This window comes from Pseudomonas sp. 24 E 13 (assembly GCF_900004715.1).
GTDB classification, from domain to species: domain Bacteria; phylum Pseudomonadota; class Gammaproteobacteria; order Pseudomonadales; family Pseudomonadaceae; genus Aquipseudomonas; species Aquipseudomonas orientalis_A.
Genome location: NZ_CVTO01000112.1, coordinates 65,161 through 151,124, shown reverse-complemented (window position 1 = coordinate 151,124; position 85,964 = coordinate 65,161). Strand labels below are relative to the sequence as shown.

Genomic DNA, 85,964 nt, shown 5'->3' with positions numbered 1-85,964 from the left:
TATCAAGGATTACGCCTCGACCTGGCTCGACGACCTGTGCCGCAGTGGCAAGCTGGTGTGGACGCGCCTGGAAGCCTTGCTCGCGCCCGGCGTCGAAACCGATGCCGCCGTGCACACCGCCGCCGAAACCAGCCTGGCCCAGGTCAAACGCAAGTTGATGTTCGGTGAGATCCTCGGCCAGGCCTTCAGCGGTATGTCGCTGGGCTCGATTCTATTGCTCGCGGCCCTGGGCCTGGCGATCACCTTCGGCCTGCTTGGCGTGATCAATATGGCCCACGGCGAGATGCTGATGCTCGGCGCCTATTCCACCTACGTGGTGCAGTTGCTGATGCAGCGCTACGTGCCCCAGGCCATTGAGTTCTACCCGCTGATCGCACTGCCGGTGGCGTTCTTCGTCACTGCCGCCATCGGCATGGCGCTGGAGCGCACGGTGATTCGTCACCTGTATGGCCGGCCATTGGAAACCCTGCTCGCGACCTGGGGTATCAGCCTGATGCTGATTCAGTTGGTGCGCCTGGTGTTCGGTGCGCAGAACGTTGAAGTGTCCAACCCACAATGGTTGTCCGGCGGCATTCAAGTGCTGCCCAACCTGGTGCTGCCGTACAACCGTCTCGTGATCATTGCATTCGCCCTGTTCGTGGTGGTGTTGACCTGGCTGCTGCTGAACAAGACGCGCCTGGGCCTCAACGTGCGTGCCGTCACCCAGAACCGCAACATGGCGGCCTGCTGCGGCGTGCCAACCGGACGGGTGGACATGCTTGCCTTCGGCCTCGGCTCCGGCATCGCGGGGCTGGGCGGCGTGGCGCTGAGCCAGGTCGGCAACGTCGGCCCGGACCTGGGCCAGAGCTACATCATCGACTCATTCCTGGTGGTGGTGTTGGGCGGTGTCGGCCAGTTGGCCGGCAGTGTGACGGCGGCCTTTGGCCTGGGGATCGCCAACAAGATCCTGGAACCGCAGATCGGCGCGGTGCTCGGCAAGATTTTGATCCTTGCGCTGATCATTCTGTTTATCCAGAAACGCCCGCAGGGACTCTTCGCACTGAAAGGACGGGTGATCGACTGATGAATCAGCCATTGATGCTAACGGCCACGCAAAAGGCCGGCCCCAAGGTGACGATTGCAGTGGGCGCGGTGATCCTGTTGCTGCTGCTGGCTCTGCCCTTGGGTTCGCTGCTGTCGCCGGAAAACCCGCTGCATGTGTCGGCCTATACCTTGACGCTGGTCGGCAAGATTCTCTGCTATGCCATCGTCGCACTGGCACTGGACCTGGTGTGGGGTTACGCCGGCATGTTGTCCCTCGGCCACGGCCTGTTCTTCGCCCTCGGTGGTTATGCCATGGGCATGTACCTGATGCGCCAGGCATCGGGCGATGAGTTGCCGGCGTTCATGACGTTTCTGTCGTGGACCGAATTGCCCTGGTACTGGGTGGGCACCCAACACTTCTGGTGGGCGCTGTGCCTGGTGGTCCTGGCGCCGGGCTTGCTGGCCCTGGTGTTCGGCTTTTTCGCTTTCCGCTCGCGGATCAAGGGCGTGTATTTCTCGATCATGACCCAGGCCCTGACCTTTGCCGGGATGCTGTTGTTCTTTCGCAATGAAACCGGGTTTGGCGGCAACAACGGCTTTACCAATTTCCGCAGCATCCTCGGCTTTGGCATCACTGAACCTGGCACGCGGGCGGTGCTGTTCGTGGCCACGGTACTGCTGCTGGTGGCCAGCCTGTACATCGGCTTGCGCCTGGCGCGCAGCAAATTCGGCCGCGTGCTCACCGCACTGCGGGACGCGGAAAACCGCCTGATGTTCTGCGGCTATGACCCGCGTGGCTTCAAGCTGTTCGTGTGGGTGCTGAGCGCGGTGCTGTGCGGTTTGGCGGGCGCGCTGTATGTGCCGCAGGTGGGCATCATCAACCCCGGCGAAATGTCGCCGACCAATTCCATCGAAGCCGCCGTGTGGGTAGCGCTGGGCGGGCGTGGCACGCTGATCGGCCCACTGCTCGGCGCCGGGGTGGTGAACGGCATGAAGAGCTGGTTCACCGTGGCGTTCCCTGAGTACTGGCTGTTCTTCCTCGGGGCGCTGTTCATCATCGTCACGCTGTACCTGCCCAAGGGCGTTATCGGCCTGTTGAAGAAATGAGGAACGTCATGCTTGAACCTATTTTCGACGCAGGCAGCGGCCGCGATGCGATCGGTATCGGCCAGGCGGCCGGCAAGGGCCTGAATACGCGCCACGGCACCATCCTGACCCTGGAAGATATCAGCGTCAGCTTCGACGGCTTCAAGGCGCTCAACGACCTCAACCTCTACATCGGCGTCGGTGAACTGCGCTGCATCATCGGCCCCAACGGCGCGGGCAAGACCACGCTGATGGACGTGATCACCGGCAAGACCCGGCCCAGCCACGGCAACGCCTGGTTCGGCGAAACCCTGGACTTGACCGGCATGAGCGAGGTGCAGATCGCCCAGGCCGGCATCGGTCGCAAGTTCCAGAAGCCGACCGTGTTCGAGGCGTTGAGCGTGTTCGAAAACCTGGAGCTGGCGCAGAAGACCGACAAGTCGGTGTGGGCCAGCCTGCGCGCACGCCTGAGTGGCGAGCAGAAAGACCGCATCGATGAAGTGCTCGACACTATCCGCCTCACCGCCTCGGTGCATCGGCCCGCCGGTTTGCTGTCCCACGGCCAGAAGCAGTTCCTCGAAATCGGCATGCTGCTGATGCAGGATCCGCAACTGTTGCTGCTGGATGAACCGGTGGCGGGCATGACCGACGCCGAAACCGAATTCACCGCCGAACTGTTCAAGCGCCTGGCCGGCAAGCATTCGTTGATGGTGGTGGAGCACGACATGGGCTTTGTCGGCTCGATTGCCGACCACGTCACCGTGCTGCACCAGGGCAGCGTATTGGCCGAAGGGTCGCTGGAACAGGTGCAGGAAAATGAGCGGGTGATCGAGGTTTACCTCGGTCGCTAAGGTGGTTTTCCTGTAGGAGCGAGCTTGCTCGCGAAGATCGTCAACGATAGCGCGGGCATTCTGAATGCACGCGGTGCCCTCAGGTTTTTCGCGAGCAAGCTCGCTCCTACAGGGGATTGAGGAGGTTTTTGGAATGCTGCAAGTCAACAAGCTGCACCAATACTACGGCGGTAGCCACATCCTGCGCGGGCTGTCCTTCGATGTGAAGATCGGCGAAGTCACCTGCCTGCTCGGGCGCAACGGCGTGGGCAAGACCACCCTGCTCAAGTGCCTGATGGGCCTGCTGCCTGCCAAGGAAGGCGCAGTGAACTGGGAAGGCAAACCTATCACCGGTTTCAAGCCGCATCAGCGTGTGCATGCCGGGATCGCTTATGTGCCGCAAGGACGCGAGATTTTCGCGCGCCTGACCGTGGAAGAAAACCTGCTGATGGGCCTTTCGCGCTTCCCAGGCGCGCAAGCCAGGGAAGTGCCTGCGTTCATCTACGAACTGTTTCCGGTACTGCTGCAAATGAAGCATCGACGCGGCGGCGACTTGTCCGGTGGTCAGCAGCAGCAGTTGGCGATCGGCCGCGCCCTGGCCAGCCGTCCGCGCCTGTTGATCCTCGACGAACCCACCGAAGGTATCCAGCCATCAGTGATCAAGGAAATCGGCGCCGTCATCAAGCAACTCGCCGCCCGTGGTGATATGGCGATCCTGCTGGTGGAGCAGTTCTATGATTTTGCCGCCGAACTGGCCGACCAGTACCTGGTGATGTCACGCGGCGAAATCGTGCAGCAGGGCCGTGGTGAAAATATGGAAAGCGAGGGTGTACGCGGTCTCGTAACCATCTAATCTCTAGCCTCCTGACGATAAGCACTCAGCCATGAACCTGCCCGTTTCCCCTGCCCTGTTCACCCCCAGCTGGCACGCCGAGCTGGAACTGGGCTATGCGCGTTTCGGCGACACCACGCGCCCGGTCATGCGCCGTCACCTTGGCCCGCTGCGGGTGCAAAAGCACCTGTATGCCGAAGGTCCCGAGGTATGCCAGCACATCATCGTGCACCCGCCCGGCGGGATTGCCGGTGGCGATCGCCTGGACATCAGCGCCCACGTCGGCACCGATGCCTGGGCGCAGTTGACCAGCCCCGGCGCAGCCAAGTGGTACCGCGCCGGCGGCCCGGCATTTCAGCACGTCGAGTTGACCGTCGAGGCCGGCGCGACGCTGGAATGGCTGCCCCAGGAAACCATCGTGTTCAGCGCGGCCCAGGCCGAGCTCACCACGCGCATCGACCTGCAAGGCGATGCGCGGCTGTTCTACTGGGATGTGGTCGCCCTCGGACGCCCCGCCAGCGGCGAGCGCTTCGACCTCGGGCACTTTCAATCGCACCTGGATATCCGCCGCGACGGCCAGTTGCTCTGGCATGAGCGCCAGCGCATTGTGGGCGCCGATGGCTTGCTGGATTCGCCCATCGGGTTGGACGGGCAACCGGTGTTCGCCACGTTGCTGGTGACCGGTGAGATCGATCCCCAATTGCTCGAATACTGCCGCTCACTGCCACACGCGGTGCGCGGCGACTTGACCCAATTGCCCGGGTTGCTGGTGGCGCGTTGTTTGGCCAGTGAAGCGCTGCTGGCGCGGGGGTGGTTGATTGATTTATGGCGGTTGTTACGCCCGGCGCTGCTGGGCCGCGAAGCAGTCGCACCACGAATCTGGAGCACATGAAGATGCGCCCTTTTGTAGGAGCGAGCTTGCTCGCGAAGATCGTTAACGATAACGCGGGCATCCTGAAGGCACGCGGCGTCCTCAGGTTTTTCGCGAGCAAGCTCGCTCCTACAGGAGTTAGCGCTCGCCTTTTTAATTGCCTGACTACGGACTGAACCATGGACCTGACCCCACGGGAAAAAGACAAGCTGCTGATCTTCACCGCAGGCCTGGTCGCCGAACGGCGACTGGCGCGCGGTGTGAAGCTCAACTACCCGGAAACCATCGCCTATATCTCCGCCGCCCTGATGGAAGGCGCCCGCGATGGCCGCACCGTGGCCGACCTGATGCACTACGGCACCACCCTGCTCAGCCGCGAACAGGTGATGGAAGGCATCCCGGAAATGATCCCGGATATCCAGGTGGAGGCCACCTTCCCGGACGGCACCAAGCTGGTCACCGTTCATCAACCCATTGCGTAAGGTGCAGCGATGATTCGTGATGCAACCGAACACGACCTGCCGGCGATCCGCGCCATCTACAACGACGCGGTGCTCAACACCACGGCAATCTGGAACGAGCAACCGGTGGACCTGGCCAACCGCCAGGCCTGGTTCAGCGCACGCCAGGCGCAGCAGTACCCGATCCTGGTGGTGGTGGAAAACGATGAAGTCACCGGCTACGCCTCGTTCGGCGACTGGCGTCCCTTCGAGGGCTTTCGCTACAGCGTCGAACACTCGGTGTACGTGCGCAATGACCAGCGCGGCAAAGGCCTCGGCCCGCAGCTGATGCTGGCCCTGATCGAGCGCGCCCGCAGCTGCGGCAAGCACGTCATGGTCGCGGCCATTGAAAGCGGCAACCAGGCCTCGATCCGCCTGCATGAACGCCTGGGTTTCATCACCACCGGGCAGATGCCCCAAGTGGGTATCAAGTTCGGCCGCTGGCTGGACCTGACCTTTATGCAACTGACGCTGAATCCGGGCGCCAAACCGCCCAAGGAGTGAGATCGATGAGCGCTGCACACCTGCGTCGCGTCAATGCGGAAAGTTTTGCCCATTACCGCCTGGGCTTGATCGAGCTGTTGCTGGACGCGGTACAGCATGGCGCATCCGTGGGCTTTATGGCCGACTTCGATGAGACCCAGGCCCGCGAGTACCTGAACGGCGTGCAAGCCGGTATCGAAGACGCCAGCCTGCTGCTGTGGGTAGTGGTGCGCGAAGAACAAGTGGTCGCCAGCGTGCAATTGGCGCTGTGCCAGAAAGCCAACGGCCTGAACCGCGCCGAGGTGCAAAAGTTGCTGGTGCACAGCAGTGCCCGCCGCCATGGCCTGGGCCAGCAATTGATGAACACCCTGGAGCTCGCCGCCCGCCAGCACAAGCGCGGCCTGCTGTACCTGGACACCGAGGCCGGCTCCGGTGCCGAGGCCTTCTACCGGTCCCTGCACTACACCAAAGTCGGTGAGCTGCCCGACTACTGCCAAAGCCCGGACGGGCGCTACAGCCCGACCGCCATCTACTTCAAGACCCTGGGGCAACCTGCATGATTCCTGGTGAATATCAGATCCAGCCTGGCGAGATCGAACTGAATGTCGGGCGCCGCACCGTCACCTTGAGCGTGGCCAACAGCGGCGACCGGCCGATCCAGGTGGGTTCGCATTACCATTTTTTCGAGACCAATGACGCGTTGGCGTTTGACCGCACTGCAAGCCGCGGCATGCGCCTGAATATTCCGGCGGGTACGGCGGTGCGGTTCGAGCCGGGGCAGAGTCGCGAGGTCGAGCTGGTGGATTTGAGCGGCGGGCGACGGGTATTCGGGTTTGCCGGGCGGATCATGGGCGACCTTTAGGGCCTCATCGGGGGCAAGCCCCCTCCCACCTTTGAAGGTATTCACAGCTCCAAATGTGGGAGGGGGCTTGCCCCCGATAGCGGTTTCACATTCAACACATATTCTTCAGGGCACACACATGAAAATCACCCGCCAAGCCTACGCCGACATGTACGGCCCCACCGTCGGTGACAAGGTGCGTCTGGCCGACACCGAGCTGTTCGTCGAAGTGGAACGGGACTTCACCGTCTACGGCGAAGAGGTCAAATTCGGCGGCGGCAAGGTCATCCGCGACGGCCAGGGCCAGAGCCAGTTGCTCGCCCATGAGGTGGTGGACACCCTGATTACCAACGCGCTGATTATCGACCACTGGGGCATCGTCAAGGCTGATGTCGGCCTCAAGAACGGGCGTATCCATGCGATCGGCAAAGCCGGCAACCCGGATATCCAGCCCGGCGTGACCATGGCCATCGGCGCCAGCACCGAAGTGATCGCGGGCGAAGGCATGATCCTCACCGCCGGCGGCATCGACTCCCACGTGCATTTCATCTGCCCGCAGCAGATCGAGGAAGCGCTCACCAGCGGCGTCACCACCATGATCGGCGGCGGTACCGGGCCGGCCACCGGCACCAATGCCACCACCTGTACCTCGGGCCCGTGGCACCTGGCGCGCATGCTGCAAGCCAGCGATTCGTTCCCGATGAACATCGGTTTTACCGGCAAGGGCAACGCCAGTCTGCCTGAGCCGCTGATCGAACAGGTCAAGGCCGGGGCCATTGGTTTGAAGCTGCATGAAGACTGGGGCACCACGCCCGCGAGTATCGACAACTGCCTGAGCGTGGCCGATGAATACGACGTGCAGGTGGCGATCCACAGCGACACACTGAACGAGTCCGGCTTCGTTGAAACCACATTGGCCGCACTCAAGGGCCGCACCATTCACACCTACCACACCGAAGGCGCCGGTGGCGGCCATGCGCCGGACATCATCAAGGCCTGCGGCTTTGCGAACGTACTGCCCAGCTCCACCAATCCGACCCGGCCGTTCACGCGCAATACCATCGACGAACACCTGGACATGCTGATGGTCTGCCATCACCTCGATCCGAGCATCGCCGAGGACGTGGCCTTCGCCGAAAGCCGTATCCGCCGCGAGACCATCGCCGCCGAAGACATCCTGCATGATCTGGGCGCGTTCTCGATGATCAGTTCCGACAGCCAGGCCATGGGCCGTGTCGGTGAGGTCATCACGCGCACCTGGCAGACCGCCGACAAGATGAAAAAACAGCGCGGCGCCCTGCCCGGCGACGGCCCCGGCAACGACAACTTCCGCGCCAAGCGCTACATCGCCAAATACACCATCAACCCGGCGATCACCCACGGTATCAGCCATATCGTCGGGTCCATCGAAGTGGGCAAATGGGCGGACCTGGTGCTCTGGCGCCCGGCGTTCTTCGGCATCAAGCCGACCCTGATCCTCAAGGGTGGCGCGATTGCCTCAAGCCTGATGGGCGACGCCAACGCCTCGATACCTACGCCGCAACCGGTACACTACCGGCCCATGTTCGCCAGCTTCGGCAGCTCGCTGCACGCCACCAGCCTGACCTTTATCAGCCAGGCGGCACAGGACGCCGGAGTGCCCGAGGCCCTGGGACTGAAGAAGCAGATCGCCGTGGTCAAGGGCTGTCGCAACGTGCAGAAAACCGACCTGATCCACAACGACTACTTGCCCCACATCGACGTTGACCCACAGACCTACCAGGTCAAGGCCGACGGCGTGTTGCTGTGGTGCGAGCCCGCTGAGGTATTGCCCATGGCGCAGCGTTACTTCCTGTTTTAAAGGCTTTTGATCCACAGCAGGCCGGTGCCCGCCAGGTGGCGGGCGCAGGCAGGACCTCCTGGCCGCTACAGGTCAGTCGCTTCCTCCTCGGACGATTCACCGTCCAAGGGATGCTCCGCCAATTCCTGGCGACTCAAGGTCTCGATCAACGCCGCTTCCTTGACCGCCAGCCTGGCCTGCTCATCGTCGGCCTTTTGCTTGTACATGCCTTCGGTGAGGTCGCCCGCGTTGAAGCGGTCGGTCAGCGTGACCAACGCCTCCTGATGCGGCTGGCTCTGTGCTTCGAACTGCGGCCGATATTTATGGGCCAGATAGTCCTGCCAGAAATCCTCGGACACCAGCGACTGAAATTCCTGCGCCGAGTTATTCAGCGCCACGACTTTTTCATAGGCCGCATCGAGCATTGGCGCAGTGACCCCCACCATGCCGGTGAACCTGACATGGTCGGGTTGCCCGGGCAATTGCAGACGGTCCTTGAGGCCATGACGATAAGCCAGGCGGATTTCCACTTCCTCATTCAGTCGGCTTCTGTGGGGTTGTTTTTCGGCCAGGGACACCGCCGGGTCGTTAACGATGGCTTCACTGCGCTGGATATCCGCCGAAGCGATTTTATCGATCTCATGCAGACGGAACAGGCCTCTGGACAACTGCGACAAGGCGCGCCCCGGCGCCTCACCGAGCGCCTGTGCGCGAGCCCGGTAGACCAGCACTCGCACTTCCAGGTTGCTGAAAGTAAACGCCGCACGGTCACAACACCTCGGCTCCCCCGCGCGGTCAAACAGTTCCTGGCGCAACTGCGCCGATTGCGGGGTGTTTTCGCTGATCGCGTCCAGCATTTCCCAGACCCGACGCTGCTGCTCCCCCCGGTCAGCTCCAGCCAGATCGAGGCGCTCGAGCACACTGTTGAACAAACCATCGGCACCCGGCTGGTCGCGCAATGCAAACCACTGGGTTCGTCTGGCGGCGATTTGCTCGGTGGACAGGTTGGAGGTCCAGCGCAGGAACGGCGTTTCTTGCGCGGCCGTGATCACCCGGCCACCGCGAACCTGCCTGGCGGAATCCACCAACAGATTGATTTCCCCCGCCCCGGATGGCCCTGCCTGCCGCAGCCGGGCAGCATAATCCAGCACCCGCTGCTGGGTCTCTGCGGATAACGGGTTGTTGTTCACGCGGGTCACGCGGTTGATCCGGGTCATCTGCTCCAACTGCTCCGCCGGGGGGGCAATCACGGCGGCGGGAATGCTTGTGATCTGGTTGTCTTGCAGGTCGATGGTGTCCAGGGCCGGTTGTTCCGCCAAGCCGACCGGCCAGGTATCGATCTGGGTTCTGGCCAGGCTGAGGGTACGCAGATCGGTGATACGGCTGAAGTCCGGGCTGATACTCAGTGGGTTGTCATGCATCAGCAGCGCGCGCAGGGTCGTGCGTTCAGACAGGATACGCGCCGTTTGCGCAGTCAGACGGATCTGGTTTTTTTGCAGCATCAAGCGCGTCAGGCCGTGCATGCCCCCCAGTGCCGGGGGCAACTCGCGCAGTTGGTTGTTCGACATGTCCAGCCAGCGCAGGTGGCGATAGCGCGCGAGGAACCCCTCGGGTGAAGCGCTCAAGTGCATGTTGTTCAATTTGAGTGAGCCGACATGGCTGAAGTCCACGTCCAGATCCGGCAGGCTGGGCAGGTTCAAGCCGCTCAAATCCAGCTCCAGGCCGATAGGCGTGCCGTCATTGGCCAACTTCGGCGCGCTCTCGCGTCGCCAGCATTCGAGGATACGTTGCTGCGCGGTGTACCTGTCGGTCATCGCGGCCGTGTTGGCCTGCCGTTCGCCCATCCGCACGTAGCGCTGACGCTCACCGCCCCCGGAAAAGACCCAGGCACTCAACTGGTTTTGCAGCACGTTGAACTCCTGCTCCAGCCTGGTCAGCTCCGCACCCGCGTCCGCGCCTGACCGCCAGAGGAACTCCCTGGCTTGCTGGCTGCTTTTACCTGGGTACACCCGCCGATATTTTTCGACATCGGGATTACCACTGTCGAATGCATCGGATAGGGCGCCCTTGATGAGGTCTGGGCGGGTCTCGCTCAAGCGCTGCCAATAGCTGTCGAGCTCGCGCCAATACTCGGCGGGGAATGCGTTATCGCGCAGCAAGGTCACCCCATTGATCCTGGCGATCTTGTCGAGTCGGTCGGGTGCCGGCCTGAGATGTTGCTCCGGTACCTCACGCAGTTGGTTTTGGCTCAGATCGACCCGTTCCAGGCCTTCCTGACTGCTGAGGCCGGCTGGCCACTGATCAATGCCGGTGTTGCGCAGGTTGAGTTTTTTCAACCCCCGCATGCCGCTGAAGTCCGGCACGCTGCCCAAGGGGTTATTGGCCAGCGAGAGGTCCTCAAGCTGGACCATCGCACTCAGTTTTGCGGCACTTTGACGGGTCAGCTGGAGCCGGTTGCCGCTGATCCGCCCACGGTTTACGCGGTTGAATCGAGAAGATTTTCCGCTCAGGTCCAACGAGGTGAGGTGACGCATGTCACCCACCGCCTCCGGCAACTCGGTCAGCCCGCAATCGTCGATCCTCAAGCCGCGCAATTGGCCGAAGCCAGCCAGGAACCTCTGGGCCGTGTCAGACCAGGCGAATCGGTGCAGCTCCAGCGTCTGGACATGGCTGAAATCCGCGTCCACCGCTGGCAGCTCCAGCGTGCCGGTGCCGAACAGGTGCAGCGATGCCTCGCTCTCCCGGCGCCAGCACCGCCTGATAGTGTTCGCGATGCTGACGGCAGGGTCCTGCGCACGCGCCACTTCGCTGCTCGTGGGCTGCTCGTTGACCTTGACCCACTCTTTGAGCGTCTCATCCAGGCGCTTGTATTGCGCTTTGAGCTGGTCCAGTTTGCCCCCGGCGTCATCGCCCAAACCCTGGATAAATCGCGCCACTTCTGCGTCATCGAACGAGGGGTAAAGCGCCTTCACGCGGTCCTGCATACGGCTGCTGGAAGAGCGCAGCGCCCCACTCACCCGCTGGAGGATGCCGCGACCACCCCCGAGCAGGCGCATGGCCGGATCGTAAGCCGGCTTGCGCACCGGGTGCTCCAGCAGCACCGTACGCAATGGCTCCCGCGGCAGTGGAGTGTGTTGAATCGCCGCCTTCAATTGCTGCGCATCGGTGAACCCCAGGCCCTGGCGCTCGGGACCAGACAAAGCATCCCAGGCGCCAGCGTAGAAATCCCGTGGAGCCGGTGCCTGGAACAGGCCGTTGTCCATCTGCACCAGCACCCTGGTGTGGGGCCAGTCCGGCGAGCCGATGGCGTCGAGCAGCGGACCGGCAGCCGAATACCGACGCAGCTCCACCCGCGTCCCCCGTGGCCATCCCGGCAAGGTTTCAAGGGTGCGCAGGGCCAGGCGCTGGCTGTCGATGTCCGCCAGTGTGTCCAGGTGCAGCCCTTCATAGGCTTTGGCCACACGGGTTTCCTGCTCGCACCACTGCGCCAGTTCGGCGCTTTCCGGCGGCAGCCGCCCCGTGTCGCGCAGTGCCTCCAGTGCCGGCGTATCGAGGTGCTTGAGCAACTGCGCCGCCACCGGTTCGGGCAAGTGCGGGTAGCTGTCACGGATGAGCCGCACATCGGGATCATCACTGGTGCTCAGGGCGTTGTAACGCTCCTCGAGCAGCGCGCCCTTGAAGGTCTCGACCACACCGGCAATGTCCTGGCGCAACAGACCGGCCCGGGTCTGCAGTGAGTCCTCGCCAGTGCCGGGAATGCCTTTGAGCGCCGGGTCAACGCCTTGCAGGGTGTTCAGCACCTCTTTAAGCAACTCGCCACGGGCGATGTGCTGCTCACTGAGCACCACCACGCGCTTGGCCGGCGATGGCCGGGCATCGTCTTCCCACAACAGCGTGCCGTGACTGTCAAGCACCCGCAGAGGCGGTTCCTGGGGCAGCAGGCCGCGCCGTCGCAGAATGTGCATTTGCAAGGCAATGTCGGCCTTGGCGTAGACCTCCGGATCGCTGCTGCGCATCTGCTCGATGAACGTCGTGAGTTGCTGGTGCAGCTTGAAACGCTCGATACTCTGGTTGAGCAACACGGGCACCGGCTGATGCTCGACGAAGGTCTCGCGCAACGCGTCTACGCTGATACCGCTGGCGTCCCGAGCGTGCTCCAGGCGCTCGGCACTGAGGGGCTCACGGGTGAGGCCCAGGCGCCGCATCAGGGTGGGGGTGTCCCAGGTCAACGGCTCTTCGACTTCATGGCTCCAGGCACCGGCATGGTTATGCTCCAGCAGGGGCGTATAGGCCTCGGGGCGGCTCGGGTGCTGGATGCGGTAGTCGCCGGTGCGGGCCTCCTGTTTAACCCGGTAATAGTCGCCTTCATGGGGCAGGATCGTCTCACCCTTGTGCAGGTAAAGCCCGAGGCGATCCGGCTTGGCATCGGCGCCCAGGTCCACAGGGATTTTGTACGCCCCCAGGTCCGGGTTCCACAGTTGCGACTGACCATCGGGCTGGGTGATGGGCCTGAGGTTATCGACCATGCTCGACACTTTCACTTGCGGCAGGACCTTGGAACCGGTGCCGATAAACGCCGCATTGAGCGCCACACTGGAAAAATGCGCCCACATCGATTTAACGTCACCCTGCTCGTAGGCTTCAATGCCCTCGAAGGCTTCGCTGGCCATTTGCGCGGCCCCCACCGCCAGCATGATCGGCCCCAAGCCCGGCACCACGAACGCCGCCAGGTTGTACACGCTGATGACCGCATCCAGATAGCTCGACAAGCGCTCAAGCCGCGCCTTGCGGTCTTCGTCGCCGGTGGGCACCGCCACCGCCCGCCCATCGGCCAGGATCTTGCGCACCTGGGCCTGGCGCAGTTGTTCCCAGAGATTGCCGCTGATCTCCATCTGCGCCAGCGGCAACCGCGCCGCCCTCGGCTTGATCGGGTAATCGGCGGCCGCGCCGTTGGAGGGTTTGTAGAGGGCGTCGAACTGCTTGAAAAACACCCCTTGCTCACGCTGTGGCACAAAACTGCTGAAAAACCGCCGATAGGACGCACTGTGCAAGCGCGTGCGCAGATCGACCATAAAGTCGGCGCTGGAGCCGTACTCCTTGACGGGCTGCTGGGGGTCGTTGGGGATATACACCACCAGACGCTCGACCCGCTCGCTGTCCAGGCGGTTCGGGCCAATCAGCACGGGGCCCACCAGCGTACAGCCGAACACCTGCAACGCCGCAAACGCCACCGGCTTGCCGTCGAGCGTGGCGCTGGCGGGATCGGCCACCACCTGCTGGAGCATGCGATAAGCCGTGTCGCTGATGCCCCAACCCGTGCGGCCATTGGTGAGGCTGCCGGTGTATTGGCGCCGAGCGATTTCGCTGCCCAGGGCCAATGACTGACGGTGATATTCCTCTAATTGCTTCTCCAGCGCGTCACGCTCGGCACCGTCCTCGGGCTGCACAATCGCCTTGAGGTGCTGCTGATACTGCTCACCCAGATCAAGGGTGCGGCAGAGCCTGGCAAACGCATGGGGCGCAAGGCTGACCGCCTGGGCGTTTACGGCGTGGAAGGTGGACAACACCTCGCCGTCATAGCCACTCCACGTGGTAATGAGCTGGCAGTCGTTGCACGGCAGCGGTTGTTCCTCGTCGGCCTCGAAATTGGCCAGGGCCGCCTCGAGCAGGGAAACACCCCGGTACTCGTAGCTCAGGGACCCATCGTTCTGCTGGTCGAAGACCAGAAAGCCATAAAAGTCATCGCGGCCTTTGAGCGCGTACTTGCGCACGAAGTACACCTGGCGCACATCCAGATCCAGGTTGAATTGCTGCTTGATCGCATCTTTGAGCGGCTGCTCGGCGAAATCCAGTACGTCCTTGATCGTGCCCAGGGTGTTCTCGACCCGGTTCAAGGCGTCGCGGTAACAAATATGGCTGGCCGCCAGCTCGCTTCTGGACTGCGCCGTGGCACTCAAGTACCAGCTGGGCAGCTCCATTTCGTGGTCAGCGAGTTCTTGCTGGCGCTGCGCAGCCGATTGGTTGAACCAGGCGGGCACGCGGCCTTTGAGGAAGTCGTAGTGAACGCCGCGCAGGTCGACGTTGAAGGTCCCTTCGGCACTGGAAGGGGGAGGCAGAGAATCCGGCATGGCGGGTCGTCCTTGGTTGAGAGCAAAGCCCCCAGCCTATCGAACGACCCGTGTTGAAAAGCCTACATAGTTAACCGGTTCAGAAGTGCTCGCGTGGGTTGAATGCGGCTTTTTCCGCCAACGCCTGCCACAGCGCCTTGACCTCTTCATCGCTGGTTTTAGGCATCACCGCCTTGAGCTGCACGAACAGATAACCGCGCTGCCCGGCCTTGTTCAACAGACCGTGGCCCTTGGCGCGCATGCGCTGGCCATTCTGGCTACCGGCGGGCACCTTGAGGTTGATCTTGCCGGTCAGGGTCGGCACCGCCACTTCAGCGCCCAGGGCCAATTCCCACGGCGCCAGCGGCAAGTTGATGATCAGGTTTTCGCCATCCACCTCGAACCGGGCATGGGCCGCGAACTTGATAATCAGGTACAGATCACCATTGGCCCCACCGCCAATGCCCGGCGCACCCTGCCCCTTGAGGCGGATACGCTCGCCGTCGGCCACGCCGGCGGGGATCTTCACATTCAGGCTCTTGACCGTGTTGCTGACGTGCCGGCCGGAGGCGTCGTATTGCGGCACCTGGAAGCTGATCTGCTTGGACTCGGTGGACAGGGTTTCCTCAAGGGAGATCGACAGCTGCATCTCCACATCCTGGCCCTTGCGCCCGGCAGGCCGACGCTGGCCGCCGCCAAACGCGTCGCCTCGCGAGCCGAAGATCGAGCTGAAGAAATCCGAGAAATCTTCAGTGCCGGCGCCACCGCCAAAGCCGCCACGGCTCTGCCAACCGGGCGGGCCCTGGAACGGCTGGCCATGCTGGCCATATTTGCGCAGCTCGTCGTACTCGGCGCGCTTGTCGGCGCTCTTGAGCGCTTCATAGGCTTCGGACGCGTCCTTGAACTTGGCTTCGGCGTCCTTCTCCTTGCTCACGTCCGGGTGGTACTTGCGGGCGAGCTTGCGATAGGCGGCCTTGATTTCCTTGTCGTCGGCGCTTGGCTCGACCCCCAGAATCTTGTAGTAATCTTTGAAATCCATCGGCGGTTCACCATCCTTAAATCGAGATCGCACAGCCTGGCCACAAGGTGCGCTGGTTTGCACGTGTTGAGTCTTGCGGCCCGGGGTGCGTCGCAGTGTCATTCGGCACATGCCGTATGCACCAGATGTGGGGGCAAATGTCGCGCTTTCAAGCAGTATTTAACAGATGGTCGGCCTACGCATCCGGCGTCGACTGGCATACACTGCGCGGCCGTTTTGCAACCGGAACCCGATTAGACATGAAAAACGAATCTCCAGCCCGTGCCTGCGGCATCGACTTTGGCACGTCCAACTCCACCGTCGGCTGGATACGCCCCGGCGAGGAGACGCTCATCGCGCTGGAGGACGACAAAATCACCCTGCCGTCGGTGGTCTTCTTCAACTTTGAAGAACGTCGTCCGGTGTACGGTCGGTTGGCGTTGCACGAATACCTGGAGAACTACGAAGGCCGCCTGATGCGCTCGCTCAAGAGCCTGCTGGGTTCCAAGCTGATCAAGCACGACACCAGCGTGCTCGGCACCGCAATGCCGTTCACCGACCTGCTGGCACTGTTTATCGGCCAGCTCAAGAGCCGCGCCGAAGCCAATGCCGGTCGTGAGTTCGAAGAAGTGGTGCTGGGCCGCCCGGTGTTCTTCGTCGATGACGACCCGATGGCCGACCAGGAGGCGGAAAACACCCTGGTCGACGTGGCGCGCGCGATCGGTTTCAAGGACATCTCGTTCCAGTACGAACCGATTGCGGCGGCGTTCGACTACGAGTCGACCATCGAGAAAGAAGAGCTGGTGCTGATTGTCGACATCGGCGGCGGTACCTCCGACTTTTCGCTGGTGCGTCTGTCGCCGGATCGCCGCCACAACGACAACCGCCAGAGCGACATCCTCGCCACCGGCGGCGTGCACATCGGCGGCACCGACTTCGACAAACAGCTCTCGCTGGCCGGCATGATGCCGCTGTTCGGCTATGGCAGCCGCATGAAAAGCGGCGCCTACATGCCCACCAGCCACCACATGAACCTGGCCACCTGGCACACCATCAACTCGGTGTACTCGCAAAAATCCCAGCTGGCCCTGGGCAGCATGCGCTATGACATCGAAGACACCGGCGGCATCGACCGCCTGTTCAAATTGATCGAACAGCGCGCCGGGCACTGGCTGGCCATGGAAGTGGAAGAGACCAAGATCCAGCTGACCCAGGACGACAGCCGCCATGTGCCACTGGACCGTATCGAAGCGGGCCTGAGCGTGGACCTGAGCCGCGCGCTGTTCGAGTCATCCATCGACAACCTGCTCGAACGCGTGCGCGGCAGTGTCACGCAGTTGCTCAATGACGCCTCGGTGAGCGTGGCCCAGGTGGACACGGTGTTCTTTACCGGTGGCTCCAGCGGCATCCCGGCGCTGCGCCACAGCATTGCGGCGATGCTGCCGAATGCGCGGCACGTGGAAGGTAATATCTTTGGCAGTATTGGGAGTGGTTTGGCGATTGAGGCGAGTAAGCGCTACGGCAGCTGATTTCCAGCTCAAAACCGCGGCGCGCCTATCGGGGGCAAGCCCCCTCCCACAGTTTGATGTGTGAACACCTTCAAATGTGGGAGGGGGCTTGCCCCCGATAGCGTCAGCCCAGGCAACACAAGCCTTAAACCATCCCGCCGAGCTTCAACTCACTCTTGAGATACGCATAGTAAATCGGCCCCGCCACCACCCCCGGCAGGCCGAACGCTGCCTCAAACACCAGCATCGCCAATAGCAATTCCCACGACTTGGCACTGATCTGCCCGCCGACAATCCGCGCGTTGAGAAAGTACTCGACCTTGTGGATCACGATCAAATACCCCAGCGCCGCCACCGCCACCCAGATCGACAACGACAACGCGACTATGGTGATCAGTGTGTTGGACATCAGGTTGCCGATCACCGGCAGCAGGCCGAGCAGGAAGGTCAATACGATCAGGGTTTTGGTCAGCGGCAGGTGGATGCCGCACAGCGGCAGGACCACGGCGAGGAACACGGCGGTGAAGGCGGTATTGAGCGCGGCGATCTTGATCTGGGCGAAGACGATATTGCGAAACGCCTGGACCAGCAGGTGCAGGCGGTCGAACAACGCCGCAGCCAGGGGTTTGCGCTTGGTCAGGTCAGGCACGCGTTGCAGGGCGATGATCGCGCCCAGCACCATGCCGATCAGCAAGGTGACGAACATGTGCGCGGCGTCCTTGCCCACCAGTTGCAGTTCGCTCAGGTGCTTGCTCAGCCATTGGCCGATGGCCACGCGAAACTCGGCGGCGCTGGCGGGCAGGTAGGCGTCCAAAAACGGCGGCAACTGGCCGCGCGCGCGGTCTACCACACCCATGAATTTGTCGAGCGAAGCGCCGGGGTTTTCCGCTTCATGGAGCAGAAAGCTGATGGCGCCGGCGAAGATCAGCGCGAGTACGCTGACGATCAAGGTGCCGAGCAGGGCCACCGCCAGCCAGCGCGCACGCCGCCCTTCGATCAGTCGTTGCAGTTGGGGGGTGAGCATGTTGACCAGTTCATAGACCAACAGGCCGGCCAGCAGGCTGGGCAGCAATTTGAGCGGCAGCACCAGCAGCAGTCCGCCGAAAATGATGATGTAGCTGGCCAGCAACAACACATGACGCTGAGAAAACGTTGGCATACAGCCTCAAAACGAACGGCGTTAAAGGATGTTGTAGGAGCGAGCTTGCTCGCGAAAAACGAAAGGGCACCGCGTTTAGTCAGGGTGCCCGTGTGATCGTTCACGTTCTTCGCGAGCAAGCTCGCGCCTACAAAGGGACTGCGTGCGAGTGTCGCAGCCTTCTATGGCCTGGGGCTATTACTTCTTCAGGCAGGTGCTCATGAATGTTTTACGCGCATCGCCGGTCAACGCTTGGGTTTTCGCCGACGCATTGCAGTCTTTCATCTTTTGCTGCTGCGGGGTCAGGGTCTTGGCATCATTGGCCGCCGGGGCCGACAGGCAGGTCTTCATGAAAGCCTTGCGCTCATCGCCCTTGAGGGTCTTGGTGGTGGCCTCGGCGTTACAGGTGGTCATTTTGTTTTGCTGGGCAGTGGCGGCAAAACCCTGGGAACACAGCAGCAGGCCCATCATCAACAGCGGAATACGCAGCATCTTCATGGAGTTTTCTCCCTGTTACCGTACCGAAGGGCACGGCCTACAACGCAGTGTAGTCAAAACCTGTTACAACTTCACCGGCGGCGAATAGTCGTCCGACGGTATCGCTTCCACCTCTTCAACACATTGGGTTTGCTTTCGATGCAATACGCGTATCCCCTGCTGGCCATCCTTATCTGGGCCGGCAACACCGTGGTCAACAAACTGGCGGTGGGTTCGATTTTCCCGGCTGAAATCGGCTTTTATCGCTGGCTGTTCGCGGCGCTGCTGTTCACTCCGTTCATGTTCAAGCCGGTGATCGCCAACTGGCCGCTGATCCGCCCGAACCTGGGCAAGATTTTCATGCTCGGCGTGCTGGGCATGGCCGTGTATCAAAGCCTGGCCTATTACGCAGCCACGCTGACCAGTGCCACCAACATGGGCATCATCCTCTCGCTGATGCCGCTGATGGCCCTGACCGCCGCCATTATCAGCCTCGGCCAGCGCCTGACCTTCGGCGCGCTGACCGGCGCGGTGCTGTCGTTCGCGGGGGTTGTGGTGGTGGTGTCATCCGGCAGCCTGGGCGCGTTGCTGCAACACGGGATCAACCTCGGTGACGCCATGATGCTGGTCGCCACCCTGGCCTACGCGGTCTACAGCACCTTGCTGAAAAAATGGCAACTGCGCCTGCCGCCGTTGGTGCTGCTGTATCTGCAAGTGCTGGTAGCGGTGGCGGTGCTGTTTCCGCTGTTCCTGTTCTCCGCCAAGGCAGGCCTGGGCTGGGCGAATATCCCGTTGGTGCTGTATGCGTGCCTGCTCGCTTCGATGCTGGCGCCGCTGGCGTGGATGCACTCGGTCAAAACCCTGGGGCCAAGCCGTACCACGTTGTTTTTCAACCTGCTTCCACTGATTACCGCCTTGATTGCGGCGGTGGTGCTGAAGGAGGCGCTGGCGCTTTATCACCTGGTGGGAGGGTTACTGACCTTGGGTGGGGTGGTCCTGTCGGAGCGCTGGACCACGCCGGTCAGACCTCGTCGTGACACATCCTGTTAAATCCGATAAAACTTTTCGCCTCTCTCGCGACTCACAACTGGGAGCGATCACGCCGGCAGAGCGTGGCGTAAAACCGGATTAGCCCCAGGAGATTGAGATGACTGAAGCACACTTGACTGACGTTGCGACCCTGCGCAGCCGCGCCCGCCAGAACGTCGAAAACGGTGCCGTGACCGAAGGCTATGACGCCGACCGCGAAGAAATTATCCGCCTGCTCAACGCATCGCTGGCCACCGAACTGGTCTGCGTATTGCGCTACAAGCGTCACTACTTCATGGCCAGCGGCCTGAAAGCCAGCGTCGCCGCCGATGAGTTCCTGGAGCACGCCACCCAGGAAGCCGAACACGCCGACAAACTTGCCGAGCGCATCGTGCAGTTGGGCGGCGAGCCGGAATTCAACCCCGACCTGCTGTCGAAGAACTCCCACGCGCAATACGTGGCGGGCAACTCGCTGAAAGAAATGGTCTACGAAGACCTGGTGGCCGAGCGGATCGCGGTAGACAGCTACCGTGAAATCATTCAGTACATCGGTGATAAAGACCCGACCACCCGTCGCATCTTCGAAGACATCCTGGCCCAGGAAGAAGAACACGCCGACGACATGGCGGATATTCTAGAAGGCCTGTAATCAGCCGCACAGCACTACCCATGTGGGAGGGGGCTTGCTCCCGATAGCAGTGGTTCAGCCAACGATGTTCCGGCTGATAAACCGCTATCGGGGGCAAGCCCCCTCCCACATTTGGTTTCGGGTGCAGTCAGTTATTTCACAGTCTTGGGCGCCTTGCCTTCTCTCATCTGTTGCAGCAACGGTGCGCACGCATTCGGCTCGCCGCCGCTTGGGGCGACCAGGGCGAGCAATCCGGCCGCGGGGCCGGCGATCACACCCAGGGCGACCATGCCCGCGCCACGCAGTGCCAGGGGGATAGCTTTGACGCCGGCATTGGGCTTGATGAACGGCCCGTTCACATACAACGGTGAGCGCAGGGAAAACAGGCGGAAGCCCTTGGACTCCGGCGTGATGGTCAGGTCCAACTGCTCGGTCGCCATATTCGCCGTGCCATCGACGTAGATGATCGCGTTCTCGGTATCGAACACAAACAAGCGGGTCGTCGCCAGGCCGGTCTTGATGCCGAAGTCCGCCGCAGCGCAGTTGATCTTCACTTCCTTGTCGCCAAACAGGCGTCCCACCACGTAGTTGCCGACGTTGAGGCCGGCGATTTCCATCAGACTACGGCTGATCGCACCGTCGTTGATCAGCATCTTCAGGTCACCGTTGGAGGTGCCCAGCAGCGCTGCCACGGAGTTGCCTCGCCCGGCAATATCGGCGTCGCCGTTGAGTTCGCCGAAGCTGGTTTTCATCGGCTCAAAGCTTGGGAACAACTGCTTGAGCTTGAAGTTACGCGCCGTGAGTTTCGCCCGGCCTTCCATCGGCATGGCACGGCCGTTCAAGCGGATCTGCGCATCGAGCTTGCCGCCGGCCACGCCGAAGCGCAGGGGTTCAAGGCTCAGCTCACCGTCGTTGAGCACCAGGTGCGTATAGAGGTCGGTGAACGGCAGCTCGGCGCTGTGCACGATGCGTTTGCCGGTGAATTCCACGTCGGCATCCATATCGCGCCAGCGCTCGGTACGAAACTCTTCAACCGGCAGCACCTTGGTTGCCGGTTGTTTGCTTTCACCGCCACGGGCTTTCTGCTTGGCGTTGGAGTCGGCGCCGATCAAGGGCGCCAGGTCGTCCATCAGCAGTTGATTGGACACCAGCGCGCCGCTGAGCTTGGGCCGTGGCTGGCTGGCCACGTAGGCCAGGTCGCCGTGGATATCGCTGTTGCCGATCTTGCCGTTGAAGTTTTCATAGCGGAACGACGCACCGCTGGCTTCATGCAGCTTGGCGATCAGATGACCGTCGGTTGAATAGGCCGGCGAATCGGGCAACGTCACGCCGGTCAGCGGGTAGAGGTTGCCCAGGCTGGCACCGGCGAGCTTCAGGCGCAGGTCCAGGGCGCCGAGGTTCAGCGGGTCGGTCAGGGTGCCGGCCAGGGCGATGCTGGTGTCGCCGATCTTGACCTGGGCCTGCAGCGGGAACGGCTTGGCCGCGTCCTGCAGGGCGAGCAGGCCGCCGATCTTGCCGGTGCCGGCGAGCGCCTGGCCATGGTACTGGCCCTTGACCTTGAGGCCGAACGCGTAGTCCTGGGGCGCCGAGCCTTTTTCCAGGGCTTTTTTGGCATCCGCGTCGCCGACGATTGCACCGAAGGGGATCGGCTTGCCCAGCGGGTCGATGATCACATCGAGCCGGGTCTTGAGGGTCTGGTCGTCGAGGGTGACGTGGCCTTTGTCGAAGCCGATGGCGCCGATATCCACCACCCAGTTGGAAGGTTCGGCGTCGGGGTCCTTGGGGTCGAACTTGAAGGTCCAGTTGGCGCGGCCGTCCGCCAGGCGCTGCAGGTCGGCGCTCGGCTCGGTGAGGTCGATACGCGGGATCACCACGCGTTGTGCCAGCAATGCCAAGGGCGAAATACGCAACTCGACCTTCTTGAGCGTGACCATCTGCGGTTGCTTGGACCAATCGGGATTGCCCAGGCTCAGGTCTTCGGCAATCACGTGGGGCCAGGGCACCCAGGCCCGCCAGCCGCCCTCGTCGGGCTCACGCTGCCACACCACCGCCAGGTTGCCGTTGATGGCGAATGGGCGGTGCAACTCTTCGGAGACCTTGGCATTAAGGGGCGGCTTGATGCGGTTCCAGTCAAAAAACACCAGGACCAATACCGCGATGGCGATTAACAGAACGAAGCTGGCGCAGCACCAGGCGACGATTTTTCGAGTGCGCGTCATTGCACAAAACTCCTGATTACGACTGGCTGGGCAACAGCCTTTGAAACAGCTTATAGGACTACGACTGGCAAAGTGCCTGGGGGTTTAACGCAACGGCCGATTTAGCCGAAAAAAGCGATTTTCCTGATCGATCAGACCGTTTCCGCTCATCAACCACGCACCATTGTTACCCAGGTGCGTGTCGAAAATACCCACTACGGTGCAAAACCGCGTGCTTGAGAGGCGCGAGCTAGAGCCTCCCGTGAGAACAATCAATTCTGTTGATTATTACCATTGTGTTTATGAACTTTTATATCGACTTATCAAGAGTAGCATTAGCCCTGTACCCACTTTATCGCCCTCCCGAGGAGCAACCATCATGAAACGCCAAGTACTTGCTACCGTCCTGTTATCCGTCCTGGCTTCCAGTGCCTTTGCCCTGCCAGCCGCCGAACAGGCCACCCCACAGAACCAGTCCCAGGCCGTGCAGTCGAGCCAGACCCTGGCCCGCAGCGGTTCGCAGGAAGATGAAAACCGTGACTACGCCAAAGGCGCTGTCGCTGAAAACGGTTCGGAGCAGGCCAACAAACGTGCCTACACCGAAGGCCTGACTGAAGGTGGCAACGACCGCCTGCAGGAAAAAGGTCTGGTAGAAGGCGGCGCTGAACAAGCCAATGACCGTGCCTATACCCAAGGTATCGCTGAAGGTGGTGCCGACCGTCTGCAAGAACTGCATCAAGCACAGAGCTGAGCCCGTGGTGGCCCAGAAAAAAGCCCGATCTGCCGATCGGGCTTTTGCTTTTCTATAGACCGCGTCACGTCTGCCCCCCGTCAAGTTCGACGCCGGCAAAGCGCTTTTGCTAGAGTGCGTCGTTGTACTCGCCGACAAAGCCCATCCGCTCATGCTGCCCCGCGCCGAACAGAAGCAACAGACTCGCCTCGCCTTGATGGACGCTGCCCGCCATCTGATGGAGTGTGGCCGTGGGTTTGGCAGCCTGAGCCTGCGCGAAGTGGCCAAGACAGCGGGCATCGTGCCCACCGGCTTCTATCGTCATTTTGCCGACATGGACCAGCTTGGGCTCGCGTTGGTCAGTGAAGTCGGCCAGACATTCCGCGCCACGATTCGCCTGGTGCGCCACAACGAATTCGTCATGGGCGGGATCATCGATGCGTCCGTGCGGATCTTTCTCGACGTGGTCTCGGCCAACCGTTCCCAATTCCTGTTCCTGGCCCGCGAACAATACGGCGGTTGCCTGGCCGTGCGCCAAGCCATAGGCGCGCTGCGCGAAGACATCACCCGCGACCTGGCGGCCGACCTTACGCTGATGCCCAAGCTGCAGCACCTAGACGCCGACGGCTTGCACGTGATGGCCGACCTGATCGTCAAAAGTGTGTTCGCCACCCTGCCCGACATCATCGACCCTCCCGCCCAGGCCCTGCCTGCCCACCTCACGCCCCAGGCGAAGATCACCCAGCAATTGCGCTTTATCTTTATCGGCCTCAAGCATTGGCAAGGCCTGGGCAGCACTGAGTAATACGATCAGCCGGCCTTGTGAAAACGCTTGGCGGTGGTGTAGTGCCTGTTCCAGTAACTATTGCTCAACGAATCGATACGCACGTTCTTGCCGGTACGCGGTGAATGGATAAATTTGCCATCGCCGATATACAGCCCGACGTGACTGACCCGCCCCTGCCCATTGCCTTTGAAAAAGACCGCGTCGCCCGGCTTCAACGCCGTGCGCTTGATGGTCGCGGCCGTTGAGCGGTGCATCGCAGCCGTGGTGCGCGGCAGCTGGATATTGGCTTGGGTCTTGAACAGATAGACCAGGAAACTGCTGCAATCGAACCCTTGCTCGGTGGAGGTACCGCCCCACTTGTAGGGTGTACCGAGCAGTTGATGGGCGCGGTCGATCACATTTTCGACCGAAGACGGTGCATGGACGGAAACAAACGTCGGCGGCTGTTGAAGAGTGGCCGAGGCTGAGGAAATAAGACAAGACAGGCTGACAATGACGGAACAGATAAGTGACTTGAACATGATGAACATCGCGACGGATTAAACACGGCGCGAATCTTAAAGAACCACCACGTAAGCTCACGAAGGCCAATTCTCTGGCTCTTGTAGGATTATTCCTTAAAGGCAGATGAAGAATTGTATGAAAGACGTTTCATGCAATTCATCGGCTTACTCCACGCAAAATGCCCCCTCCTGGTGCCGAGCGCCGCTCAAACGCACCAAATTGCAACACGCTCGCCCTTTACGGATGCCCTGCCGTGTAGCGCTCGCGCCCTGCTGACAGGGATTTCCTACGCGCCTGCCGGGTTGGCAAGGCCCTTGCTCTACCACCTTTATAGCCCCTTTATCGTTAATAGCTGGAAACCCTCCGATGCTGGTGATCCACCGCCGAATCGCCCCCCAGGCCCTCTGGGCCGCCGAGCTGCTGCTGAACTTCGAAGCCCGCAGCAAAAGCCGCCTGCGCTGTTTCAGTGCCGACGGTGAAGACGTCGGCTTGTTTTTGGAGCGTGGGCAACCGCCGCTGCACGATGGCGAATTCCTGCAAGCCGAGGACGGACGCGTCGTACGTGTCTGCGCGCGCCCTGAACAACTGCTGCATGTCACCTGCCGCAACGCCTTTGAACTGACCCGCGCGGCCTATCACCTGGGCAATCGCCATGTCGCCCTGCAGGTCGGCGATGGCTGGCTGCGCCTGCTCGATGACTATGTGCTCAAGGCCATGCTGGAACAGCTGGGCGCCGATGCGCACCCCATCGAGGCGCCTTTCCAACCCGAGCACGGCGCCTATGGCGGTGGTCATCATCACTCGCGCCATGGTGACGAAGACTTCAATTACGCGCCCAAACTGCATCAGTTCGGCGTGCGTCCATGAACCCGGCCTGGGCGCTGTTGCGCCTGGCCAGTCCGCAATTGCCGATTGGCGGCTACAGCTACTCCCAGGGCCTGGAAATGGCGGTGGAGAACGGCCGCGTCAACGATGCCGCCAGCGCGCGACGCTGGATCAGCGACCAATTGCTGCTCAATCTCGCGCGTTTTGAAGCGCCGTTGCTGCTCGCCCACTGTCGCGCCGCCGCGGAACAGGCCTGGCCGCGCCTGGCGCAGTTGTGTGAAGAACACCGTGCCAGCCGCGAAACCCGCGAGCTGTATCAGGAGAGCCGGCAGATGGGCTACTCGCTGCAACAACTGCTCAGTGGCTTGCCCGAGTTGGACGCCGACGCCCGTGATTTCCTTGACCAACAGCCTGAACCCCATCTGGCCCTTGGCTGGGCCCTGGCCGCACGGGCCTGGACCATCCGCCCCGACGACGCCCTCGCCGCCTGGCTGTGGAGCTGGCTGGAAAACCAGTTGGCCGTGCTGATGAAGACCCTGCCCCTGGGCCAGCAAGCCGCGCAGCGCCTGACCAGCGAACTGCTGCCGCTGTTGCAGCAGGCCCAGCACGAGGCAGGCCGCGTCGAACCCGATCACCTTGGCAGCGCCGCGTTTGGCCTGTCTTTGGCGTGCATGGCCCACGAGCGCCAGTACAGCCGCCTGTTCCGTTCCTGAGGCTTTTTTGGAGAACCCACCATGAACACACAACCCCTGCGCATCGGCATCGGCGGCCCGGTCGGCTCCGGCAAGACAGCCCTGACCCTGGCCCTGTGCCTGGCGCTGCGCGACCGCTACAACCTGGCGGTGGTTACCAACGACATCTACACCCGCGAAGACGCTGATTTTTTGGTGCGCAACCAGGCCCTGGCGCCGGAACGCATCATCGGCGTGGAAACCGGCGGCTGCCCGCACACGGCGATCCGCGAAGATGCCTCGATCAACCTGGAGGCGGTGGACCAGCTCAACCGCCGGTTTCCAGGCCTGGACTTGATTCTGGTGGAGTCCGGCGGCGACAACCTGTCGGCGACGTTCAGCCCCGAACTGTCGGACCTCACCATCTACGTGATCGATGTGTCCGCCGGCGACAAGCTGCCGCGCAAGGGCGGGCCCGGTATTTGCAAATCCGACCTGCTGGTGATCAACAAGATCGACCTCGCGCCGCTGGTGGGTGCCTCGCTGGAATTGATGAACAGCGACACCCAACGCATGCGCAATGGCAAACCTTTTGTGTTCAGCAATCAGAAAACCGGCGTCGGCCTGGATGAAATCGTCGCCTTTATCGAACGTCAAGGCCTGCTGACCGCTGCCTGATTCCCCTACGGAGCCTGTTTATGAACCTCAAGAAACTGTTCGCCACCGCCGCGCTGCTGCTGGCCCCCGCCCTCGCCTTCGCTCACCCGGGCCACGGCGACAATGGCCTGGTCGCCGGTATCAGCCACCCATTGGGCGGGCTCGACCACCTGCTGGCCATGGTTGCGGTCGGCCTGTGGGCGGCGCAGCAAAAAGGCAACGCACGCTGGGCGCTGCCGTGTGCCTTCGTCGGCACCATGTTGATCGGTGGCATGCTCGGTTTTGAAGGCCTGCAACTGCCGGCACTGGAAAGCGGGATCGCCGCATCGGTGCTGGCGCTGGGCCTGGCGGTAGCGCTGGCAGTGCGGCCACCGCTGTGGGTGGCGGTGGGGGCAACGGCGTTGTTTGCGTTGTTCCATGGCGTGGCCCATGGCCTGGAGCTGCCGGACATGTCCAGCCCCTGGGCGTACGCGGCAGGGTTTGTCGGCGCGACGGCTGCGTTGCATGCGGCGGGTTACGCGGTGGTGCGTTTCCTGCCTGCGGCGGCGGCACCGTTGGTGCGGGTGGCGGGGGCGGCTTCGGCGGCGACCGGGGTTTGGTTGTTGGCGGGCTGATCTTCAGCGCTGCTGAAGGCCTCATCGGGGCATCTACACAACTCTGTAGCGCTCAACCGTAACCACGATGCGAAGCGAGTCGCCCTTGATCTGCTTTTGATCTTGATCTCAGGCGCCCCGTTAAACCACGCTGGCCGAACGCAGGCTTGAATCCGTGGGCAACCCGGCAGGACGCCGGGTTAGCCGCACTGGGCCATGGATGGCCCATTGCGGCGGCCCACGGATTCAAGCCGGAGAGAGGGCACACCGAGCCCAGGCGAGGTGCCGAGTGGTGGGGCAAGAGCGTTTTGCTTACTTTTGCGCTTTTCAAAAGTGAGCCGCCGTAAGGGCGGAACCCTAAGTGGCCGTTACCGCAGAAACGGATATGTACTCGTTCCAATCCAGCATCCCGGCCAGCCCAGAGGCCGCCATCGGGGGCAAGCCCCCTCCCACATTTGTCGGTATTCACAAATCAAAGGTGGGAGGAGGCTTGCCCCCGATAGCGGCGCCACAGACACCACAGTTCCCAAGCCTGATAACATGCGCGCCACACCCCTGCCGTGACGACGCCAGCCAATGCCCATCGCTTCTCCACCCACTTTGAATTCCGTGCTCACGCACTTCCATGACCTGATCGTGCCGCTGTGGCAGGGCCCGGGCTGGAATGCCGACCTGGCACTACCGTTTGAGGCACTGGACGCCAATCATCAGCCACTGCCCCCGCAACGCTACCGCGCCATGGCGTGCGCCCGCCAGTTGTACCTGTTTGCCAGCCTGATCGGCGAGCCCGGCACGGACTTCGCGCAAGCGCGTGCGGCGCAGTTGTTCCGTTCCCTGCAACAGCATTTCCACGACGCCGAACACGGCGGCTGGTTCTACAGCATCGACCCGGCCGGGCAGCCACTGGATAAACGCAAAGACCTCTATACCCACGCCTTTATCATCTTTGCCTGCGCCCAATACTGGGCCAAGGTACGTGAACCCTTGGTGGAGTCGGTGCTCAATGCCGCGCTGGAAGTGGTCGCCCAACGCTTCGCCACCGGTGACGGCCTGTACGAAGCGGTGCTGGACCGCAACTGGGCCTCGCTCAAGTCCGGCCCATTGCAAAACCCGTTGATGCACCTGGCCGAAGGCTTCCTCGCCACCCTCGCGGTGCGTGAGGACGCCGAGGTACAAGCGGCCCTGCTGGCATTGGCGACGGCCATGCAGCAACGCTTCATCGACCGCGAACATGGCGTGATGCTGGAAAAACCGCTGGGTGCTGTGGATAACTGGTTTGAACCGGGGCACCAGTTCGAATGGTTCTTTTTGCTCGAGTCCTCGGCCGTACTGCGCGGCACACCGCTGCATGCGTCGCTGACACGGGCGTTCGCCTATGCCGAACACACCGGTGTGGATAAGTTGAGCGGTGCGGTCAGTGGCATGCTTTCAGTGGATGGCACGGTGCGCGACGGCACCCAGCGTATCTGGGCCCAGGCCGAGTACCTGCGGGCATTGACCTTGCGCCCCGGCAGCGAGGCGGTGCTGCAGCGTCAATTGCTGGCGCTGCAAGAGCATTTCCTGCATGAGAAGGGCTGGCATGAATGCCTGGATGCCGAGGGCAGGGTGAGCCGGCGGGATATGCCGTCTACCACGCCTTATCATTTGGCGACTTGCTATCAGGGTCTGATCCAGTATTTGAGCTGATCTTCAGGCCCTCATCGGGGGCAAGTCGAATCGTCGCACCGCCCCTCCCACCTTTGATTTGTGAATACAGTCAAATGTGGGAGGGGGCTTGCCCCCGATAGCCTCACTTCGGTCTAACTGACCTCACGCAATCCACTTGCGATCCCCAGTAAAACTGATCGTCAACCAGCGCGCCGCATCCGGCGTTCCCAGCGCTGTGGATATCTCTTCGCGCAACCCGTCGAGGGTCGCGACCTTATCCACCGGGTAATCGGCCGGCAACACCACATGAATTTCAATGAATCGTGCCCGCCCGTGCTTTTGCACGTAGGACACGTAGTCGTCGAAGCCATGCCTGGCCTGCGCCGCGTCCATCACTTCGCGCACGGTGTCGTCCAAGTGATCCGGAGCAATCCCCAGCACCTCACGCAAGGCCGGGCGCAGGATCTTGAACGCCGGCGCCAGCATGCTCAGGGCCAGCAGAATCAGGATCAGCGGGTCGACGTATACCGCCCACTCGCCATACCCCTGGGATTTGAGCAACAGTGCCGCCAGAAAGCTGATCAGCAAGCCCACCGACAGCATCGCGTCCACCAGCCAACTGATGTTGTCGAACTGGATCAGCGATGACTTGAGCGTGCGATTGCGGTAACGCACATAGAAGAAGTAGGCGAATTCCACCACGGTAAATACCGCCGCATACACGATCACCAGCCCCAACTCGATGTCGCGACCGCCATTGATGATGCCGAACACACCGTTGAGAAACGCATAGATGGCGATCAGCAGCAGGAAGCTGCCTTCGATCAACAGCACCATCGGCTCCAGGTGCCAGTAGCCGAACTGGAAACGCTCGTTGCTTTTCTTGGCGATCAGCTTGGCCGTGATCAACATCAACACCTTGATGGCGGTGGCGATCAGCGAGAAAAAGCCGTCGAACAGAATGGATTGGGCGCCGGATATCACACCCGTGACAATCCCGGCGATCGCGACGGCGAACATCAGGATGGTCGATTGTTTGAGCAGTGCCTGCTCACCTCGGTTACTCACATTTCCTCCCGTCAAAACCTTTAGACCGCAGGGTGCGGTGGGGTTTTCAGGGGTGGAGTGTACCTTATGGCCTGTTTTTGGCCGATTTGACGCCATTTACTGTAGGAGCGAGCTTGCTCGCGAAAACCCCGAGCGCGCCGCGTGAATTCAGGATGCCCGCGTCATCGTTAACGTTTTTCGCGAGCAAGCTCGCTCCTACAGTGTATCGCGCAGGTGCTTAGCCCTTGGCCCCACGCTCAATCGCAAACCCAGCCCAGGTCTGGCTCACCGGCATCAACTCCAACCGGTTGATATTCACGTGCGCCGGGGTGTTGAGCACCCAGAAGATTGTGTCGGCAATATCCTGCGGCTGGATCGGCTCGGCGCCGGCATAGGTCGCGTCATAGCGCGCCTGATCCCCACCGAAACGCACCAGGGAAAACTCGCTCTCGCACAAGCCCGGCTCGATGTTGGTCACACGCACGCCAGTGCCTTGCAGGTCACAGCGCAGGTTCAGCGAGAATTGCTTTACGAACGCCTTGGAGCCGCCATACACGTGGCTGCCCGGGTAGGGGTAGCTGCCGGCGATGGAACCCAGGTTGATGATCCCGGCGCCACGGCCATGGGCGATCAGGCGCGGCAGCAGCAGGTGGGTGGTGGTCAACAGGCCCTTGATATTGGTGTCGACCATGGTTTCCCAATCGTCGAGGTTGCACTTGGGCGCAGGGTCGGTGCCCACGGCCAGGCCGGCGTTGTTGATCAGCCCGCGCAGCGTGGCGAACGATGGCGGCAGGTTGGCGATGGCCTCTTCCATGCCTTGGCGATCACGCACGTCCACCACCAGGCCATGCACTTCGGTCTGACGGGAGAGCTCTTCGACCAGCGCGTTCAAGCGCTCGGCACGCCGGCCGGTGAGCACCAGTTTCCAGCCGGCCTCGGCAAAACGGCGGGCGCAGGCTTCACCGAAACCTGAAGTGGCGCCAGTAATAAACAGCGTGTCGGACATGGTGTTCTCCTTGCGGGCAACGAAAAAAGTTGCCAGCAGAATGCCCTTACGCCGCCGTTGCGGCAACCGCTATACGCACGCCTACATGCTGGCTTGATCATTTTTTAACCAGACCTGGCAGCGCTATATGAATCGCGGCCTGCAGCCATGTACGCGCAGGTTATCCACAACTGCGCCCACAGTCTTTGGGGGCAAGTGCACATCGCCTCGGGCCACGGTATACAAGGCTTGCAGGTGTTTGCGGAAAGTTTTTTGCTTGACCAGGACGCAGGGCATATGCAGGCAATTTCACTCGATGGGATACGAACGATGGCTACAGGCCAGTCATTCCGGCCTCTGCGGCGGTCTTTCCAGAGTTTAATCACAGACTTATCCACAGGCTGAACTGACCTGTTTCGGTCATATACCTGTGTCTTTAAACAGGTTGACAAAACCCTCGGACGGTCGTGAAAAAGCCCCTGATCAAAAAACAACCACAAGCCTGCAGACCACGTATTCAAAGGCTTGCAGCCAGGTACTCCCACGTTACCCACAGCCGGTTCCACAGTGGATGGGGACAAGTCAAAACTGTGACAAAACAGGGATTTGCGGCGGCTATATGTCGCGCTTTGGAGGAGGGCTGGAATTGTTTTCCACAATTTGGTGGAAGCTCTGCGCGCTGATCGTTCCCACGCTCCGCGTGGGAATGCAGCCGGGGGCGCTCTGCGTCCCAAAGCGTGACGCGGAGCGTCACAAGAGGCGTTCCCACGCGGAGCGTGGGAACGATCAGGTGGGGGGTCAGTGACCGCCGAGGTAGGCGTTGCGCACTTCCTCGTTCACCAGCAATTCCTTGCCGGTCCCCGTCAGGCGAATCTCACCGTTGACCATCACATACGCCCGGTCCGAGAGGCGCAGGGCGTGGTTGGCATTCTGCTCCACCAGGAAGATAGTCATCCCGGTGGAGGCCAGCTCGCGCAGGGTGGAAAAGATCTGCTTCACCACAATCGGCGCCAGGCCCAGACTCGGCTCATCGAGCAGTAACAGCTTGGGCCGGCTCATCAGCGCGCGGGCGATGGCGAGCATTTGCTGCTCGCCGCCGGACATGGTCATCGCCCGCTGGTTGCGCCGCTCCTTGAGCCGTGGGAACAGCTCGAACATGCGCTGCATGTCCTCACCGGCGAACTTGTCGCCAATGGGAATGGTGCCCATCAGCAGGTTTTCCTCGACGGTCATGTCAGGGAATACCCGCCGCCCTTCCGGCGACTGCGCGATGCCGTTGGAGGCAATGTAGTGGGACGACTTGTGGGTGATGTCCACGCCGTTATAGAGAATCTGCCCCGACTCGGCCCGAGGCTGGCCGAAGATCGACATCAGCAGCGTGGATTTGCCCGCGCCGTTGGAGCCGATCAGGCTGACGGTTTCGCCTTCGTTGATGTGCAGCGAGACTTTTTTCAGGGCCTGGATCGGGCCGTAGAACACGTCCAGGTCCTTCATTTCGAGGATAGGCCCGCTCATACCAGCTCCTCTTCGTCCGCGCCCAGGTAGGCGGCAATCACTTTCGGGTCGTTGCGGATCGCGTCCGGCCCGCCTTCGGCGATCACGTTGCCGTGGTCCAGCACCACGATGTGGTCGGAAATACTCATCACCATGCCCATGTCGTGTTCGATCAGCACCACCGTGAGGTCGTGTTCGTCGCGCAGCAGGCGAATCATCGCACTGAGGGCTTCGGTTTCCTGGGGGTTGAGGCCCGCTGCCGGTTCGTCCAGGCAGATGATCTGCGGTCGCGTGCACATGGCACGGGCGATTTCCAGGCGGCGCTGCTGGCCGTAGGAAAGCTCGCCAGCAAGACGGTTGGCGCAGTCCACCAGGTCGACCACTTCCAGCCAGTAAAAGGCGTGGTCGAGCGCATCGCTTTCAGCCTTGCGGTAGCCCTTGGTGTTGAGGATGCCCGCGAGCATGTTGCGGTTGACCCACATGTGCTGGGCCACCAGCAGGTTTTCCAGCACCGACATTTCCTTGAACAGGCGAATGTTCTGGAAGGTCCGCGCCAGGCCGGCGCGGTTCACCAGGTGGGTGCCGCCGAACATTTTGTAGTACACGCGGCTGAGGAAGCTTTTCGGCGACACGAAATCGCTGGCCTTGAAGCGCTCGCCCAGCAACTGGATGACGTTGGTCTGCTTGCCGCGCACGTTGAGTTCGATCTTGCCGCCACTGGCCTTGTAGAAACCGGTGAGGCAGTTGAACACCGTGGTCTTGCCGGCGCCGTTGGGGCCGATCAGGGCGAAGATCGAGTTGCGTTCGACCTTGAGGCTGACATCACTCAGGGCCTTGATGCCACCGAAGTGCATCATCAGGTGTTCCACTACGAGCACGACTTCCTTACTCATGGCGCGGCTCCCTATTCGCTATGGCACCTTTACGTGGCGTCACACCGGTGCGGCTGATGCGGATCAGGCCGCGCGGTCTCCAGATCATCATCACCACCATCAACACGCCAAACAACAGCACGCGGTATTCGGAGAAACTGCGCAGCAGTTCCGGCGCCACGGTCAGCACGAACGCCGCGATGACTACGCCGACCGTCGAGCCCATGCCGCCCAGCACCACAATGGCCAGAATCAACGCCGACTCGAAGAAGGTAAACGACGACGGATTGACGAAGCCCTGGTAGCTGGCAAAGAACACCCCGGCCAACCCGGCGGTGGAGGCGCCGATGGTGAATGCCGAGAGTTTGACCAGCACGTGATTCAGGCCCATGGACCGGCAGGCGATTTCATCTTCGCGCAAGGCTTCCCAGGCGCGACCTACCGGCATACGGGTCAGGCGATGCTTGATGTACAACACCGCCAGCACCACCAGGAACAGCACGATGTAGATGAACATGAACTTGATGTTGGGGTTGTAATCGAGACCGAAGAACTCGTGGAACGGAATCCCGCCATCTTTGGCACGCTTGCCGAACTCGAGGCCCAGGAACGTCGGCGAAGGCACCGGCATCCCGTTTGGCCCGCCGGTAAACGACAGCCAGTTGTTCAGCACCAGGCGGATGATTTCACCAAAACCCAGGGTCACGATGGCGAGGTAGTCCCCGTGCATTCGCAGCACCGGGAATCCGAGTATGCACCCCGCCAAAGCCGCCGCGATCGCCGCCAGTGGCAGCACGCTCCAGAAGCCCAGGCCGAGGTATTGATAACCCAGCGCCAGGCCGTAGGCACCGATGGCGTAGAACGCCACGTAACCCAGGTCGAGCAGACCGGCCAGGCCCACCACGATGTTCAGCCCCAGGCCGAGCAACACGTAGATCAACCCGAGGATCACCACGGTGAGCAGGTACTTGTTGGCGAAAATCGGGAACACGATGGCGATCACGATCAGGGCTGGAATGATCCAGCGCAGCCGCGATTTGTAGTCCGGCGGCAACACGTGCACGCCGGAGCCGCTGCTTTCGAAACCCTGCAGGATCTTCACGCCCTTGGGGGTCTGCAGGAACAGGCTCAAGGCAAAACGCCCGGCCATCACAATGGCGACCAACGTGGCAACGCGCGCAGGTTCCAGGTTGAAGCTGTAGCCGTCGAGCACCACGCCTACGATCGGGCCGAACACGATCAGCGAAATCAGCCCGGCGAGGACCGTATCGACCACGCTTTTCTTGATATCAATGGATTTGGCAGCAGACATGTTTACACCTTCGCCACAAGTGGGCGACCAAGCAGGCCCTGGGGACGGAAAATCAGAATCACCACCAGCAGGGAGAAACTGAACACGTCTTTGTAGTCAGAGTTGATCAACCCCGCGAACAACGACTCGGAAATACCGAGGATGATCCCGCCCAGCATCGCCCCAGGCAGGGAGCCGATGCCGCCGAGCACCGCTGCGGTAAACGCCTTGATGCCGATGATGAAGCCGGCATAGAAGTCGAAGGTGCCGTAATTGAGGGTGATCAGCACGCCGGCCAGGGCAGCCATGGCGGCGCCGATGACAAACACGTAGGAGATCACGCGGTCGGTATTGATGCCCAGGATCGAGGCCATCTTGCGGTCTTGCTGGGTGGCCCGGCACATGCGGCCGAGCTTGGTGTATTTGATGATGTAGGTGAGCAACGCCATGCCGGCGAAAGCCGCCACGAGGATGAACACTTTGGTGTAGGTCAGTTGCACGAAGCCGGTGCCGATATCGACGCGCCAGGCGCCGGCGAGCAGGGTGGGAATGCCTTGTTGCTTGGCACCCTGGGCGATCTGCGCGTAGTTCTGCAGGATCAGGGAGATGCCGATGGCGCTGATCAGCGGTGCCAGTCGGGTGGAGTTGCGCAGCGGTTTGTAGGCGACACGTTCGATGACCCAACCGTATACGCCGGTAACGACCACGGTGAAGATCAGGGTGCCGAGAATGAGCAGCGGGAAGGATTCGATGCCGAAGTAAGCCAGCAGTGCCAGACTGATCGCCGCGAGGTAAGCGGAAATCATATAAACCTCGCCGTGGGCGAAGTTGATCATGCCAATGATGCCATAGACCATTGTGTAGCCGATGGCGATCAGGCCATAGACCGACCCGAGGGTCAGGCCGTTGACCAGTTGCTGCAGGAAAATACCATCCATAACGCAATCTCACGCGGTGAGCACCTGCACACCGAGGGGTGTGCGGCGCTTCTGGAGGAAAACAGAGGCTAGGCACGCGCCCTCCCTTGTAGGAGCGAGCTTGCTCGCGAAAAACCAGAGAACGCCGTGTGCATCCAGGAAACCAGCGTTATCGTTGACGTTCTTCGCGAGCAAGCTCGCTCCTACAGGGAGGTCATGCAGTCGGTTGGGTTACTTCTGTTTTTCCAGCTGGTGGTATTTGCCGTCTTTATCCCACTGGTAAACCACGTAGTCGGAGATTTTCAGGTCGCCCTTGGCATCCCAGGTTTTTTCGCCCATGACGGTTTTAACCGGGTTGGCCTTGAGCCACTTGGCAGCGTCCTCGCCCTTGTTGGACTTGGCGCCGTTGAAGCCGGCGGACAGGGCCTGGATCGAGGCGTAGGCATACAGGGTGTAGCCTTCCGGCTCGTACCCGCTTTTACGGAAGGCATCCACCACTGCCTTGCTCTCTGGCAACAGACGCGGGTCAGCACCGAAGGTCATGTAGACGCCATCCACGTACTGGTTGCCACCGGCGGTTTTTGCCAGTTCATCGGTCACTACGCCGTCATCGGACATAAACGCGGCCTTGAGGCCTGCCTCGCGAATCTGGCGAACCAAAGGACCGGCTTCGGGATGCAGGCCACCGAAGTACACGACATCGGCGTCAATGGAGCGGATCTTGGTGACCAGGGCGCTGAAGTCTTTCTCGCCACGGGTCAGGCCTTCTTCCAGCACCGGCTTGACGCCGCGCTTGGTCAGTTGGGCAGCGGTGGCGTCAGCCAGGCCCTTGCCGTAGGTGTCCTTGTCATTGATCACCGCGACTTTCTTGCCTTTGAGCACGTCGACGATGTAGTCGCCGGCGACGATGCCCTGCTGGTCGTCACGCCCGCACATGCGGAACATGGCGCCCAGGCCGCGCTCGGTGACCTGTGGGTTGGTGGAGCCGGGCGTGATCGCGATAATGCCTGCTTCGTCGTAGACCTCAGACGCCGGGATGGTGTTGGACGAGCAGAAGTGCCCGACCACGCCGATCACTTTGTCCTGGTCCGCCAGGCGGTTAGCCACTGCGACTGCCTGTTTTGGCTCGCAGGCGTCATCGCCGGCCACCAGCTTGATCTGCTCGCCGTTAATGCCACCGGCCTTGTTGATAACATCGGCTGCCGCCTGGGCACCCTTCATGTACTGCTCACCGAAAGCGGCGTTGGCGCCCGTCATCGGGCCTGCCACACCAATTTTCACATCAGCTTGAACAAACGTAGAAACACCCAGCGCCGCTGCAACGGCGAGGGCCAGAAAACCTTTCTTGTAAAACGTCTGGGACATGAGTGGTGCTCCGATATTTTTGATTTTTGGCACGACAACTTGCATTCAAACCTTTCACTGAAAGCTCAGAGCAAGCCGCGTGCCATTACTTTTTTATTCTTCAAAAAGACACGGTGTCATTGTTATTGCACGCGTTTCGCGTCCCCCCGCCAGGACGTGCAACCGTCTAGCCTCGACAGGTGCAACCTACAGGCCAAAAAAGTGCAACCTTGAACGGTGGCACCTGCAACCGAAGGGATAAACGACAGCTCCAGGCGCTGTAACCCCGTGCGTAACGGAACTGCACATTTACAGTGCGTGATTGCTACGACTTGCACCAATACAGATGGGTAGCCGGCTAAGAAAATACCGGCTAACGAGCGCTGTTACGCGGGTCAGACCACGATCCGCAGGCATTGCCCCGCGTGGTACAGCGAGAACCCCGCCTCATAGAGGCAACTGCGCAGGCCCGCGCCCGCCAGGGGTTGCATCGGTGCAAAGGGAATCGGCAGCGACTGGGGATTGTGGTGACACAAATAGTCGGCAAACGCCTTGCCGACCACGCTGCCTGTGGTCACGCCGCGCCCGTTGTAGCCGGTGACCGCCACCAGCCCGGGCGCCGGCTCGAACAAACGCATCAAGTGATCGGGGGTAAACGCGATGCAGCCGGTCCAGGTGTATTCCCACTGCACCGATTTGAGATAGGGGAAGTAATGCTGCTGCACCCGATCGGCCCACGCCTTGAGGAACCAGGCCGGTTTCTGGTTACCGTTGCCCAGGCTGCCGAGCAACAGACGACCATCGGCGTCGCGGCGAATGCTGCTCAGCACCTGGCGTGTGTCCCATGAGCCCTGGCCGCCAGGCAGGATTCGCCCGGCGGCGTCATCGGTGAGCGGCGCCGACGCCACCTGATAGTAGTAACCGGGGAAGAAATTACGCCGCAGTTCGGTCCATTCACCTTCGGTATAGGCATTGGAGGCGATCACCACCTGGGCGGCCTGCACCGCGCCCTGGACGGTCTGCACAGACCAGACTGCACCCTGGCGCTCAAGCCGGGTGACGGGGGAATGATCGAACAACTGCCCGCCCAACCCGACGGCCGCATTCGCCAGACCGCTGGTGTAGGCCATTGGGTTCAAGGTGCCGGCGCGTCGGTCCAGCAAGGCGGCGGCGATTTTCGTGGTGCCGGTGGCCTGCTCGCAGGCCTGCCCGGTGAGCAACTCGACCGGCGCGCCACGGCGCTTCCACTGTTCTTCTCGACTGCGCAGATCCGCCTCGCCACGGGCGTTATGCGCCATGTGCAGGGTGCCCTCGCGGCGCAACTGGCAATCGATGTTGTACTTGTCGATCAGGCCGAACACCAGCGCCGGTGCCGCGCCCAGCATGCGGTTGAGCTGGCTGCCTACGGCTGTACCGAAACCAGCTTCGATCTCGTCCGGCGGGATCCACATACCGGCGTTGACCAGCCCGACATTGCGCCCCGAACCGCCGTGACCGGTGCGATGGGCCTCCAGCACCGCAACACTTTTACCCTGTTCGAGCAAATGAATGGCGGCCGACAAACCGGTGATGCCGGCGCCGATCACGCACACATCCACCTTGACCTCACCTTTGAGCGCGGCACGATCCGGCCGATTGGGGGTGAGGTGTTCCCACAAGCATGTATCGCGTAAAGGCATTGCCAGACTCCGTAGAGGACCTAACAAACAGCTATTTTCAGTTGTGAACCCAATCAACTGTGGGAGGGGGCTTGCCCCCGATGCGGTGTATCAGTCAACAAGTGTGCAGCTGACCCACCGCAATCGAGGGCAAGCCCCCTCCCACATGGACTCAGTCGAACGTAATGCCCTGCGCCAACGGCAACTCCAGCGAATAGTTCACGGTATTGGTCTGGCGGCGCATATACCCGCGCCACGCATCCGAGCCCGACTCACGCCCGCCGCCGGTCTCTTTCTCACCGCCAAACGCGCCGCCGATCTCCGCGCCGCTCGGGCCGATATTGACGTTGGCAATCCCGCAGTCGCTGCCCACCGCCGACATGAACTGCTCGGCTTCACGCACATCGGTGGTGAAGATGCACGACGACAAGCCTTGTGGCACCGCGTTGTTCAGGCGCAGCGCTTCGGCAAAGTCGCTGTAGCCGATCACATACAGAATCGGCGCGAAGGTTTCGGTGCACACCACGTCGCTCTGCTCGGGCATTTCCACAATCGCCGGCGCCACGTAGTAAGCGTTGGGGAACTGGTCTTGCAGTTGACGCTTGCCGCCGAACACCTTGCCGCCCTCGCTCAAGGCCTGCTCCAGGGCGTCCTGCATGTTGTCGAAGCCGTGCTTGTCGATCAGCGGGCCGATCAGGTTGCCTTTCAGCGGGTGGCCGATGCGCACCTTGGCGTAGGCGGCCTTGAGACGGGTGACGATTTCCGCCTTGACCGATTCATGGGCGATCAGCCGACGCAGGGTGGTGCAACGCTGGCCGGCGGTGCCGACGGCGCTGAACAGGATCGCACGCACGGCCATGTCCAGGTCGGCGCTCGGGCCGAGAATCATCGCATTGTTGCCGCCCAGCTCAAGGATGCTGCGGGCAAAGCGCGCGGCGACTTTGGGCGCCACTTCACGGCCCATGCGGGTGCTGCCGGTGGCGCTGATCAGCGCCACACGCGGGTCATCCACCAACGCGGCGCCGGCATCGCGGCCGCCGATGATCACTTGGCTGAGGTACTGCGGTGCATCCTTGAAATTTTTCAACACACGCTCGAACAAGGCCTGGCAGGCCAGCGCGGTGAGCGGGGTCTTTTCCGACGGTTTCCAGATCACCGCATTGCCGCACACCAGCGCCAGGGTGGTGTTCCACGCCCACACCGCAACCGGGAAGTTGAACGCGCTGATCACGCCGACCACGCCCAGCGGGTGCCAGGTTTCACGCATATGGTGACCGGGACGCTCGGAGGCGATGGTCAAGCCGTACAACTGGCGCGACAAACCGACGGCGAAGTCGCAGATGTCGATCATTTCCTGGACTTCCCCCAGGCCTTCCTGGGTGATCTTGCCGGCTTCCCAGGAGACCAGCTCGCCCAGGTCGGCCTTGTACTCGCGCAACACGTCGCCGAACTGGCGCACCAGCTCGCCGCGACGCGGGGCCGGTACTTTGCGCCAGGCGTCGAATGCATGCTCGGCGCGACTGACCTGCTGCTCCACCTCGGCGGCCCCTTCCCAGTTCACGGCGCCGATGCGGCTGCCATCGATCGGCGAATGCACAGGCTGTGTACCCGCCTGGTACAACGCCGGGTTTACGCCTAGACGGTCAAGCAATGCAGCAACCATGGGGTACTCCTTCAAATCTGCAAACACAAAATTGCGCCGCCGCAGACACGGCGATCCAGGCCTCATTTGTAGCTGGCCCAAGACTTGCCAACAAACGACGATTAGGCGAGATATCATTCCGTTTATTCATGCGAAGAATAAAAAGAGGCATGCCGTGCTGAACAAAAGACATTTGCCCTCGATCACCGCCCTGCAGTGTTTCGAAGCCGCCACGCGCCACCTGAGCTTTACCCGCGCCGCCGAGGAACTCAACCTCACGCAAAGCGCGGTGAGCAAACAGGTGGCGCAGTTGGAAGAGTTGCTGCAGCACCTGCTGTTTCGCCGCGTGCGGCGCCGCTTGCAGATGACGCCGGCGGGCGACCTGTACCTGGTGGAAGTGCGCAAGATCCTCTCCCTGGTGGAGATGTCCACCCATTATCTGCGCTCCTACGGCGGCGAAACCGAAGTGCTGCGCGTGTCCACGCCCTACACCTTCGGCGCGCGCTGGCTGGTGCCGCGCCTCAAGGGCTGGCGCCTGCGTCACCCAAACATCCATCTGGACCTGTGCAACGAACAGGAACCGGATGAACTGCTGCAGGGCAAGGCCGACATGGCGTTCTATTTCGGCCAGGGTTCACGCCCCGGCACCGAGAGCGTGAAGTTGTTCAGCGAAGAGCTTGTACCTGTGTGTTCGCCCGAGAGCCTGCCGGCAGAGCCGTTCACCGACCCGACCCAACTGAGCGAACTGGTGCTGCTGCAAAACGCCTCGCGACCCCAGGGCTGGCATGACTGGTTCGCCAGCCAGGGTTTGCACACCGAACACAGTTATCACGGGCCGCGCTTCGACACCTTTTATATGTGCATTCGCGCCGCGCAGGTCGGCTGCGGCGTGGCGCTGCTGCCGCGGTTTCTGGTGGAAGAGGAATTGGCCGAGGGTAAGTTGGTGATTCCCTGGCAGCATGGGATGCCGAGCCAGGATGCGTATTACCTGGCTTATCCGGAGCATGCGGCGGAGGTGCCTAAAGTGAGGGAGTTTGTGAAGTGGATGCTGGAGCAGGTTATTTAGTGCCTGGAATATAGCCATCGGGGGCAAGCCCCCTCCCACATTTGAAATGCATTCCAAGTGTGGGAGGGGGCTTGCCCCCGATGGCGCCAGTGGCCCCGGCAAAAAAATCACTGGCAAACCAACCCAGGTCTATGCGCCACTAGCCCCCTTCCTCAATTGTGCGTAAAGGCCGACGCCCAGCGTCGACCCGTCTGGAGATTCCCGTTATGAGCGAGAGTGTGTTTGCCGATCGCATCGTGCAGAACCTGCTCGACACCGACTTCTACAAGCTGACCATGATGCAGGCGGTGCTGCACAACTACCCGAATGTGGAAGTTGAATGGGAGTTTCGTTGCCGCAACAGCGAAGACCTGCGCCCGTACCTGGCGGAGATTCGCTACCAGATCGAGCGTCTCGCCGAGTTAAGCCTGAGCCCGGACCAATTGGGCTTCCTGGAACGTATCAGCTTCATGAAGCCGGACTTTTTGCGCTTCCTCGGGCTGTTCCGCTTCAACCTGCGCTACGTGCAGACCGGCATCGAGAACGGCGAGCTGTTTATCCGCCTGCGCGGGCCGTGGCTGCATGTGATCCTGTTTGAGGTGCCAATGCTGGCCATTGTCAGCGAAGTGCGTAACCGCTACCGCTACCAGACCGTGATCCTGGAACAGGCCCGCGAGCAGCTGTACCGCAAGTTCGACTGGCTGACGGCGAATGCCGCCAGCGATGAACTGTCGGAGCTGCAAGTGGCCGACTTCGGCACGCGTCGACGCTTTTCGTACCGGGTGCAGGAAGAAGTGGTCAGCGTACTCAAGCACGACTTCCCCGGCCGCTTTGTCGGCACCAGCAACGTGCACCTGGCCCGCGAATTCGACATGAAACCGTTGGGCACCATGGCCCATGAATGGATCATGGCCCACCAGCAACTCGGCCCGCGCCTGATCGACAGCCAGATCGCCGCCCTTGACTGCTGGGTCCGCGAATACCGTGGCCTGCTGGGCATCGCCCTGACCGACTGCATCACCACCGATGCGTTCCTGGGCGACTTCGACTTGTACTTCGCCAAGCTGTTCGACGGCCTGCGCCACGACTCCGGCGACCCGGTGCAGTGGGCGGAAAAAGCCATCGCCCACTACCATAAGCTGGGTATCGAGCCGATGAGCAAGACCCTGGTGTTCTCCGACAGCCTGACGTTGCCCAAGGCCCTGGAGATTTTCCGCGCCCTGCGTGGTCGCATCAATGTGAGCTTTGGCATCGGCACCAACCTGACCTGCGACATTCCAGGGGTGGAACCGATGAGCATCGTGCTTAAAATGACCGCGTGCAATGGCCAGCCCGTCGCCAAGATTTCCGATGAAGCGGGCAAGACCCACTGCACCGACCCCAATTTTGTCGCCTATTTGCGTCACGTTTTCAAAGTACCTGCCCTATCCAGCAAGGAGTGAAGCATGCAAGCCGTACAGCGTGAGATTGCGCAGCAGCTCAAGGTGCAAGCGCCGTTCAAAGACCAGGCCGCCCTTGAGGCAGAAGTCGCCAGGCGCGTGGCCTTTATCCAGGACTGCCTGCGCAATTCCGGGCTCAAGTCGCTGGTACTGGGCATCAGTGGGGGTGTCGATTCCCTCACCGCAGGCCTGCTGGCCCAACGTGCCGTGCAGGAACTGCGCGCCAGCAGCGGCGACGCGGCCTATCGTTTCATCGCCGTGCGCCTGCCCTACGAAACCCAGTTCGACGAACTCGATGCCCAGGCTTCGGTGGACTTCATCGAACCGGACGAGCGCCACACCGTCAACATCGGCCCGGCGGTCAAAGCCCTGGCCAAGGAAGTCGCGGCGTTCGATGACAAACCGGCGGCCTCCCGCGATTTCGTGCTGGGCAACACCAAGGCGCGCATGCGCATGGTCGCGCAGTACACCATCGCCGGCGCAACCGGTGGGCTGGTGATCGGTACCGACCATGCGGCGGAAGCGGTGATGGGCTTTTTCACCAAGTTCGGGGATGGCGCCTGCGACCTGGCGCCGCTGAGCGGGCTGGTGAAAAACCAGGTGCGTGCGATTGCGCGGCATTTCGGCGCGCCGGAGTCGTTGGTGGAGAAAGTCCCGACCGCCGACCTGGAGGACCTGTCGCCGGGCAAGCCGGACGAAGCGTCACATGGCGTGACCTATGCCGAAATCGACGCGTTCCTGCACGGTGAGCCCGTGCGTGAAGAGGCGTTCAGGATTATCTGCGAGACGTACCGCAAGACGGAGCACAAGCGGGTGATGCCGTTTGCGCCTTGAGGTGAGGCAGGTAGTTTTGCATTGATTGCCAGAATGCCATCGGGGGCAAGCCCCCTCCCACATTGACTGTGTTCACAAATCAAGTGTGGGAGGGGGCTTGCCCCCGATGAACGATAACGCGGTCTTACTTGACGGTCACAGTGCCTTTCATCATCGAAATATGGCCTGGGAACGAGCAAAAGAACATGTAGTCCGTGCCCGCCGTCAGCTTCGACACGTCGAACGTCACCGAATCTTTCTCGCCGGCACCAATGAGCTTGGTGTGGGCGATGATGCGGTCGTCGCCTTCCTTGAGGTAGTTTTTGTCAACACCGGCGGCCATGCCGTCGCTGGCAACCGGCTGCATGTTGGCGGCGCTGGTCAACACCCAGTTATGCCCCATGACGTTTTTTGGCAGGTTGCCCGAGTGCGTCAGCTCGACGGTGAACTGCTTGCAGCTCTTGTCGATGGTGATTTCTTTGGTGTTGAACGACATCTGGTCGGTGGAGTCGACAGTGACCTTGCACTCTGCAGCAAGCAACTGGCCGCTAGCCAGAGTCAGCAGGGAAACAGCAACGAGTTTGGCGAACATGTGAATCTCCAGGGCAGGGTTGGAAAACGCGTATTGCGACAAAGGGTGCCTCAAGCAGGCTTAAGTTCTTATGATCTGCATCAACAGATTGTATACAACTTTAGGCTATCAGGCTGATCAACACAATCTAACATCCGCCTCCACGGCAACCGGATATGATCGGCCCATCCCCCACTGGAGCCCGCGCCATGCCCCTCAATCAACTGTTCAACGGCCTGTTTGCCGCTTACGCCAGCGGTAAGTGAAGGCCAAGCGCGCTGCGAAGCTGCTACCATAGCGACCCAAGGCAGCCGCGCGCCGCCCACCCTCACCTTCGACCCTAGAGGATCGCCCATGGCCAAACCTAATTACTCCTTCGCCAAACGTCAGAGAGACTTGGCCAAGGAACAGAAGAAAGAGGAAAAGCTGCAACGCAAGAAAGCCGCTGCTGATGAAGAAGCGGGCGCACTGAACCCGGACGTCGACGCTGAAGCAACCGGCGACGACACTGAAACACCAAAAGATCCGGCTGAATAATTGATCGTTCCCACGCTCTGCGTGGGAATGCAGCCTGGGACGCTGCGCGTCCCGGCGCACCTGAAGCACGATCATTCCAGCGGCATCACCGTCACCCGCACCTCCGGGTCATGGTTCCCTCCCCCCAATATCACCCCGCGCAACGGCGACACATCGGAAAAGTCCCGGCCCCAGGCCAGGGTGATGTGCTCCAGTGCCGGCCGCACGTTATTCGTCGGATCGAAATCCACCCAACCCGACACCGGACAAAACACCGACACCCAGGCATGAGAAGCATCGGCGCCGATCAGCCGTGGCTGGCCGGGCGGCGGCTGGGTGAGCAGATAGCCGCTGATATAGCGCGCCGCCAGGCCCCGCGAGCGCAGGCAGGCAAGCATCAAGTGGGCGAAGTCCTGGCATACGCCGCGACGGCGCTCCAGCACTTCCACCAGCGGCGTGGCAACCTGAGTGGCTTCGGCATCGAAGGTGAATTCGCTGAAGATCTTCTGCATCAGCGCCTGCACGCCTATCAACAGGGGTGCGCCGGGCGGGAAGCAGCTTTCGGAGAACTCGACGAAGGTTCTTTTCAAATGCACGTAAGGCGATTCGAAGCGATAGCGGCAGGCTTCGATGATCTGCGGTGACAGCGGCTGGCTGCTGTAGGTAAAGCTGTCACGGGTGCGGTCCCACGCCGGCGACTGGCGCAAATCCAACGGCGGCCGCGCCAGCACTTCCACGGTCAGGCCGGCGTTGATCAGCAATTCGTCATGGGGCCGTTCGAACGCCAGGCGGGTGATCGGGTTGCCGAACACGTCCAGCTCATCGCGGCGTGACGAGGGCTGCGGGCTGATATCCAGGGTCTGCCAGGTGCACCGTTGCCACGCACAGGGCCGCGGCCATAAATGCGCCAGCTGCTGGGCCAGGGACACCGGGCTGTCGTAGTGATAATGGGTGTCATGGAAAATCTGATAGCGCGCACTCATCACACCGACACCGTTTGCTGGCTGACATCATCCACATGGGCAAAGTGGCGCAGGGCCAGGCGGTCCGACACTTGCCCGCTTTCATCGGCGACCGCTTGCAGCAGGTCGGCCAGGCCATCCAGGGCGGCGCGCACGCCGGATTCGCCGAACAGCGGGTTCTCCAGGCACCCCAGATCGAAACGCGCCAACTGTTCCACCAACGCTCCCAGGCCGGTTTCCCGTGGCACGCCGAAATCATCGTTCAAGCGACGCAAGGTGCGGCTCACCAGTTTGAGCTGGAACAGCACCGCATGGGGGTTCTGCTCGTCGAGCAACAACAGGTCGAGCACCGGAATCAGTTGCGGCACCGCCAGGTACCGCGAACGGTAGGTGATGCTGCTGTTGCCCAGTTCCAGCAACCATTCCAGCCCGGCCTGATCGAAGACCGCCACGCCGCGCAAAAACGCGGCAAGGCTGCCGCTCAGGAACTGCAGGCGCTCGATACGCCGGCCCATCATCAGGAAGCGCCAGCCCTCGTCGCGGGTCATATCGTCCAGGGCAAACCCGGACAGCGCCGCCAGGGACATCACCAGACGGTTGAGGAAGTCCAGCAACTCGCCGAAGTCCGGGGTTTCACGCTCCAATTCCATGGCTTCGCGTTGCAGCTCCACCAGCGCCTGCCAGTTTTCCCGGGACAACTTGCCGCGCACCTGGGACGCCGCCCACTGCAAGCGCTGCAAATTGGCGCGCAGGCTCGAGGGCCAGTCATCGCCGAGCAAGGCGGCCAGCAAGCGTTCGGGCAACTCGCCCTCTTCCGGCAACAGCCGCAGGCTTTCGCCCAGTTCGACCGCCGCCTGCAAGGCCAGCGGGTCGTCGCCGTCGACATAGCGCGCCAGCACAATACGCAGCCAGCGCGCGCTGTCATCGCAGCGCTCGCAATAACGGCCAAACCAGAACAGGTTCTCCACCACCCGAGACGGCAGATACGGATCGCGGCGCACCAGGTCGTGCGCGCCAATCACGCGCTGGGCGCGCCACTGCTCGCCACCGGGCGCACGTTCGCCGAGTACCCAGGTGTCCTTGCTCGCTCCGCCGCGTTGCATCGACACCACTTCGGCATCGGCTTCGGCGGCTACGCGGGTCAGGCCGCCGGGCAGCACACGGTAGCCGTCGTCACTGGCCACGGCGTACACGCGCATGCCGATGGCGCGGTGCTGCAAGTGGTCGTCCACGGTGTGCCACACCGGCGCCTGGGACAGCTGCGCCAGCTCCTGGGCAACATAGGCGTAGGGTCTGGCACGCATGCGGTCGGCCAGGGCCTGGCGTTGTTCGGCGTTCAGGTCGCGACCGAACACCGGGGCGAAACTCTGCGAGGGGAACGCCGGTTTGATCAACAACTGCGGCAGCTTCTCCAACGCCTCGGCCAGCACCGGCGCCTCGCCGCACCACCAGGTGGCGATGGACGGCAGGATCAGTGCTTCGCCAAATAAAAACTCATTGATCTTCGGCAGGAAGCCAAGCAGGCCCGGGGACTCCAGCACACCGCTGCCCAGGGCATTGGCCACCAGCACATTGCCCTGGCGCACGGCATCCAGCAGGCCCGGGACGCCGAGCGCCGAATCGGTGCGCAGCTCCAGGGGGTCGCAGAAGTCGTCATCCAGGCGCCGCATGATTGCGTGAACGCGGCGCAAGCCACTGAGGGTCTTGAGAAACACGGTGCTGTCGCGCACGGTGAGGTCGCCGCCTTCCACCAGGGGGTAGCCGAGCTGACGCGCGAGGTACAAATGTTCGAAATAGCTTTCGTTGAAGCGCCCCGGCGTCAGCAGCACGATCAACGGTGGCTGGTCATCGCCGGGCGCCTGGCGGGCCAGGGTTTCCTGGAGCGTGCGGAAGAAACCGGTGAGGTGTTGCACCTGCAGGTCACGGTAGAGGTCCGGGAAGGCGCGGGACACGATGGTGCGGTTTTCCAGGGCATAGCCGGCGCCCGACGGGGCCTGGGTTCGGTCGGCCGTCACCCACCAGCGTCCATCCGGCGTGCGGGCCAGGTCCACGGCGTACAGGTGCAGGAAAGCTCCGTCCGGTGGCTGGATACCCTGGCACGGCCACAGGAAGTTGTTGTGACCGAATACCAGCTCGGCGGGCAGCAGGCCTTCCTTGATCAGGCGCTGCGGCCCATAGAGGTCGGCGAGCACGGCATTGAGCAGGCGCGCCCGCTGGGCAATGCCGGCCGACAGGTGCTGCCACTCGTCAGCGGCCAGCACGTGGGGCAACAGGTCCAGTTCCCATGGGCGATCGGCGCCCTTGGGATCGGCGTAGACGTTATAGGTTACGCCGTTTTCCTGGATCTGCCGGGTCAGCAATGCCTGGCGCTGGGCCAGTTGGGCTGGCGTGCTGCGTTGCAGGTGGTCGAGCAGGCGCTGCCAATGGGCACGCACTGCGCCGCTGTCATCCAGCAGTTCGTGATAGGTGCCCGGAGTCAGCGGGTAACGGTCGAGCAAATCGGACATGGAACGCTCGGCAGAGGCAAGGGGGCTCAGGTTAACTCAACAAACACTGCAAATCCTTGTGGGAGGACCCTCCCACATTTGGATTGTCATTCAATCATTTTTATTAGGGAAGCGGCGCAGATCCAGCGTCATCGGCAATTCATCGTTCACCACCACAGTCGGCACGCAGAGCTTACCTGGACTATGCCCCAAGCGGAAAAACCGCGCCATCCGCCGGCTCTCGGCTTCATTGGCATTCACCGGCAAGCTGTCGTAATTGCGCCCGCCCGGATGGGCCACATGGTACTGGCAACCGCCCAGCGAGCGCTGCATCCAGGTGTCCACCAGGTCGAACACCAGTGGCGCATGCACCGCGATGGTCGGCTGCAGGCAGTTGGCCGGTTGCCAGGCGCGGTAACGCACCCCGGCGACAAACTCGCCGACGCGGCCGGTCGGCTGCAGCGGCACCGGGATGCCATTGCAGGTCAGTACATAACGTTGCGGTGCCAAGCCGCTCAACTTCACTTGCAGACGTTCCAGGGATGAGTCCACATAGCGCACCGTACCGCCGACCGCGCCCTCCTCGCCCAGCACATGCCAGGGTTCCAGGGCCTGGCGCAGTTCCAGCTCGATACCGCTGACGGCATAGTCGCCGACCTTGGGAAAACGAAACTCCAGGTGCGCGGCAAACCACTCGGCGCGCAGCGGATAACCGGCGGCATTGAGCTCGGCGATCACATCGGCGAAGTCCTGCTCGATAAAGTGCGGCAACAGGAAGCGATCATGCAGTTCGGTGCCCCAGCGCGCCAACTTCGGTGGCGCGTAAGGTTCACGCCAGAACCGCGCGACCAGCGCCCGCAACAGCAACTGCTGGGTGAGGCTCATGCGCGCATGGGGCGGCATTTCAAAGGCGCGCAGTTCCAGCAGGCCCAGGCGGCCGGTGGCGCCATCGGGGGAATAGAGCTTGTCGATGCAGAACTCGGCGCGATGGGTATTGCCCGTGACGTCGATCAGCAGGTTGCGCAGCAGACGGTCGACCAACCAGGGCGGGCATTCTTCGCCCGGCGCGGGCATTTGCGCAAAGGCGATTTCCAGCTCATACAGCGCGTCGTTGCGCGCCTCATCCACTCTCGGCGCCTGGGACGTGGGGCCGATAAACAGGCCGGAAAACAGATAGGACAGCGAGGGGTGGTTGTGCCAATAACTGATCAAGCTGCGCAGCAGATCAGGCCGGCGCAGAAACGGTGAATCCTTGGGCGTGGCGCCGCCCAGCACGAAATGGTTGCCGCCGCCGGTGCCGGTATGACGACCGTCGATCATGAACTTTTCCGTGGTCAGGCGGGTTTGCCGCGCCTCTTCGTAGAGGAATTCGGTGCGCTCCACCAACTCGTCCCAGGTGGCGGACGGCTGCACGTTAACCTCGATCACGCCGGGGTCCGGCGTCACTCGGAAATTGCTCAGGCGTGTATCCGAAGGCGGTTCGTAGCCTTCCAGCAGCACCGGGCAATGCAGTTCTTCGGCGGTCGCCTCGATGGCGGTCACCAGCTCCAGGTAATCCTCGACGCGCTCCAGCGGCGGCATAAACAGGTACAGGCGTCCTTCCCGCGCTTCGGCGCACAGCGCAGTGCGGGTGAGCCAGTCGGCGGATTCATCGACCTGCGGCATGCGCTCATCACTCGGGGCCGGCTCGTCATGACTGTGCAGTTGGGCAGTGGTCGGCAGCGCCGGTTGGTCCTGATTCGGGTCGGTCGGATGCACAAACGGATATTCCGCAGCCGTCACCCACGGCTGCGAGGCCAGCGGCAGTCGATAACCCAACGGCGAATCGCCCGGCACCAGGCGGCAATGGTTGTCGCGCAGGTACCAGCGCCCGCTCTGCCAGCGATCATTGGCGGCGGTGCGCGCCAGCGGCAGCACCTGGCCGATGACTTTATCCAGGCCCTGGTTGAAGACTTTGCGCAGGCGCTCGCGCTCCAGGTCATCGCTCAGGCGCGGGTCCTGGGCGGTGACGTTTTGCGGTAGCGCCCCCTCGCGCCACAGGTAGTAAAAATTGTCTTCAAACGCGGGGAACACAAAACGGGCCGGCAGCTTGAGACGCTCGGCGACACTGGCCAGGAAGCGCCCGGCCAGTACGCCATCCGCGCCGTAGTCGGCTTGTTCATCGGCGATCAACGCGCTGTTGTGCCAGATCGGCACGCCGTCGCGGCGCCAGTAGCAGTTCAGGGACCAGCGCGGCAACTGCTCGCCGGGGTACCACTTGCCCTGGCCGAAATGCACCAGGCCCTGCGGCGCGTAGTGCCTGCGCAGGCGCTGGAACAGCTCGGCGGACAAGCGACGCTTGTCCGGGCCCAAGGCGGCGGTATTCCATTCGGCGCCGTCGGGGTCATCGATAGAGACGAACGTCGGTTCGCCGCCCATGGTCAGGCGCACATCGTCCCTGTGCAGGTCAGCATCAATCTGCCGGCCCAGGGCCTGGATCGCCAGCCATTGCTCTTCGGTGTAGGGCTTGGTCACCCGTGGCGCTTCCCAGAGGCGCTCCACCGACATCTCGTGGCTGAACTCGCATTCGCACGGCTCAACCAAGCCACTGATCGGTGCCGCAGAAGACGGATCGGGGCTGCAGGCCAACGGGATATGGCCTTCACCAGCGAACAAGCCCGAGGTGGCATCCAGGCCGATCCAGCCGGCGCCGGGCAGATACACCTCGCACCAGGCGTGCAGGTCGGTGAAATCCACGTCGGTGCCGGAGGGGCCATCCAGGGCTTTGACATCGGCGGTGAGCTGGATCAGATAGCCGGAGACAAACCGCGCCGCCAACCCGAGGTTGCGCAGCAGCTGCACCAGCAGCCAGGCCGAATCGCGGCATGAGCCCGAGGCATTTTCCAGGGTGAACTCCGGGGTTTGCACCCCCGGCTCCATGCGGATCAGGTAGCCGATATCGGCGGCCAGGCGCTGGTTGAGTCCGACCAGAAAATCCACGGCCGGCAGCGGCGTGCGGTCGATACCGGCCAGGTAGGCGGCAAACTTCGGCGTCAGCGGCAACGTTTCCAGGTAGGGCGCCAGTTCGCGCTGCTCATCGGCGGCATAGCTGAAAGGGATGTTTTCGGCGTAGGGCTCGAGGAAAAAATCGAATGGATTGAATACCGCCATCTCGGCGACCAGATCGACCTCTACGCGCAGCTCGTCAGTCTTTTCCGGAAATACCAGACGCGCCAGATAATTACCCTGGGGGTCCTGCTGCCAGTTGATAAAGTGCTGCTCGGGCAGCACCTTCAGCGCATAGGACAGTATCCGCGTGCGGCTATGGGCCGCCGGGCGCAATCGCACAATTTGCGGGCCGAGTTCGACAGCACGGTCGTAGCGGTAATGCGTAACGTGGTGCAACGCGACATGAATCGACACGGCGGCCTCCTGCGAGCCAGGGCATGGGCACAACGCGCGCAAGACTTATGCCAGAGCGGCGGTCATTGCGCTTTATCGTGGGAACCGCCGCAGTACAGCACCAAAATGGCGCCAACGGTGGCGTCATGGTGCGAAGGCTGCACATATTTATGGCGAACGCCTGGAGGGAGGTGGTGAATCTACCCAGTCATGGGGCCTTGTGCCTGGCGCCGATGGCTTGCCGCAGGTGGCGAATTTTAACCAATTTGGCTCGCATCTCTCGCTGCCCCTTGCTGTTGAGTATCAGCAGCCCGAACAGTGGAAAAACCAGCGCCAACCCATAAAGAACAGGATGAGGGGCGTATTGGAACATCGGCAACACAAACAGCAGGCAGGCCACGTAGATACCGACCATCAACCATGTCCAAGAGGGTTTGCCGCGCAAAATCATAAAGTTGCTGTGCACCGTCAGCAGCGTGAACACGGCCCCGGCCAGCATGATCTTGCGCCCGACTTGCGCAAGGGGCGCATCAGCAAAATAGGTGACGAACGCCAGCGCCATGGCCAACGCCAATGAAAAATACGCCGCAAATACGCCGCCCAGAAATGTCAGAAAGTAATGCCTGAAAAAGTCCCGGAGCGTCATCAGTTCGCCCATTCTTTTACTTCCTCGTACAACTGAACCGACGCTATCGGGGGCAAGCCCCCGATAGCAATCTGATAGGCGCCACCATACCAAACAGGCTCAGCACCTACCACAAAGCGAAACGCCAACCCGAGACTGGCGTTTTACAGGCCTGCGCGGCCGCCTGGTTTAGCGCGAGATCGTAACGCGGGCCAGACTTCCTGGTGAAGGTGCGAATACAGGTGGTGAATCTACCCAATCAACGGGCTCTACGCTGGGCAACGACGGCCTGTCGCAAGCGCCGTATTTCATGTAGCCGCTGACGCATTTCGCGGTGGCGCTTGCTGTTGAGCAACAGTAAGCCCAGCAGTGGGAACAAAACCGCCGAACCGTACACCAGGCGGTTGAGGTCGTACTGAATCATCGGCAAGACGAACAACAGGCATGCGCCGAGGTATCCCGCCACCAGCCTGGCCGCCCAGGGATAGCCACGCGCGATCATCACGTTGCCAAACACCAGCACCACCACCAGCAGCAGAATCGCAGCCCCCGAATAGCTGGACTTGAGCGCTGGCTCTACCCCACGCAAATAGGTCACGCCCGCAGTGGAAACTGCGACTGAGCCGGAGAAGATCGCCATGAAGACGGTGCCCATGAACACCGGAAAATAACGGGCGAGAAAACTGCGCATATCGGGGAAGCCGCTCATTCGGTCAAATCCTCGTACAAGCCGATCGCAATGGTGCTGGCCGTACCGACATGCCCGGTTCGATAGCTACCGGCGATGCCCAATAGGCCGCCCAGCGCATCTTTCAATTGGGTCAGCGTGGCGTGGCGGATTTCGGTGGAGCTGTAGCTCTTGGTCAGCTTGCCAGCGCGCTGCTGCAGCTTGAGCAACTTGGGCGTCAGGCTCGGATCGCGCAGGCTGAGCAACTCCTTGGTCAATTTCTTGCGTTCCTGACGGCTCAGGCCCTTGAGCAGCTCATACCAACTCTTACCCAACGCGGCGGCCTTGTTGGCTTTGAGCAGCCTGACCGTGGTCAAGGCCCCCGTGCCGATCCCCACCAGCGAGGCCGCATCGAGGATGGGTGAAACCGCGCCATACCATTCGGCGTCGTCCATGCGGTCGTTCGCATCGGGATCAAGTATTTCGTTATAGGTACGCGCCACGCCAAATCCGCATTGGGCGCTGCTCGCCAGCGCCGCAGTGACGCCGATACCCACCACAAACGCACTGGCACCCGCAGTGAACGGCACAGCGACGCTGCCGCTGAATACAACGATCCAGCCGATCACCGCTGCGCCACATGAAAGGCCCATATCAAACGCCTCTTTCCTCAGACGTCCTTCGCGGGGGTCGGTCTTCACCTGCTCTACAAACTGTGCGGGCGAGATGTATTTCTGCGCCTCGCGCAAGATGATGCGCTTGGGCCTGATACTGCAGATGGGCTTGAATTCGCGCAGAGTGATAACGTTGAGGTCAGCGTCGATATACACAACGCCAGCCCCGACGATGCCCGGATCGGCGTCGATAGCTGCAAACAACCGCGGCAGGTTGATCTGACTTTCAATACGCTGGCGCGCCATGAACTGGGAGCGGTTGGAGTCCATGCCGATGCTGAGCAGGGGGTTGCTCATGGGGGTGATCTTCCTTGAAGGGGGTGACGGAACTGACGCTATCGGGGGCAAGCCCCCTCCCACATTTTGAATGTATACACGCATCAACGTGTGGGAGGGGGCTTGCCCCCGATAGCAATCTGATAGGCGCCACCATACCAAACAGGCTCACCACCGACTAGAAAGCAAAACGCCAGCACGAGGCTGGCGTTTGGCATGTCAGGCTGCGATCAACGCGGCACCACCGGCTTGCGCACAGGCTTGCCGCCTTTGCCCTTCGCCGCATCGGTACGTTCCTTCGCCGCCTGTTTGTTGCGCGCCTGCGCCGCCGCCTTGGCTTGCTCGCGCTTGTCCCACGGGTTGCTGCCATCACTGCCACGCGGTGGCAGGCCGGTGTGCTGGGTGAGGATTTTGGTGGTGGTTTCCCTGGCGACCTTGTGGCTGCCGGCCGGCGTCGAGTTCTTGCGACGCGCGCTCTGGTAGCTGTCGGTGCTCGGCTGGTGCAGCGGAATCAGTTGGTCCTTGCCCGGCCCGATCAGGTCGGCGCGGCCCATGCGGGTCAGCGCTTCACGCAGCATCGGCCAGCCCTTGGGGTCGTGGTAGCGCAGGAACGCCTTGTGCAGGCGGCGCTGCTCTTCGCTCTTGACGATGGTCACCGCATCGCTCTTGTAGGTGACCTTGCGCAGCGGGTTCTTGCCCGAGTGGTACATCGCGGTGGCGGTGGCCATCGGCGACGGATAGAACGCCTGCACCTGGTCGGCACGGAAGCCGTTGCCCTTGAGCCACAGGGCCAGGTTCATCATGTCTTCATCGGTGGTGCCGGGGTGAGCGGCGATGAAGTACGGGATCAGGTACTGTTCCTTGCCCGCTTCCTTGGTGTACTTCTCGAACATGCGCTTGAACTTGTCATAGCTGCCGATGCCCGGTTTCATCATCTGGTTGAGCGGACCTTCCTCGGTATGCTCCGGGGCGATCTTCAGGTAGCCACCGACGTGGTGGGTCACCAGTTCCTTGACGTATTCCGGCGACTCAACGGCAAGGTCGTAACGCAGGCCGGAGGCGATCAGGATCTTCTTCACACCCGGCAACGCACGGGCGCTGCGGTACAGCTGGATCAGCGACGAGTGGTCGGTGTTCAGGTTCGGGCAGATGCCAGGGAACACGCACGACGGCTTGCGGCACGCGGATTCGATTTCCGGGCTCTTGCAGGCGATGCGATACATGTTCGCGGTCGGCCCACCGAGGTCGGAGATCACGCCGGTAAAGCCCGGCACCTTGTCGCGGATCTCTTCGATCTCGCGAATGATCGACTCTTCGGAACGGTTCTGGATGATGCGGCCTTCGTGCTCGGTGATCGAGCAGAAAGTGCAGCCGCCGAAGCAGCCACGCATGATGTTCACCGAGAAGCGGATCATGTCGTAGGCCGGGATCTTCTCCTTGCCGTACGCCGGGTGCGGGACACGGGCGTAAGGCATGCCGAACACGTAGTCCATTTCTTCGGTGGTCATCGGAATGGGCGGCGGGTTGAACCACACGTCGACTTCACCGTGCTTCTGCACCAGGGCGCGGGCGTTGCCTGGGTTGGTTTCCAGGTGCAACACGCGGTTGGCGTGGGCGTAGAGCACCGCGTCGCCACGGACTTTTTCCACCGAAGGCAGGCGGATGACGGTCTTGTCGCGGGTCATGCGCGGGCTGGCCAGGATCTGTACGACCTTGGCTTCTTCCGGGTCGTCCACCGCGCCTTTTTCCTGCTCGATGGCGCAAGCCTGGGTGTCCTGGGTATTGACGTACGGGTTGATGATCTTGTCGACCTTGCCCGGGCGGTCGATGCGCGTGGAGTCCACTTCATACCAGCCCGCCGGGGTGTCACGGCGAATGAACGCGGTGCCGCGCACGTCGGTGATGTCTTCGATCTTATGGCCCCACGACAGGCGCTGGGCCACTTCGACGATGGCCCGCTCGGCGTTGCCGTACAGCAGGATATCGGCGGTGGCGTCGATCAGGATCGAGTTGCGCACACGGTCCTGCCAGTAGTCGTAGTGGGCGATGCGGCGCAGGGAGGCTTCGATACCGCCAAGCACGATTGGCACGTTCTTGTAGGCTTCCTTGCAACGCTGGCTGTACACCAGGCTCGCACGGTCCGGGCGTTTGCCGGCCATGCCGCCAGGGGTGTAGGCGTCGTCGGAGCGGATTTTCTTGTCGGCGGTGTAACGGTTGATCATCGAGTCCATGTTGCCGGCCGCGACGCCGAAGAACAGGTTCGGCTCGCCGAGCTTCATGAAGTCGTCTTTGGACTGCCAGTTCGGCTGCGCAATGATCCCGACGCGAAAGCCCTGGGACTCCAGCAGCCGGCCGATGATCGCCATGCCGAACGACGGATGGTCAACGTAGGCATCACCGGTGACGATGATGATGTCGCAGGAATCCCAGCCAAGCTGATCCATCTCCTCCCTGCTCATCGGCAGGAATGGCGCAGGACCGAAACATTCGGCCCAGTACTTGGGATAGTCAAATAACGGCTTGGCTGTTTGCATGACGGTGACCGGTGTTGAGATGAAAAATCGCGGGCGCGGAATATAGCACAAATTTTGACCAATTCCGACGACAGTGGTCGGCTTTTAGCCACGCCGCGCCCGACGGCGCTTATAGCCCGGTTTTGCTGGTGGCAGGGCCCGCATGGGGGTGCTGATCACTCGTCGTCATTGACGGTGCAGCGGCCGGGGCGTTTTCAGCGCACAGCTTTATGCACCGCTTCTTTCGATACTGTCCGCCCTAATGTCGCTCGGTCCTTTCAACAGAGCGCCTGCCAGGCTGCCATGCCAAGCGCTCTCTTCCTGAGCACACACCATGACCAACTCAGTCACCCCTGATGCAGAGCAACCTGCATTACTCACCAATGCAAGCTGGGCCGAACAACAGATTTATCAGCTGATACAGGAAAACGTAACCGCCTTCATGGGCAAGATGGGCGTGGATGAGCAAAAAGAATACCTGCGCCTGAGCAAAGAGCTGGTGGAGCGCGAGCAAACCCTTGGCAACGCCCTCACAGCTCTTTACGACGACCTGAGCCAGCAAATGGTCGACGCTCTGGAGCGCGCGCTGAAGAGCAAAACCGGCACGGCCATCAATTCGCGTACTACCTACCTGAAGACGCGGATCCGGCAGTTGCCGGTCTCCCCGGATGACCTCCCCGCCAACGATCGCCTGGGCAACAACGTGCGTATCTACAAAGAGGACCTGGGCATACGTGAGTACGAACGCTCGATCACCTTGCTGGAGGCCGCGTATCGCAACTTCGGGTTTACCGCGTATTTCTCCACCGAAGAACAACGCGCCAGCTCTATCAGCGGCGACGTCATCAGCGTCAAAGAGTTCGTGGGCGTGGCAAGGAGCGTGGACATCGGCAAGCGCATCAGCGACTACATCGAAAAAGAGTTCATGAAGCGCCTGTCCACCCCGCTCTCCGGCCTGCAAGGCACCAAGCTGCTGGTCGCTTTGAGGGACGCCTATCGCACCAATGAGTCCTGGAGTATCAGCGAGCGGGAATTCAATGACCTCAAAAGCTGGCTGTTCGACACCAGCGTGCATTGGGACCTCTACCAACTGGACGCCGGCGGCGACAAGATTGCCTTGCCGTTTTTCACTCGTCGCTTTGATACGCCAGACGGTTCTTGCGTCTACAGTTATTTCCCGGACCGCCCCAACGGCGCACTACGGCGGCACGCCTCTGGGCAAGAAGCCGTGGACGCCCTGCAGAACCAGATCCGCAACGACGTGGGGCTGGCACACTTCAGTTGGTTCATGAAGGCCATCTCCCTGAACAATCAGGAAAAGCTGCGAGCCTTCATCAAACCGCTGAATGTCAACCGGGACGACCTCTCCTGGCACGCACGGATCCTGTACGACCTGTTTGCCAGCAAGACCCCAAACAGGCAAAAACTGGCGGTGGAAAAAATCGGCACGGACATCCGCAGCCTCGCCCTCACCTTGCCGATCTACCAGTCGTGGCCAATCCAATCGGACCTTATCCGACTGGCGCGCACCAATAAAATGGCGGACCGCGAGGCCGCCGTTGCGTTGGCCACCTATCTGGTCAGCGAGACCTTGTCGATGCTGCTGATTCCGCTCCCCGGTGGCGTGACCGGCTTGGGCAAAATCATGCTGGTCGCAATGCTGGGCACCCTCGTCTACCAGACCTGGTCTGCCATTGTGGCGCTGCGCCGAGGCCAGCAGGCAGAGCTGGTGCAAGCCGTCGGCGACATTCTTGACCTGCTGGTGGGGCTGCGTTTACAGGGGGCGGCGGCCAAGTTGTCTGCCCGCCGCACCCGTCGGTTGATGAGCGCGCTGGGCAACCCCAACTACGCTATTGCCACAGACGGCAAGCCAGGGTTGTGGTTCATCAACGACTACACACAAATCGACCCGAACTACCTGACAGGACTTGAACAAAACCCTCAAGGCCTGTTTGAAAAGGGCGGCCGCAGCTACATCAAGCTGCAGGTCGACAACCAAACCAAATTCGCCCAGGTCACCCTCGAGAAGAGCTCCGGGCGCTATCAACTGGACATGCCGGGCTCTTCAAGCATTCACCCCTATGTCACTTACTCGGCCAAACATGACCGCTGGACACTCGACTCCATCGATACCCGCGCGCTGAACGAAGCCCAATTGCTGCAGCACATGATCTCGCCCAGCGAACTGCCGTTGAGCCCGACCGCCAGCAAGCGCGCGTTGGATGTCGCAGCCGTTGATCGCCAGGAATTGCTGGATATCTGGTTCGATCGCCGGCCCGGCCCTGTCGCCTTGACACAAGCCATCGAGAATCAGCAACTGCGCGAAGGGCTCACCCAGCTGCAAACAGCGCTAGAGCGCAGCGATGGCCCGCTGCCGCCCATCGCCGACCAGATCATGCCTGCACTACTGGCAGACCTGGGCACCTGCACGATCAAGCTGTACACCCCTGACGGCAAAACCTTGCTGTCCAGCTACACCCCGGTGCTCGCGCCCCACACACAACCGTTGGCCACCATCGAGCTGCGCCAGGAGGGGCGTGATCGTTACCTGGCACCGGCATTTGGCTCGCCGGTCGGCTCACTCATGCAACAGGTCTTGCAGGAACATGAACGACTCATCCCGGGTAGCACGTTGGGTCAGGCAGGTCACGGCAGTGAAGCGCACCACCTGGCGAGCCGATTGCTTGAGCTGAGAAAAAAACTCGCGGCACACCTTCAGACGCATCAAGCAGCCGTGTATGAGGCGTTACGCGATGGCCGACTGCGCGACCACATGAATGCACAACATCCAGCCACTCGGTTTGCACCCACGGCACTGTTTGAGCAGACAGCCGGTGGTGACCCCGCCATCAGCCTGTTGCGGCGTCGCTTTCCGGACCTGTCACGAGCAATGGCCGCAGATTTGCTAAGGCGTCATCCCGCATTACGCGACATCGGCCTTTACTCGTTCCTGGAGGCTCCAGTACGCGAAGCCATTCACAAGAGTATTCAACAAAGTACCATCACTGAGGCGCTCAACGCACTTTCGGACCCGAGCGGCCTCGGGCTCAACGCGCACAGCCAGGCCCTGTTCTGCAACCTGCTGACGCTCTTGCCGGGTTGGCCGAGCGACCTCGGTGTAAAGGTTTACCAAGGCGCCACCGATCAGACCGGGCGGATCACCCACCGAGGCTCACTGCTGGACACCTATGGGAGCGAAGACGCAGACAGCTTCGTCATGCTGGTCAAGTCCGGCACTGAATATGCCGGCTACCTACAGGGCAGTGGCGAACTGACAACGGCCGTCGCCGGGCAGAACAGCCTACTCGGCGCCACCCTGCGCGCGCTCACCGAAACCCAACGCAATGAATTGGGCCTTGAGCCCCACGACATCGCCGTGCTGGCCCAGGACGTGCTTGAACAGGCGCACGTACAACAGGCGCATCTGCCGCAATTCCTCACACCTTCGCGGGAGGCGCCGCTATCAACCTCAAGCATCAGTGCTTTCCGGATACCCCACTGGCATGTGCCAGACAATGCCGATGCAGACGGCATCCACGCCATGGGCGAGCGTCGATACGTGACCATCGACAACGGCACCTACCGGGTCATGCTCGACCGCGACGCTTCCTCGGCGACTGGCAAAGTCTGGCGCATCGTCAAACCGGGCGATCCGGTAGCAATGGACGAGGCTAACGTCTACAACAGCAGCCGCCTCGGTGAAAGCCATGCCATCCGACGCAACGCCGCCAATGTGTGGGTCAGCGCCCTCGTCGGTGCTCCGGGGGGTGTACGAGGCGAATGGCATGACTGGTCGTTCTTTCGGCAATTGGCCGACAGTGCCAGCGCCCTCTTGAATCAACTGCGCAGTCCGCAGCGGCGAGTACACACACTGTTTCCGTCGTTTGACCAGGGACAGATCAACGCCTTTATCCAGTCTCTGGGCAACGACATTGCCGGCGGACTGGCTCGACGAGAAACCGAATACAGAACCCTCGGCAGGGAGTTGAAAGCATGGCGGCATGCGAACGCATCCGAATCTGCAAGCTGGCCCAGGCTCGTTACCGATGAGGTCAAACGCTGCTGGCGTCGTGAGACCGGGACATCACTCAGGATGCCGCCGGGTACGGCTGCGCTTCCAGGACTGAAAGCCGACTTCAGCCATGTACGGAAGTTGGAACTTGTGTCGATCAACTGGTCGGACGGGGCCGATACGTTCCTGGGCAATTTCTCCAATCTGGAGCGACTGAGCATCACCCACTCCAAACTCGACAGGCTTCCCACAGCGGTCAGCGAAATGAGCCAATTAACCTCGCTGAACGTGAGCTCGAACCAGATCAGGCTGGATGTACCCAGCGCTGAAAAATTGGCCGGCCTGGCCCAGCTTGAACATATCGATCTGTCGGAAAACCCGCTGGGGATAACACCCGATTTCAGTGGCATGCCGAAACTGCAAACCCTGGACCTCAGCAGTACACAGATCGATCAATGGCCAATAGGCCTGCTGAGTCAAACCAACCTGAAAAGCGTCAAACTGCTCAATAACCGCCTGCGCGCAGTGCCTGAAATCTGCCTGAACCCACCGACCGATCAATTGGAGGCCATCGTCCGGATCAATAACGTCACGCAGCTGCAAGGCAATGACTTCCCCGCTAAATACTGGAGAAAATTCGACAGCTATTGGCGCAATCTGCATGAAAACCATCCGAACCTGATCAACAACGCAATCGACAGCGCGTTTGACTGTGGCAATCCAAGGGTTGAAAGGTATCGGCGGATGTATCCGGGCAAGAGCATCAAGCAAAGTCGAGAGTTTCTCTGGGGGCTCCCCAAAGGAACAGTGGCGGCAGAGCTGGACAGGCTGGAACTTGAGTTCAATCAACTCCAATCACAGTTGGACGCCTGGGCCTTTTCGGGAGGCGTTCGCCGTCAGGGCTACGTTCGCGCAGGCCAATTGGCAACCAATGCAGTGACTCGGGGGGATCGCGACATCGCTAAAGCTCGTATTCTGAGTTGCTGGAGACGAGAAACACCACAGATGCTGGCCAATGACGGCACACCGATCGGCCTGCAACTCGATCTCAGTGGACTGACACTGCCGAGCCTGCCAGACCTTGACGTAGACTTCAGCCACGTAGGCTCACTCAAGCTGGATAATATGAACCTGAGTGTTTCCCCGGAAAGCTTCCTGACGCGATACCGACACGTACGCTGGCTGAACCTGGCAGACAATCAGCTCAGGGACCTTCCCCCGGCATTGGGCGAGATGCACGGCCTTACGCGCTTGTATCTGCATAACAACCGTATTCGCCTGACCCCGGACACCGCCCGCATCCTGGCGGAACGCGTCACGCTCAGAGCGCTCTTGTTACAGGGAAACCAACAGCTCGGCGTGACCCCCGACTTCAGCCAGATACCCGATATCCGCTCGATTAATCTGTCGGGCACAGGCATTGAGACATGGCCGACGGGCCTGGCGGAGCAGCCGCTGCTGGACACGATCAACCTGAATGCCAACCGGATTACAGAGATCCCTGACGCCGTCATCGCGCCTACAGATGCGCTCCTGGCCCAGGCGGCCCGACTCAATAACGTGACCTCTGTTACCGGCAATCCATTGTCCGATCAGACGTTGACGCGGGTCGCGCAATACGCAGAACGGTTGATCACAGCCGGGCTCGCCCAAGTGGGGCAGCCGAACCGTCTAGTGGTCACATCCACCGAAAACAGGTCACCGGCACCCTTTAGAAATCGGGGCGACGAGTCGTTTCGACGCTTGACCAACGGACTGGCCTCCGCCCAGGTTTCCGCCAGGCGGGCGCAATGGAATATGCTGCGCGAACAGCAGGGAGCGGAGCCTTTCTTCGACCTGCTCAGGCGCCTGGAGCAACTGGGTACGGGCCAGCAGGATCACCGGCGAAGAGTCTGGGAGTTGATCGACGCCATCTCCGAAAACAGTCCGGAGTCCGAACAGCTGCGCAGAGAAGTTTTCGATCGGGCCGGCGAACCTGCGTGCTGCGACCGAGCGGCGTTCTCGTTTGGCAACCTGGAGGTCGCGGTCCTGGTATACAGGGCCCTGAGTCAAGCCATGGACCAATCACAAGGCAAGGCGCTGTCGGCATTGTCCAGAGGGCTGTTCCGTTTGCACGAAGTGGACAAGTTCGCCTCAGCCGACATCCAGCGCAGCGAGATGATCGTCAACGATCCGACGGTATCGGAAGAAGGGAAACGCCCCCATCGCCTGCGCCTGAGTGAGGAAGTCGAGATCAGGCTGGCTTATCGCTACGGTCTCAAGGATCGCCTCCAGCTGCCCGGACAGCCTCAGCGGACGGCCTTTACCCAGATGGGTGACGTCACTCAGGACAGGCTGGATAGCGCTTATGAAAAAATCGTGGCCCTGGATAATTCACCTGAGGAATTCCAGGCACTGGTTTCCAGGGAGTTCTGGCAGGTCTATATAACCAACAAATACCGAGCGCAATTCGAAGCGCAGCGCCAACCCGCTCAGGAACGATTGAATGCATTACGTGACAGTTTTGTCGCCGGACTGCTGCCGGAAGCAGACTACAAGAAGCAAACCGATGACGAGCAGGCCCAGCTCGCTATCGAAGAAGCCGAGCTGATCCAGACACTGACTCGGCAAGTGCTGGCCGAATGATCCCGGCCAGCGGTTACTCGTCGTCGTCGAAGTTGTAACTGCCCGGCGCCAGGTTCTCGAAGCGCGTGTACTTACCGATGAACGCCAGGCGAATAAAGCCGATCGGGCCGTTCCGCTGCTTGCCGATGATGATCTCGGCGATGCCCTTGTGTTCCGTTTCGGGGTGGTACACCTCGTCGCGGTACACGAACATGATCACGTCGGCATCCTGCTCGATTGCCCCGGATTCACGCAAGTCGGAGTTCACCGGGCGCTTGTTGGGGCGTTGTTCCAGGGAACGGTTGAGCTGGGACAGCGCCACGACCGGGCAGTTGAATTCCTTGGCCAGGGCTTTCAGGGAACGGGAGATTTCGGAAATCTCGTTGGTACGGTTGTCGCCGCTCGAACCCGGGATCTGCATCAACTGCAGGTAGTCGATCATGATAAGGGCGATATCGCCGTGTTCACGCACCAGGCGGCGGGTACGCGCACGCATCTCTGAAGGGCTGATACCGGCGGTGTCATCGATGAACAGCTTGCGGTCGTTGAGCAGGTTGACCGCCGAGGTCAGGCGCGGCCAATCGTCGTCTTCCAGCTGACCGGAACGCACCTTGGTCTGGTCGATACGGCCGAGCGACGACAGCATACGCATGATCAGCGATTCGCCTGGCATCTCGAGGGAATACACCAGCACCGCCTTGTCGCTGCGCAGTACGGCGTTTTCCACCAGGTTCATTGCAAAGGTGGTCTTACCCATCGACGGACGACCGGCGACGATGATCAGGTCGGACGGCTGCAGGCCGCTGGTCTTTTCGTCGAGGTCGGTGTAGCCGGTGGAAATGCCGGTAATCGCCGCATCCGTGTTGAACAGGGTATCGATGCGGTCGATGGCTTTGGTCAGCAGGTCGTTGACGCTGACCGGCCCGCCGGTTTTCGGACGGGCTTCGGCGATCTGGAAGATCTGGCGCTCGGCTTCGTCGAGGATTTCGGCGGCGGTGCGGCCTTCGGGGTTGAAGGCGCTGTCGGCGATTTCGGTGCTGATGCCGATCAACTGGCGCAAGGTGGCGCGCTCGCGGACGATCTGCGCATACGCCTTGATGTTGGCGACGGACGGCGTGTTCTTCGCCAGCTCACCGAGGTAGCCCAGGCCGCCGACCTGCGAGGTCTGGCCTTCCTTGTCCAGTTGCTCGGCCAGGGTCACCACGTCGATCGGTGAGTTCTGGTCGGCCAGCTTGGCGATGGCGCGGAAGATCAGGCGGTGGTCATGGCGATAGAAGTCACCGTCCGAGACTTGATCCAGCACGCGTTCCCAGGCGTTGTTGTCCAGCATCAAGCCACCGAGCACGGCCTGTTCGGCCTCGATGGAATGCGGCGGCACCTTCAGGGCAGCGGTTTGCAGATCGTATTGCTCAGGAGCGGAGATTTCGTTCATGGCCACTTGAAATTTGGGGTGTGTAAAAAAACAAAAGGCACGACCTGTAAACAGGATCGTGCCCGATGTTAACCGGCTGACACACGAGGTGCCAGTCAGTTAGGTGCGACTTAAGCTGCTACCACGACAACGCGTACGGTGGCTTCAACTTCGGCGTGCAGGTGCACGGCTACGTCGAATTCGCCTACGTTGCGGATGGTGCCGTTCGGCAGACGAACTTCGCTCTTCTGCACTTCAACGCCGGAGGCGGTCAGTGCATCAGCGATGTCGTGGGTGCCGATCGAACCGAACAGCTTGCCTTCGTCACCGGCAGTGGCAGTGATAGTCACTTCCAGCTCAGCCAGTTGGGCAGCGCGAGTTTCGGCCGAAGCTTTTTTGTCTGCTGCGGCTTTTTCCAGCTCAGCGCGACGCTCTTCAAACGCAGCCAGGTTGGCAGCGGTTGCAGCGGTGGCTTTGCCGTATGGCAGCAGGTAGTTACGACCGTAGCCGGCCTTAACGTTCACTTTGTCGCCCAGGTTGCCCAGGTTGGCGACTTTTTCCAGAAGGATCAGTTGCATGTGAAAATCCTCTAACTTTTAACCTTCACCGTTCGCGCTATCGGCATCTTTCGACGCCAGACGTCCGCGAAAATCAATCAGGCCGTCGACAATGGCCAGGACCACGAGTAACGGATAGATCAGCTGCATGAACAGCAACAGCGTGACGTACAACCCCACCAGCCAGAACCTGGCCAGGCGCTTTCGCGCAACCAGCCCATGAATCAGGGCCAGCCCGGCAAACACCAGCGGTACGCTGCAAATCGGCGCCAGCAAGGCCATCTGTGGACCGAAGTTCGGTCCGACAACCATGCACGCCAGCAGCAACATCGCCGGTCCTGCGGGAATTCTGATACTGCGAAACTCGCGACCAAAACCACCCGGGTTATACAACAACGCCTGCCAATAACGCCCAAGAATCAGGCTCAGCACGCTGACAACCTGCAGCAAAGCCGCAATCAGGCCGGTCAGGACCGGCGCAATCAGTGACGCAAACCGCGCTCGCTCATCTACCGACAATTGCTGGTAGATATCCCCGAGGGCCAGCGGCAGGATCTTGACGATCTCCTGCGCCAGCGCCTCGATTTGCGGGCGGAAAGCCGCGCCAAGCATCACTGAGTACACCAACCCCACTGCCACGCTGACCAGCAGCGTACGGACCCAGGACTCACTTGCGCGCAGAACCAACGCAAGGCTCGATGACCCCAGCAGTACCAGAAGTACCCGTGGATCACCCATTTGCAGCCACCAGATCAAGGCCGGCAACAAACCCAGGGCAAGAACGCCCAGGGCGTCCTTCAAACCGCGCCGCAGGAGCACAAGGCATCCAGCGGCAGCACCCAACCAATAAAGCAACGGCAATGCCGCACAGCCAGCCACTACCAGAGTGGCCTGCACACGACCGCGCATGATGAACTCAGCTAAGGCGCGCATGCATTCAATCCCTTACTACTTGTCGACTGCCCGGTCTCAGCGGCCGTGGCTGTCGGTGTAGGCCAGCAGGGCCAGGAAGCGGGCGCGCTTGATAGCGGTGGCCAGCTGACGCTGATAACGTGCTTTGGTACCGGTGATACGGCTTGGAACGATTTTGCCGGTCTCGGATACGTAGGCTTTCAGAGTGTTGAGATCTTTGTAATCGATCTCTTTCACGTCTTCAGCGGTGAAGCGGCAGAATTTACGACGACGGAAGAAACGTGCCATTTGATAGGCTCCTTAAAAGGTCCGTGGATTACTCGTCAGCGTTATCGCTGTTGTCGCTGTCATCACTATCAGCGCTATCAGCGCCTTCGTGCTCAGGACGGTCGCGACGCTCACGGCGCTCACTGCGGTTTTCTTCAGCCTTGAGCATCTCGGATTGGCCGGTAACGGCTTCTTCGCGACGGATGACCAGGTTACGGATCACTGCATCGTTGTAGCGGAAGTTGTCTTCCAGCTCGGCCAGGGCCTTGCCGGTGCATTCAACGTTCAGCATCACGTAGTGAGCCTTGTGAACATTGTTGATTGCGTAGGCCAGTTGACGACGGCCCCAATCTTCCAGACGGTGGATTTTGCCGCCGTCTTCTTCGATCAGCTTGGTGTAACGCTCAACCATGCCGCCGACTTGCTCGCTTTGATCCGGGTGGACCAAAAAGATGATTTCGTAATGACGCATGAATGCTCCTTACGGGTTGTAGCCTGCCGCTCAAAAACGGTCAGACAAGGAGTGAATGACACTTATGGATCTTGCCGCAGGGGAGGCACATGCGTGCCTGCCAGGTGGGCAAGGGGCGCAATTGTAGAGAAGGGGGAGAAAGCGCGCAAGGTGATTGGTGATTATTTGAACAATCGCCCAAACACCACAAAAACAACTGTGGGAGGGGGCTTGCTCCCGATTGCAGTGGGTCAGTCACAACATCTGTAACTGAAACACCGCTATCGGGGGCAAGCCCCCTCCCACATTTTGATCCAGGCCAGGCCCGGCTTACTTCTTGGTCTTGGCCTTGGCACCGCGCTGACGCCGCGCTTCGAACAAGCATACGCCCGTCGCCACCGACACGTTCAGGCTGCTGACGCTGCCGGCCATCGGCAAGTGCACCAGGTAATCGCAATGCTCGCGGGTCAGGCGACGCATGCCTTTGCCTTCAGCGCCCATGATCAGGATGGTCGGGCCGGTGAGGTCCTGGTCGTAGATGCTGACTTCGGCCTCGCCTGCCGTGCCGACAATCCACAGGCCGCGCTGCTGAAGCTTCTCCAGGGTGCGCGCCAGGTTGGTCACGGCCACCAGCGGAATCACTTCCGCCGCGCCGCAGGCCACTTTACGCACGACCGGCGTGAGGGTGGCCGACTTGTCTTTAGGCACGATCACTGCCAGCGCGCCGGCCGCATCCGCCGAACGCAGGCAGGCGCCGAGGTTGTGCGGATCGGTCACGCCGTCCAGTACCAGCAGCAAGGGTGAGCCTTCGGTACGGTCGAGCAGCTCGTCAAGCATGGCTTCGCCCCACACCTGACTCGGGCTGACGTCGGCCACTACGCCCTGGTGAACGCCTTCTACCCATACGTCCATTTCACGGCGTTCGGCTTGGCCGATGGCAACCTTGTTCTGGGTGGCCAGCTCGACCAGCGTCTGCACGCGTGGCTCGCTGCGACCTTCCGCCAGCCACACCTGCTTGACGCGCTTGGGGTGGTGACGCAGCAGTGCTTCTACGGCGTGCACGCCGTAGATTTTTTCCAGACTCATGACTTGGCCTTAGGTTTGCGCGACCCGCCGCTTTTCGCGGGGGCCGAACCCGCTTTAGGCGGGCCTTTACGGTGTTTACTCGGTTTGCTCGACGGTTTTTCCGCCCCTTGGGACTTTCCCCCAGACGCCGCTTTACCACCGCTTTTGGCTTCGTTGAGCAACTGCTGCTTCAACTCGCGGCTCTTGCGCAGCTCGGCATTTTTCGCCGCGGCATCGCTTGGGCGGTAGGCTTCAGGGGCCTTGTCCTTGGCCGAAGAACGACGTCCGGTCTTGGCAGGTGCAGGCTCGGCAGCCGTCTTCGCGCTGGAAGCCTTGCCTTTGGACGCCGGCGCTGCGGTTTCGCTGCCGCGCTTTTTGCGGCCAGCCAGCTCTGCGGGCTTGTCAGGCATGCCGAAGTCGATCTTGCGCTCGTCCAGATCGACACGCATGACCTGCACTTCCACGGTATCGCCCAGGCGGAAGCTGCGACCGGTGCGCTCGCCCGCCAGGCGATGGTGCACAGGATCGAAGTGGTAGTAGTCACCCGGCAAGGCGGTGACGTGCACCAGACCCTCGACGTAGATGTCGGTCAGCTCGACGAACAGGCCGAAACCGGTCACGGCGGTGATCACACCCGGGAACGATTCGCCCACGCGGTCCTTCATGAACTCGCACTTGAGCCAGTTCACCACGTCGCGGGTGGCTTCGTCGGCGCGACGCTCGCTCATGGAGCACTGCTCGCCCAACTGCTCAAGCGCCGCTTCGTCGTACGGATAGATCCGTGCCTTCGGAATGGTCATGGCACCGGCGCGCTTGACGTGCGGGGTGTTCTGCTTGGAATGGATCACGCTGCGGATCGCGCGGTGCGTGAGCAAGTCCGGGTAACGGCGGATCGGCGAAGTGAAGTGGGTGTACGCCTCGTAATTCAGGCCGAAGTGGCCCTGGTTATCGGCGCTGTACACCGCCTGGCTCAACGAGCGCAGCATCACGGTCTGGATCACGTGGTAATCCGGACGGTCCTTGATGCTGGCCAGCAGGGCCTGGTAATCCTTCGGCGTCGGGCCATCCTTGCCTTTGTGCAGGGACAGGCCGAGCTCGCCAAGGAACGCGCGCAGTTTTTCCAGGCGCTCCGGCGGCGGACCGTCGTGGACGCGGTACAACGCAGGAATCTCGTGCTTCTTCAGGAATTCAGCGGTGGCCACGTTGGCCGCCAGCATGCATTCCTCGATCAGCTTGTGCGCGTCGTTACGGGTGGTCGGGGTGATGGCAGCGATCTTGCGCTCGGAACCGAAGACAATCCGGGTTTCCTGGGTTTCAAAATCGATCGCGCCACGGGTGTGGCGGGCGCCCAGCAGCACCTTGTACAGCGAGTACAGCTGCTTGAGGTGCGGCACCACGTCGGCGTATTCGCCGCGCAGGGCCTTGGCTTCGCTGGTCTTCGGCGCTTCCAGGATGGTGCTGACCTTGTTGTAGGTCAGCCGCGCCTGGGAGTGAATCACCGCTTCGTAGAACTGGTAGTCGGTCATTTCGCCGGTTTTGGAGATGGTCATCTCGCACACCATGGCCAAACGGTCGACTTTCGGGTTCAGCGAGCACAGGCCGTTGGACAGCTGCTCCGGCAACATCGGGATCACGCGCTCAGGGAAGTACACGGAGTTGCCGCGCACCTGGGCTTCGTTATCCAGGGCCGAACCGATCTTCACGTAGCTGGACACGTCGGCAATCGCGACGTACAGCTTCCAGCCGCCGGAGAACAGGCGCAGCTTGCCCGGCTTGGCTTCACAGTAGACCGCGTCATCGAAGTCGCGCGCATCTTCGCCGTCGATGGTGACGAACGGCAGATGGCGCAGGTCGATGCGTTTTTCTTTGTCTTTGTCTTCAACTTCCGGCTTGAGCTTGGCGGCTTCCTTGAGCACGGCATCAGGCCAGACGTGAGGAATATCGTAGGTGCGCAGCGCCACGTCGATTTCCATGCCCGGCGCCATGTAGTTGCCGACCACTTCAACGATATCGCCCTGGGGCTGGAAGCGCGCAGTCGGCCAGTGGGTGATTTTCACCTCGACGAACTGGCCGACCTTGGCGGCGCCATTGCGGCCCGGGGTGATCAGCACTTCCTGCTGGACCTTCGGGTTATCCGGCACCACAAAGCCGATACCGCCTTCTTCGAAGTAACGACCGACGATGGACTCGTGGGCACGGGACACCACTTCGACGATCACGCCTTCACGACGCCCACGACGGTCCAGGCCGGACACGCGCGCCAGGGCACGGTCGCCATCGAACACCAGGCGCATTTGCGCAGGGCTCATGAACAGGTCGTCACTGCCGTCATCCGGGATCAGGAAGCCGAAGCCGTCCCGATGGCCGGCGATACGGCCCAGGATCAGGTCGAGCTTGTCGACCGGCGCGTAGGTGCCACGGCGGGTGTAGATCAACTGAGCATCGCGCTCCATCGCACGCAAACGGCGGCGCAGGGCTTCGAGCTGGTCTTCGGTGGTCAGACCGAACTCTTCAACCAACTGCTCGCGGCTAGCAGGCGAACCACGATCGGCGAGGTGCGCCAGGATCAGTTCGCGGCTAGGAATAGGGTTTTCATATTTTTCCGCTTCACGAGCGGCCTCGGGATCGAGGGACTGCCAATCGGCCATTAGAGAGTTTTCACCTTGTCTATATGCGGGTTAGTTTGGCATACGCGTATTGAAACGGGAAATTTCAGACGTCATCAAGCCTTTTAAAGCCCTTTGCAGCCCTCGGCGCGCACCTTGCACGACCATTGGCGAAATTTTCCAGGCTTTTTTCATGGCAGGGGTTTACAGGGCAAATATCGCTCCGTATAGTGCGCGCCATCGACGACGGCAACGTTGTCAGATAATGCCCAGGTGGTGAAATTGGTAGACACGCCAGCTTCAGGTGCTGGTGATCGCAAGGTCGTGGAAGTTCGAGTCTTCTCCTGGGCACCAAATTCAGATCAAACCCGCGAAAGCGGGTTTTTTCGTTTCAGACCTTTGATTTTTAACGGAAAAATTGATTTATATTTTTCGAATCAGGGGTTTACAGATTAAAAAGCCCGCCGTATAGTTCGCCCCATCAACAGCGGCAACGTTGCTTGATAATGCCCAGGTGGTGAAATTGGTAGACACGCCAGCTTCAGGTGCTGGTGATCGCAAGGTCGTGGAAGTTCGAGTCTTCTCCTGGGCACCAAATTCAGATCAAACCCGCGAAAGCGGGTTTTTTCGTTTCCGGGGTTTGAAAAATCCGGCTTGAAAACGCTCCCCGCGATTACCCTCAAGCCCGCACTTGAGAAGCTTTATCGTTTATCCTTGTAGTGATTTGTTGCACATAAGCGAGGAACACTTCGGATGATGATCCGCGATACCCGATTCAAGACATCCCTTCTGCGTGGCCTGTCTCTTACTCTGCTTGGCCTGACCCTGCTCTCACCCGCCGCCTATTCTGCCGACAAGGTCTCCCTGACCCTTTACAACGGCCAGCACAAAGAAGTCGGCGATGAACTCGCCAAAGCCTTTGAAGCCAAGACCGGTATTCACGTCAACGTGCGCAAAGGCAGCAGCAACCAGCTGGCCAGCCAGGTCGTCGAAGAAGGTGATCGCTCCCCTGCCGACGTGATCTACACCGAAGAATCGCCGCCGCTGAACAAACTCGGCGAGCAAGGCTTGTTGGCGAAGATCGATGCCAGCACCCTCGACGTGCTGCCCAAGGATTACGTCGGCAGCAATGGCGACTGGATGGGCGTCACCGCACGCACCCGCGTCGTCGCTTTCAACCCCAAGCTGATTGCCGAAAAAGACCTGCCCAAATCGGTGCTGGATTTCGCCGGCCCCGAATGGCAAGGCAAGGTCGGCTTCGTGCCCACCAGCGGCGCGTTTCAGGAACAGGCCGTGGCGATCATCAAGCTGCACGGGCGTGAAGCGGCCGAAGAGTGGCTGACCGGCCTGCGCGCCTTCGGCAAGGTGTACAGCAACAATATGGTCGCCCTCAAGGCCGTTGAAAATGGCGAAGTGGCCACCGTGCTGGTGAACAATTATTACTGGTTTGCCTTGAAGAAAGAAAAAACCAACCTCGACTCCCAACTGCACTATTTCACCGACGGCGATGCCGGCGGCCTGATTACCGTGTCTTCGGCTGCCGCGCTGAAATCCAGCAAACATCCCAAGGAAGCCCAGCAACTGCTGGCCTTCATGGCCAGTGAAGAAGGCCAGCGTGTGATCACCAACACCTCGGCGGAATACCCGCTGCGCAAAGGCATGGAGTCCAGCCGTGGCCTCAAGCCTTTCAGCGAACTGCAGCCGCCTAAAGTCACCCCTGCCGACCTGGGCAATGCCGAGGAAGCGCTGGAACTGGAACGTGACGTTGGCTTGAACTGATGACCCCGTCGCTCAGCGCTGCAGGCTTTCGCCCCCGGCGCAAACGCCCTTCAATCTGGCTGCTGTTGCCGGTGCTGTTGCTGGTTGGCCTGAGCCTGCTGCCCCTGGTGTATGTCGGGCTCAAGGCCTGGCAAGCCGGCTGGGCACAGGCGGTGCATCTGCTGTGGCGGCCTTATGTGTTCGGGCTGCTGCGCAATACCCTGTCGCTGATGGTCGGCGTGACGGTCGTGTGCGGCGTGGTCGGCTTGTCCCTGGCCTGGTTGCTGGAACGCAGCAACCTGCCTGGGCGACGCCTCTGGGGCGTGATCCTGTGCCTGCCGTTTGCGGTGCCGGCGTTTGTCAGCAGCTTTACCTGGGTGTCGCTGAGCGCCAACTTCGAAGGTCTCGGCGGCGCGATCCTGGTGATGAGCCTGTCCAAGTATCCGCTGGTATTTCTGCCGGTGGCCGCCACGCTGCGCAATCTGGACCCGGCCCTGGAAGAGTCGGCGCGCACCCTGGGGCTGAATCGCTGGGGCGTGTTCCGGCGCATTACCCTGCCGCTGCTGTGGCCCTCGCTGGTCGCGGGAGCGCTGCTGATTGCATTGCACATGCTGGTGGAGTTCGGCGCCCTGTCGATCATCGGCTTGCAGACCTTTACCACCGCGATCTACCAGCAGTTCGAACTGGAATTCAGCAACGCCAACGCCGCGATGCTCTCGGCGGTGCTGCTGGTGATGTGCCTGAGTTTGTTGTGGCTGGAGCTGCGCGTGCGCGGCAAGGGCCGCCATGTGCGAATCGGCCAGGGCGCGGCGCGACATGCCGAGCAGGTGAAACTGGGTAAATGGGCGCTGCCTGGCCAACTCTATTGCCTGGCGCTGGCGATCATTGGCAGCGGCATTCCCCTGGGGATGCTCGGTTATTGGCTGGCCGTGGGCTCATCGGCGGCGTTTCCGGTCGCCGCCATCAGTGAGGCGCTGTTATCGTCCCTGGCACTTTCCCTGGGTGGCGCGGCGTTGTGCCTGGCGCTGGCGGTGCCGGTAGGCCTGCTGGTGGTGCGCTACAAAGGCCAGCTGGCGATCTGGGCCGAACGCCTGCCGTACCTGCTGCACGCCCTGCCCGGCCTGGTGATCGCACTGACCCTGGTGTATTTCGCGCTGCATTACGTGCCGGCGCTGTATCAGACGTCGGCACTGTTGCTGATCGCCTATGCGCTGTTGTTCTTGCCCCTGGCCCAGGCGCCGATTCGCACGGCGCTGAACAAGGCTGCACCACAGCTGGAAGAGGCGGCGCGCACGCTCGGCGCATCGTCGTTCAGTGCGTTTTGCCGGGTGACGCTGCCGATTATTTTCCCGGCATTGGGCGCCGCGTTTGCGCTGGTGTTTCTGGATGCGATGAAGGAATTGACTGCGACCTTGCTGCTTAGTCCGACCGGGCTGAACACCTTGGCCACCGCCGTGTGGGCGCATACCTCGAATGTGGAGTTTGCGGCGGCGGCGCCTTATGCGGCGTTGTTGATTCTGGTGTCGGGGTTGCCGGTGTACCTGCTTACGACGCGGATGTATTTGAGCCGCTGAGATGGCTATCGGGGGCAAGCCCCCTCCCACATTTGGAGTGCGTTGCAACCTGTGGGAGGGGGCTTGCCCCCGATGAGGCCGGCACAGACAACCCTAAGCCCGAAACTGCCCCAGACTCGCCTTCAACTGCGCCGCCAAGCCATCCAGCACCTTGCCACTGGCCGTGGTCTCCACCACCGCCTGCGCGGCCCGCTCAGCCTGGGCATGAATCACCTCAACCCGACCACGCACCGCATGCGCACCCTGGGCCTGATGCTCGGCCGCGCGTGTCGCCAGGCCGATCGCCGCATGCACCTGCTCCACCGAGGCCTGCACGGTCTGCTGCAAGCGCACGCTGTCGCGCAACACCAGCAAGCCCTCATTGGCCTGACGACCAGCCTTGCCAATGGTTTCCACCGCCTCACGCGCGCCCTGCTGCAACGCCACGATATGCGCCTGGATGTCACCGGTGGAGCTTTGGGTCTTGCTCGCCAACGCACGCACCTCGTCCGCGACTACCGCAAAACCACGCCCGGTTTCGCCGGCACGAGCCGCCTCGATGGCCGCATTGAGCGCCAGCAGGTTGGTTTGCTCGGCGATGCCGTGAATCACCGTCAGCACCACTTCAATCTGCTCGCTTTGCTGCGCCAACCGCTCGATCACCTGGGAGCCAGCCTGCACCTGCCCGGCCAACGCCTCGATCAAGCTGCCGACTTCGGCAGAAGTGCGCGAGTTTTCATCCGTGGCCTGGCGAATCTCCACCACCTGCTGCAAGGCCGCCTGCATGGCATGGCTTTCGGCCTGGGCCTCGTCGGCCATCTGCGACAGTGCGCGCAGGCTTTCTGCAACCTCGTCGCGCTGCAGGCCGGCCGCTGCATCGGCACCGGCATTGCGCAAGGTCATCGCGCCGATTTCCATGCCGGTGCGCTGGGCCACATCCCCCGCCTCGCGCACGATGGGCTGCAACTTATCCACAAAGCGATTGACCGCCGAAGCCATGTCACCAATTTCGTCCTTGCTGCTGATCTGTACACGCTTGGTGAGGTCACCCTCGCCTGCCGCCAGGTCATCCATGGCCGCGATCAACAGCTTCAGGCGGTTGACGACGCGGCGGCCGAGCACAATGGCGATCAGCAGCAATACACCGAGACCGACCAGCGCCAGGCCCATGCCGATACGCCAGCGCAAGGTGCCGGCAGCCTCTTGAACCGCACTGGTGGTATTGGCCGCCATCTGCGTGGCCGTGACTTGCGCCGATTGCAGGCGCGCGCCCATGGCGGCAGCGCTATCGGCGGCGGCGCCTTTGAGGCTGTCACCGACCAGTTGATCACCGCTGGCAATCAGCGCGGCGAAGCGGCTGTCCAGTGCTTGCAGGTCGGCCTCGACCGATGCGGTCGACACCCCCATGCGGACTTTGCCGATCTCAACGCCGTTGGGGCTGATCGAGGCTTCGACGTAATACACCGAAGGATCAGCCTTGGCCGCGTCCAAGACTTTATCCAGGGCACGCTCCCCCGCACCTTTGGCCAACAAGGCCTGGTTGATCGGATTTTCACGGTTCAGGTAACGGGTCAAATGCTCGCCCGCCGCGTCGTCATACACCACGAACAACACGTTGGGATTACGCTGCGCACGCCGGGCAAATTCCGATAATGTCGGCACGTCGCTGTCCCACATGGCACGCGGCGCCACCGAAGCCAGCAACTGGGCCATGTCATTGGCGGAGTCCTGCAGGTCTTTTTCCAGGGTCGCCCGCAATTGCTTCTGCTCTTGCTGAAGACGCGTGGAGAGCCCTGCAGTCAGACGTTGGCGAGTGCTGGTGGACAGGCTATCCAGGCTGGAGGTGACTTCCTTGCCGGCCTGTGCCAATTCGCCGGACAGTTTCTGGCTGTCGATGCCCAGGCGATTCCCCAAATCGGCCTCCAGGGCCGTGACCGTGCTCCGCGTCAGCGCGACGGCCACCAGCACTTGCACTAAAAGAGCGATACCTAGGGTAACGAACACCGGCCGCAGCAGACGGCTTTGTAACAACGAGAGAACGGCAGACACTGGAAATCCCTCCACCACGGGTGCCATTAAATTGATAGCACCGCGAAAAAGAGAAACACAGCAAGGGTCGTGCCGCTTGCCAGACAGAAACGACAAAGGGCTCCCGAAGGAGCCCTTTACTTTTTACATCAACAGCTTATTAAGCGAACGGGTGACGCAGAACGATGGTCTCGTTGCGGTCCGGGCCCGTCGAAATAATGTCGATCGGGGCGCCGATCAGCTCTTCGACGCGCTTGATGTAGGCGCGGGCGTTGGCTGGCAGCTCTTCCAGGGTCTTGGCGCCCACGGTCGATTCGGTCCAGCCCGGCACTTCTTCGTACACAGGCTGCAGGCCCACGTAGCTGTCAGCGTCGGTCGGGGCAACATCGTTGCCTTGCGCGTCTTTGTAGCCGACACAGATGTTGATGGCTTCCAGGCCGTCGAGCACGTCCAGCTTGGTCAGGCAGATGCCCGAGATGCTGTTCACGTCGATAGCGCGACGCAGGATAACGGCGTCGAACCAGCCACACCGACGAGCACGGCCGGTGGTAGCGCCGAATTCGTGACCCTGCTTGGCCAGGTGTGCGCCAACGTCGTCGAACAGCTCAGTCGGGAATGGACCGGAACCTACACGGGTGGTGTAAGCCTTAGTGATGCCCAGGATGTAGTCGAGGAACATCGGGCCAACGCCCGAACCGGTGGCAACGCCGCCGGCGGTGGTGTTGGAGCTGGTCACATACGGGTAGGTGCCGTGGTCGATGTCGAGCAACGAACCCTGGGCGCCTTCGAACATGATGTCTTTGCCGGCGCGACGCAGGTCGTGCAGCTCGGCCGTCACGTCGAGCATCAGCGGCTTGAGCAGCTCGGCGTATTCCTTGCACTCGGCCAGGGTCTTTTCGAACTCGATGGCCGGCTCTTTGTAGTAACCCACCAGCATGAAGTTGTGGTAATCCACCAGTTCACGCAGCTTGTCTTCAAAGCGCGGCATGTTGAGCAGGTCGCCCACACGCAGGCCACGGCGCGCCACCTTGTCTTCGTAGGCCGGGCCAATGCCGCGACCGGTGGTGCCGATCTTCAGCTCGCCACGGGCCTTTTCACGGGCCTGGTCCAGCGCCACGTGGAAGGACAGGATCAGCGGGCAGGATGGGCTGATACGCAGGCGCTCGCGCACCGGTACGCCTTTCTCTTCCAGCTTGATGATCTCGCGCAGCAGGGCGTCCGGCGCAACCACTACGCCGTTGCCGATCAGGCACTGCACGCCTTCGCGCAGTACACCCGATGGGATCAGGTGCAAGACGGTTTTTTCGCCATCGATGACCAGGGTGTGGCCCGCGTTGTGGCCACCCTGGTAGCGCACTACGGCGGCAGCATGTTCGGTCAGCAGATCAACGATCTTGCCTTTGCCCTCATCACCCCATTGGGTGCCCAGGACTACGACATTCTTACCCATAACACTTGTCCTCATTCGCGCAAACTTGGTGCCGGCGATGGCCGGCAGGAAAACTCAAGAAGCCAGTGGCGATACTTGCCAAAGCCCGTTCTGCTGAATCAATTGCCGGTCGCAGTCCGCTTCACGGGCGGCGGCCAATGGCTGCCCAGGCAAGGCCTGGACGACACGCTGACCCTCACTGCGCAACTGGCAGACCTGCTGCCAGAGTGCCGCGTCCGTACTGTCGGGCATCCAGATGCCACCAGACGGCAGCTCGACCTCAGCACGCCCCAGGGTCACCAGGGTTTTCAAATCGGTGGAAAAGCCGGTGGCCGGACGGGCGCGACCGAAGTCGGCGCCGATATCGTCATAACGACCACCCTGGGCGATGGCCTGGCCAACACCCGGAACGAACACCGCGAATACCACACCGGTGTGGTAGTGGTAGCCGCGCAACTCGCCCAGGTCAAAATACAAAGGCAGCTGCGGGAAGCGCGCCGACAGTTGCTCGGCAATCGCCAGCACATCGTTCAGGGCGGCCAACACCGGCGCCGGCGCGTTGGCCAGGCGCTCACGTGCAGTGACCAACACTTCACGGCCGCCGCACAGGTCAACCAGCGCACGCAGCATGTCGGCCAGTTCAGCCGGCACGCCGGCAGTCAGGGCGATGACTTCATCGATGGCCTTGCGTTGCAGCGCATCGAACAACTGTTGCTCAACTTCACCGGACAAGCCGGCCGCACGGGCCAGGCCGCGGTAGATCCCAACGTGGCCCAGGTCCATGTGCACGTCCGGCACATCAGCCAGTTGCAGCATGGCCAGCATCAGGCTGATCACTTCAACGTCGCTGCTCGGGCTCGCATCGCCATACAACTCGGCGCCCAGCTGGATCGGGCTGCGTGAAGATGACAAGGCACGCGGCTGGGCATGCAGCACGCTGCCGGCGTAGCACAGGCGGCTGGGACCTTCGCGGCGCAGGGTGTGCGCATCGATACGCGCCACCTGCGGCGTGATGTCGGCGCGGAAACCCATTTGCCGGCCCGATTGCGGGTCGATGACCTTGAAGGTGCGCAGATCCAGGTCCTGGCCCGCGCCGGTCAGCAGGGACTCCAGGTACTCGATATGAGGGGTCACGACAAACTCGTAGCCCCAGCTCTGGAACAGATCCAACACCTGGCGACGCGCTATTTCAATACGCGCAGCTTCTGGTGGCAGTACTTCTTCAATGCCATCTGGCAGCAGCCAGCGGTCTACCGTTGCCATTACGCCATTCCCCTTTGATCCGGGCGGCCGGCCCTCGGCCGAGCCTTGAGTGAAGCAGAAAATACCCGCCGTCTGCATAAACCACGCGCAAGAGCGACGTGACGAACGGCCTGCAAACGGCCTCGTCGGGCACTTTCCTCGAAAAACCTGTCACGCCTGCCGAATCGAACACGCAGACGCAAAAAAGCCGGGAATTTCCCGGCTGCCGCATCATACACCCGTTTTCTGAAAGGATCACCCCGCCAGGCATTTTAGCCGCCCGACGGAGTGGTCCTACAGAATCACAGGCCTGTTACTTGGACTTTTCCAGGTAGCGGAAGAAATCGCTGCTTGGGTCCAGCACCAGCACGTCGGTCTTGTTCGCGAAGCTTTCACGGTAGGCGCGCAGGCTACGGTAGAACGCGTAGAACTCCTGGTCCTGGCCGTAAGCCTTGGCGTAGATCGCCGCGGCTTGAGCATCACCATCACCACGAGCCTCTTCAGACTCGCGATAGGCCTCTGCCAACAGTACACGGCGCTGACGATCGGCATCCGCACGGATACCTTCGGCCAGCTCGTTACCCTTGGCACGGTGCTCACGGGCTTCACGCTCACGCTCGGTGCTCATGCGCTCGAACACGCTGCGGTTCACTTCCTTGGGCAGGTCGATAGCCTTGACGCGAACGTCGACCACTTCGATACCCAGCTCTTTCTCCGCCATGGTGTTCAGCGAACGAGTGATGTCAGCCATCAGCGCATCGCGTTCACCGGATACCACCTCGTGCAGGGTGCGCTTACCAAACTGGTCACGCAGGCCCGATTCCAGACGACGCGACAGACGCTCGTCGGCAATCTGCTTGAGGCCCGAGGTCGCCGTGTAGAAGCGCTCGGCATCCTTGACGCGCCACTTGGCGTAGGCGTCAACCATCACGGCTTTCTTTTCCAGGGTCAGGAAGCGCTGTGTCGGTGCATCCAGGGTCATCAGGCGGGCGTCGAACTTGCGCACCTGGTTGACGTAGGGGACTTTCACATGCAGGCCCGGCTGGACATCCGCCTGGACCACGCGACCGAATTGCAGCAGCACCGCGCGCTCGGTCTGAGCGACGATGTAGAAGCAGTTCCAGGCAGCGATGACCACGACGACGCCCACAATCAGGGCGGTCAGCGATTTATTGCTCATCAACGACTCTCCCTGGTACGTGTTTGCTGTTGCAGCAAGTCAGCGGCCGCACGGGCGCTCGCTTCGTTGGCAGCGGCATTCGAACCGGTGGACGGCGCGCTTGTGCCGCCGCTACGACCACCTTCGATCATCTTGTCCAGCGGCAGGTACAGCAGGTTGTTCTGCCCACCCTTGCTGCCGGTCACGAGAACCTTGCTGGTGTTGCTGAAGACTTCCTGCATGGTGTCCAGGTACAGACGCTCACGGGTAACCTCGGGCGCCTTGCGGTACTCGGCAACCAGCTTGGTGAAGCGGTCCGCCTCACCCTTGGCACGGGAGACCACTTCGTCGCGGTAACCGTTGGCATCCTCAAGGATACGCTGGGCCTGACCACGGGCTTCCGGCACCACGCCGTTGGCGTAGGTTTCAGCCTGGTTGCGCGAACGCTGCTCGTCTTCACGGGCGCGGATCACGTCGTCAAAGGCTTCCTGCACTTCACGCGGTGCCGCTGCGCTCTGTACGTTGACCTGGGTAACGGTGATACCGGTGCGATAGGTATCGAGGAACCGTTGCAGGCGCTCCTTGATTTCGCTGGCCATCAATTCACGCCCTTCGGTCAGCACCTGGTCCATGGCAGTGGAACCCACCACATGGCGCAGGGCGCTTTCGGTCGCGTGTTGCAGGCTGATTTCCGGCTGATCGACGTTCAGCACGAAGTCCTGCAGGTTGGTGATCTTGTACTGCACGGTCAGCGGCACTTCGACGATGTTCTCGTCTTCAGTCAGCATCTGGCCCTGCTTGGTGTAGGCACGCTCACGCGTGACGTTCTCCATGTACTTCTTGTCGATCGGCGGGAAATAGATGTTCAGGCCTGGCCCGACCGTCTCGTAATACTTGCCGAAGCGCAGCACGACGGCTTGCTCCTGCTCGTCCACCACGTAGACCGCGCTGTACAGCCAGACGGCCGCGAGCACGACAAGACCCAGGCCCAGCAGGCCATAGCCGCCGCCCTTGCTTGTGCGACCACCCTCGTCACCACCGCGTTTTTTCCCACCACCGAACAACCCATTCAGGCTTTCCTGCAGCTTTCGGAAGGCCTCGTCGAGATCCGGTGGCCCCTTGCGGTCGCCATTATTGCGGCGCTTACCACCCCAAGGATCCTGATTATTCGAGTTGCCACCCGGCTCATTCCAAGCCATAGCGCTCTCCATCTGATAAAGCAAAGACGCACCCACGGCGCGCCGACCAATGCTACAGAATGCCTGCTACTGCGGCACAACCGCTTTCTCAGGCTTTTATTGCAAAGTGTGTTGTTCGATGAACTCCGCCGGTACAACACCCTCGCGACTGACCAGTCGATTGAGCTCCGCGCGTGGCAATCGAACGGCCAGCAAGCTGACACCTTCTTCGTCGTGTTCTTCTTTCTGTACCGCGCCCAGCTCGAAAAACTGTGCACGCAGTCGAGCAAAACGCTGCGGCAAGCGCAAGGTGCCCACGAACAAATCGCCGCCGAGCAACTCGGCGATGGCTTGCTCAAGCAATTCAAGGCCACTGCCATTACGCGCCGACAGCCAGACCCGCTGGGGTCTGCCATTCTCATCGCGCTGGATTTGCGGCTCGACGCCTTCAAGCAAATCGAGTTTGTTATACACCTCGAGGATCGGCAAGTCCTGGGCACCAATCTCGCCCAGCACCAGCATCACCTGCTCGATCTGCAGCATGCGATCCGGCTCGGCCGCATCGATCACGTGCAACAGCAGGTCGGAATTGCTCGACTCTTCGAGCGTAGACCGAAATGCCTCGACCAGCTTGTGCGGCAAATGACGAATGAAACCTACCGTATCGGCCAGGACAATCGGCCCCAGGTCGTCAAGATCCAGGCGGCGCAGGGTCGGGTCGAGCGTCGCGAACAGTTGGTCGGCCGCGTACACGTCCGACTTGGTGACGTTATTGAACAGCGTGGACTTGCCCGCGTTGGTATAGCCCACCAGGGACACGGTGGGGATATCGGCACGGGAACGGCCACGGCGCGATTGCTCGCGCTGGCTGCGGACTTTCTCCAGGCGGCCCTTGATCTGGCGCAGGCGAACCCGCAACAGACGTCGGTCGGTTTCCAGCTGGGTTTCACCCGGGCCACGCATGCCGATGCCGCCGCCCTGGCGCTCAAGGTGCGTCCAGCCGCGAACCAGCCGTGTGCTCATGTGGTCAAGCTGGGCCAGTTCGACCTGGAGCTTGCCTTCATGGGTACGCGCGCGTTGGGCGAAGATATCGAGAATCAGGCCGGTGCGGTCGATCACGCGACACTCGAAGACACGTTCGAGGTTACGCTCCTGACTCGGCGTGAGGACGTGATTGAAGATCACCAGATCGGCTTCTTCGGCATGGACCAGGTCGCGCAATTCTTCGACCTTGCCGCTGCCAATCAGGTATTTGGCGGTTGGCCGATGACGCGGCACGTTAAAAAACGCAACGGTCTCGGCGCCGGCCGAATTTGCCAACTCCTGAAACTCCTGCGGATCTTCGCGCGCCTCAGGGTCCTGTCCATCCAAGTGAACGAGGATTACTCGCTCACCACCACCGTGGCGCTCAAAGAACAAAGGAGACTCCTATCAGGCGTTACCTGGCTCAGCGTCAGCTGCTTCATCACCGGCAGCGCTAGGCAGACGGATTGGACGAACAGGGACGACTGTCGAGATAGCGTGTTTGTAAACCATCTGGCTGACGGTGTTTTTCAGCAGGATCACGAACTGGTCGAACGACTCGATCGTACCTTGCAACTTGATACCGTTGACCAGATAAATGGAAACCCCCACTTTCTCTTTACGTAAGGTATTCAAGTAAGGGTCTTGTAGCGAATGCCCTTTTGACATGTGCCGCACTCCTTTAAGGATCAATAATAAAAAATCGGAAAAATAAATAGCTCATGGCCGCCACACCCCCAAGGATAGACGGCAATTGCAAGGACTCAGCTCAATATGGAGACCGTTCCCAGGTATTTCAAGGCGCGTGACAGATTGTCGCTGTCCAGGCTGTCCAGCCAGTGCAAATCGCTCCAGCTGCGCAGCCAGGTGAACTGGCGCTTCGCCAATTGGCGCGTGGCAATGATGCCGCGCTCCTGCATTTCGGCTGACGTCAGCTTGCCATCCAGATGATCCCAGACTTGGCGGTAGCCTACAGCACGTATCGAAGGCAACCCCGGATGCAGATTACCTCTTGAACGCAGTGCTACGACCTCCTCCACAAACCCCTGTTCCAACATATTTGTGAATCTTTGTGCAATTCGTTCGTGCAGCACCTGGCGATTTGCCGGAGCGATGGCCAGGTTCGCCACAGTATAGGGCAATTGTGACCGGCCAGATGCGCCTGCGTCAGCACTTTGCGCAGTTTGTTTCAGCCTGTGTTCAGTCATGGTCTGGCCACTGACACGCCAGACTTCCAGGGCACGGGAGAGACGCTGGGGGTCATTGGGGTGAATGCGCGCCGCCGACACCGGATCCACCGCCGCCAACTGATCGTGCAGGGCTTGCCAGCCAAGGCGTGCGGCCTCTTCTTCGAGTTCGGCGCGCACCTGGGCATCGGCCGGCGGCATGTCCGCCAGGCCTTCCTGCAAAGCCTTGTAGTAGAGCATCGTGCCGCCGACCAGCAACGGGATGTTACCCCGCGCGGTGATCTCTGCCATGGCGGCCAGGGCGTCGGTACGGAAGTCCGCAGCCGAATAGCTCTCGGCCGGGTCGATAATGTCGATCAACCGATGCGGATGCCGCGCCAGCACCTCTTTCGAAGGCTTGGCCGTGCCGATGTCCATGTCCCGGTAAACCAGGGCAGAGTCCACACTGATCAGCTCGCACGGCAGGACCCTGGTCAGTTCGATGGCGAGGTCGGTCTTGCCAGCGGCCGTGGGGCCCATCAGGAAGATCGCGGGGGGTAAGGCACTCATCAGCGACCGCGCAGGAACAGTTTGTCCAGATCATCCAGGCCCATCTGGGTCCAGGTCGGTCGGCCATGGTTGCATTGGCCGCTGCGCTCGGTGTTTTCCATGTCGCGCAGCAGGCCGTTCATTTCCGGCAGGGCCAGGCGACGGTTGGCGCGGATGGCGCCGTGGCAGGCCATGGTGCCGAGCAGTTCATTGATATGCGCCTGAATGCGGTCGCTGGTGCCGTACTCCATCAGGTCCGCCAATACATCGGCGACCAGGCGGTTGGCCTCGGCTTGCTTGAGCAGCGCGGGAATCTGGCGGATGGCCAGGGTCTCCGGGCCCAGGCGTTGCAGTTCGAAGCCCAGCTTCTGGAACACACCGTGGTGCTCTTCGGCGCAATCGGCTTCTCGCTGGCTGACCGCCAGGGATTCGGGCACCAGCAGTGGCTGGCCACTGAGCCCTTCACTGGCCATGGCGATCTTCAGGCGCTCGTACATGATCCGCTCGTGGGCCGCATGCATGTCCACCAGCACCAGGCCGTGGGCGTTTTCCGCGAGGATGTAGATGCCCTTGAGCTGCGCCAGCGCGTAGCCCAAGGGTGGAATATCACCGCCACCCTCGGGCAAGGCAACGGTGCCTGGCTCGGCACCCGGCAGCGGCGCGAAGAACTCACGATAAGCCGCCTGGGCCTCGGCCACCGGCACGGTCGATTGCGGGCGCGGGGTGTATTGATACTGATAACCGGCGCCGGCGCCCGCGTTGGGTGCCGTGTAGTTGGGCTGCTGCGGAGATTGCAGCAAGTTGGCGGCCAAACTCATTTCGCCCTGAGGCCCGAATTCACCGGCCTCGGGACCGCTTGGGCGAACGACCGCCGTCACGATGGGCGCCGACAACTGATCATCCGGACGCACGTCGCCCAAGGCGCGGTGCAAGGTGCCGTACAGGAAGTCATGCACCATGCGCCCATCACGGAAGCGCACTTCGTGCTTGGTCGGGTGCACATTGACGTCAACCACCGAGGGGTCGACCTCAAAAAACAGCACAAACGTCGGATGCCGCCCGTTGAACAACACGTCGCGGTAGGCCTGGCGCACCGCATGGGCCACCAGCTTGTCACGCACTGCCCGGCCATTCACGAAGAAATACTGCAAATCCGCCTGGCTGCGGGAGAAGGTCGGCAAACCGACCCAGCCCCACAGGCGCAAACCATTGCGTTCAATCTCTATCGGCAGCGCCTGCTCCAGAAAGCCGGCTCCGCAGACTGCCGCCACGCGCCGAGCACGCGCGGCGTCGTCATTGGCTTCGTGCAGGCTGAGGATGGTCTTGCCGTTGTGGCGCAGATGGAATGCCACATCGAAACGTGCCAGGGCCAGGCGCTTGATGACTTCCTGCAGGTGGTCGAATTCGGTTTTTTCGGCCTTGAGGAATTTGCGCCGCGCCGGGGTGTTGAAGAACAGGTCGCGCACTTCCACCGAGGTGCCCACCGGATGGGCTGCCGGCTGGACCCGGGGCGCCATGTCACGGCCTTCGGTTTCCACTTGCCAGGCCTGCTCGGCGCCGCGTGTGCGCGAGGTCAGGGTCAAGCGGGCCACGGAGCTGATGGAGGCCAGGGCCTCACCGCGAAAGCCCAGGCTCATCACCCGCTCAAGGTCTTCGAGGTCGCGGATCTTGCTGGTGGCGTGACGGGCCAGGGCCAGCGGCAGGTCATCGGACGAGATGCCGCTGCCATCGTCCCGCACCCGCAGCAGCTTGACGCCGCCCTGCTCCACGTCCACGTCGATGCGTTTGGCGCCGGAGTCGAGGCTGTTTTCCAGCAGCTCCTTGATCACCGAGGCCGGGCGCTCAACCACCTCGCCCGCAGCGATCTGGTTCGCCAGGCGCGGGCTGAGCAATTCGATACGCGAGCCGCTATTCAAGACAGATTCGCTCATTACTGTGCCGCCAATTCGGTGCCCGGGATGGTCAACACCTGGCCGATTTTCAGCTCATCGGTTTTCAGGTTGTTGGCGCTGCGCAAAGCGGCGGGCGTGACCTGGAAACGTACCGCCAGCATGGCCACGGTGTCGCCGGGCTGTACGCGGTGGTCGCGCGGGCCCTGGGCAATTTTGCCGGAATCACGTAACCAGGCAATGTAAGTGCCCGGGGGCGGGTTCTGTTGGAAGAACTGACGCACACCGGCGCTGATCGAGCGCGCCAAGGCCTGCTGGTGGCTGGCACTGGCGAGCTTGGATGCCTCGTTGGCGTTGGAAATGAATCCGGTCTCGACCAGGATCGACGGGATATCCGGCGACTTCAGCACCATGAACCCGGCTTGTTCCACGCGCTGTTTGTGCAGCGACGTGACCCGGCCGATATTGCTCAGGACCTTCTGGCCGACGTTCAGGCTGGAGGTCAGCGAGGCGGTCATCGACAGGTCGAGCAGTACGCCGGCGAGCATTTTGTCCTTGTCGTCGAGGGACACGTTGCCGGCCCCGCCGATCAGGTCGGAACGGTTTTCGCTGTCGGCCAGCCAACGGGCGGTCTCGGACGTGGCGCCACGATCCGACAGGGCAAACACCGACGCACCGAAAGCGGCGCTGGAAGGTGCGGCGTCGGCGTGGATCGAGACGAACAGGTCCGCGCCCTTCTTGCGGGCGATTTCAGTACGCCCGCGCAACGGAATGAAGTAGTCGCCGGTACGGGTCAGTTCGGCGCGATAACCTTTCATGCCGTTGACCTGGCGTTGCAGTTCGCGGGCGATGGCCAACACCACGTCTTTTTCATGCTGGCCGCGCGAACCGGAGGCGCCCGGGTCTTCGCCACCGTGACCGGCGTCGATCACCACGATAATGTCGCGCTTGCCTGCCGGAGCGGGCGGCGGCGGTGGCAGCTTGACCTGCGGTTGCGAGGGGTTGACCGGCACCGCAGGCACCGTCGCCACGCTGGGCGTCGGCACAGGCGGCGGCGCGGCATCGGCAGGGTTGTCGAACAGGTC

The 85,964-nt window shown here is 61.5% G+C and carries 66 protein-coding genes, 2 tRNA genes and 2 pseudogenes; 29 read left to right on the top strand and 41 right to left on the bottom strand.

Going from position 1 to position 85,964, the window contains the following annotated elements:
- The 10 genes from urtB to ureC form a co-directional block, all read left to right on the top strand.
- The coding region (gene urtB, locus BFP90_RS11810) for an urea ABC transporter permease subunit UrtB (RefSeq protein WP_256097471.1) at window positions 1-1,063 on the top strand (1,063 nt) is incomplete at its 5' end.
- Window positions 1,063-2,130 (top strand): urea ABC transporter permease subunit UrtC, encoded by a 1,068-nt coding sequence (urtC, locus tag BFP90_RS11805; RefSeq protein WP_065896750.1) that lies wholly within the window; start codon window positions 1,063-1,065, stop codon window positions 2,128-2,130. The genes urtB and urtC, both read left to right, overlap by 1 nt.
- Complete coding sequence (gene urtD / locus BFP90_RS11800; RefSeq protein WP_163032567.1) at window positions 2,127-2,960, top strand: urea ABC transporter ATP-binding protein UrtD; 834 nt, start codon at window positions 2,127-2,129, stop codon at window positions 2,958-2,960. Before urtC ends, urtD begins: the two co-directional genes overlap by 4 nt.
- A 133-nt stretch (window positions 2,961-3,093) precedes the next feature.
- Window positions 3,094-3,792: an urea ABC transporter ATP-binding subunit UrtE gene (gene urtE, locus BFP90_RS11795; RefSeq protein WP_065894560.1), complete on the top strand. Its 699-nt coding sequence runs from the start codon at window positions 3,094-3,096 to the stop codon at window positions 3,790-3,792.
- A 31-nt stretch (window positions 3,793-3,823) separates the two neighbouring features.
- Window positions 3,824-4,663, top strand: a complete 840-nt coding sequence (locus BFP90_RS11790) for an urease accessory protein UreD (protein WP_065896749.1) — start codon at window positions 3,824-3,826, stop codon at window positions 4,661-4,663.
- Window positions 4,664-4,821: 158 nt separating this feature from the next.
- The gene (gene ureA / locus BFP90_RS11785) at window positions 4,822-5,124 is read left to right on the top strand and encodes an urease subunit gamma (protein WP_003171437.1); all 303 of its coding nucleotides are present in this window, start codon (window positions 4,822-4,824) and stop codon (window positions 5,122-5,124) included.
- A gap of 9 nt (window positions 5,125-5,133) precedes the next feature.
- Entirely contained in the window at window positions 5,134-5,646 is a 513-nt protein-coding gene (locus BFP90_RS11780; protein ID WP_065896748.1) for a GNAT family N-acetyltransferase, read from the top strand.
- Between the two features lie 5 nt (window positions 5,647-5,651).
- The gene (locus tag BFP90_RS11775; RefSeq protein ID WP_065883393.1) at window positions 5,652-6,185 is read left to right on the top strand and encodes a GNAT family N-acetyltransferase; all 534 of its coding nucleotides are present in this window, start codon (window positions 5,652-5,654) and stop codon (window positions 6,183-6,185) included.
- A complete protein-coding gene (locus BFP90_RS11770) occupies window positions 6,182-6,487 on the top strand; it encodes an urease subunit beta (protein ID WP_065894552.1) in 306 nt (101 codons plus the stop codon). Before BFP90_RS11775 ends, BFP90_RS11770 begins: the two co-directional genes overlap by 4 nt.
- Before the next feature lie 118 nt (window positions 6,488-6,605).
- Window positions 6,606-8,306, top strand: a complete 1,701-nt coding sequence (gene ureC / locus BFP90_RS11765) for an urease subunit alpha (protein ID WP_065896747.1) — start codon at window positions 6,606-6,608, stop codon at window positions 8,304-8,306.
- A 65-nt stretch (window positions 8,307-8,371) separates the two neighbouring features.
- Here ureC and BFP90_RS11760 read toward each other — a convergent pair whose 3' ends face one another.
- Both BFP90_RS11760 and BFP90_RS11755 read right to left on the bottom strand, forming a co-directional pair.
- Window positions 8,372-14,413 carry an NEL-type E3 ubiquitin ligase domain-containing protein gene (locus BFP90_RS11760; protein ID WP_065896746.1) on the bottom strand — a complete coding sequence of 2,014 codons (6,042 nt, stop codon included), beginning with the start codon at window positions 14,411-14,413 and terminating at the stop codon, window positions 8,372-8,374.
- A gap of 79 nt (window positions 14,414-14,492) precedes the next feature.
- Complete coding sequence (locus BFP90_RS11755; RefSeq protein ID WP_065896745.1) at window positions 14,493-15,431, bottom strand: DnaJ C-terminal domain-containing protein; 939 nt, start codon at window positions 15,429-15,431, stop codon at window positions 14,493-14,495.
- A gap of 239 nt (window positions 15,432-15,670) precedes the next feature.
- On the opposite strand from BFP90_RS11755, the gene BFP90_RS11750 reads away from it, so the two are divergent.
- Window positions 15,671-16,939 carry an Hsp70 family protein gene (locus BFP90_RS11750; protein ID WP_065883383.1) on the top strand — a complete coding sequence of 423 codons (1,269 nt, stop codon included), beginning with the start codon at window positions 15,671-15,673 and terminating at the stop codon, window positions 16,937-16,939.
- 124 nt (window positions 16,940-17,063) lie between these two features.
- Here the strand turns inward: BFP90_RS11750 and BFP90_RS11745 are convergent, their stop codons facing one another.
- The gene (locus BFP90_RS11745) at window positions 17,064-18,077 is read right to left on the bottom strand and encodes an AI-2E family transporter (RefSeq protein ID WP_065883382.1); all 1,014 of its coding nucleotides are present in this window, start codon (window positions 18,075-18,077) and stop codon (window positions 17,064-17,066) included.
- A gap of 177 nt (window positions 18,078-18,254) precedes the next feature.
- Window positions 18,255-18,554, bottom strand: coding sequence for a PsiF family protein (locus BFP90_RS11740; RefSeq protein ID WP_065883380.1), 300 nt, complete (start codon window positions 18,552-18,554; stop codon window positions 18,255-18,257).
- Between the two features lie 138 nt (window positions 18,555-18,692).
- On the opposite strand from BFP90_RS11740, the gene BFP90_RS11735 reads away from it, so the two are divergent.
- The gene (locus BFP90_RS11735) at window positions 18,693-19,583 is read left to right on the top strand and encodes a DMT family transporter (RefSeq protein WP_065896744.1); all 891 of its coding nucleotides are present in this window, start codon (window positions 18,693-18,695) and stop codon (window positions 19,581-19,583) included.
- Between the two features lie 97 nt (window positions 19,584-19,680).
- On the top strand, window positions 19,681-20,211 hold the full coding sequence (locus BFP90_RS11730; RefSeq protein WP_065883376.1) for a ferritin-like domain-containing protein: 531 nt from the start codon (window positions 19,681-19,683) through the stop codon (window positions 20,209-20,211).
- A gap of 131 nt (window positions 20,212-20,342) precedes the next feature.
- On the opposite strand, the gene BFP90_RS11725 is transcribed toward BFP90_RS11730, so the two are convergent.
- A complete protein-coding gene (locus tag BFP90_RS11725) occupies window positions 20,343-22,409 on the bottom strand; it encodes an AsmA family protein (RefSeq protein ID WP_065896743.1) in 2,067 nt (688 codons plus the stop codon).
- A 358-nt stretch (window positions 22,410-22,767) separates the two neighbouring features.
- Between BFP90_RS11725 and BFP90_RS11720 the strand changes: the two genes are divergently transcribed.
- Window positions 22,768-23,139: a hypothetical protein gene (locus BFP90_RS11720; protein WP_065883373.1), complete on the top strand. Its 372-nt coding sequence runs from the start codon at window positions 22,768-22,770 to the stop codon at window positions 23,137-23,139.
- Window positions 23,140-23,290: 151 nt separating this feature from the next.
- Entirely contained in the window at window positions 23,291-23,923 is a 633-nt protein-coding gene (locus tag BFP90_RS11715) for a TetR family transcriptional regulator (RefSeq protein WP_065883368.1), read from the top strand.
- A 5-nt stretch (window positions 23,924-23,928) separates the two neighbouring features.
- Here BFP90_RS11715 and BFP90_RS11710 read toward each other — a convergent pair whose 3' ends face one another.
- Window positions 23,929-24,426: a C40 family peptidase gene (locus BFP90_RS11710; protein ID WP_065896752.1), complete on the bottom strand. Its 498-nt coding sequence runs from the start codon at window positions 24,424-24,426 to the stop codon at window positions 23,929-23,931.
- Window positions 24,427-24,775: 349 nt separating this feature from the next.
- On the opposite strand from BFP90_RS11710, the gene ureE reads away from it, so the two are divergent.
- From ureE to BFP90_RS11685, 5 genes are all read left to right on the top strand, one after another.
- The gene (gene ureE, locus BFP90_RS11705; protein ID WP_065896742.1) at window positions 24,776-25,276 is read left to right on the top strand and encodes an urease accessory protein UreE; all 501 of its coding nucleotides are present in this window, start codon (window positions 24,776-24,778) and stop codon (window positions 25,274-25,276) included.
- Window positions 25,273-25,947, top strand: a complete 675-nt coding sequence (locus tag BFP90_RS11700; protein WP_065894537.1) for an urease accessory protein UreF — start codon at window positions 25,273-25,275, stop codon at window positions 25,945-25,947. The genes ureE and BFP90_RS11700 overlap by 4 nt, the downstream gene beginning before the upstream one ends.
- A 21-nt stretch (window positions 25,948-25,968) precedes the next feature.
- Window positions 25,969-26,583, top strand: a complete 615-nt coding sequence (gene ureG, locus BFP90_RS11695) for an urease accessory protein UreG (protein WP_065896741.1) — start codon at window positions 25,969-25,971, stop codon at window positions 26,581-26,583.
- Between the two features lie 20 nt (window positions 26,584-26,603).
- Window positions 26,604-27,176: a HupE/UreJ family protein gene (locus BFP90_RS11690; protein WP_065883363.1), complete on the top strand. Its 573-nt coding sequence runs from the start codon at window positions 26,604-26,606 to the stop codon at window positions 27,174-27,176.
- Window positions 27,177-27,731: 555 nt separating this feature from the next.
- Complete coding sequence (locus tag BFP90_RS11685) at window positions 27,732-28,841, top strand: AGE family epimerase/isomerase (RefSeq protein ID WP_065896740.1); 1,110 nt, start codon at window positions 27,732-27,734, stop codon at window positions 28,839-28,841.
- Window positions 28,842-28,964: 123 nt separating this feature from the next.
- On the opposite strand, the gene BFP90_RS11680 is transcribed toward BFP90_RS11685, so the two are convergent.
- The 9 genes from BFP90_RS11680 to BFP90_RS11635 all read right to left on the bottom strand — a co-directional run bounded on the left by BFP90_RS11680 (window position 28,965) and on the right by BFP90_RS11635 (window position 40,073).
- The gene (locus tag BFP90_RS11680) at window positions 28,965-29,870 is read right to left on the bottom strand and encodes a cation diffusion facilitator family transporter (RefSeq protein WP_065896739.1); all 906 of its coding nucleotides are present in this window, start codon (window positions 29,868-29,870) and stop codon (window positions 28,965-28,967) included.
- 217 nt (window positions 29,871-30,087) lie between these two features.
- Complete coding sequence (locus BFP90_RS11675) at window positions 30,088-30,855, bottom strand: SDR family oxidoreductase (protein ID WP_065894534.1); 768 nt, start codon at window positions 30,853-30,855, stop codon at window positions 30,088-30,090.
- A gap of 777 nt (window positions 30,856-31,632) precedes the next feature.
- Window positions 31,633-32,349, bottom strand: coding sequence for an ABC transporter ATP-binding protein (locus tag BFP90_RS11665; protein ID WP_057724218.1), 717 nt, complete (start codon window positions 32,347-32,349; stop codon window positions 31,633-31,635).
- Window positions 32,346-33,221, bottom strand: coding sequence for an ABC transporter ATP-binding protein (locus BFP90_RS11660; protein ID WP_065896738.1), 876 nt, complete (start codon window positions 33,219-33,221; stop codon window positions 32,346-32,348). Before BFP90_RS11660 ends, BFP90_RS11665 begins: the two co-directional genes overlap by 4 nt.
- Complete coding sequence (livM, locus tag BFP90_RS11655; protein ID WP_065896737.1) at window positions 33,214-34,512, bottom strand: high-affinity branched-chain amino acid ABC transporter permease LivM; 1,299 nt, start codon at window positions 34,510-34,512, stop codon at window positions 33,214-33,216. The genes BFP90_RS11660 and livM overlap by 8 nt, the downstream gene beginning before the upstream one ends.
- A 2-nt stretch (window positions 34,513-34,514) precedes the next feature.
- Window positions 34,515-35,429 carry an ABC transporter permease subunit gene (locus BFP90_RS11650; RefSeq protein ID WP_034125666.1) on the bottom strand — a complete coding sequence of 305 codons (915 nt, stop codon included), beginning with the start codon at window positions 35,427-35,429 and terminating at the stop codon, window positions 34,515-34,517.
- 210 nt (window positions 35,430-35,639) lie between these two features.
- Window positions 35,640-36,773 carry a branched-chain amino acid ABC transporter substrate-binding protein gene (locus tag BFP90_RS11645; RefSeq protein ID WP_065896736.1) on the bottom strand — a complete coding sequence of 378 codons (1,134 nt, stop codon included), beginning with the start codon at window positions 36,771-36,773 and terminating at the stop codon, window positions 35,640-35,642.
- A gap of 374 nt (window positions 36,774-37,147) precedes the next feature.
- A complete protein-coding gene (locus BFP90_RS11640) occupies window positions 37,148-38,431 on the bottom strand; it encodes an L-pipecolate oxidase (protein WP_065896735.1) in 1,284 nt (427 codons plus the stop codon).
- A gap of 151 nt (window positions 38,432-38,582) precedes the next feature.
- Complete coding sequence (locus BFP90_RS11635; protein ID WP_065896734.1) at window positions 38,583-40,073, bottom strand: L-piperidine-6-carboxylate dehydrogenase; 1,491 nt, start codon at window positions 40,071-40,073, stop codon at window positions 38,583-38,585.
- A gap of 154 nt (window positions 40,074-40,227) precedes the next feature.
- Between BFP90_RS11635 and BFP90_RS11630 the strand changes: the two genes are divergently transcribed.
- The 3 genes from BFP90_RS11630 to nadE all read left to right on the top strand — a co-directional run bounded on the left by BFP90_RS11630 (window position 40,228) and on the right by nadE (window position 43,370).
- On the top strand, window positions 40,228-41,118 hold the full coding sequence (locus BFP90_RS11630; RefSeq protein ID WP_065894527.1) for a LysR family transcriptional regulator: 891 nt from the start codon (window positions 40,228-40,230) through the stop codon (window positions 41,116-41,118).
- 206 nt (window positions 41,119-41,324) lie between these two features.
- Window positions 41,325-42,539 carry a nicotinate phosphoribosyltransferase gene (gene pncB / locus BFP90_RS11625; protein WP_065883346.1) on the top strand — a complete coding sequence of 405 codons (1,215 nt, stop codon included), beginning with the start codon at window positions 41,325-41,327 and terminating at the stop codon, window positions 42,537-42,539.
- Window positions 42,540-42,542: 3 nt separating this feature from the next.
- Window positions 42,543-43,370 (top strand): ammonia-dependent NAD(+) synthetase, encoded by an 828-nt coding sequence (gene nadE, locus BFP90_RS11620; protein WP_065896733.1) that lies wholly within the window; start codon window positions 42,543-42,545, stop codon window positions 43,368-43,370.
- A gap of 124 nt (window positions 43,371-43,494) precedes the next feature.
- On the opposite strand, the gene azu is transcribed toward nadE, so the two are convergent.
- Window positions 43,495-43,941: an azurin gene (gene azu / locus BFP90_RS11615; RefSeq protein ID WP_065883471.1), complete on the bottom strand. Its 447-nt coding sequence runs from the start codon at window positions 43,939-43,941 to the stop codon at window positions 43,495-43,497.
- 333 nt (window positions 43,942-44,274) lie between these two features.
- Between azu and BFP90_RS11610 the strand changes: the two genes are divergently transcribed.
- A complete protein-coding gene (locus BFP90_RS11610) occupies window positions 44,275-44,457 on the top strand; it encodes a hypothetical protein (protein WP_065883342.1) in 183 nt (60 codons plus the stop codon).
- Window positions 44,458-44,528: 71 nt separating this feature from the next.
- Here the strand turns inward: BFP90_RS11610 and BFP90_RS11605 are convergent, their stop codons facing one another.
- The 7 genes from BFP90_RS11605 to BFP90_RS11575 form a co-directional block, all read right to left on the bottom strand.
- Window positions 44,529-45,419, bottom strand: coding sequence for a transglutaminase family protein (locus BFP90_RS11605; RefSeq protein WP_065896732.1), 891 nt, complete (start codon window positions 45,417-45,419; stop codon window positions 44,529-44,531).
- Entirely contained in the window at window positions 45,419-47,905 is a 2,487-nt protein-coding gene (locus tag BFP90_RS11600; RefSeq protein WP_065894521.1) for a circularly permuted type 2 ATP-grasp protein, read from the bottom strand. Before BFP90_RS11600 ends, BFP90_RS11605 begins: the two co-directional genes overlap by 1 nt.
- A gap of 90 nt (window positions 47,906-47,995) precedes the next feature.
- Complete coding sequence (locus tag BFP90_RS11595; protein WP_065894519.1) at window positions 47,996-51,286, bottom strand: transglutaminase family protein; 3,291 nt, start codon at window positions 51,284-51,286, stop codon at window positions 47,996-47,998.
- Window positions 51,287-51,473: 187 nt separating this feature from the next.
- Complete coding sequence (locus BFP90_RS11590) at window positions 51,474-51,923, bottom strand: hypothetical protein (RefSeq protein ID WP_065894517.1); 450 nt, start codon at window positions 51,921-51,923, stop codon at window positions 51,474-51,476.
- A gap of 226 nt (window positions 51,924-52,149) precedes the next feature.
- Window positions 52,150-52,599, bottom strand: coding sequence for a hypothetical protein (locus tag BFP90_RS11585; RefSeq protein ID WP_065896731.1), 450 nt, complete (start codon window positions 52,597-52,599; stop codon window positions 52,150-52,152).
- On the bottom strand, window positions 52,596-53,528 hold the full coding sequence (locus tag BFP90_RS11580; protein ID WP_065894513.1) for an NAD synthetase: 933 nt from the start codon (window positions 53,526-53,528) through the stop codon (window positions 52,596-52,598). The genes BFP90_RS11585 and BFP90_RS11580 overlap by 4 nt, the downstream gene beginning before the upstream one ends.
- A 209-nt stretch (window positions 53,529-53,737) precedes the next feature.
- Window positions 53,738-56,041 carry a YgiQ family radical SAM protein gene (locus BFP90_RS11575; protein ID WP_065894512.1) on the bottom strand — a complete coding sequence of 768 codons (2,304 nt, stop codon included), beginning with the start codon at window positions 56,039-56,041 and terminating at the stop codon, window positions 53,738-53,740.
- A 313-nt stretch (window positions 56,042-56,354) separates the two neighbouring features.
- Here BFP90_RS11575 and BFP90_RS11570 point away from each other — a divergent pair, with 313 nt between their 5' ends.
- A complete protein-coding gene (locus BFP90_RS11570; protein WP_065896730.1) occupies window positions 56,355-62,657 on the top strand; it encodes an NEL-type E3 ubiquitin ligase domain-containing protein in 6,303 nt (2,100 codons plus the stop codon).
- Window positions 62,658-62,670: 13 nt separating this feature from the next.
- Here BFP90_RS11570 and dnaB read toward each other — a convergent pair whose 3' ends face one another.
- The 7 genes from dnaB to rnr form a co-directional block, all read right to left on the bottom strand.
- Window positions 62,671-64,068 carry a replicative DNA helicase gene (gene dnaB, locus BFP90_RS11565; RefSeq protein WP_003188079.1) on the bottom strand — a complete coding sequence of 466 codons (1,398 nt, stop codon included), beginning with the start codon at window positions 64,066-64,068 and terminating at the stop codon, window positions 62,671-62,673.
- A gap of 110 nt (window positions 64,069-64,178) precedes the next feature.
- On the bottom strand, window positions 64,179-64,625 hold the full coding sequence (gene rplI, locus BFP90_RS11560) for a 50S ribosomal protein L9 (RefSeq protein WP_003171376.1): 447 nt from the start codon (window positions 64,623-64,625) through the stop codon (window positions 64,179-64,181).
- 18 nt (window positions 64,626-64,643) lie between these two features.
- Window positions 64,644-65,537 (bottom strand): hypothetical protein, encoded by an 894-nt coding sequence (locus tag BFP90_RS11555; protein WP_065896729.1) that lies wholly within the window; start codon window positions 65,535-65,537, stop codon window positions 64,644-64,646.
- 36 nt (window positions 65,538-65,573) lie between these two features.
- The gene (gene rpsR / locus BFP90_RS11550) at window positions 65,574-65,804 is read right to left on the bottom strand and encodes a 30S ribosomal protein S18 (protein ID WP_002551829.1); all 231 of its coding nucleotides are present in this window, start codon (window positions 65,802-65,804) and stop codon (window positions 65,574-65,576) included.
- Between the two features lie 28 nt (window positions 65,805-65,832).
- Window positions 65,833-66,255 (bottom strand): 30S ribosomal protein S6, encoded by a 423-nt coding sequence (rpsF, locus tag BFP90_RS11545; protein ID WP_003236224.1) that lies wholly within the window; start codon window positions 66,253-66,255, stop codon window positions 65,833-65,835.
- Between the two features lie 309 nt (window positions 66,256-66,564).
- Entirely contained in the window at window positions 66,565-67,320 is a 756-nt protein-coding gene (rlmB, locus tag BFP90_RS11540) for a 23S rRNA (guanosine(2251)-2'-O)-methyltransferase RlmB (RefSeq protein WP_065896728.1), read from the bottom strand.
- Window positions 67,317-69,947 carry a ribonuclease R gene (gene rnr / locus BFP90_RS11535; protein WP_065896727.1) on the bottom strand — a complete coding sequence of 877 codons (2,631 nt, stop codon included), beginning with the start codon at window positions 69,945-69,947 and terminating at the stop codon, window positions 67,317-67,319. The genes rlmB and rnr overlap by 4 nt, the downstream gene beginning before the upstream one ends.
- 225 nt (window positions 69,948-70,172) lie before the next feature.
- On the opposite strand from rnr, the gene BFP90_RS11530 reads away from it, so the two are divergent.
- The 4 genes from BFP90_RS11530 to BFP90_RS11515 all read left to right on the top strand — a co-directional run bounded on the left by BFP90_RS11530 (window position 70,173) and on the right by BFP90_RS11515 (window position 73,237).
- Window positions 70,173-70,259 (top strand) — tRNA-Leu (locus BFP90_RS11530).
- A gap of 154 nt (window positions 70,260-70,413) precedes the next feature.
- Window positions 70,414-70,500, top strand: a tRNA-Leu gene (locus BFP90_RS11525).
- Between the two features lie 158 nt (window positions 70,501-70,658).
- Window positions 70,659-71,684 carry an extracellular solute-binding protein gene (locus tag BFP90_RS11520; RefSeq protein ID WP_065896726.1) on the top strand — a complete coding sequence of 342 codons (1,026 nt, stop codon included), beginning with the start codon at window positions 70,659-70,661 and terminating at the stop codon, window positions 71,682-71,684.
- The gene (locus BFP90_RS11515) at window positions 71,684-73,237 is read left to right on the top strand and encodes an ABC transporter permease (protein WP_065896725.1); all 1,554 of its coding nucleotides are present in this window, start codon (window positions 71,684-71,686) and stop codon (window positions 73,235-73,237) included. Before BFP90_RS11520 ends, BFP90_RS11515 begins: the two co-directional genes overlap by 1 nt.
- Window positions 73,238-73,330: 93 nt before the next feature.
- Here BFP90_RS11515 and BFP90_RS29610 read toward each other — a convergent pair.
- From BFP90_RS29610 to BFP90_RS11465, 11 genes and pseudogenes are all read right to left on the bottom strand, one after another.
- Window positions 73,331-73,846, bottom strand: a pseudogene (locus tag BFP90_RS29610) (methyl-accepting chemotaxis protein); the annotation flags it as partial.
- Between the two features lie 390 nt (window positions 73,847-74,236).
- Window positions 74,237-74,290, bottom strand: a pseudogene (locus BFP90_RS29605) (hypothetical protein); the annotation flags it as partial.
- A 1,114-nt stretch (window positions 74,291-75,404) separates the two neighbouring features.
- Complete coding sequence (locus BFP90_RS11505; RefSeq protein WP_065886517.1) at window positions 75,405-76,694, bottom strand: adenylosuccinate synthase; 1,290 nt, start codon at window positions 76,692-76,694, stop codon at window positions 75,405-75,407.
- Between the two features lie 54 nt (window positions 76,695-76,748).
- The gene (locus tag BFP90_RS11500) at window positions 76,749-77,936 is read right to left on the bottom strand and encodes an ATP phosphoribosyltransferase regulatory subunit (RefSeq protein ID WP_065886518.1); all 1,188 of its coding nucleotides are present in this window, start codon (window positions 77,934-77,936) and stop codon (window positions 76,749-76,751) included.
- Window positions 77,937-78,228: 292 nt separating this feature from the next.
- Complete coding sequence (gene hflC / locus BFP90_RS11495; RefSeq protein ID WP_003188064.1) at window positions 78,229-79,095, bottom strand: protease modulator HflC; 867 nt, start codon at window positions 79,093-79,095, stop codon at window positions 78,229-78,231.
- A complete protein-coding gene (hflK, locus tag BFP90_RS11490; protein ID WP_065886520.1) occupies window positions 79,095-80,273 on the bottom strand; it encodes an FtsH protease activity modulator HflK in 1,179 nt (392 codons plus the stop codon). Before hflK ends, hflC begins: the two co-directional genes overlap by 1 nt.
- Before the next feature lie 96 nt (window positions 80,274-80,369).
- Window positions 80,370-81,671, bottom strand: coding sequence for a ribosome rescue GTPase HflX (hflX, locus tag BFP90_RS11485; protein ID WP_065894504.1), 1,302 nt, complete (start codon window positions 81,669-81,671; stop codon window positions 80,370-80,372).
- 12 nt (window positions 81,672-81,683) lie between these two features.
- A complete protein-coding gene (gene hfq / locus BFP90_RS11480; RefSeq protein ID WP_016976904.1) occupies window positions 81,684-81,944 on the bottom strand; it encodes an RNA chaperone Hfq in 261 nt (86 codons plus the stop codon).
- Between the two features lie 95 nt (window positions 81,945-82,039).
- Window positions 82,040-83,011 carry a tRNA (adenosine(37)-N6)-dimethylallyltransferase MiaA gene (gene miaA, locus BFP90_RS11475; RefSeq protein WP_065896723.1) on the bottom strand — a complete coding sequence of 324 codons (972 nt, stop codon included), beginning with the start codon at window positions 83,009-83,011 and terminating at the stop codon, window positions 82,040-82,042.
- Window positions 83,011-84,921 (bottom strand): DNA mismatch repair endonuclease MutL, encoded by a 1,911-nt coding sequence (gene mutL, locus BFP90_RS11470; RefSeq protein ID WP_065886523.1) that lies wholly within the window; start codon window positions 84,919-84,921, stop codon window positions 83,011-83,013. The genes miaA and mutL overlap by 1 nt, the downstream gene beginning before the upstream one ends.
- Window positions 84,921-85,964, bottom strand: a 1,044-nt coding sequence (locus tag BFP90_RS11465) for an N-acetylmuramoyl-L-alanine amidase (RefSeq protein ID WP_176718035.1), incomplete at its 5' end; no start/stop codon positions are given. The genes mutL and BFP90_RS11465, both read right to left, overlap by 1 nt.

Bases quoted from the DNA above. Each gene is read 5' to 3' on its own strand.
- urtC (WP_065896750.1), top strand. From the start codon at position 1,063: ATGAATCAGCCATTGATGCTAACGGCCACGCAAAAGGCCGGCCCCAAG.
- urtD (WP_163032567.1), top strand. From the start codon at position 2,127: ATGAGGAACGTCATGCTTGAACCTATTTTCGACGCAGGCAGCGGCCGC.
- urtE (WP_065894560.1), top strand. From the start codon at position 3,094: ATGCTGCAAGTCAACAAGCTGCACCAATACTACGGCGGTAGCCACATC.
- BFP90_RS11790 (WP_065896749.1), top strand. From the start codon at position 3,824: ATGAACCTGCCCGTTTCCCCTGCCCTGTTCACCCCCAGCTGGCACGCC.
- ureA (WP_003171437.1), top strand. From the start codon at position 4,822: ATGGACCTGACCCCACGGGAAAAAGACAAGCTGCTGATCTTCACCGCA.
- BFP90_RS11780 (WP_065896748.1), top strand. From the start codon at position 5,134: ATGATTCGTGATGCAACCGAACACGACCTGCCGGCGATCCGCGCCATC.
- BFP90_RS11775 (WP_065883393.1), top strand. From the start codon at position 5,652: ATGAGCGCTGCACACCTGCGTCGCGTCAATGCGGAAAGTTTTGCCCAT.
- BFP90_RS11770 (WP_065894552.1), top strand. From the start codon at position 6,182: ATGATTCCTGGTGAATATCAGATCCAGCCTGGCGAGATCGAACTGAAT.
- ureC (WP_065896747.1), top strand. From the start codon at position 6,606: ATGAAAATCACCCGCCAAGCCTACGCCGACATGTACGGCCCCACCGTC.
- BFP90_RS11760 (WP_065896746.1), bottom strand. From the start codon at position 14,413: ATGCCGGATTCTCTGCCTCCCCCTTCCAGTGCCGAAGGGACCTTCAAC.
- BFP90_RS11755 (WP_065896745.1), bottom strand. From the start codon at position 15,431: ATGGATTTCAAAGATTACTACAAGATTCTGGGGGTCGAGCCAAGCGCC.
- BFP90_RS11750 (WP_065883383.1), top strand. From the start codon at position 15,671: ATGAAAAACGAATCTCCAGCCCGTGCCTGCGGCATCGACTTTGGCACG.
- BFP90_RS11745 (WP_065883382.1), bottom strand. From the start codon at position 18,077: ATGCCAACGTTTTCTCAGCGTCATGTGTTGTTGCTGGCCAGCTACATC.
- BFP90_RS11740 (WP_065883380.1), bottom strand. From the start codon at position 18,554: ATGAAGATGCTGCGTATTCCGCTGTTGATGATGGGCCTGCTGCTGTGT.
- BFP90_RS11735 (WP_065896744.1), top strand. From the start codon at position 18,693: ATGCAATACGCGTATCCCCTGCTGGCCATCCTTATCTGGGCCGGCAAC.
- BFP90_RS11730 (WP_065883376.1), top strand. From the start codon at position 19,681: ATGACTGAAGCACACTTGACTGACGTTGCGACCCTGCGCAGCCGCGCC.
- BFP90_RS11725 (WP_065896743.1), bottom strand. From the start codon at position 22,409: ATGACGCGCACTCGAAAAATCGTCGCCTGGTGCTGCGCCAGCTTCGTT.
- BFP90_RS11720 (WP_065883373.1), top strand. From the start codon at position 22,768: ATGAAACGCCAAGTACTTGCTACCGTCCTGTTATCCGTCCTGGCTTCC.
- BFP90_RS11715 (WP_065883368.1), top strand. From the start codon at position 23,291: ATGCTGCCCCGCGCCGAACAGAAGCAACAGACTCGCCTCGCCTTGATG.
- BFP90_RS11710 (WP_065896752.1), bottom strand. From the start codon at position 24,426: ATGTTCAAGTCACTTATCTGTTCCGTCATTGTCAGCCTGTCTTGTCTT.
- ureE (WP_065896742.1), top strand. From the start codon at position 24,776: ATGCTGGTGATCCACCGCCGAATCGCCCCCCAGGCCCTCTGGGCCGCC.
- BFP90_RS11700 (WP_065894537.1), top strand. From the start codon at position 25,273: ATGAACCCGGCCTGGGCGCTGTTGCGCCTGGCCAGTCCGCAATTGCCG.
- ureG (WP_065896741.1), top strand. From the start codon at position 25,969: ATGAACACACAACCCCTGCGCATCGGCATCGGCGGCCCGGTCGGCTCC.
- BFP90_RS11690 (WP_065883363.1), top strand. From the start codon at position 26,604: ATGAACCTCAAGAAACTGTTCGCCACCGCCGCGCTGCTGCTGGCCCCC.
- BFP90_RS11685 (WP_065896740.1), top strand. From the start codon at position 27,732: ATGCCCATCGCTTCTCCACCCACTTTGAATTCCGTGCTCACGCACTTC.
- BFP90_RS11675 (WP_065894534.1), bottom strand. From the start codon at position 30,855: ATGTCCGACACGCTGTTTATTACTGGCGCCACTTCAGGTTTCGGTGAA.
- BFP90_RS11665 (WP_057724218.1), bottom strand. From the start codon at position 32,349: ATGAGCGGGCCTATCCTCGAAATGAAGGACCTGGACGTGTTCTACGGC.
- BFP90_RS11660 (WP_065896738.1), bottom strand. From the start codon at position 33,221: ATGAGTAAGGAAGTCGTGCTCGTAGTGGAACACCTGATGATGCACTTC.
- livM (WP_065896737.1), bottom strand. From the start codon at position 34,512: ATGTCTGCTGCCAAATCCATTGATATCAAGAAAAGCGTGGTCGATACG.
- BFP90_RS11650 (WP_034125666.1), bottom strand. From the start codon at position 35,429: ATGGATGGTATTTTCCTGCAGCAACTGGTCAACGGCCTGACCCTCGGG.
- BFP90_RS11645 (WP_065896736.1), bottom strand. From the start codon at position 36,773: ATGTCCCAGACGTTTTACAAGAAAGGTTTTCTGGCCCTCGCCGTTGCA.
- BFP90_RS11640 (WP_065896735.1), bottom strand. From the start codon at position 38,431: ATGCCTTTACGCGATACATGCTTGTGGGAACACCTCACCCCCAATCGG.
- BFP90_RS11635 (WP_065896734.1), bottom strand. From the start codon at position 40,073: ATGGTTGCTGCATTGCTTGACCGTCTAGGCGTAAACCCGGCGTTGTAC.
- pncB (WP_065883346.1), top strand. From the start codon at position 41,325: ATGAGCGAGAGTGTGTTTGCCGATCGCATCGTGCAGAACCTGCTCGAC.
- nadE (WP_065896733.1), top strand. From the start codon at position 42,543: ATGCAAGCCGTACAGCGTGAGATTGCGCAGCAGCTCAAGGTGCAAGCG.
- azu (WP_065883471.1), bottom strand. From the start codon at position 43,941: ATGTTCGCCAAACTCGTTGCTGTTTCCCTGCTGACTCTGGCTAGCGGC.
- BFP90_RS11610 (WP_065883342.1), top strand. From the start codon at position 44,275: ATGGCCAAACCTAATTACTCCTTCGCCAAACGTCAGAGAGACTTGGCC.
- BFP90_RS11605 (WP_065896732.1), bottom strand. From the start codon at position 45,419: ATGAGTGCGCGCTATCAGATTTTCCATGACACCCATTATCACTACGAC.
- BFP90_RS11600 (WP_065894521.1), bottom strand. From the start codon at position 47,905: ATGTCCGATTTGCTCGACCGTTACCCGCTGACTCCGGGCACCTATCAC.
- BFP90_RS11590 (WP_065894517.1), bottom strand. From the start codon at position 51,923: ATGGGCGAACTGATGACGCTCCGGGACTTTTTCAGGCATTACTTTCTG.
- BFP90_RS11585 (WP_065896731.1), bottom strand. From the start codon at position 52,599: ATGAGCGGCTTCCCCGATATGCGCAGTTTTCTCGCCCGTTATTTTCCG.
- BFP90_RS11580 (WP_065894513.1), bottom strand. From the start codon at position 53,528: ATGAGCAACCCCCTGCTCAGCATCGGCATGGACTCCAACCGCTCCCAG.
- BFP90_RS11575 (WP_065894512.1), bottom strand. From the start codon at position 56,041: ATGCAAACAGCCAAGCCGTTATTTGACTATCCCAAGTACTGGGCCGAA.
- BFP90_RS11570 (WP_065896730.1), top strand. From the start codon at position 56,355: ATGACCAACTCAGTCACCCCTGATGCAGAGCAACCTGCATTACTCACC.
- dnaB (WP_003188079.1), bottom strand. From the start codon at position 64,068: ATGAACGAAATCTCCGCTCCTGAGCAATACGATCTGCAAACCGCTGCC.
- rplI (WP_003171376.1), bottom strand. From the start codon at position 64,625: ATGCAACTGATCCTTCTGGAAAAAGTCGCCAACCTGGGCAACCTGGGC.
- BFP90_RS11555 (WP_065896729.1), bottom strand. From the start codon at position 65,537: ATGCGCGCCTTAGCTGAGTTCATCATGCGCGGTCGTGTGCAGGCCACT.
- rpsR (WP_002551829.1), bottom strand. From the start codon at position 65,804: ATGGCACGTTTCTTCCGTCGTCGTAAATTCTGCCGCTTCACCGCTGAA.
- rpsF (WP_003236224.1), bottom strand. From the start codon at position 66,255: ATGCGTCATTACGAAATCATCTTTTTGGTCCACCCGGATCAAAGCGAG.
- rlmB (WP_065896728.1), bottom strand. From the start codon at position 67,320: ATGAGTCTGGAAAAAATCTACGGCGTGCACGCCGTAGAAGCACTGCTG.
- rnr (WP_065896727.1), bottom strand. From the start codon at position 69,947: ATGGCCGATTGGCAGTCCCTCGATCCCGAGGCCGCTCGTGAAGCGGAA.
- BFP90_RS11520 (WP_065896726.1), top strand. From the start codon at position 70,659: ATGATGATCCGCGATACCCGATTCAAGACATCCCTTCTGCGTGGCCTG.
- BFP90_RS11515 (WP_065896725.1), top strand. From the start codon at position 71,684: ATGACCCCGTCGCTCAGCGCTGCAGGCTTTCGCCCCCGGCGCAAACGC.
- BFP90_RS11505 (WP_065886517.1), bottom strand. From the start codon at position 76,694: ATGGGTAAGAATGTCGTAGTCCTGGGCACCCAATGGGGTGATGAGGGC.
- BFP90_RS11500 (WP_065886518.1), bottom strand. From the start codon at position 77,936: ATGGCAACGGTAGACCGCTGGCTGCTGCCAGATGGCATTGAAGAAGTA.
- hflC (WP_003188064.1), bottom strand. From the start codon at position 79,095: ATGAGCAATAAATCGCTGACCGCCCTGATTGTGGGCGTCGTCGTGGTC.
- hflK (WP_065886520.1), bottom strand. From the start codon at position 80,273: ATGGCTTGGAATGAGCCGGGTGGCAACTCGAATAATCAGGATCCTTGG.
- hfq (WP_016976904.1), bottom strand. From the start codon at position 81,944: ATGTCAAAAGGGCATTCGCTACAAGACCCTTACTTGAATACCTTACGT.
- miaA (WP_065896723.1), bottom strand. From the start codon at position 83,011: ATGAGTGCCTTACCCCCCGCGATCTTCCTGATGGGCCCCACGGCCGCT.
- mutL (WP_065886523.1), bottom strand. From the start codon at position 84,921: ATGAGCGAATCTGTCTTGAATAGCGGCTCGCGTATCGAATTGCTCAGC.